At 61.0% G+C, this 113,710-nt stretch carries 104 protein-coding genes; 56 read left to right on the forward strand and 48 right to left on the reverse strand.

Features of this window, described 5'->3' with window-relative positions; translation table 11 throughout:
• Positions 1 to 164: 164 nt before the first annotated feature.
• From BFW87_RS16640 to BFW87_RS16650, 3 genes are all read right to left on the reverse strand, one after another.
• Entirely contained in the window at positions 165 to 1,295 is a 1,131-nt protein-coding gene (locus BFW87_RS16640) for an NAD(P)/FAD-dependent oxidoreductase (protein ID WP_078740847.1), read from the reverse strand.
• Positions 1,296 to 1,451: 156 nt separating this feature from the next.
• Complete coding sequence (rhlB, locus tag BFW87_RS16645) at positions 1,452 to 2,933, reverse strand: ATP-dependent RNA helicase RhlB (protein WP_176159766.1); 1,482 nt, start codon at positions 2,931 to 2,933, stop codon at positions 1,452 to 1,454.
• Positions 2,934 to 3,029: 96 nt separating this feature from the next.
• Positions 3,030 to 3,686: an alpha/beta hydrolase gene (locus tag BFW87_RS16650; RefSeq protein ID WP_078740849.1), complete on the reverse strand. Its 657-nt coding sequence runs from the start codon at positions 3,684 to 3,686 to the stop codon at positions 3,030 to 3,032.
• A gap of 346 nt (positions 3,687 to 4,032) precedes the next feature.
• Here BFW87_RS16650 and BFW87_RS16655 point away from each other — a divergent pair, with 346 nt between their 5' ends.
• From BFW87_RS16655 to BFW87_RS16670, 4 genes are all read left to right on the forward strand, one after another.
• Positions 4,033 to 5,064 (forward strand): amino acid ABC transporter substrate-binding protein, encoded by a 1,032-nt coding sequence (locus tag BFW87_RS16655; RefSeq protein WP_078740850.1) that lies wholly within the window; start codon positions 4,033 to 4,035, stop codon positions 5,062 to 5,064.
• A 72-nt stretch (positions 5,065 to 5,136) separates the two neighbouring features.
• Positions 5,137 to 6,318 (forward strand): amino acid ABC transporter permease, encoded by a 1,182-nt coding sequence (locus tag BFW87_RS16660; protein ID WP_078740851.1) that lies wholly within the window; start codon positions 5,137 to 5,139, stop codon positions 6,316 to 6,318.
• A gap of 10 nt (positions 6,319 to 6,328) precedes the next feature.
• A complete protein-coding gene (locus tag BFW87_RS16665) occupies positions 6,329 to 7,426 on the forward strand; it encodes an amino acid ABC transporter permease (protein ID WP_078740852.1) in 1,098 nt (365 codons plus the stop codon).
• An 11-nt stretch (positions 7,427 to 7,437) separates the two neighbouring features.
• Positions 7,438 to 8,202 carry an amino acid ABC transporter ATP-binding protein gene (locus BFW87_RS16670; RefSeq protein ID WP_003171943.1) on the forward strand — a complete coding sequence of 255 codons (765 nt, stop codon included), beginning with the start codon at positions 7,438 to 7,440 and terminating at the stop codon, positions 8,200 to 8,202.
• A 60-nt stretch (positions 8,203 to 8,262) separates the two neighbouring features.
• Here BFW87_RS16670 and BFW87_RS16675 read toward each other — a convergent pair whose 3' ends face one another.
• Both BFW87_RS16675 and BFW87_RS16680 read right to left on the reverse strand, forming a co-directional pair.
• Positions 8,263 to 8,751, reverse strand: a complete 489-nt coding sequence (locus BFW87_RS16675; RefSeq protein WP_078740853.1) for a type II toxin-antitoxin system MqsA family antitoxin — start codon at positions 8,749 to 8,751, stop codon at positions 8,263 to 8,265.
• A complete protein-coding gene (locus BFW87_RS16680; protein WP_078740854.1) occupies positions 8,748 to 9,059 on the reverse strand; it encodes a type II toxin-antitoxin system MqsR family toxin in 312 nt (103 codons plus the stop codon). The genes BFW87_RS16675 and BFW87_RS16680 overlap by 4 nt, the downstream gene beginning before the upstream one ends.
• A 159-nt stretch (positions 9,060 to 9,218) precedes the next feature.
• Here BFW87_RS16680 and BFW87_RS16685 point away from each other — a divergent pair, with 159 nt between their 5' ends.
• Both BFW87_RS16685 and BFW87_RS16690 read left to right on the forward strand, forming a co-directional pair.
• Positions 9,219 to 9,878 (forward strand): FadR/GntR family transcriptional regulator, encoded by a 660-nt coding sequence (locus BFW87_RS16685; RefSeq protein WP_078740855.1) that lies wholly within the window; start codon positions 9,219 to 9,221, stop codon positions 9,876 to 9,878.
• A complete protein-coding gene (locus BFW87_RS16690) occupies positions 9,868 to 11,121 on the forward strand; it encodes a CynX/NimT family MFS transporter (protein ID WP_078740856.1) in 1,254 nt (417 codons plus the stop codon). Before BFW87_RS16685 ends, BFW87_RS16690 begins: the two co-directional genes overlap by 11 nt.
• 25 nt (positions 11,122 to 11,146) lie before the next feature.
• On the opposite strand, the gene BFW87_RS16695 is transcribed toward BFW87_RS16690, so the two are convergent.
• The 11 genes from BFW87_RS16695 to BFW87_RS16745 form a co-directional block, all read right to left on the reverse strand.
• Complete coding sequence (locus BFW87_RS16695) at positions 11,147 to 11,767, reverse strand: DUF1120 domain-containing protein (protein WP_078740857.1); 621 nt, start codon at positions 11,765 to 11,767, stop codon at positions 11,147 to 11,149.
• Between the two features lie 36 nt (positions 11,768 to 11,803).
• Positions 11,804 to 12,424: a DUF1120 domain-containing protein gene (locus tag BFW87_RS16700; protein WP_078740858.1), complete on the reverse strand. Its 621-nt coding sequence runs from the start codon at positions 12,422 to 12,424 to the stop codon at positions 11,804 to 11,806.
• 37 nt (positions 12,425 to 12,461) lie between these two features.
• Positions 12,462 to 13,091, reverse strand: a complete 630-nt coding sequence (locus BFW87_RS16705) for a DUF1120 domain-containing protein (RefSeq protein WP_078740859.1) — start codon at positions 13,089 to 13,091, stop codon at positions 12,462 to 12,464.
• A 40-nt stretch (positions 13,092 to 13,131) separates the two neighbouring features.
• A complete protein-coding gene (locus BFW87_RS16710; RefSeq protein ID WP_078740860.1) occupies positions 13,132 to 13,782 on the reverse strand; it encodes a DUF1120 domain-containing protein in 651 nt (216 codons plus the stop codon).
• A gap of 10 nt (positions 13,783 to 13,792) precedes the next feature.
• A complete protein-coding gene (locus tag BFW87_RS16715; RefSeq protein ID WP_078740861.1) occupies positions 13,793 to 14,917 on the reverse strand; it encodes a DUF1120 domain-containing protein in 1,125 nt (374 codons plus the stop codon).
• Between the two features lie 11 nt (positions 14,918 to 14,928).
• Positions 14,929 to 17,367 (reverse strand): fimbria/pilus outer membrane usher protein, encoded by a 2,439-nt coding sequence (locus BFW87_RS16720; RefSeq protein WP_078740862.1) that lies wholly within the window; start codon positions 17,365 to 17,367, stop codon positions 14,929 to 14,931.
• A gap of 138 nt (positions 17,368 to 17,505) precedes the next feature.
• Entirely contained in the window at positions 17,506 to 18,183 is a 678-nt protein-coding gene (locus tag BFW87_RS16725) for a fimbria/pilus chaperone family protein (protein ID WP_254865902.1), read from the reverse strand.
• A 67-nt stretch (positions 18,184 to 18,250) separates the two neighbouring features.
• The gene (locus tag BFW87_RS16730; RefSeq protein ID WP_439848389.1) at positions 18,251 to 18,853 is read right to left on the reverse strand and encodes a DUF1120 domain-containing protein; all 603 of its coding nucleotides are present in this window, start codon (positions 18,851 to 18,853) and stop codon (positions 18,251 to 18,253) included.
• Between the two features lie 100 nt (positions 18,854 to 18,953).
• Entirely contained in the window at positions 18,954 to 19,577 is a 624-nt protein-coding gene (locus BFW87_RS16735; protein WP_078740865.1) for a DUF1120 domain-containing protein, read from the reverse strand.
• 41 nt (positions 19,578 to 19,618) lie between these two features.
• A complete protein-coding gene (locus BFW87_RS16740; protein ID WP_078740866.1) occupies positions 19,619 to 20,233 on the reverse strand; it encodes a DUF1120 domain-containing protein in 615 nt (204 codons plus the stop codon).
• A 25-nt stretch (positions 20,234 to 20,258) separates the two neighbouring features.
• Entirely contained in the window at positions 20,259 to 20,882 is a 624-nt protein-coding gene (locus BFW87_RS16745; protein ID WP_176159765.1) for a DUF1120 domain-containing protein, read from the reverse strand.
• Between the two features lie 388 nt (positions 20,883 to 21,270).
• Here BFW87_RS16745 and BFW87_RS16750 point away from each other — a divergent pair, with 388 nt between their 5' ends.
• The 7 genes from BFW87_RS16750 (at position 21,271) to dacB (ending at position 29,243) form a co-directional block, all read left to right on the forward strand.
• A complete protein-coding gene (locus tag BFW87_RS16750; protein ID WP_078740868.1) occupies positions 21,271 to 22,095 on the forward strand; it encodes a response regulator in 825 nt (274 codons plus the stop codon).
• A gap of 189 nt (positions 22,096 to 22,284) precedes the next feature.
• Complete coding sequence (locus BFW87_RS16755) at positions 22,285 to 22,920, forward strand: response regulator transcription factor (RefSeq protein ID WP_078740869.1); 636 nt, start codon at positions 22,285 to 22,287, stop codon at positions 22,918 to 22,920.
• Between the two features lie 334 nt (positions 22,921 to 23,254).
• Positions 23,255 to 23,725, forward strand: a complete 471-nt coding sequence (locus BFW87_RS16760; protein WP_078740870.1) for a nuclear transport factor 2 family protein — start codon at positions 23,255 to 23,257, stop codon at positions 23,723 to 23,725.
• 36 nt (positions 23,726 to 23,761) lie between these two features.
• Positions 23,762 to 24,034 carry a GIY-YIG nuclease family protein gene (locus BFW87_RS16765; RefSeq protein WP_078740871.1) on the forward strand — a complete coding sequence of 91 codons (273 nt, stop codon included), beginning with the start codon at positions 23,762 to 23,764 and terminating at the stop codon, positions 24,032 to 24,034.
• Positions 24,035 to 24,109: 75 nt separating this feature from the next.
• Positions 24,110 to 25,045, forward strand: a complete 936-nt coding sequence (locus BFW87_RS16770) for a glutathione S-transferase family protein (RefSeq protein WP_078740872.1) — start codon at positions 24,110 to 24,112, stop codon at positions 25,043 to 25,045.
• A 109-nt stretch (positions 25,046 to 25,154) separates the two neighbouring features.
• Entirely contained in the window at positions 25,155 to 27,569 is a 2,415-nt protein-coding gene (locus BFW87_RS16775) for a TonB-dependent siderophore receptor (RefSeq protein ID WP_078740873.1), read from the forward strand.
• A gap of 222 nt (positions 27,570 to 27,791) precedes the next feature.
• On the forward strand, positions 27,792 to 29,243 hold the full coding sequence (gene dacB / locus BFW87_RS16780; RefSeq protein WP_078740874.1) for a D-alanyl-D-alanine carboxypeptidase/D-alanyl-D-alanine endopeptidase: 1,452 nt from the start codon (positions 27,792 to 27,794) through the stop codon (positions 29,241 to 29,243).
• Between the two features lies 1 nt (position 29,244).
• On the opposite strand, the gene BFW87_RS16785 is transcribed toward dacB, so the two are convergent.
• Positions 29,245 to 30,024, reverse strand: a complete 780-nt coding sequence (locus tag BFW87_RS16785) for an IclR family transcriptional regulator (protein ID WP_078740875.1) — start codon at positions 30,022 to 30,024, stop codon at positions 29,245 to 29,247.
• Between the two features lie 120 nt (positions 30,025 to 30,144).
• Between BFW87_RS16785 and hmgA the strand changes: the two genes are divergently transcribed.
• The 4 genes from hmgA to BFW87_RS16805 all read left to right on the forward strand — a co-directional run bounded on the left by hmgA (position 30,145) and on the right by BFW87_RS16805 (position 34,884).
• Positions 30,145 to 31,428 (forward strand): homogentisate 1,2-dioxygenase, encoded by a 1,284-nt coding sequence (hmgA, locus tag BFW87_RS16790; RefSeq protein ID WP_078740876.1) that lies wholly within the window; start codon positions 30,145 to 30,147, stop codon positions 31,426 to 31,428.
• A gap of 3 nt (positions 31,429 to 31,431) precedes the next feature.
• Entirely contained in the window at positions 31,432 to 32,718 is a 1,287-nt protein-coding gene (gene fahA, locus BFW87_RS16795) for a fumarylacetoacetase (RefSeq protein ID WP_078740877.1), read from the forward strand.
• A 12-nt stretch (positions 32,719 to 32,730) separates the two neighbouring features.
• A complete protein-coding gene (gene maiA / locus BFW87_RS16800; protein WP_078740878.1) occupies positions 32,731 to 33,375 on the forward strand; it encodes a maleylacetoacetate isomerase in 645 nt (214 codons plus the stop codon).
• 138 nt (positions 33,376 to 33,513) lie between these two features.
• On the forward strand, positions 33,514 to 34,884 hold the full coding sequence (locus BFW87_RS16805; RefSeq protein WP_078740879.1) for an MFS transporter: 1,371 nt from the start codon (positions 33,514 to 33,516) through the stop codon (positions 34,882 to 34,884).
• Between the two features lie 208 nt (positions 34,885 to 35,092).
• Here BFW87_RS16805 and BFW87_RS16810 read toward each other — a convergent pair whose 3' ends face one another.
• Entirely contained in the window at positions 35,093 to 35,896 is an 804-nt protein-coding gene (locus BFW87_RS16810) for a SirB1 family protein (protein WP_078740880.1), read from the reverse strand.
• Between the two features lie 187 nt (positions 35,897 to 36,083).
• Between BFW87_RS16810 and BFW87_RS16815 the strand changes: the two genes are divergently transcribed.
• A complete protein-coding gene (locus BFW87_RS16815; protein ID WP_078740881.1) occupies positions 36,084 to 37,103 on the forward strand; it encodes a Leu/Phe/Val dehydrogenase in 1,020 nt (339 codons plus the stop codon).
• 55 nt (positions 37,104 to 37,158) lie between these two features.
• Here BFW87_RS16815 and BFW87_RS16820 read toward each other — a convergent pair whose 3' ends face one another.
• The gene (locus BFW87_RS16820) at positions 37,159 to 37,419 is read right to left on the reverse strand and encodes a YebG family protein (protein WP_003171979.1); all 261 of its coding nucleotides are present in this window, start codon (positions 37,417 to 37,419) and stop codon (positions 37,159 to 37,161) included.
• A 248-nt stretch (positions 37,420 to 37,667) separates the two neighbouring features.
• Between BFW87_RS16820 and BFW87_RS16825 the strand changes: the two genes are divergently transcribed.
• A complete protein-coding gene (locus BFW87_RS16825; RefSeq protein WP_078740882.1) occupies positions 37,668 to 38,156 on the forward strand; it encodes a phosphate-starvation-inducible protein PsiE in 489 nt (162 codons plus the stop codon).
• On the opposite strand, the gene BFW87_RS16830 is transcribed toward BFW87_RS16825, so the two are convergent.
• From BFW87_RS16830 to BFW87_RS16840, 3 genes are all read right to left on the reverse strand, one after another.
• Positions 38,153 to 38,470, reverse strand: a complete 318-nt coding sequence (locus tag BFW87_RS16830) for a DUF3509 domain-containing protein (RefSeq protein WP_078740883.1) — start codon at positions 38,468 to 38,470, stop codon at positions 38,153 to 38,155. The two genes, BFW87_RS16825 and BFW87_RS16830, sit on opposite strands and share 4 nt — an antisense overlap.
• Positions 38,471 to 38,746: 276 nt before the next feature.
• Complete coding sequence (locus BFW87_RS16835; protein WP_078740884.1) at positions 38,747 to 40,036, reverse strand: serine/threonine transporter; 1,290 nt, start codon at positions 40,034 to 40,036, stop codon at positions 38,747 to 38,749.
• Positions 40,037 to 40,096: 60 nt separating this feature from the next.
• Positions 40,097 to 41,473, reverse strand: a complete 1,377-nt coding sequence (locus tag BFW87_RS16840; RefSeq protein ID WP_078740885.1) for an L-serine ammonia-lyase — start codon at positions 41,471 to 41,473, stop codon at positions 40,097 to 40,099.
• Between the two features lie 137 nt (positions 41,474 to 41,610).
• On the opposite strand from BFW87_RS16840, the gene BFW87_RS16845 reads away from it, so the two are divergent.
• Both BFW87_RS16845 and BFW87_RS16850 read left to right on the forward strand, forming a co-directional pair.
• Entirely contained in the window at positions 41,611 to 42,558 is a 948-nt protein-coding gene (locus BFW87_RS16845) for a LysR substrate-binding domain-containing protein (protein WP_078740886.1), read from the forward strand.
• A gap of 212 nt (positions 42,559 to 42,770) precedes the next feature.
• Positions 42,771 to 43,181 (forward strand): HPF/RaiA family ribosome-associated protein, encoded by a 411-nt coding sequence (locus tag BFW87_RS16850; protein WP_078740887.1) that lies wholly within the window; start codon positions 42,771 to 42,773, stop codon positions 43,179 to 43,181.
• 59 nt (positions 43,182 to 43,240) lie between these two features.
• On the opposite strand, the gene BFW87_RS16855 is transcribed toward BFW87_RS16850, so the two are convergent.
• Positions 43,241 to 44,752, reverse strand: a complete 1,512-nt coding sequence (locus BFW87_RS16855) for an MFS transporter (RefSeq protein ID WP_078740888.1) — start codon at positions 44,750 to 44,752, stop codon at positions 43,241 to 43,243.
• A gap of 106 nt (positions 44,753 to 44,858) precedes the next feature.
• On the opposite strand from BFW87_RS16855, the gene BFW87_RS16860 reads away from it, so the two are divergent.
• Positions 44,859 to 45,731, forward strand: a complete 873-nt coding sequence (locus tag BFW87_RS16860; RefSeq protein WP_078740889.1) for a LysR family transcriptional regulator — start codon at positions 44,859 to 44,861, stop codon at positions 45,729 to 45,731.
• 71 nt (positions 45,732 to 45,802) lie between these two features.
• Here BFW87_RS16860 and fecA read toward each other — a convergent pair whose 3' ends face one another.
• The 3 genes from fecA to BFW87_RS16875 form a co-directional block, all read right to left on the reverse strand.
• On the reverse strand, positions 45,803 to 48,139 hold the full coding sequence (gene fecA / locus BFW87_RS16865) for a TonB-dependent Fe(3+) dicitrate receptor FecA (RefSeq protein ID WP_078740890.1): 2,337 nt from the start codon (positions 48,137 to 48,139) through the stop codon (positions 45,803 to 45,805).
• 91 nt (positions 48,140 to 48,230) lie between these two features.
• Entirely contained in the window at positions 48,231 to 49,172 is a 942-nt protein-coding gene (locus BFW87_RS16870) for a FecR domain-containing protein (RefSeq protein WP_078740891.1), read from the reverse strand.
• Positions 49,169 to 49,657: a sigma-70 family RNA polymerase sigma factor gene (locus tag BFW87_RS16875; RefSeq protein WP_078740945.1), complete on the reverse strand. Its 489-nt coding sequence runs from the start codon at positions 49,655 to 49,657 to the stop codon at positions 49,169 to 49,171. Before BFW87_RS16875 ends, BFW87_RS16870 begins: the two co-directional genes overlap by 4 nt.
• A 170-nt stretch (positions 49,658 to 49,827) precedes the next feature.
• Here BFW87_RS16875 and BFW87_RS16880 point away from each other — a divergent pair, with 170 nt between their 5' ends.
• The 5 genes from BFW87_RS16880 to BFW87_RS16900 are packed head-to-tail and all read left to right on the forward strand — an operon-like array spanning position 49,828 to position 53,587.
• Entirely contained in the window at positions 49,828 to 50,130 is a 303-nt protein-coding gene (locus BFW87_RS16880) for a DUF3649 domain-containing protein (protein WP_078740892.1), read from the forward strand.
• On the forward strand, positions 50,127 to 51,701 hold the full coding sequence (locus BFW87_RS16885) for a PepSY-associated TM helix domain-containing protein (protein ID WP_078740893.1): 1,575 nt from the start codon (positions 50,127 to 50,129) through the stop codon (positions 51,699 to 51,701). Before BFW87_RS16880 ends, BFW87_RS16885 begins: the two co-directional genes overlap by 4 nt.
• Entirely contained in the window at positions 51,701 to 52,027 is a 327-nt protein-coding gene (locus tag BFW87_RS16890) for a DUF3325 domain-containing protein (protein ID WP_078740894.1), read from the forward strand. Before BFW87_RS16885 ends, BFW87_RS16890 begins: the two co-directional genes overlap by 1 nt.
• 7 nt (positions 52,028 to 52,034) lie before the next feature.
• Positions 52,035 to 52,613: an RNA polymerase sigma factor gene (locus BFW87_RS16895; protein ID WP_078740895.1), complete on the forward strand. Its 579-nt coding sequence runs from the start codon at positions 52,035 to 52,037 to the stop codon at positions 52,611 to 52,613.
• Positions 52,610 to 53,587: a FecR family protein gene (locus BFW87_RS16900; RefSeq protein WP_078740896.1), complete on the forward strand. Its 978-nt coding sequence runs from the start codon at positions 52,610 to 52,612 to the stop codon at positions 53,585 to 53,587. Before BFW87_RS16895 ends, BFW87_RS16900 begins: the two co-directional genes overlap by 4 nt.
• Positions 53,588 to 53,709: 122 nt before the next feature.
• Here the strand turns inward: BFW87_RS16900 and BFW87_RS16905 are convergent, their stop codons facing one another.
• Positions 53,710 to 54,060, reverse strand: a complete 351-nt coding sequence (locus BFW87_RS16905; protein ID WP_078740897.1) for a glutaredoxin family protein — start codon at positions 54,058 to 54,060, stop codon at positions 53,710 to 53,712.
• A complete protein-coding gene (gene yejK / locus BFW87_RS16910; RefSeq protein WP_071486125.1) occupies positions 54,060 to 55,064 on the reverse strand; it encodes a nucleoid-associated protein YejK in 1,005 nt (334 codons plus the stop codon). Before yejK ends, BFW87_RS16905 begins: the two co-directional genes overlap by 1 nt.
• Positions 55,065 to 55,460: 396 nt before the next feature.
• Here yejK and BFW87_RS16915 point away from each other — a divergent pair, with 396 nt between their 5' ends.
• Complete coding sequence (locus BFW87_RS16915; protein WP_003212743.1) at positions 55,461 to 55,742, forward strand: HU family DNA-binding protein; 282 nt, start codon at positions 55,461 to 55,463, stop codon at positions 55,740 to 55,742.
• A 194-nt stretch (positions 55,743 to 55,936) separates the two neighbouring features.
• On the opposite strand, the gene rlmF is transcribed toward BFW87_RS16915, so the two are convergent.
• The 5 genes from rlmF to BFW87_RS16945 form a co-directional block, all read right to left on the reverse strand.
• A complete protein-coding gene (rlmF, locus tag BFW87_RS16920) occupies positions 55,937 to 56,956 on the reverse strand; it encodes a 23S rRNA (adenine(1618)-N(6))-methyltransferase RlmF (protein ID WP_078740898.1) in 1,020 nt (339 codons plus the stop codon).
• A 255-nt stretch (positions 56,957 to 57,211) separates the two neighbouring features.
• Positions 57,212 to 60,058, reverse strand: a complete 2,847-nt coding sequence (locus tag BFW87_RS16930; RefSeq protein WP_078740900.1) for a valine--tRNA ligase — start codon at positions 60,056 to 60,058, stop codon at positions 57,212 to 57,214.
• 211 nt (positions 60,059 to 60,269) lie between these two features.
• Positions 60,270 to 60,653, reverse strand: coding sequence for a DNA polymerase III subunit chi (locus BFW87_RS16935; protein ID WP_078740901.1), 384 nt, complete (start codon positions 60,651 to 60,653; stop codon positions 60,270 to 60,272).
• Positions 60,654 to 60,660: 7 nt separating this feature from the next.
• The gene (locus BFW87_RS16940; RefSeq protein ID WP_078740902.1) at positions 60,661 to 61,089 is read right to left on the reverse strand and encodes a DNA polymerase III subunit chi; all 429 of its coding nucleotides are present in this window, start codon (positions 61,087 to 61,089) and stop codon (positions 60,661 to 60,663) included.
• Positions 61,090 to 61,140: 51 nt separating this feature from the next.
• A complete protein-coding gene (locus BFW87_RS16945; protein ID WP_078740903.1) occupies positions 61,141 to 62,631 on the reverse strand; it encodes a leucyl aminopeptidase in 1,491 nt (496 codons plus the stop codon).
• 284 nt (positions 62,632 to 62,915) lie between these two features.
• Here BFW87_RS16945 and lptF point away from each other — a divergent pair, with 284 nt between their 5' ends.
• The 10 genes from lptF to tadA all read left to right on the forward strand — a co-directional run bounded on the left by lptF (position 62,916) and on the right by tadA (position 73,461).
• Positions 62,916 to 64,034, forward strand: a complete 1,119-nt coding sequence (gene lptF, locus BFW87_RS16950) for an LPS export ABC transporter permease LptF (protein WP_078740904.1) — start codon at positions 62,916 to 62,918, stop codon at positions 64,032 to 64,034.
• Positions 64,027 to 65,106 carry an LPS export ABC transporter permease LptG gene (lptG, locus tag BFW87_RS16955; RefSeq protein ID WP_078740905.1) on the forward strand — a complete coding sequence of 360 codons (1,080 nt, stop codon included), beginning with the start codon at positions 64,027 to 64,029 and terminating at the stop codon, positions 65,104 to 65,106. Before lptF ends, lptG begins: the two co-directional genes overlap by 8 nt.
• Positions 65,107 to 65,257: 151 nt before the next feature.
• Complete coding sequence (lepA, locus tag BFW87_RS16960; protein WP_049709830.1) at positions 65,258 to 67,057, forward strand: translation elongation factor 4; 1,800 nt, start codon at positions 65,258 to 65,260, stop codon at positions 67,055 to 67,057.
• Positions 67,058 to 67,062: 5 nt separating this feature from the next.
• The gene (gene lepB, locus BFW87_RS16965; protein ID WP_078740906.1) at positions 67,063 to 67,917 is read left to right on the forward strand and encodes a signal peptidase I; all 855 of its coding nucleotides are present in this window, start codon (positions 67,063 to 67,065) and stop codon (positions 67,915 to 67,917) included.
• 152 nt (positions 67,918 to 68,069) lie between these two features.
• Positions 68,070 to 68,759 (forward strand): ribonuclease III, encoded by a 690-nt coding sequence (rnc, locus tag BFW87_RS16970; protein WP_017136295.1) that lies wholly within the window; start codon positions 68,070 to 68,072, stop codon positions 68,757 to 68,759.
• Positions 68,752 to 69,654 carry a GTPase Era gene (gene era, locus BFW87_RS16975; protein WP_038851274.1) on the forward strand — a complete coding sequence of 301 codons (903 nt, stop codon included), beginning with the start codon at positions 68,752 to 68,754 and terminating at the stop codon, positions 69,652 to 69,654. Before rnc ends, era begins: the two co-directional genes overlap by 8 nt.
• Before the next feature lie 216 nt (positions 69,655 to 69,870).
• The gene (recO, locus tag BFW87_RS16980; protein ID WP_078740907.1) at positions 69,871 to 70,560 is read left to right on the forward strand and encodes a DNA repair protein RecO; all 690 of its coding nucleotides are present in this window, start codon (positions 69,871 to 69,873) and stop codon (positions 70,558 to 70,560) included.
• A 51-nt stretch (positions 70,561 to 70,611) separates the two neighbouring features.
• Positions 70,612 to 71,355, forward strand: coding sequence for a pyridoxine 5'-phosphate synthase (gene pdxJ, locus BFW87_RS16985; protein WP_078740908.1), 744 nt, complete (start codon positions 70,612 to 70,614; stop codon positions 71,353 to 71,355).
• Positions 71,356 to 71,596: 241 nt separating this feature from the next.
• Positions 71,597 to 72,973 carry a multicopper oxidase family protein gene (locus tag BFW87_RS16990; protein ID WP_139372450.1) on the forward strand — a complete coding sequence of 459 codons (1,377 nt, stop codon included), beginning with the start codon at positions 71,597 to 71,599 and terminating at the stop codon, positions 72,971 to 72,973.
• The gene (tadA, locus tag BFW87_RS16995) at positions 72,973 to 73,461 is read left to right on the forward strand and encodes a tRNA adenosine(34) deaminase TadA (RefSeq protein ID WP_078740910.1); all 489 of its coding nucleotides are present in this window, start codon (positions 72,973 to 72,975) and stop codon (positions 73,459 to 73,461) included. The genes BFW87_RS16990 and tadA overlap by 1 nt, the downstream gene beginning before the upstream one ends.
• 110 nt (positions 73,462 to 73,571) lie before the next feature.
• Here tadA and cmoB read toward each other — a convergent pair whose 3' ends face one another.
• The 6 genes from cmoB to BFW87_RS17025 form a co-directional block, all read right to left on the reverse strand.
• Positions 73,572 to 74,528 (reverse strand): tRNA 5-methoxyuridine(34)/uridine 5-oxyacetic acid(34) synthase CmoB, encoded by a 957-nt coding sequence (cmoB, locus tag BFW87_RS17000; protein WP_078740911.1) that lies wholly within the window; start codon positions 74,526 to 74,528, stop codon positions 73,572 to 73,574.
• The gene (cmoA, locus tag BFW87_RS17005; RefSeq protein ID WP_078740912.1) at positions 74,525 to 75,268 is read right to left on the reverse strand and encodes a carboxy-S-adenosyl-L-methionine synthase CmoA; all 744 of its coding nucleotides are present in this window, start codon (positions 75,266 to 75,268) and stop codon (positions 74,525 to 74,527) included. Before cmoA ends, cmoB begins: the two co-directional genes overlap by 4 nt.
• Positions 75,269 to 75,303: 35 nt before the next feature.
• Positions 75,304 to 75,960, reverse strand: coding sequence for a lysoplasmalogenase (locus BFW87_RS17010; RefSeq protein WP_078740913.1), 657 nt, complete (start codon positions 75,958 to 75,960; stop codon positions 75,304 to 75,306).
• Position 75,961: 1 nt separating this feature from the next.
• Positions 75,962 to 76,351: a protease inhibitor I42 family protein gene (locus BFW87_RS17015; RefSeq protein WP_078740914.1), complete on the reverse strand. Its 390-nt coding sequence runs from the start codon at positions 76,349 to 76,351 to the stop codon at positions 75,962 to 75,964.
• A gap of 201 nt (positions 76,352 to 76,552) precedes the next feature.
• Positions 76,553 to 78,973 (reverse strand): endopeptidase La, encoded by a 2,421-nt coding sequence (lon, locus tag BFW87_RS17020; RefSeq protein ID WP_078740915.1) that lies wholly within the window; start codon positions 78,971 to 78,973, stop codon positions 76,553 to 76,555.
• Positions 78,974 to 79,102: 129 nt separating this feature from the next.
• Entirely contained in the window at positions 79,103 to 80,092 is a 990-nt protein-coding gene (locus BFW87_RS17025; protein ID WP_078740916.1) for a GntR family transcriptional regulator, read from the reverse strand.
• Positions 80,093 to 80,428: 336 nt separating this feature from the next.
• Between BFW87_RS17025 and BFW87_RS17030 the strand changes: the two genes are divergently transcribed.
• The 9 genes from BFW87_RS17030 (at position 80,429) to BFW87_RS17070 (ending at position 90,910) form a co-directional block, all read left to right on the forward strand.
• Complete coding sequence (locus BFW87_RS17030; protein ID WP_078740946.1) at positions 80,429 to 81,760, forward strand: amidase; 1,332 nt, start codon at positions 80,429 to 80,431, stop codon at positions 81,758 to 81,760.
• Positions 81,761 to 81,771: 11 nt separating this feature from the next.
• Positions 81,772 to 82,650, forward strand: coding sequence for a polysaccharide deacetylase family protein (locus tag BFW87_RS17035; RefSeq protein ID WP_078740917.1), 879 nt, complete (start codon positions 81,772 to 81,774; stop codon positions 82,648 to 82,650).
• Positions 82,651 to 82,680: 30 nt separating this feature from the next.
• A complete protein-coding gene (locus tag BFW87_RS17040) occupies positions 82,681 to 84,021 on the forward strand; it encodes an MFS transporter (RefSeq protein WP_078740918.1) in 1,341 nt (446 codons plus the stop codon).
• A 10-nt stretch (positions 84,022 to 84,031) separates the two neighbouring features.
• Positions 84,032 to 84,793, forward strand: coding sequence for an SDR family NAD(P)-dependent oxidoreductase (locus tag BFW87_RS17045; RefSeq protein WP_078740919.1), 762 nt, complete (start codon positions 84,032 to 84,034; stop codon positions 84,791 to 84,793).
• Between the two features lie 138 nt (positions 84,794 to 84,931).
• Positions 84,932 to 85,681, forward strand: coding sequence for an SDR family NAD(P)-dependent oxidoreductase (locus BFW87_RS17050; RefSeq protein WP_078740920.1), 750 nt, complete (start codon positions 84,932 to 84,934; stop codon positions 85,679 to 85,681).
• Positions 85,682 to 85,694: 13 nt separating this feature from the next.
• Positions 85,695 to 85,991, forward strand: coding sequence for a hypothetical protein (locus BFW87_RS17055; RefSeq protein ID WP_078740921.1), 297 nt, complete (start codon positions 85,695 to 85,697; stop codon positions 85,989 to 85,991).
• The gene (locus tag BFW87_RS17060) at positions 85,988 to 86,962 is read left to right on the forward strand and encodes a CobW family GTP-binding protein (RefSeq protein WP_078740922.1); all 975 of its coding nucleotides are present in this window, start codon (positions 85,988 to 85,990) and stop codon (positions 86,960 to 86,962) included. The genes BFW87_RS17055 and BFW87_RS17060 overlap by 4 nt, the downstream gene beginning before the upstream one ends.
• Positions 86,959 to 88,134: an ABC transporter substrate-binding protein gene (locus BFW87_RS17065; RefSeq protein ID WP_078740923.1), complete on the forward strand. Its 1,176-nt coding sequence runs from the start codon at positions 86,959 to 86,961 to the stop codon at positions 88,132 to 88,134. Before BFW87_RS17060 ends, BFW87_RS17065 begins: the two co-directional genes overlap by 4 nt.
• Before the next feature lie 439 nt (positions 88,135 to 88,573).
• Complete coding sequence (locus tag BFW87_RS17070) at positions 88,574 to 90,910, forward strand: putative bifunctional diguanylate cyclase/phosphodiesterase (RefSeq protein ID WP_078740924.1); 2,337 nt, start codon at positions 88,574 to 88,576, stop codon at positions 90,908 to 90,910.
• A gap of 181 nt (positions 90,911 to 91,091) precedes the next feature.
• Here BFW87_RS17070 and BFW87_RS17075 read toward each other — a convergent pair whose 3' ends face one another.
• Together BFW87_RS17075 and BFW87_RS17080 are read right to left on the reverse strand one after the other, a co-directional pair.
• On the reverse strand, positions 91,092 to 93,509 hold the full coding sequence (locus BFW87_RS17075) for a glucose/quinate/shikimate family membrane-bound PQQ-dependent dehydrogenase (RefSeq protein WP_078740925.1): 2,418 nt from the start codon (positions 93,507 to 93,509) through the stop codon (positions 91,092 to 91,094).
• 442 nt (positions 93,510 to 93,951) lie between these two features.
• Positions 93,952 to 95,970 carry a TonB-dependent receptor gene (locus tag BFW87_RS17080; RefSeq protein WP_078740926.1) on the reverse strand — a complete coding sequence of 673 codons (2,019 nt, stop codon included), beginning with the start codon at positions 95,968 to 95,970 and terminating at the stop codon, positions 93,952 to 93,954.
• Positions 95,971 to 96,182: 212 nt separating this feature from the next.
• On the opposite strand from BFW87_RS17080, the gene BFW87_RS17085 reads away from it, so the two are divergent.
• Together BFW87_RS17085 and BFW87_RS17090 are read left to right on the forward strand one after the other, a co-directional pair.
• Positions 96,183 to 96,416 carry a VF530 family DNA-binding protein gene (locus BFW87_RS17085; RefSeq protein ID WP_078740927.1) on the forward strand — a complete coding sequence of 78 codons (234 nt, stop codon included), beginning with the start codon at positions 96,183 to 96,185 and terminating at the stop codon, positions 96,414 to 96,416.
• A gap of 4 nt (positions 96,417 to 96,420) precedes the next feature.
• A complete protein-coding gene (locus BFW87_RS17090; RefSeq protein ID WP_078740928.1) occupies positions 96,421 to 97,047 on the forward strand; it encodes a Pr6Pr family membrane protein in 627 nt (208 codons plus the stop codon).
• Positions 97,048 to 97,083: 36 nt separating this feature from the next.
• Here the strand turns inward: BFW87_RS17090 and BFW87_RS17095 are convergent, their stop codons facing one another.
• The 3 genes from BFW87_RS17095 to BFW87_RS17105 form a co-directional block, all read right to left on the reverse strand.
• Complete coding sequence (locus BFW87_RS17095) at positions 97,084 to 97,851, reverse strand: siderophore-interacting protein (RefSeq protein WP_078740929.1); 768 nt, start codon at positions 97,849 to 97,851, stop codon at positions 97,084 to 97,086.
• The gene (locus tag BFW87_RS17100) at positions 97,848 to 98,369 is read right to left on the reverse strand and encodes a PadR family transcriptional regulator (RefSeq protein WP_078740930.1); all 522 of its coding nucleotides are present in this window, start codon (positions 98,367 to 98,369) and stop codon (positions 97,848 to 97,850) included. Before BFW87_RS17100 ends, BFW87_RS17095 begins: the two co-directional genes overlap by 4 nt.
• Before the next feature lie 110 nt (positions 98,370 to 98,479).
• The gene (locus tag BFW87_RS17105) at positions 98,480 to 101,566 is read right to left on the reverse strand and encodes a transglycosylase domain-containing protein (protein WP_078740931.1); all 3,087 of its coding nucleotides are present in this window, start codon (positions 101,564 to 101,566) and stop codon (positions 98,480 to 98,482) included.
• A gap of 368 nt (positions 101,567 to 101,934) precedes the next feature.
• On the opposite strand from BFW87_RS17105, the gene BFW87_RS17110 reads away from it, so the two are divergent.
• On the forward strand, positions 101,935 to 103,353 hold the full coding sequence (locus tag BFW87_RS17110; protein ID WP_078740932.1) for an amino acid permease: 1,419 nt from the start codon (positions 101,935 to 101,937) through the stop codon (positions 103,351 to 103,353).
• Here the strand turns inward: BFW87_RS17110 and BFW87_RS17115 are convergent.
• The 3 genes from BFW87_RS17115 to BFW87_RS17125 form a co-directional block, all read right to left on the reverse strand.
• Entirely contained in the window at positions 103,345 to 104,511 is a 1,167-nt protein-coding gene (locus BFW87_RS17115) for an OpgC family protein (RefSeq protein ID WP_078740933.1), read from the reverse strand. The genes BFW87_RS17110 and BFW87_RS17115 overlap by 9 nt on opposite strands.
• Before the next feature lie 171 nt (positions 104,512 to 104,682).
• On the reverse strand, positions 104,683 to 106,302 hold the full coding sequence (locus BFW87_RS17120) for an FMN-binding glutamate synthase family protein (protein ID WP_078740934.1): 1,620 nt from the start codon (positions 106,300 to 106,302) through the stop codon (positions 104,683 to 104,685).
• Between the two features lie 29 nt (positions 106,303 to 106,331).
• On the reverse strand, positions 106,332 to 107,096 hold the full coding sequence (locus tag BFW87_RS17125) for a helix-turn-helix transcriptional regulator (RefSeq protein ID WP_078740935.1): 765 nt from the start codon (positions 107,094 to 107,096) through the stop codon (positions 106,332 to 106,334).
• A gap of 93 nt (positions 107,097 to 107,189) precedes the next feature.
• Between BFW87_RS17125 and BFW87_RS17130 the strand changes: the two genes are divergently transcribed.
• The 6 genes from BFW87_RS17130 (at position 107,190) to BFW87_RS17155 (ending at position 112,573) form a co-directional block, all read left to right on the forward strand.
• Complete coding sequence (locus BFW87_RS17130; RefSeq protein WP_078740936.1) at positions 107,190 to 108,011, forward strand: carbon-nitrogen hydrolase family protein; 822 nt, start codon at positions 107,190 to 107,192, stop codon at positions 108,009 to 108,011.
• A gap of 249 nt (positions 108,012 to 108,260) precedes the next feature.
• Positions 108,261 to 109,586, forward strand: a complete 1,326-nt coding sequence (locus BFW87_RS17135; protein WP_078740937.1) for an APC family permease — start codon at positions 108,261 to 108,263, stop codon at positions 109,584 to 109,586.
• Between the two features lie 100 nt (positions 109,587 to 109,686).
• Positions 109,687 to 109,959, forward strand: a complete 273-nt coding sequence (locus BFW87_RS17140; RefSeq protein ID WP_078740938.1) for a type B 50S ribosomal protein L31 — start codon at positions 109,687 to 109,689, stop codon at positions 109,957 to 109,959.
• Positions 109,960 to 110,126: 167 nt separating this feature from the next.
• Complete coding sequence (locus tag BFW87_RS17145) at positions 110,127 to 111,467, forward strand: HD domain-containing phosphohydrolase (RefSeq protein ID WP_078740939.1); 1,341 nt, start codon at positions 110,127 to 110,129, stop codon at positions 111,465 to 111,467.
• A gap of 195 nt (positions 111,468 to 111,662) precedes the next feature.
• Positions 111,663 to 112,070, forward strand: coding sequence for an NUDIX hydrolase (locus BFW87_RS17150; protein ID WP_078740940.1), 408 nt, complete (start codon positions 111,663 to 111,665; stop codon positions 112,068 to 112,070).
• Entirely contained in the window at positions 112,067 to 112,573 is a 507-nt protein-coding gene (locus tag BFW87_RS17155) for a GNAT family N-acetyltransferase (RefSeq protein ID WP_078740941.1), read from the forward strand. The genes BFW87_RS17150 and BFW87_RS17155 overlap by 4 nt, the downstream gene beginning before the upstream one ends.
• A 151-nt stretch (positions 112,574 to 112,724) precedes the next feature.
• Here BFW87_RS17155 and metR read toward each other — a convergent pair whose 3' ends face one another.
• Positions 112,725 to 113,642, reverse strand: a complete 918-nt coding sequence (gene metR / locus BFW87_RS17160) for a transcriptional regulator MetR (protein WP_078740942.1) — start codon at positions 113,640 to 113,642, stop codon at positions 112,725 to 112,727.
• Positions 113,643 to 113,710 lie beyond the last annotated feature (68 nt).

A 113,710-nucleotide genomic window follows, 5' to 3' on the forward strand; every position in this document is an offset into this window, starting at 1 on the left:
GCCCTTTGGTTACTTTGGGCTGGGCCGGCATTCCGGCTCTTTTCCAAAGTGACCCGCCGTAAGGGCGGAACCCTAAGCCGCCGTTACCCAAATACCGGATATACACCCCCGTCCAAGCGTCAAACATTACAGCGCCATAGCAGGCAAACCAGCTCCCACAGTGTTCAGCGATTCAGTCGCCCAGGCGACAACATCGCCTCGGTCAAACCATACCCGACAAGCGCCTCAGGCAACGGCTCACCCCGCACCAACGCCGCACTCGCCTGGCCCATCGCCGGGGATGTCTGAATCCCGTACCCACCCTGCGCCGCAATCCAGAAAAACCCCTCCACCCGCGGATCAAACCCGCACACCAAATCCCCATCGCTGACAAAACTGCGCAACCCCGCCCAGGTACGTGTGGGGCGGCGGATGGTCAGGGTGGTGGCTTCTTCGATGTGGTAGATACCCATGGCGATATCCAGCTCTTCAGGCTGTACGTCGTGGGGCTCGACCGGGTCGGCGTTGGCCGGTGAGCCGAGGAACATGCCCGCGTCCGGTTTCATGTAGAACGAACCGTCCAGGGCTGCCAGCTCGGGCCAGGCGTGAATATCCACGCCCGCTGGCGGCGCGAAGGTGAAGGCACTGCGGCGCTTGGGTTGCAGGCCGATCCTGGGCACGCCTGCCAGCTCGGCAAGGGTGTCGGCCCAGGCCCCGGCAGCGTTGATCACCACGGGCGTGCTGAAGTCCTGGTGCGCCGTGCGCACTTGCCACACGCCTTGAGCGTCGCGGTTCAGATGCTGCACTTCGCTGTCGGTGTGGATCTCGCCACCATTGCGCCGAATCCCGCGCAGGAAGCCCTGATACAGCGCGTCGGTGTCGATGTCGCATACCGTCGGGTCGCAGAAGGCGCCGTGGACTTTCTCTGGGCGCAGGATCGGCATCATGTTCATCGCGTCCTCCACTTCCAGCAGCCGGGTTTGCGGCACCAGCGCCTTGGCTTTCAGGAATTGGCGTTGCAGCTCCACCGGATCGCCGATCAGGTCCACCACGATTTCACCACGGGGTGTCAGCAAGGGATGCTCGGTAAAACCGGCAGGCGGGTGGTCGAAGAAGGCACGGCTGCCCAGGGTCAGGGCGCGTACTTGCGGGGTGCCGTAAGCGGCGATGTACAGCGCGGCGGAGCGCCCGGTGGAGTGGTAGCCCGGCATCGACTCGCGCTCCAGCACGATGACGCGCGCATGCTGCGACAGCCAGTAGCCGGCGGATGCCCCGGCAATGCCGCCGCCGATGATGAGGTAGTCGGCGTGGTTCATGATTCCTCCGCAAGTTTGAAAGCGCTGAAACCAATGTGGGAGCTGGCTTGCCTGCGATGCAAGCACTTCGGTGTGTCAGTCACACCGCAGTGATGCCATCGCAGGCAAGCCAGCTCCCACACAAGCCGCTCCCACCGTTTTACTGCATTTCAACCTTTACGGGCGTTTGCGCTCCACAGCCCGCAACAGGTGCGTCGGCGGCGTCTCGCAACTGATCTTGCGACCCAGCAGCGTCTCGATCGACGGCAACTGATACGAGTCGTCTTCACCGGCAAAGCTGATCGACACACCCGCAGCGCCCGCGCGGCCGGTACGGCCGATGCGGTGTACGTAGTCGTCCGGTACTTCCGGCAGGGTGAAGTTGATCACGTGGCTGATGCCGTCGATGTGAATCCCGCGCCCGGCCACGTCGGTGGCCACCAGCACGCGGATCTTGCCTTCGCGGAAACCTTCCAGGGTCTTGATGCGCTTGTGCTGCGGCACGTCGCCCGACAGCTGCGCGGCGTTGACGCCATCGCGCACCAGGCGTTCTTCGATGCGGCGCACTTCGTCCTTGCGGTTGGCAAACACCATCACGCGTTCCCAGCCGTTGTCGTTGACCAGGTTGTAGAGCAGCTTGTACTTGTCGGCACCGGCCACGGCGTAGATGTGTTGCTCGACGTTTTCGCTGGCGACGTTCAGCGCTTCGATTTCGACGATGGACGGGTCGGTTGTCCACTGCTTGGCGAGGTTCATCACGTCTTCGGTGAAGGTCGCAGAGAACAGCAGGGTCTGGCGCTCGTTTTTCGGCGGGGTCTGGCGAATGATCTGACGCACTTGCGGGATGAAACCCATGTCGAGCATGCGGTCGGCTTCGTCCAGCACCATCACTTCGACCATGTCCAGGTGCACGTCGCCACGCTGGTTGAAGTCGAGCAGGCGGCCAGGCGTGGCCACCAGAATGTCGCAATGGCGCGCTTCGAGGTGCTTGAGCTGCTTGTCGAAGTCCATGCCGCCCACGAACGTCATGACGTTGAGGCCGGTGTACTTGGTCAGGTCGGCGGCGTCCTTGGCGATCTGCACCACCAGCTCCCGGGTCGGGGCGATGATCAGTGCGCGCGGCTCACCCATGTAGCGTTCTTTCGGCGGCGGGGTCTGCAACAGCTGGGTGATGATCGAGATCAGGAACGCGGCAGTCTTGCCGGTGCCGGTCTGGGCGCGGCCGATGGCGTCTTTGCCCGCCAGGGTGAAACCCAGCACCTGCGCCTGGATCGGCGTGCAATACGGGAAGCCCAGGTCCTGGATGGCGTGCATCAGTTCCGGAGCCAGTTTGAAATCGTGGAAGCGGGTTTTGCCTTCCTGAGGCTCGACGGCGAAGTCTTCGAGTTTCCACGGGATAACCGGCGGTTTCGGCGCACGTTCACGGCGAGCTGCTTTCGGCGCAGGAGCAGGAGCAGGCGCTGGTGCGGCCTCGGCAGGAGTGGCCTGTTCAGGTGGTGTCACCGGCGGCTTTTTCTCAGAAGCGACAGGTGCGGTCCGGTCAGGCTGTTTGCCGTCATTGCGGCTGCTGGCAGTAGGGACAGGAGCACTGGGAACAGGCGCGAGCGGCTCAGCCTCGCTTTTGCCGAACATCTTCTTAAGTGCTTTGAGCACGGTGATCTCATTAATTGGTTAAGGAATGTACGCCGGCCAGTGTAATGCAAGAATCGGGCGCGGCGTAGTGCGTCTGTCATGTGGCTACATAATGGGTGGTTTTCAGCCCAGGCGAGCGGTCAACCACGCACCGATATCGCGGATCTCCTCGGGTAACACTTCGTGACCCATTGGGTATTCCTGCCATGTCACGGTGACACCACGGGTCTTCAAATGCTCATAGGCGCTACGGCCCATCGCGTTCTGTACCACGTCATCGTACTGGCCGTGCAGGCATAACGTCGGAATGCGCTGTTGGCTGGCGGACAATTCCAGCTCATCACCAAAGGTCGGCGCGTAGGTGGAGAGGGCGATCACGCCGCCCAAGGGGCCCTGCCATTTAAGGAAGGCGGTGTGGAACACCACGGCGCCACCTTGGGAAAAACCGGCGAGGAAAACCCGCGAGGCGTCTATTCCGGTTCTCTTCTGGTCTTCGATCAGGTCCGTCACGGTTTTGGACGAGGTTTCCAGTTCTTCCAGGCTGATGGAGCGGGCCGGGCTCATGGCCTTGATGTCGTACCAGCTGGGCATCTCATAACCACCGTTGATCGTCACCGGACGGGTCGGCGCCTGGGGCAAAACGAAGCGGGTGGTGAGTAAAGTTTCCTGCAGCGCCTCGGCCACCGGCAAAAAGTCGTAGCGATCGGCACCCAGGCCATGCAACCAGATAACGCAGGCATCTGCGGGCTTGGCGGGCTGAAGAATCAAGGGTTCGGTCATGTCTGCTCCATATATGTGCGCGCGCTCCGATTGGGTGCATCGGAACGGTGCGCAATGCATTGATCTGTTAAGAGAATGTCGCAACGCTGAATCTTTTTCTATTGACCAAGGGTTGGAACGACTCAGCCAGCACTCTGGTACGGGCCTTGCTATGTGTTGGTCGATGTCAGGACTATCTCAGGACGGTAACACTATCAGTGACTGCCGCTTGTGGGATAGCAACTGGAATTACTGCGACGACTTCATGCCGCTTGACCTAAAAAAAGCCAACACAGGTCGATATCGCCTCATAAGGGTGCGCTGAAGTTCGAGCTTCGACACAACAAGAGCAAAACTGGAGGTTTGAATGAAGGTATTGAAATCCACCCTGGCCATCGTGTGTGCGGCGGCTGTACTGGGTGTGAGTGGTTTCGCCCAAGCGGGTGCCACTCTGGATGCCGTGCAGAAGAAAGGCTTCGTGCAATGTGGCGTGAGTGACGGCCTGCCGGGTTTCTCGGTACCCGATGCCAGCGGCAAGATCCTCGGGATCGACGCTGACGTGTGCCGCGCTGTAGCCGCTGCCGTTTTCGGCGACGCGACCAAGGTCAAATTCAGCCAGTTGAATGCCAAGGAGCGTTTCACCGCGCTTCAGTCCGGCGAAGTCGACATTCTGTCGCGTAACACCACCATGACCAGCTCTCGCGATGCCGGCATGGGCCTGAAATTCCCGGGCTTCATCACCTACTACGACGGTGTTGGCTTCCTGGTAAACAACAAGCTGGGCGTGAAAAGTGCCAAGGAACTGGACGGTGCAACCATCTGCATCCAGGCCGGTACTACCACCGAGCTGAACGTTTCCGATTACTTCCGCGCCAACAACCTCAAGTACACGCCGATCACCTTCGACACCTCGGACGAAAGCGCCAAGTCGCTGGAATCCGGTCGTTGCGACGTGCTGACCTCCGACAAGTCCCAACTGTTTGCACAGCGCAGCAAGCTGGCCTCGCCGAAGGACTACTCGGTTCTGCCGGAAACCATTTCCAAAGAACCGCTGGGTCCAGTCGTGCGTAATGGCGATGACGAGTGGCTGGCTATCGTGCGCTGGGTTGGCTACGCCATGCTCAACGCTGAAGAAGCCGGTATCACCTCGAAAAACGTCGAAGCTGAAGCCAAGTCCACCAAGAACCCGGACGTTGCGCGTCTGCTCGGTGCTGACGGCGAATACGGCAAAGACCTGAAAGTGAAGAAAGATTGGGTTGTTCAGATCGTCAAGCAGGTCGGTAACTACGGCGAAGTGTTCGAGAAAAACCTCGGCAAAGGCACTCCGCTGGAAATCGACCGTGGCCTGAACGCACTGTGGACCAACGGCGGCATTCAATACGCTCCCCCAGTACGCTGATCGTTGATGGTTCTGTCACCCGGTGGGCCAACCGCCGGGTGATGTTCTGTTCCATTTTTTCCGGGGCACTTCATGCAAACTCAAATCGGCGCACCAAAGCAGAAGCTCAGCTTCAGCGATCCCAAAGTGCGTGCGTGGCTCTTCCAGATCATCACGATAGTGGCGGTGGTCTCGCTGGGCTGGTACCTCTTCAACAATACCCAGACCAACCTGCAACACCGGGGCATTACCTCGGGTTTCGACTTTCTTGAGCGCAGTGCCGGCTTCGGCATCGCGCAACACCTGATCGATTACACCGAATCGGACAGCTATGCCCGGGTCTTTGTGATCGGCCTGCTCAACACCTTGCTGGTGACGGTGATCGGCGTGGTCCTGGCGACCCTGCTCGGTTTCATCATCGGCGTGGCACGCTTGTCGCCGAACTGGATGATCAACAAGCTGGCGACCGTGTATGTGGAAGTGTTCCGCAACATTCCACCGCTGCTGCAGATCCTGTTCTGGTACTTCGCGGTGTTCCTGACCATGCCGGGACCGCGCGCCAGCCACAATTTTGGCGACACCTTCTTTGTCAGCAGCCGTGGCCTGAACATGCCGGCAGCGCTTGCCGCCGACGGCTTCTGGCCATTTGTGGTCAGCGTCGTTGTGGCAATCGTGGCAATCGTGCTGATGGCGCGTTGGGCCAACAAACGTTTCGAAGCCACTGGCGTACCGTTTCACAAGTTCTGGGCGGGCCTGGCGCTGCTCATCGTGATCCCGGCACTCTGCGCGCTGATCTTCGGTGCACCGCTGCACTGGGAAATGCCAAAGCTGCAAGGTTTCAACTTCGTCGGCGGCTGGGTACTCATTCCTGAACTGCTGGCACTGACCCTGGCGCTTACCGTGTACACGGCAGCTTTCATTGCCGAGATCGTGCGTTCGGGCATCAAGTCCGTCAGCCACGGCCAGACCGAAGCCGCGCGCTCCCTGGGCCTGCGCCCAGGTCCCACGTTGCGCAAGGTCATCATCCCGCAAGCCCTGCGGGTGATCATTCCGCCGCTGACCAGCCAATACCTGAACCTGGCGAAGAACTCGTCGCTGGCCGCCGGTATCGGCTACCCGGAAATGGTTTCGCTGTTTGCCGGCACGGTGCTCAACCAGACCGGCCAGGCCATCGAAGTCATTGCCATCACCATGAGCGTGTACCTGGCGATCAGCATCAGCATTTCCCTGCTGATGAACTGGTACAACAAGCGCATTGCGCTGATCGAGCGGTGAGGAAACACGCATGAGTACGCATACTTTCAAACCTGATATGCCGCCGCCGGGCAAAGTGTTCGGGCCGATGGCCTGGATGCGCGCCAACCTGTTCTCCAGTTGGCTCAACACCCTGCTGACCTTGCTGGCGTTTTACCTGATCTACCTGATCGTGCCGCCGATTCTGCATTGGGCGATTCTGGACGCCAACTGGGTTGGCACCACGCGCGCCGATTGCACCAAGGAGGGCGCCTGCTGGGTGTTTATCCAACAGCGCTTCGGGCAGTTCATGTACGGCTACTACCCCGGCGACCTGCGCTGGCGCGTAGACCTGACCGTGTGGCTGGCCATCGTTGGCGTGGCGCCGTTGTTCGTCTCGCGGTTTCCACGCAAGGCGGTCTACGGCCTGAGCTTCCTGGTGCTGTACCCGATCATTGCCTACTGCCTGCTGCATGGCGGCGTCTTCGGCCTGACCAACGTGGCGACCAGCCAATGGGGCGGCCTGATGCTGACCCTGGTGATCGCCACCGTCGGTATCGCCGGCGCCTTGCCGTTGGGTATTGTGCTGGCATTGGGCCGACGTTCGAACATGCCGGCGATTCGTGTGGTCTGCGTGACCTTCATCGAATTCTGGCGCGGCGTGCCGTTGATCACTGTGCTGTTCATGTCTTCGGTGATGCTGCCGTTGTTCCTGCCGGAAGGCATGGGCATCGACAAACTGCTGCGGGCCTTGATCGGCGTGATCCTGTTCCAGTCGGCCTACGTGGCTGAAGTGGTGCGCGGCGGCTTGCAGGCGATTCCCAAAGGTCAGTACGAAGCGGCTGCCGCGATGGGTCTGGGTTACTGGCGCAGCATGGGCCTGGTGATTCTGCCGCAAGCCCTGAAGCTGGTCATTCCCGGCATCGTGAACACCTTTATTGCGCTGTTCAAAGACACGAGTCTGGTGATCATCATCGGCCTGTTCGATCTGCTCAACAGCGTCAAGCAAGCTGCCGCCGACCCGAAATGGCTGGGCATGGCCACTGAAGGCTACGTGTTCGCCGCCCTGGTGTTCTGGATTTTCTGTTTTGGTATGTCGCGCTATTCCATTCATTTGGAACACAAGCTCGACACAGGCCACAAGCGTTAGGAGTTGTTGTTATGAGCGAAGCGATCAAACAGCCTGTGAGCCCTGAAGGCATTATCCAGATGCAGGGCGTCAACAAGTGGTACGGCCAGTTCCACGTGTTGAAAGACATCAACCTCAACGTCAAGCAGGGCGAGCGCATCGTGCTGTGCGGCCCGTCGGGTTCGGGCAAGTCCACCACCATCCGCTGCCTCAACCGTCTGGAAGAGCACCAGCAAGGCCGCATCGTGGTCGATGGTGTTGAACTGACCAATGACCTCAAGCAGATCGAAGCGATCCGCCGTGAAGTCGGCATGGTGTTCCAGCACTTCAACCTGTTCCCGCACCTGACCATCCTGCAGAACTGCACGCTGGCGCCGATGTGGGTGCGCAAGATGCCCAAGCGCAAGGCTGAAGAAATCGCCATGCATTACCTTGAGCGCGTGCGCATTCCGGAGCAGGCTCACAAGTTTCCGGGGCAACTGTCCGGCGGCCAGCAACAGCGTGTGGCCATCGCGCGTGCGCTGTGCATGAAGCCGAAAATCATGCTGTTCGATGAGCCGACGTCGGCACTCGATCCGGAAATGGTGAAGGAAGTACTCGACACCATGATCGGCCTCGCCGAAGACGGCATGACCATGTTGTGCGTGACCCACGAAATGGGCTTTGCCCGCACCGTGGCCAACCGCGTGATCTTCATGGACAAGGGTGAAATCGTTGAGCAGGCAGCACCGAATGACTTCTTCGACAACCCGCAGAATGACCGGACCAAGTTGTTCTTGAGCCAGATTTTGCATTGATCGATGGATGAATGAATAAACCCGGCCCGGTGCCGGGTTTATTTTTGCCTGCTGGTTTTTTCAGGAGGCTTGTGCTGCGAGCGGTTGCGCGTCTTTCGCGATGAGCAGACGGTTCAGGTCATCACCGACAGCAAGGGCTTCTACCTCAGCCAGCAGGTGCGGATGTTTATCCAGCAGGCGCATCAATGTAAGCAACGGCTCCGGTGGAAAAATCTCGGCCCGTTCGTAGCGCGAGAATGCATTGTGCCCGCGGACGGTGAAGAGCCTCACTGCGTCTTTTTGTGTGAGGTGCAGTTTGCGGCGGATTCGCTTCATTTCGGCGGCGATGATTTTACGCGCGTCGATCAACAGCAGATCGGAAGCTTCTCCATAACGATCAGCGCTGTCGTCGTCGTGATCGAATTCAACTTCATGACAGACCTCGCATTCCCAACCTGCAATGTCCGGAATATCCCGAATCATTCCCCGGGTGTTGATCGTGAAAGTGCGACCTTCGAAATGTTGCATAGCGTCATGGCTACCGCAGCTCATGCATTGCTGGGTTCTCATAGGGTGTTCTCCTTGAAGGAGATTACGGGAGGACCACCGCCAGGGCGGTAAGTGACCTTGATGTAAATCTCCGTGCCGTAAATTTTGATCAGGTAAACGTCCTGCCATACCCGATGGTCTGCATAGGTCGTCATTGATTTGTGCAACATTGGTTTTTCAAGGGCGCAGACCACTTGTTGCATTTGGCTAGTGCACAACTTGAGTCGTCGAGCGCCTTCCCAGGCGCTGGCTGTGAACGCCCTTCTACCTGATCTCATGACTTCAGCTTTAACCAGCGCCAAGTCGTAGTGAGGTGTGTACTTTTCCATAAGACACCTGAGTCCAATAATTACCCTATAAGGGTAATTTTACCAATCGAAAATTCGGTTCATTTCCTTGCTTCAAAACCCTAGTGCGTTGCCTTTGTAGGCAACTCCGAATAGGCTGTAGGAAAATTCATCCTATGATTGGACGAAAGCGCAAAACCCATGACAGACATCGCCCCCTTGATCAAACGCTCCCTAGTCGATCAGGCCCTGGAGCAACTGCGCCTGCGTATCAGCCAGGGTGTGTGGGCCATTGGCGAACGCCTGCCCACCGAGCCCGAGCTGTCTGCCGAATTGGGCATCAGCCGCAACACCGTGCGCGAAGCCATGCGCGTGTTGGCGTTTTCCGGGCTGATCGAAATCCGCCAGGGTGATGGCAGCTACCTGCGTTCGATGACTGACCCGCTGGGCACGATGCGCGCCTTGTCCCATTGCACCCTCGAGCAGGCGCAGGAAACGCGGCAGATTCTGGAAGTGGAGGCGATCAGCCTCGCGGCGTTGCGCCGCACCGAGGAAGACCTCAAAGGCTTGCGCGAAGCGCTTGAAGCCAGCGGCGCGCTGTATCACGGAGACCTCGAGGCCTATATCAGCGCCGATCTGGTCTTCCACAAACGCCTGGTGGACGCGGCGCACAACCCGGCCCTTAGCGAGCTGTACCAGTACTTTTCCGCCATCGTCGGAGCCCAGTTGCGTCAGACCTTGAACATCACTCCGCGCCGCCAGGCAGTGTTCGACCTGCATATCGCCTTGCTCGAAGCCGTCGAAAAACAAGACCCGGAACGCGCCAAATCCCTCTGCCGGCAGTTGATCAATGAACCCTGAAACCAAACTCGAAGAGCTGTTGATCGACGCCGAAGCCGACGACGACACCGTGCAACACAGTCACCCTGTGGTCAGCCGCCCGTGGCTGTTGCTGCTGGGCCTGATCCTGGTCGCGCTGAACTTGCGCCCGGCGCTATCGAGCATGTCGCCGTTGCTCAGTGAGGTATCCAACAGCTTGGGATTATCGGCCGCCAAGGCCGGCTTGCTGACCACCTTGCCGGTGCTGTGCCTGGGCCTGTTCGCGCCGCTTGCCCCCATCCTGGCTCGGCGTTTCGGCGCCGAACGCGTGGTACTGGGGATTTTGCTGACATTGGCTGGCGGCATCATTTTGCGCAGTTCATTTGGCGAGGCCGGGCTATTTGCCGGCAGCCTGATCGCGGGTGCCAGCATCGGCGTTATCGGCGTGCTGTTGCCCGGTATCGTCAAGCGCGACTTCGCCAAACAGGCCGGCACCATGACCGGCGTGTACACCATGGCGCTGTGCCTGGGTGCGGCGCTGGCAGCGGGCGCCACGGTGCCGTTGAGTCACTATTTCGACGACAGCTGGAACATGGGCCTGGGTTTCTGGATTCTGCCCGCGCTGGTCGCAGCGTTGTTCTGGTTACCCCAAGTCGGACCGAAACACGGCGCCCATCAAGTCGCCTATCGAGTGAAGGGCCTGCTGAGCGACCCGCTGGCGTGGCAAGTCACCTTGTACATGGGGCTGCAGTCGTCCCTGGCCTACATCGTGTTCGGCTGGGTGCCGTCGATCCTGATCAGCCGTGGCTTGAGTGCCACCGAAGCGGGGTTGGCACTGTCCGGTTCGATCATCGTGCAATTGCTCAGCGCACTCACGGCGCCCTGGTTGGCCACGCGTGGCAAGGATCAACGCCTGGGCATTGTGGTGGTCATGGTGCTGACCCTCGGTGGGCTGTTCGGTTGCCTGTATGCGCCGATTGAAGGGTTGTGGGGCTGGGCGATTTTGCTCGGCCTGGGCCAAGGCGGTACGTTCAGCCTGGCGCTGACGTTGATCGTGCTGCGCTCGCGTGATTCCCATGTGGCCGCCAACCTGTCCGGCATGGCTCAGGGCATTGGCTATACGCTGGCATCCCTGGGGCCGTTGGCCGTGGGCGTGCTGCATGACTGGACCGGTGGCTGGGGCGCCACCGGTTGGGTATTTGGCGTGATCGGCGTGGGCGCGATCCTTGCCGGCCTGGGGGCCGGGCGCGCGTTGTACGTGGGTGTCAGCAGCGAGAGGCTTTGAACCTGCGCTGCTGCACGCCGTGGGTTTACAGGTAGTGGAGGGTGAACGTCACGGAGCCGTCGATAGGCTGCTCCTCGATTAACGTCAGGTTTTTGGACGGTGCGATGTTTACCTGGATGCTCAGCTCCGTCGTAAGGCGTTGTATCGGTATGGGGAGATAGTTGCCTGATCCGGCGAAAGCGGTGAGACCATCGTCCATGTAGGACAACTCGAAATCCCAGGTCTCACCGCCATCTCTTGAGCCAATGGTTGTAGCTCTCACCCCGTCTGCCTGGTTATACATCGACGCTACCTCGAGGTAGCCTAACTTTTCGCTGCCGTTGATAAGGCCGAGGCCGAAGTTGTAATAGTCGAGACTGGACTCTGTTCCTTCACGGTTGTCTTTGGCCGCCAGGGCAAACAGCGTCGCGGCCTCGCAATCCACTGTCATCTGCAGCTTTTGCGAGGGCAGGCGGGTGTGCGAATCGACCTTCAAGTCTTTAGCGGAAACCTTGCCATAATCGGCCACGCCGCCGTTGGCCAGGGAGGGTGTACAGGCACTTGGCGTAATCGTACCTTTGACAGCCAGGTCGATACTGGACGCAGCCACGGCGTTGCCGGCGCCCGCCAGTAACAGGGCGAACGAGAGGTTGCGAGGGATACTCATGGTGGTGCTCCTGACTAGGGAAAGTGGGACGCAGGGTTAGAGGTAATTGACGGTTAATGTCACGGAACCATCGATGCTTTCCTCTTTGTTCAACGTCAGGTTTTGCGACGCTGCGATGACGGCCTGAATCTGCAGGTCAGTCGTGAGTTGTTGTATCGCGATGGGAACGCGCTTGCCGTTTTCGGCGAATGCAGTGAGGCCGTCATCCATGAGATGCGGCTCACTCGCCCAGGTTTGCCCGCCATCGCGTGAGCCAATAACGAAGACGGGTACACCGTCCGCCATGCGGTTAGACAATGCTGCAGTGAGGTAGCCGAGTTTTTCACTGCCATTAATCATGCCGATACCGAAGTTGTAGTAGTCGAGCTCGGACTCCGACCCTTCACGGTTATCGGTGGGCGCGATGGCGAACAGCGTCGCGGCATCGCAGGTCACGGTCATCTGCATACTCTGGTGGGGCAGGTAAGTGGGCCAGTCAGGGCGCAGATCCTTGGCGGAGACTTTGCCGAAATCGGCCACGCCGCCGTCTGCCAGACTGGGTGTGCAGGCGCTGGGGGTGATGGTGCCGGTGACGGCCAGGTCGACGCTGGAAGCGGCCATAGCGTTGCCGCTGCTCGCCAGCAATGCGGCGACCAGAAGGTTGCGGGTGATGCTCATCGGTGTGGCTCCTGATCAGGTTGCAGGCTTATTGTTTTTAGAGATAGAGGACCGTGACCGTGACAGAACCGTCGATGGATACCTCTTCAGTCAAGGTCAGGGTTCTGGTGGGAGCGATCAACGTAAAGACCGCCATCTCGGTGGTCATCACCTTCACCGGAATCGGCGCGATACCCGTGTTGTTGGTTACGGCTACGGTACCTCCGTCCCACAGGCCGCCTCCTGGCCATGGGTTCCAGGTTACCCCGCCGTCATAAGAATTGATGAATCTGGCAGGCACATCGTCGGCCACCGCTGTATCAAATCCTGCGTAGAAGGAACCGAGTTTTTCATCGCCATTGATGATGCCCAGACCGAAGTTGCCCTCGTGCCCAGTGGGTACCGAGCCTGCTCGGTTATCGCTGCCTTGCAGTGCAAAAAGCGTGGCCGCATCACACGTGACTCTGAGTTCCAGGTACTCAGTGTCCAGTCGTGTGACTCTGTCGACATTAAGCGCCTTGGCGGAAAGTTTGCCGTAGTCAATCACGCCGCCGTTGGGGATGCTCGGTGTACAGGCGCTTGGTGTAATCGTGCCCTTTACGCTCAAGTCGACACTGGACGCAGCGAAGGCATGACCCGTACCCGCCAGTAACAAACCGGCGATCAGGGGGTGGAGGGACTTCTTCATGGTGTTGCTCCTAACTAGGGAAAGTGAGGTGTTTCAGGGTTTACAGGTACACAACTTCCAACGTCGCAGAGCCATCCATCGGCGTTTCCACGCTGAGGTCGAGGTTCTGCCGCGCGTTGATCGTGGCTTCCAGCTTCAGGGTGCTGGTGAGGGTCTGGATCGCCGACGGGCCGGAGGTGCTGCCCACCACATCGGTAAAGCCAAGCAGGCTGCGTGAGCCGACATCGATGGGGTTGAGGTTGGCGGTGCGCCAGGCCAGGCCGCCGGTGGTGGACTCGGTGCCGTACACCACGGCGAGGTCGTCGACCACGGTTTGCTTGGGGTCGAACGTCAGCGAGTACACGCCGATCTTGTTGCCGCTGCTGTCGAGTCCGAGCCCGTAGAAAATCTCGCTGTTGACGTGCGCCGTGCCGTCGCGGTTATCGCGCATGCGCAGGGCAAAGCGCCCGGCGGCGTTGCAGTTGACGGTCAGCGTCAGGTACTTGTGCGGCAGTCGGGTGCCGTTGGTGAGGTTGAGGTCGTTGCGCGAGATTTTGCCGAAATCGACCATTCCGCCACCAGACAACAGCGGCGTGCAGGCCATCGGCGTGATCAGACCTTTGACGGTCAGTTCGACGGTGGAAGCGGCCTGGGCGAATGAGCCGGCTGCAAGAAGCGAAAAAACGGCAAGAGGAATTAGAAGGTTTTTCATGAACATGCTCCTAGAGGTAGTTGATTTCGAGCGTGGCTGCGCCGTCGAGACGCACTTCGCTGCCCAGGTCCAGTGAACCCAACGGTGCAAGCACCGCCTCCAGGCTCGCCGTGGCGCTGAGTTGCTGGATGGGGTCGGGGCCGCTGGTACTGCCGGCGTTGGCGTTAAACCCCAAGTGGCGGTTGGCGCCGATGGCCAACGGGCTGGCACTGGAACTGCTCCACGGCGCTTTGCCGGTAGGGGAGTCGGTGCGGTAGAGCTGGGCAAAGCTGTCGGCGGTGGCGCGCAGCGGGTCAAATATCAGCGCGTAGCGGCCGATTTTTTGCCCCTTGGCGTCGAGCCCCAGGCCGTAGGTGGTTTCGTCACCAGGCCCGGTGGCCGAGCCCAGGCGGTTGTCCTGCAGGCGCAGGGCGAAGGCCGTGGGCGCATCGCACGCCACACTGAGCACTAACGGTCGTACGGGCAGGACGGTATCTTCGTCCATGTGCAAATCCATCACCGACAACTTGCCGAAATCCACCGTGCCGCCGTTGGACAGGCTCGGCGTGCAGGCCGCCGGGGCAAAGCGCGCTTGCAGGCGCAGCTCCCGCGAGCGCCCGGTGCTGATCGCGTCAAAAACACCGCTGGTTTCCCAGGTGACGGCATCGTTGACCCGCGAAGCGGCTTCACTGGCCCAGGCACTCGCCTCAAGCTGCAGCGACAAGCTGCGCCCACTGACCGGCACCCCGGCGCGCATCGGCACGATCCCGTGCTCCGGGCGCCAGCGCAGGGTGGCACCGGTGCTGACGGCAGGCTGGCCGCTGCCCGCAAGCAGCCCCAGTTCTACTGCCTGACCGTCGAGCAGCGCATCGCTCACCCGCAAGCTGTAACTGCCGCGCGGGGTAAACTGAAAACGCTCGGCACCGGCTGCAATACCGCGATAGAACAGGCTCATGTCAGTGGGGTTCGGGCAGTTCAGGGTCAGGCTCAAGCGGCGGTCGCCCAGTAGGCGTTCGGCTGATGGAACCAACGCAACTGCGCGGTTCATCAGGCCGAAATCCAGCACGGTTTCGCTCAGACTCAGCTGGCACTCATCGCCCCAGGCGTTGGCGCCCAACAGCAGGCCCAGCGACAGCAAGACGGGTTTGTGGCCCATGGTAGAAGTCCTCATGGTTGGCACCGCGCCGGTGCGGTTTCGTAATACACCTCGGAGTCGCCTTTCTCAGGCAGGTCGAAGCTCAGGCGGCAGCGGGGTTGGCCAGGGGCGCTGATCCACAGCGGGCGACGTTCGAGTACATCGGGCAGGAACACTTGACTGCCTTCCTGCACCAGCGTCACGAACTCGCCGTCGGCGGTACTCACGGTGGCGCCACGGGGCAGTGGTTGGCCATCCGCCGTGGTGACGTTGAGCAGTGCACGACGCGTCAGGGCCACGCCAAATTCGACTTTGTCTACCGCCCCGCGCCCGACGGAAAGCACGGCCAGGCCGTTGCTGATATCGGCGTTGCGCGGCAACGAACGGGTTTGCACTTCCACCGGGCTGCGGCCATAGGCGCTGAGTTGCGGCACCACGGCCTGGCCTTGCCAGTCGGTCCACACCGGACCGCTGGGGGTACTGACTTTGATCCCCGCCATGTCGCCCACCGACATCACCGCAAAGGTTTCGCGCACCGGGTAGGGCGAGAAGGTCAGGCCATCGCCGTGCAGCACTACGCCACCGCGCGCGCCGCCTTGATAGCTGGAACGCTCTGCGTCGCTGCGGGTGTAGTTGAAGTCCAGCTGGCTGTAATACGGCAGGGCCGAGACGCCCACGGACGACTCCACTTCGCGGTCACGGCTGTCGCGTTCCACGCCGACGCGGTAGCTCAACTGGTCATTGAGTTGCTCGCTGATGCCTGCGCCGATGCGGTGTTCGCCGCCGGCATTACGTGCCCATGCGCGGCCACGGCGGTTTTCACCGAGAGGTACGCTGATGTTCAGGTAGACACTGTCATCGCTTTGCTGGCGGCCGCCGACTTGCCACTCGGCACTGGCCGACACCGACACTCGGCCAAAGCTGGTGCCCCACGACGCCAGTGCGCGGCTGCTGCTGTCGCCGGTAAACGTCGATGAGCGCGAGATGCCCGCGCTGAACGCCCCCAGCATCGGATGCGACCACGACGCTGTGGCGCTCTGTTGGTCGCGGTAGCGCGAGCGTTGTTGTTCGCGGGTGTCAGTGGTGTAAGTGGAATCCTCCAGGTCGCGATAACCCAGGCTGCGCCAGGAGCCAGCGGTGGTGATCGCCCAGTGCTCAGTCAGGCGTTGGGACCACGACAGGTCGGTCTGCACGCCGCGCTCATTGCCTTGGCGACTGGCCTGGGCGAGCTGCGTAGAAATTTGAAATTGGCTGTCCTGCCACGGCAACCACCCAAGATTCAGCCCGGCAGCGCGGTAATCTTCTGCCGCCAATACACCGGTGCCCACGCTGACCTGAGGATGCAACGCACCGCTCCAGCCGCCACTGACCACCCAAGGCTCGGCGCCTTCGCCGTCACCGATTTTACGGATGCGGCCGGCGGCCACCGAGTAACCCGGCGACGGCAGGCCCAGGCCAAGCATGGCGGCGGGCACGGTGAAACGTCGCTCCTCACCGCTGGTTTCCTTGACCGTGACTTCCACGTCGGAGCGGCTGTTGAGGCGCCGCACATCGGTCAGCGAAAACGGCCCGGCAGGCACAACGGTGGAATGAATCAGCGTGCCGTTCTGGCGGATTTCCACCTGCGCCGGGCTGTTGGCGATGCCGGTGATGGTCGCGCCCTGGTTCTGGTCCTGCAGTGCGGTTTCGGTCAGCACCTGGGCACCGGTGATCTGTGCACCCGCCAGCACCGGGTTATACAGGTTGATCTGCCCCGCCTGGAACACCGTCTGTTGTTCGGCAAAAGTGCGCTGGGCGTAGGCGTCCAGGTGGGTGGTACGGGAGACTTTGTCTTGCCAGGTGCGCACCTGACGGCTGCGCACGATCCAGTCGCCGGCGTTGAAGCCGACTTCGGTGTTGGCCGAGGCAAAGCGGCTGTTGTCGTCGCCGTATTCGTTATGCAGCCCGGTGACGTCGTAGTTCAGCAAGCCGGCAAAACCGCCGGTCTGGTAGCCGGAAACGTCTCTCACGGCTGGGCGCAAGGCTTCGGTCGGCACGATCAGGGACAGGCTGAGGCTGGCTGGGTCTTGCTCGATCACGGTTTGCGGGTATGTGCCGAGGAAGTCATGACATTCGGCATTGTCAGCGGGTATATGCAAGATGCCCGCGTCCAGCAGCGCCTGGTTGAAACACAACGCGCCCTGGTGGTTGAACACTACGTCGACCCGGCCGCGCCGCTGGCCGTTGACGTTCAGGTTGAGGGCATGGCGCCCGGCGGCGAAGCGCGGTGCCTCCAACAGCAGATTGGCCAACTGAGGATCGATACCGCGCTGGGACAAGGTTTGCGGGTCAAACGATCCGGTGGACTCGTCGGCTTGGGTTTTGCCCGCCGGCAGGGTGGCCCCGAGGGTCAGCGCGAGGCTCGCCAGCAGGCTGCGGCGCACCCGGCGAGGCGAAACGCCAGGCATGGCTTCGCCGTCGCGGTCAGTCATTACTGTGCTCACAAGTCGTACTCAAATAATGGAAGCGTTCCCGTTCCATTCCCTGGCGCGGGCAGGCTTCTGGTGGCCTTCACTGTGAGGCCACTTCGTTATCAGGGCGCCGGGGAACCAGTCCCCCCGGCGCTGCGATCAGAGGGTGATCGGTGCTTGGTACGGTTCCACGGCAAAGCCATAAACGGTGGCCGGTTGTAGCTGCACGGTGCGGGCCGCGGCTTGGCTGGCCGTAACACTCAAGGTTTCACCCGGCAGTACGTAAGTGCGTGGTAACAATGCTGAACCGTCGCCCGGCAGCAGCTTCAATTCCTGCGCCATGCGCACCACGTAGGGCGTCGGGTTATGCACGCTCAATTGACTGTTTTGCAGGCTCCAGGTAAGCCCGGTCCACGGTGTGCGGTTGGGGGCCAGGCCCTTGGGATGCAAGATCACCGGCAGGTTCTGGCGCACGGTCACGCCGACCCGTGCGTGACCCGCTTGGCCGGCGGCTTTGCCCTGAGGCATGCCTTCGAAAATCACCCGCATCAAGTGCTGGGTCTGCAAGGGTTCAGGGGTTTGCAGGATGAAGCGGATCAGTTGGCTCTTGGAGGGTTCAACGCGCGACAGGGGCGGCGTAACGAACAGTCGAGAGGCTGTGTCTTCGGGGATGTTTTCCAGGGTCACGTGCAGCAAGGCGAGCTTGGCGTCAGTGTTGGTCACCGACACCGAGGCCTCACCGTCCGCCTCGTTGACGATCACCACCGAAGTGTCTGGCACCATGCCGTCGGCGAGTACCAGGGGCGGGCCCCACAGCGTCAGGGCCAGTGCGCCAATGTAGAGGCAGGCATAGCGCACGAAGTGGATGGCCCGTGTAAAGAGCGCAAAACAAGGGGAAACATGGCTACAAGTACCTCAGGTCTAGCACGATGGAGCCGTCCAGCGGCACCTCTTGGTCGAGGGTCAGGTAGGCGGCAGCGTTGATGGATGTTTTGATTTCCAGGCTGGCGGTCAGTAGGCGATGACGTTCCGGCACCAGCGTGCCGGGGTGTGCGAAACCCATGTAGTTGTCCGGGTAGGCATTGGATTCCGGGAACCAGGTTTCGCCCTGGTTGCTGGACGCCAGTACCAGCGCGCGCTGGTCGTCAGCCATCACCTCGCGAATCGCCAGGGACACCGAGCCCAGGCGCTCATCCGGCGCATGGATGTTGTTGCCCAGGCCGTAATAGAAACCCGGGCCCACCGAGGAGGCGGCACGGTTGTCCACGCCGACCAGCACAAACAGCACCGGCTCGTTGCAGCTCACATGCAGGTCCAGTGTCTTGCCGGGCAGTTGCGTGAACTCGTATTGATTGAGGGAACGGGCCGGCACCCGCCCATGATCGACGATGCCACTGGGTGACAACGTCGGCGTGCAGGCACTGGGAATGATGCTGCCACTCAGTGTCACCTCCACCGACGAGGCGCACAGCGCAGGTGTGGCGGTCAGGCACAGAAAAAGCGGCATCATGCGGCGTGAGAGCGTGTTCATGGTCGGGAGTTGAAACCGTGGTTAAGGGGACATCCGGTTGAGCGGGCGCTACGCACTGCGCTGCGCCCGCATGCCATTACAGGTATTTGACGGTCAGGGTCGCGGAGCCATCGATGGGCACTTCTTCGGTCAGGGTCAAGCCGCTGGTCGGGGCGATGCTGGGTGCGATGATCAGGTTGGCGACGAGTGACTGCACCGGTACCGGTGCAATGGTGGTGCTGTTGGCGACGGAGGTGATGCCGTTGTTGATCAGGAACATCAGGCGGGTCCAGGTCAGGCCGCCGTCGCGCGAGTCAATCGGGCCGAGTTCGGTGCCATCGGCCACTGGGGCATCGAGGATCATCGCGAAGTAACCGAGCTTCTCGTTGCCGTTGACCAGGCCCAGGCCGAAGGATGCGTCGTCGATGGTTGAAGCCGAACCTGCGCGGTTATCCTTGGGCTCGATTGCCATCAGCGTTGCGCCATCGCAGGTGACGGTTAGCTCCAGTAATTGATCATCCAAAGTCGTGTGCTCGTCAGCTTTCAGGTCCTTGGCTGATATTTTGCCGATCTCGACATTTCCGCCCTTGGACAGGGTAGGTTCACACGCACTCGGCGTAATCAACCCTTTGACGGTCAAGTCAACGCTGGACGCCGCCATGGCATTACCGGCACCGGTGATCAGCAGCGTGGCAAACAGGGAGTTCAGGGTCTTGTTCATGGTGTTGCTCCTAATAGGGTTAAGTAGAAAAAAACGGCTGCTTACAGGTACTTCAGTTGCAGCGTGGCCTGGCCGTCGATCGGCACTTCATCGAGCAAGGTCAGGTCGGTGGATTTGACGATGATGGTGAACGCGCGCAACCGCGCGCTCAGCGCTTTCAGCGCGATGGGTGTATTGGGCCCGCCGACGGCGGCAAACGACGTCAGCGCCTCGTGCCCCAGGTAAGGCGAGAGGTTCCAGTTGGCGCCGCCATTGCGCGAGATGATCACGTTGACCGGGTTTTCATCCGCCACCGGGTCAAACAGCGAGAACGCCACGCTGCCCAGTTTCTGGTCTTCAACGGTGGTGCCCAGGCCGTGATGCGCCGGGTTGATGGCAGAGGTGCCGGCGCGGTTGTCCACCGTGGTCAGGGTGAAATACGTCTCGCCCTCGCACACGACCTCAAGGCGCATTTCAGCGGCGTCGAGCAACGTGGGTTTGGTGGGTTGCAGGTCCCTGGCAGTCATCTTGCCGTGGTCAATCACGCCGCCATTGGAAAGGGTCGGCGTGCAGGAACTGGGGGTAATGCTCCCGGAGACACTGAGGTCGGCGCTGCTGGCGGCGAAAGCGCCCGGCGCACACGCAGCCAGCAAGAGAGCAACAGCGGTTCTGTTCATAGGCACAAGTCCTTGTGAGGAAGGGTTATAGGTAACGCAATTCGATGGTTGCTGAGCCGTCCAGGGGGACTTCGCTGGTCAGGTCAAGATTTTTTGAGGCGGCAATGAGGGCGATGATGCGCAGGTCGACCGCCAGGTTCTGCAGTGCCTTTGGCGTAGGCGAGTCGCCGAACGCGTTCAACGCATTTGTCGCCATATAGCTACCGGAGGAATTGACCAGCCACGTGTCCCCGTTGTCGTAGGAGAGCAAGGGCGACACGGGCGTATCCGCGACCGGATCGAACACACCGATCCCGTAGCTGCCCAACTTTTGATCGCCATTGATCAGGCCCAGGCCGTAATTGTGGGGCAGGGTGAAGTGGGCTGATCCCAAGCGGTTGTCTCGGCCGTACAGCGCAAACAAGGTCGGCGCTTCGCAGGTGATGTTCAACTTGAGCGTGACCGGCGGCAGCTGGGTAGAGATGTCGACCTTCAGGTCCTTGGCCGGGAGCTTGCCGAAATCGACACTTCCGTCGTCAGACAAACTGTGTACGCAGGCGCTCGGGGTAATGCTGCTCTTGACGTTCAAATCGACGCTGCTGGCAGCCAGCGCCCACGGGGAACAGATGACCAGCAAAGCGCCAGTAAGGGGGGAGATGAAAACGTTCATATCAACCGGCATTCCTATGTAAGGGCTTAAGGGACAGATTGCGCGGTGAAGTTGCCCAGGGTTTTTGGGGTTTTTGCGGGCACACGCAGCTTCAGGGAAAAGCGGGAGAGAATTTATCGCCGGGATGAAGTGCGGGAAATGCAACTATTACGAATGACAGGGTGGCAATGACATCGAGGGCTTGTTTAGTTGGAAAACCTGTTTAAACGCGGGTTGTCGTAGTTGTTGTATCGCTGTGCATCATTCGTTCGGGTATTTTTTCGCGCTCTTTGATTTTTTGAGGCCTTCATCGGGCCTCAACTAATCGCCTTGGGGCGAACGGTTCGAATGGGGTTGACGGCGTGCTGCTGGCCAGCCGGTCGGCCGGGTCGCTCTTGATGAGGGCACTATGCCGGGCAGTCATGCAGACCGCGATTTGCGCCAGGCATTACCTGGCTCTACCGCGACGAGTCATTGGTCGCGCGCACGGGTACTGGTGGTCGACGACCACCGCACCTATCGCTTGCTCTTGGACTCACTGCTGGAAAAGCTGGGCGTGGCCCACCAAAGTTGCAGCAATGGTGAACAGGCCCTGCATGCGTTGGCCGCCCAACGTTTCGATTTGGTGATCAGTGACTGCCGAATGCCGGTGATGGACGGTTATGCAATGACGCGCGAGTTACGGCGTCGCGAACACGCCGAAGGGCGGCCGCCCATTACGGTCCTGGCATTGACGGTGAGTCAGGGGCCGGAGGAAATCAATCGCTGCATGGCGTGCGGTATGGACGGTTGGTTGACTAAGCCCATCGGGCTGGCGCAGCTGCGTGAGGCGCTGTGCTACTGGCTGGCGCCGCTATCGTCTGCAGGTGCTATGGAAAAACATACGCGCCCATTGACGGTGCGCAGTCACACCTTTCCCAGCCGTACCAGCCTGATTGATGCATTTGGTGCCTGGGACGTGGTGGAACCGATGCTGTCCAGCCTGATCCAGGAAGCGCATGCAGACCTGGCGGTGTTGACCGATGCGCAAGTGTCCCAGGATGCCATCCTGGCCGCACAGTGTTTGCATCGCTTGGTGGGGAGCATCGCGTTTCTGGGTGAAACCGGCCTGGAAGGCGGCGCAATTGCGCTGATCAATGCCGTGCATGTATCCGGAGTGGCGCTGAATCAGTCGGCCCTGGATGAATTGCGACTACACGTCGAACGGTATCTTGATTACTTGGCTCATCTCTAAAGTCGGCGACGGAATTTATACTTTTCTATGTAGTACTTTTCCGTATGTATTTTCTCTTTGTTGTGTGGGCACTTGTGAAGGGCTCTTTAAACACGGGGCGGAACGCTTAATGAGTGATTTATTTCCTATTGTTGCAAAAAGACTATCGCGCTATTTTGCCAGTCTCAAATTGCCATCATGGAAAAGCCGATGATCCGCATCATTATTGCTGACGATCACCCTATTGTTCGTGTGGGCCAGAGAGTGGTGATCGAGGCCAGTGGTAAGTGCAAAGTAGTGGGCGAGGCCGATGGCCCGGATCAACTGCTTGATCTGGTGGACCGGGTGCCTTGCGATGTGATCGTTACGGACTTCGCCATGCCCGGGAATCAACAGGCCGACGGCTATGGTTTACTGGGTTTGTTGAACCGAAAGTACCCTGACTTGCCGGTAATTCTGGTGACCATGTTCGCCAATGTCGCGACCCTCAGAGCCGCCTTTGGCCACGGCGCCAAAGGCGTCATCGCCAAGAGCGCCTCCGCCAGGGAGTTGCCCAAGGCGTTGATGACGGTGACGCAGGGGCGCACTTTTGTCAGTGAGTGTTTGCGCGTGCAACTGGACCAGGCCTGCGTGGCGCAACCCACCCAGGCACCCAAGTTGTCGGGCAAGGAGCAGGAAGTGGTGCGCATGTTGGCCAGCGGTATGACCGTCAGCCAGATTGCGGCGCGCGTTAATCGCAGTATTTCAACTATCAGCAAGCAAAAGAGTACGGCAATGCACCGGTTGTGTATCTCGACCGATGTGGACTTGTTTACCTATGCGCGAGATGTCGGCATGGTGCCTTAGTTGATTTTTTTTAATGATCGGGTGTTCGTAATACGTGTATTGGGTATGTCGTAGTTGCCGGATAAATTCTTCGAGTCTCAAGTGATACTGCGCCGTGACTTAAATCTCCCATGTCATTTAAAGGTCGTAATGTTACGCCTTTTGGCCTGTGTCGCTTTGGAGGCAAACGCATGCTTGCGTACACGTGATGAATGAAAAAGTTGCGCAATTAACACATCAAGCTACAGGCCATTGGAGGTACAGGCGATCCAGGGTACGGCAAATGGGCATAGCCTTCCGCCCACGCGCAGACTATCGTGCAAGCCGGATAACAACAAAGCCCGGAGACCTGCCCATGAGTGATGCCCACGACGCCCTGATCACCCGCTTCTACCAAGCGTTCCAGCGCCTGGACGCCGAAGCCATGGCCGCCTGCTACACCGATGATGTGGTGTTCAGCGACCCGGCTTTCGGCGAACTGCGCGGGCGCGATGCCGGTGACATGTGGCGCATGCTCACCACCCGCGCCAAAGACTTTTCCCTGACCTTCGACCATGTGCGCAGTGACGAAACCACTGGCAGCGCGCACTGGGTGGCGACGTACCTGTTCAGCGCCACCGGCAATACGGTGGTCAACGATATCGGCGCGCGGTTTGTGTTTCGCGACGGCAAGATCAGTGAACACCATGACCACTTCGACCTGTGGCGCTGGTCGCGGCAGGCGCTGGGCGTCAAGGGCCTGTTGCTGGGTTGGTCGCCTGCGCTGAAAAACGCCGTGCGCGCCCAGGCGCTCAAAGGCTTGAAGGCATTTCAGGCCAGTCGTTGATAAGATTGGCGCCCCTTTGCTGTGCCGAATTCACCCGTGACCACGCCTGACCCCAAACCCTGGTTCGTCTACCTGGTGCGCGCCGCCAATGGCTCGCTGTATTGCGGCATCAGCAATGACCCGGTGCGCCGTTTTGCTTCCCATCAAAGCGGCAAGGGCGCGCGGTTTTTTCTGTCGAGCCCGGCGGTGGCGCTGGTGTACACCGAGCAATGCGCGAGCAAGGGCGATGCGCTGCGCCAGGAACGGCTGATCAAAAAATTGAAAAAGAGCGCCAAGGAGTGCCTGGCGGCCAGTGGATCATCAGGCTGACTGATGGGTTTCCATCACCCCGCTATACGGTTTTGCGCGCTAAGCTGGCGGCTCATTTATTGAGCGGAGCCTGGCATGTCCGAGTTGATCCTCCACCATTACCCGCAATCCCCCTTTGCTGAAAAAGCCCGCTTGCTGCTGGGCTTCAAGGGCTTGTCCTGGCACTCGGTGCTGGTGCCGCCGATGCTGCCAAAGCCCGATCTGACCGCACTGACCGGCGGCTATCGCAAAACCCCGGTGTTGCAGATCGGCGCGGATATTTATTGCGACACGGCCCTGATCGCCCGTCGCCTGGAGCAGGAAAAAGCCGCGCCAGCGCTGTTTCCACGTGGTCAGGAAATGAACACCCAAGCCTTCGCCGCCTGGGCCGACAGCGTGGTGTTTCACCATGCCGTGAGCCTGGTGTTCCAGCCGGAATCGGTGGCGGTGCGGTTTGCCAAGTTGCCGCCGGAAGTCTTGAAGGCGTTTATCGCGGACCGTGTGGGCTTGTTCACCGGCGGTACCGCCAACAAAATTCCGCCCGAGCTGGCACGGCATCAATGGCCGGCGATCATGCTGCGTGTGGAGCAACAATTGCAGCACGAGTCGGGCGACTTCCTGTTCGGCGAAGCGTCAATTGCCGACTTTGCCCTGGCCCACGCGCTGTGGTTTCTCAAGGCCACGCTGGTGACGGCACCGTTGGTGGATGAGTATCCGGCGGTTGTGGCGTGGCTGGGTCGGGTGTTGGGTTTTGGCCACGGCACCGCCAGCGAAATGAGTGCCGAGCAGGCCTTGGAAATTGCACGCAATGCCACTCCGGCGGTTTTGCCGGACGAAGTCTTCGTTGACCCCAACGGCTTCAAGGCAGGCCAGCAAGTCACCATCAGCGCGACGGACTACGGCGTAGATCCGATCGCCGGTGAATTGCTGTTTGCCGGCCGCGAAGAGCTGATCCTGCGGCGTACCGACGAACGCGGCGGCATCGTGCATGTGCATTTCCCGCGCTTTGGCTTCCGCCTGCAGGCGCAATAATTAAAATTATTTTCAAAAGAAGGTGAGGTAAATCCACCGCCCAACCGTGTAGTGCTTGAAACTGCGATCTATTCGCATTAACAGCGTTTTCTACACGGGTTCTCACAGCATGAAGTCGACGGCGGGCGGTTGGGTTAAACAGTGGCTGGGAGCCTCGGTATTGGCGGTATCCGGGTTGGCGTTGCTGCCTTTGAGCATCGCGCAGGCGCAGGAGCAGCAAAGCGCCCAGTTCACTTTCGCCCTGGCAGCCAAACCGCTGCCCCAGGCCCTGGCCGATTTCAGCCGGGTCACCGGGATCAGCGTGATCTATACCGATGAAGCGCCGTACGGTTTGAACGCCCCTGCGGTCAGCGGGCAGATGAGCGCAACCCAGGCCCTGCAACGCCTGCTCGGCAACTCGGGCTTTACCTTCCGCCAGATCGACGCCCGCACTCTGGCGCTGGAGCCGGTGCCCACCGACGGTGCGGTCAACCTCGGCGCCACCACCATCAGCGGCGCCAACCCGACGCAAGAGACCACCAGCTACCAGCCGCCGCCCACCAGTTCAGTGATGCGCTCCCACGGCCTGCTGCTGGAAACCCCGCAAACCGTCAACGTAGTGCCCGCCCAAGTGTTGCGCGACCAACAACCGCGCAACCTGGACGACGCCCTGGCCAATATCAGCGGCATCACCCAGGCCAACACCCTCGGCAGCACCCAGGACGCGGTGATGCTGCGTGGCTTTGGCGACAACCGTAACGGCTCGATCATGCAGGACGGCATGCCAGTGGTGCAGGGCCGCGCGCTGAACTCCACCGCCGAACGCGTCGAGGTACTCAAGGGCCCATCGTCGTTGCTGTACGGCATTCAGGACCCGGGCGGCGTGGTCAATATCGTCAGCAAAAAGCCTGAGCTGGTGCAGTCCACGTCCCTGACCGCACGCGGTTCGACCTTCGGCGACGGCAAGAATGGCAGCGGCGGCAACCTCGACACCACCGGGCCCATTGGTGACAGCGGTCTGGCCTATCGCCTGATCGTTGACCATGAAGACGAAGATTACTGGCGCAACTTCGGCACCCACCGCGAGACGCTGGTGGCGCCGTCCCTGGCCTGGTACGGCGACACCACCAAGGTAGTGTTCGCCTATGAACATCGCGAATTTCTCTCGCCGTTCGACCGTGGCACCGCCATCGATCCCAAGACCAATCATCCGCTGAACATCCCCGCGACGCGTCGGCTGGATGAGCCGTTCAACAACATGGAAGGCCGCTCCGACCTGTACCGTCTGGAAGTCGATCACGACTTGAACGACGACTGGAAAGCCCACTTCGGCTACAGCTGGAACCGCGAAACCTACGACGCCAGCCAAGTGCGCGCGGTCAAGGTCAACACCAACGGCACGCTGACCCGCAGCATGGACGGCACCCAGGGCGCGCTGACCACCGACCGCTTCGCCACCACCAGCCTGGAAGGCAAAGTCAACGTGGCCGGCATGCAACACGATCTGGTGTTCGGCCTGGACGACGAATACCGCAAAATCTACCGTGCCGACCTGATTCGTCAGGCCCCGCGCGGCACCTTCAACTACAACAACCCGGTGTACGGCAACGAAGTGGCGGGCACCACCGTCAGCGCGCCGGACAGCAACCAGACCGACCTGCTGCGCAGTGACTCGCTGTTCTTCCAGGACGCCATTCACCTGAACGACCAGTGGATTCTGGTGGGCGGCGCGCGCTACCAGATGTACGACCAATACGCCGGCAAAGGCGTGCCCTTCACGGCCAACACCGATGGCAACGGCCAGAAATGGGTGCCGCGTGCGGGCCTGGTGTACCGCTACACCGATGAATTGTCGTTCTATGGCAGTTACACCGAATCGTTCAAACCCAACTCGACCATCGCGCCACTGGCCAACAAAAGCGTGCTGGACGGCAGCCTCGAGCCCGAGCAATCCAAGGCTTGGGAGTTGGGCACCAAGTTCGACATGCCGGGGCGCATCACCGCGAGCGCGGCGTTGTTCAACATCGAAAAACGCAATGTGCTGGTGCAGGTTGGGGACGGTCTGGCGGCCGTCTACAGCGTGGCAGGCAAGGTGCGCTCGCGCGGCCTGGAGCTGGATGCCAGCGGCCAGTTGACCGACAACTGGAGCCTGATCGGCAGCTATGCCTACACCGACGCGGAGGTCACCGAAGACCCGACGCTGAAGGGCAACCGCCTGCAGAACGTGGCGAAAAACACCGGTTCGTTGTCGGCCGTGTATGACTTCGGCAGCATTCTGGGTGGCGATCAACTGCGCGTCGGCGCCGGTGCGCGTTACGTGGGCGAGCGGGCAGGGGACGCGGCCAACAGCTTCGAACTACCGAGCTACACCGTGGCTGATGCGTTCGCCAGCTATGACACCAAAGTCGACGGGCAGAAGGTCAAGTTTCAGCTCAACGTGAAGAACCTGTTTGATCGCACGTACTACACCTCTTCAGTGAACACGCAGTTTGTATCCATTGGCGATGCGCGGCAGGTGTCGGTGTCCAGTACCCTGACGTTCTAAGGCAATCGACATCCTGTGGCGAGCGGGCTTCCTGTGGCGAGCGGGCTTGCCCGCGTTGGGCTGCGTAGCAGCCCCAAAACCCGACACTGCGGTGTACCTGGAAAAATGCGGTGGCATTGAGAGGGGCCGCTTCGCGCCCCAACGCGGGCAAGCCCGCTCGCCACGACAAGCCAGAGCTGTTAGCGTTGCCGCCACTGAACACTTCGCGGGAAAACGCTACTGATGCAGTTGGGCAAATGGATACATACCGGCGCGATGCTGGTGGGCTTGAGTTTTTTACTGGGAGGCTGCGCGAGTGTTTCACCGACCTCAACCTCTCTGGACCAATTGCTCGCCGACCCGGCGCTGCACGGCGCCACGGTTTCGCTGATGGTGCGCGATGCGCAAAGCGGCAAAACGCTGTACCAACACAACCCGCGTACGCGACTGGTTCCGGCCTCCAACCTGAAATTGCTGACCACCGCAGCCGCGATGGATGTGCTGGGCCCGCAATACCGCTTTGCCACGCAATTGCTGAGCAACGGCCTGCGTCAGGGCGACCGCCTCACCGGCAATCTCTACCTGCGTGGCCTGGGCGACCCGACCATCCAGTTCGCCGATTACCAGGCACTCGCCGCACAACTGGCCAGCCAGGGTATTCGCCAGGTGCAGGGTGATCTTGTATTCGACGACACCTGGTTCGACGCCGAGCGGTTGGGCGTGGACTGGTCCCACGACGATGAAAGCACCTACTACGGCGCACAGATTTCGGCGCTGACTGTGTCACCCAATACCGACTTTGACGCCGGTACCGTGCTGGTCACGGCCAAGGCGCCGGTGCGCGGTGGCCAGCCAGTGAGTGTGGATATTTTCCCGCCCACCGATTACCTGCAACTGAGCAACCACGCCCTCAGCGGGCCAGGGAACACTTACGGCATCAACCGTCGTCACGGCACCAACCTGTTGCAACTGAGCGGCGCCGTGGCGCCGGGCAAGCAAAGCAAGCAATTGGTCAGTGTGTGGGAGCCGACGCAACTGGTCGCCAACCTGTTCGAACAGGCTTTGACGCAACAGGGGATCAGCGTGTCCGGGCGGCGGATAATCGGGGGTGCCACCCCGGTGGCAGTCACCGTGCTGGCCGAACATCAGTCCGCGCCGTTGCAGGAGCTGATCACACCCTTGCTCAAACTGTCGAACAACAACATGTCCGAAGCCTTGCTCAAAGCCATGGGGCGCAAGGCGTCCAACAGCGGCACGGCGGCGGCGGGTGCGGTGGCGGTGGCCGGGTTTCTCAAGCGTCAGGGGCTGGACACGGCGGCGCTGAATCAGGTCGATGGGTCCGGTCTGTCGCGGCTTAACCTGGTGTCGTCGCAAACCCTCACCGACCTGTTGCTGGCGGCCAGCAAACAACCGTGGTTTAACGCCTGGTATAACGCGCTGCCGATTGCCGGCAACACCGACCGCATGACCGGCGGTAGCCTGCGCTATCGCTTGCGCGGCACACCGCTGGAAAACAACCTGCATGCCAAGACCGGCTCCATGGGCGGCGTGTCGTCCTTGAGCGGCTACCTCACCGATGCCCACGGGCGCCGGTTGGTGTTTTCGATGATCACCAACAACTACGTCGTGGCAGGCGCGCACGTCAAAGGCGTGGAAAACCGCGTGGCACTCGCCCTGTCTCGCGGGGACGATTGATTCAGGGCTGATAGCCCATACGCCAGCTCACGGCCCGGGTCGCTGCCAGCAACTGCTGCGCCGCCGGGCCATCTTCATCAGCGTGAAACAGTGAGGTGGGGCCGACCACGGTCATTACCGCCGCCACCTGCCCGACCGCGTTGAACACCGGCGCCGACAACGCATCGACGCCCGGCATCAGCAAACCATGCACAAAGTGCAAGCCACGGCTGCGGATCTGTTCGCAGACGGTGGCGTAGGCCTGATCGTCGGCCAAGGCATGGGCGAGACCGGCCTGAACCTCGCGCTCACGCAACTCCACGGTTTCGCGCGACGGCAGGTAGGCGCTGAACACCAGCCCGGTGGACGAACTCAACAGCGGCAACACCGAACCCAGTTGGGTCACGACCGTGATGGCGCGCACCGCAGGCTCGATGTGCACCACGGTTGCGCCCTGATTGCCCCATACCGCCAGGAAGCAGGTTTCATTCAGTTCATCGCGCAGCTCCGCCAAGGGCAGGGCGCCGACTTTCAACACGTCCATGCTGCCCAACGCGGCCAGCCCCACACGCAACGCCTCGCGGCCCAAACCGTAATGGTTGGTGGCGGTGTTCTGTTCGGCAAACCCCGAGGCGATCAGCGCCTGCAAATAGCGATGCACCTTGCTTGCCGGCATCTGTACATGCTCGGCCAGGCGTGACAGCGAGGTCGCCGGTGCCAGTTCGGCCAGGGCCTTGAGGATATCGGTGCCCACTTCAGCCGAGCGGACTTTCTGTTTACCGGTGTCGCGGGGCTTTTCCATGGAGGGGCGAGAATCCGAGAGATGAATGGGCGTCTTTATAGCTTGACGGTCGACAGTGATCAAATTACGTTGTGCGTAACTGGATTACGATAAAAACAACTTCCGTACAGAGGATGATCCATGAACCTCGAATACCTGTCGGGCTTCGGCAATGAATTCGCCAGCGAAGCCTTGCCCGGCGCGCTGCCCGTCGGCCAGAACGCCCCGCAAAAAGCCCCCTACGGCCTTTACACTGAGCTGTTTTCCGGCACTGCCTTCACCATGGCGCGCAGCGAGGCCCGCCGCACCTGGCTGTACCGCATTCAGCCGTCAGCCAATCACCCGGCCTTTGTAAAGCTTGAGCGACAGCTGGCGGGTGGGCCGTTGGGCGCCGTGACGCCAAACCGCCTGCGCTGGAACCCGCTGGATATTCCAGGCGAGCCGACGGACTTTATCGACGGCCTCGCAGGAATGGTTGCCAATTCCGGGTCGGAAAAACCTTCAGGCATCAGTATCTATCACTACTGCGCGAATCGCTCGATGGAGCGCGTGTTCTTCAATGCCGATGGCGAATGGTTGATCGTTCCCGAGCAGGGCCGACTGCGCATCGCCACTGAATTGGGTGTGCTGGACGTCGAGCCGCTGGAAATCGTGGTGTTGCCCCGTGGCCTTAAATTTCGCGTGGAACTGCTGGATGCCCAGGCACGCGGTTACGTCGCCGAGAACCACGGCGCGCCACTGCGCCTGCCGGACCTGGGCCCTATCGGCAGCAACGGCCTGGCCAACCCGCGGGATTTCCTCACACCGGTTGCCCACTACGAAGACCTGAAACAACCCACAACACTGGTGCAGAAATTCCTCGGCGAACTGTGGGCGTGCGAGCTCGACCATTCACCGCTGAACGTGGTCGCGTGGCACGGCAATAACGTGCCGTACAAATACGACCTGCGCCGCTTCAACACCATTGGCACCGTGAGTTTTGATCACCCGGACCCGTCGATCTTCACTGTATTGACCTCGCCGACCAGCACCCATGGTTTGGCCAACCTCGACTTCGTGATCTTCCCGCCGCGCTGGATGGTGGCCGAAAACACCTTCCGGCCACCGTGGTTCCACCGCAACCTGATGAACGAATACATGGGCCTGATTCAGGGCGCCTACGACGCCAAGGCCGAGGGCTTTCTGCCCGGCGGTGCGTCGTTGCACAGTTGCATGAGCGCCCACGGCCCGGACGGCGAGACCTGCACCAAGGCCATCAACGCGGACCTGGCGCCGCACAAGATTGATAACACCATGGCCTTCATGTTCGAGACCAGCCAAGTGCTGCGCCCCACGCAGTACGCCCTCGAATGCGCGCAACTGCAACCCTCATACGACGCGTGCTGGGCCTCGCTGCCCGCCACCTTCAACCCGAACCGGAGATAACCCATGACTCAGCCAACTTCAACCCGCAGCTGGGTGACCTCCGCCAACGGTCACGCCGATTTCCCCCTGCAAAACCTGCCGCTGGGCGTGTTCAGCATCAACGGTTCTGCACCGCGCAGTGGCGTGGCGATTGGTGATGCGATCCTCGACCTGCACGCCGCGCTGGATGAGTTCGACGGTGAAGCCCGTCGCGCCGTTGAAGCCACTGCTGGCGGCCAGTTGAACGCGTTTTTCGAACTCGGCCGTGGCCCGCGTGTGGCCCTGCGCGAGCGCTTGCTGGAATTGCTCGCCGAAGGCAGCCAGCTGCACACCCGTGAAGCGCAAGTGCTGCACCGCGCCGCCGATTGCCAGATGCACGTGCCGGCGAAAATCAACGACTACACCGATTTCTATGTGGGTATCGAACACGCGCAAAACGTCGGCAAACTGTTCCGCCCGGATAACCCGTTGCTGCCGAATTACAAGTACGTGCCGATTGGTTATCACGGTCGCGCCTCGACCATCCGCCCTTCGGGCACCGAAGTGCGTCGCCCTAAAGGCCAGACGCTGCCCGCCGGCCAGACCGAACCGAGCTTCGGCCCGTGCGCGCGTCTGGATTACGAATTGGAACTGGGCATCTGGATCGGCCAGGGCAATGCCATGGGCGACTCGATTGCCATTGGCGACGCGGCCGAGCATATCGCTGGCTTCTGCCTGCTCAACGACTGGTCGGCGCGGGATATCCAGGCCTGGGAATATCAGCCGCTGGGCCCGTTTTTGTCGAAAAGTTTTATCACCAGCATTTCGCCCTGGGTGGTGACGGCCGAAGCGCTGGAGCCGTTCCGCAAAGCGCAACCGGCACGCCCCGAAGGCGACCCGCAGCCGCTGCCTTACCTGCTCGATAGCCGCGATCAGAAAGCGGGCGCCTTGGATATCGAGCTGGAGGTGTTGCTGACCACCGCCTCGATGCGTGAGCAGAACCTGCCGGCCCATCGCCTCGCCCTGAGCAACAGCTTGCATATGTACTGGACAGTTGCGCAGCTCGTTGCGCACCACAGCGTCAACGGTTGCCAGTTGCAGGCGGGCGATCTGTTTGGTTCGGGCACCCTTTCCGGGCCTGAAGCGGGCCAGTTCGGCAGCCTTCTGGAAATGACCGAAGGCGGTAAAAAAGCGCTCGAGTTGCCTTCTGGCGAAGTCCGCAAGTTCCTCGAAGACGGCGATGAAATCATCCTGCGTGCCCGTTGCAACCGAGAAGGGTTTGCTTCCATCGGCTTCGGCGAATGCCGTGGCACCGTGGTCGCGGCGCGCTGAGAGGGCAGGGCGATGGAACTCTATACCTATTACCGCTCTACCTCGTCGTACCGGGTGCGTATCGCCCTGGCGCTCAAAGGGCTGGATTTCACCGCGCTGCCGGTCAACTTGCTGGTGCCGCCGGGCGGCGCCAATCGGCAGCCGGAGTACCTGGCGATCAACCCGCAAGGTCGCGTGCCAGCGTTGCGTACGGATGAAGGCGAACTGTTGATTCAGTCGCCCGCGATCATTGAGTACCTGGACGAACGTTATCCACAGGCGCCGCTGCTTTCCACGGACTTGGCGACTCGTGCCCATGAGCGTGCGGTGGCGTCGATCATCGGCTGCGATATTCATCCGTTGCATAACTCCAGCACCCAGAACCTGCTGCGCCAGTGGGGGCACGATGAGGCGCAGTTGCTGGCGTGGATCGGGCACTGGATCAGCCAGGGGTTGGGCGCGGTGGAGCAGTTGATTGGGGACACAGGGTTTTGCTTTGGCGAGCAGCCGGGGTTGGCGGACACGTTTCTGATTCCGCAGCTGTATGCGGCGGAACGCTTCAAGGTGCCGTTGGCGGCGTACCCGCGTATCGGCCGCGTGGCGGCGTTGGCGGCGCAGCATCCGGCGTTCATTCAGGCCCATCCCGCCAACCAACCAGACACCCCTGAAACACCCTAAATCAATGTGGGAGCTGGCTTGCCTGCGATAGCGGTCCGTCAGTTAAGCATTTACTGACTGACATTGCGCCATCGCAGGCAAGCCAGCTCCCACAGTTGATCGGATTCACCCGAATAAAAATAATAAAGGTACCTTGCGATGCACAATCAGATTGCCAGCTTTCGAGCGGCACTCGACGCCCGTCCGGTGTCGCGCTACCAGTGGTTGATTCTCCTGTTGCTGGCGTTGCTGCTGGTCACCGACGGCTACGACGCCCAGGTACTCGGCTACGTAGTGCCCGCATTGGCCAAGGATTGGGGCCTGGAAAAAGCCGCATTCGGCCCGGTATTCAGTGCCAACCTGCTGGGGCTGACGTTGGGCTCGCTGCTGGTCACACCGCTGGCTGACCGGTTTGGCGTGCGGCGTATCCTGCTCGGTTGCGTGCTGATCTACGCAAGCCTCACGGTGCTGATGGTGTTTGCCAATTCATTGTCCACGCTGATGGCCGCGCGGTTTATCTGCGGTATCGGCATGGGCGGCGCGATGCCGAGCGCCATGGCGTTGATGTCTGAATATTCGCCGCCACGCATGCGTACCTTGATGGTGACGTTGGCCGCGTGCGGCTTTTCGTTCGGCGGCGCGGCTGGCGGGTTTGTGGCGGCAGGGTTTATCGAAGGCTACGGCTGGCAGGCGGTATTTCTGGCGGGCGGTGTGACGCCTTTGCTGTTGTTTCCGTTTTTGGTCTGGCTACTGCCTGAATCCCTGCCACGGTTGTTACGTGATGCGCCGCCGTATGTGCGATTGCGCAAAGTCACGGCGCGCATGCTGCCCGACTGGCAGCCGCCGCTGGCGAGCGAAGCTGAAAACAGACAAGAGCAGGGCAGCAAACTGACGGTGGTGGAGCTGTTCCGTCACGGCTATGCACGCCCGACGTTGCTTATCTGGGCGACCTTTTTCGTCAGCCTGATCCTGCTGTATTTCATGATCAGCTGGCTGCCGTCGCTGTTGCTGGAAAGTGGCTTGGCGCTGAAAGAAGCCAACCTTGTGACCTCGATGTTCCTGTTCGCCGGCACGCTGGGCGCCATCGGCATGGCCTGGTTCGCCGACCGCCTGAAAAGCAAGGTTCGGCTGCTGTCCGGCGTGTTGGCGGCGGCTGCGGTGTGCACCATTCTGCTCGGTCTGAACCACGACAACCCGCGTTATCTGGTGGCCAGCGTGTTTGCGGCCGGGTTCTGCATCATCGGTGGCCAATTGACCCTCAACGCCTTTGCCAGCAACTTCTACCCGGCGCACGTGCGCGCCACCGGCACCGGCTGGGCATTGGGCGTGGGGCGGTTTGGCTCAATCCTGGGCCCGCTGTTTGGCAGCATGCTGCTGGCGATGCATATTCCGGTGGAGCAGATTTTCTTTTTCTGCGCGATTCCGGCGGTGATTGCGGCGTTGTTGATTATTCAGGTGCGTTCGCCTGGGGCGGCGGCGCCGAAGAGCCCGCTGCAGGGCGATATTCTCAAGACTTCATCACATCTCTGACGCCTCAATTTAATGGCAAACAGGCTTATCTGTGGAGATGGGCTTTCTGTGGCGAGCGGGCTTGCCCGCGTTGGGCTGCGAAGCAGCCCCAAAACCTGGCGCCGAGTAAAGCCTGACACACCGCATTTATCTGTATCAGGGCCGCTGCGCAGCCCAACGCGGGCAAGCCCGCTCGCCACAAGGAGCCATGCGCCAGCAATGAATGTGTTTAGTGCATCACTGAGTTGGGCGGCAGGTGCCCCAGTCGCTCGGTCAGGCGCAGGCGCTGGATCGGATCGTCGCTGAGCAGCAAAGCGTGTTCCAGGTCAAAACGCTCGGCACTCGGGCAATCCAGGCGTTGGTACAGGCTGGCGCGTGCCAGGTAGTCGGCGGCGCTGGCGTTGCCCAGTTCCAGCACGCGCTCGGCATCGATCAGGGCGTCGAGCGGGGCGTCGTTAGACAGGTGCAGTTGGCGCAGGTTGCGTGACAGCCGCTGCAGAATCGCGCGCGGTTCGGCGGTGAGCAGGTGGTCCGATTGCAACTTCAGGTTGGGCCCGTATTGCCGGTGCAGCAGTTCGCGGCAGTCATTGGGGTACAGGCGTCGGCCGCCGCACGGGTCGAGCAAGTGATCGGCGCCGGGCACTCGCAGCAGGAAATGGCCGGGGAAATTCACACCGACCATGGGGATATTCAGGCGCCGCGCCATCTCCAGCGCAATCAGACCCATGACCAGCGGTTGCCCGCGTTTGCGCTGCAACACCTTGTCGAGCAGGGCGGCCGCCGGGCGCAGCGGGGTGAAGTCGTCCTGAGCGAACCCCAGGTCGTTCAGGAGTCGCAACAACGGTTGGCCGAGTTCATCGGCCGGGAGCATGGGCATGCCCACACTGACCTGTTGTTGCAGCACGACCAGGTCTTGCAGGATCTGCAGCGGCTGCACGCTCGGGTCGTGTTCAGCCGCAATCCACAGCGCGGCTTCAAACAGCGCAGGCGGGGAACGTTCGAGGCAGGCGAAAAAGGCTTTGCGGGCATTCATTGCGTTCTCCGGCGGATGCCCCCGTTTTAGCCTTGCTGAGAATGTTCGTCCAGCACCTTAAGCGATATCCCACGTGCTTATGTCGCTGCGCCCACGAAACAGGGCGGCTTATTCCAGCGTGCTTCAGCAGTTTTTTGCCGCGAGCCTATACTTGGGCCTCTACCAGAAGTGATTCGGGAGCTTGACGATGTTTGCTCTCATGCACAGCACCCGCCTTGAATCGCTGCACCTGAGCGTCGACCCGATCACCGGGCTGAAGGCGGTCATCGCTATCCATAACAGCCGCCTGGGCCCTGCGTTAGGCGGTTGCCGCTACCTTTCTTACCCCGACGATGAAAGTGCCGTGGCCGATGCCGCGCGCCTGGCCCAAGGCATGAGCTACAAAGCGGCCCTGGCCGGCTTGCCGGTGGGTGGCGGCACGGCGGTGATCATTCGCCCGGTGCACGTGGAAAGCCGCGCGGCGTTGTTTGAGGCGTTTGGCCGCTGCATCGAGAAGCTCGACGGCCGTTTCATTACCGCCATCGACAGCGGCACCTCGGTGGCCGACATGGATTGCATCGCCCAACACACCCGTTTCGTCACCAGCACCACCGCCGCTGGCGATCCTTCTTCCCACACCGCCATGGGCGTATTCACTGGCATCCGCACCACCGCCATGGCGCGCCTGGGCAGCGACAACCTAGAAGGCTTACGCGTGGCGGTGCAGGGCCTGGGCAATGTCGGCTATGCCTTGGCCGAACAGCTGCACGCGGCGGGCGCCGAACTGCTGGTCAGCGACATCGACCACGGCAAGGTGCAACTGGCCATGGAACAGCTCGGTGCGCACCCCATCGCCAATGATGCCTTGCTCAGCACGCCTTGCGACATCCTTGCGCCTTGCGGCCTGGGCGCGGTGTTCAACCGTCACAGTGTCGGCCAACTGCGTTGCGCGGCGGTGGCCGGCTCTGCGAGTGCACAACTGACGACTCTGGACATAGCCGATCAACTGGAAGGGCGCGGCATCCTCTACGCCCCGGACTACGTGATCAACTCCGGCGGCCTGATCTACGTTGCGCTCAAGCATGGCGGCGCCGAACTGCCCGGCATTACCGCCCACCTGTCGAACATCGGCACGCGCCTTACGGAAATTTTCGCCCACGCCCAGGCCGAAAAGCGTTCGCCCGCACGGGTCGCCGATGAGCTGGCCGAGCGCCTGCTTTACAAATAATCCAGGCATTAAAAAGGCCCTGAGCCAATGACTCAGGGCCTGTTCAATTCGGGCTTTATTCCGCCGCTGCGTTCAGCAACTCGGACAACGCGTCCGGCTGGCTCTTGAACGCCTTGGCAAATACATCGCGATTCTTCGCCATGTAGATCCCGGCTTCTTCCACCTGCTGCTCGCTCAGCGACGGCACGGCTTTTTGCAACACTTCTGCCAGCAACTCAGCGAGTTCAAGCATTTTGTCATGACGGTCAGCTTCGGCTTTATCCATGAACAAACGCTCCAGATCTCGGCTGCTGCGGTATACCACTTCGACGGCCATTCACCACCTCACATGCCTTCACGATAGTTGTCTTTTGCGACTACTGTATTTATATACAGCTAAAAGGATAAGCCAAACCACAGGGTTTGGGTAGCAGCTTTTTAATGTAGCCCGTAAATACAGGTTTGCAGTGCCTCATATCACGCCGCCATCATCTTATACCGGCTACTGGCCTTTTTTCTGCATGCAGAAGAACCGTCACGTCCAAACCGCATTATCCGGTCGAGTCGACCTAAGGAAGCATCATCGTGAAAATCAACTGGGCCGAAAAGCTGCGTCAGAACGTCCATGGGCTGGCCGAGTCGCTGGGCAATCTGTTCGTGGAGACGTTCCACTACCTGGCGCTGTTCGCCATTGGTGCGGTGACCGCGTGGGCGGCGGTGATGGAATTTTTGGGGATGCTGGAGAACGGACACATCAAGATCGATGACATCTTGCTGCTGTTCATCTACCTGGAACTGGGTGCGATGGTCGGGATTTATTTCAAGACCAACCACATGCCGGTGCGTTTCCTGATCTACGTGGCGATCACCGCGCTGACGCGTTTGCTGATCTCCAACGTGTCGCACCACAACCCGCCGGACATCGGCATCATCTACCTGTGTGGCGGCATTCTGTTGCTGGCGTTCTCGATTCTGGTGGTGCGTTACGCCTCGTCGGCGTTCCCCTCGGTGAAGGTTGAAGGCCCGCGCCGCAAGGGCGAGGCGAGCCCGGAGACCGAGAAAGGCGAGCTTTAAAGCCCGACGCTGAAGGGCAGTGCGCGAGTCGGTGGTGGCTGCAAGAGTTTGTGGCTGTCACCGTCGGTCATCACCGCCAGGATCTCCATGGCGCTGTGGCCCTGCTCGATGGCAATGCCGAATTGAATACTTTGCACCAAGCGTTTGAGCCGTTGCGGATCGTTGCGTTGTTCGGCGCTGATCATGCGTTTGGCCACCACGCCATCCTCTTTCGAGAGGGTGAGCATGATGCTGCCATCCAGCCGCTGGATGCTTAAGTTGACACGGTAGGTGGGCGTGAATGTGTCGGTGATGATCTGAAAAGGATTGTCCATGTGCGTTACCGCCTGATGAGAACATGCAGTCATTGACGACCGGTATCGGGATTAGTTCGCGTCTCCTGACCACCGGCCAAATTCCGTTTCCCTCAGAAGCTGTACAGCAAGGGCCGTGCCGTACAGCAACTCTCCAGGCGCTGAAATTCTAATGTGGGAGGGGGCTTGCTCCCGATAGCGGTGGATCAGCCAATGAATACTCGGCTGGAAGACTGCTATCGGGAGCAAGCCCCCTCCCACATTTATTTTGTGGTGTTCTTGATCGAGTGGTCTATTTCAGGGCAACACAGAGAAAACGATCGCAGACAGCGCAATCAACCCGATCACCACCACAAACACATTCGACACCTGCCCCGAATACTGGCGCAGCGCTGGCACGCGGCGGATCGCGTACATCGGCATCAAAAACAGCAGGCACGCGATGATCGGCCCGCCCATGGTTTCGATCATGCCCAGGATGCTTGGGTTGAACGTCGCCACAGCCCAGCAGGTGAGCACCATGAACAGCGCGGTGCTGCGTTCCAGCCATTTGGCCGACATTGAGCGGTTACGCCCGCGCAGGGACTTGACGATCAAGCCCTGAAAACCTTCGCTGGCGCCGATGTAGTGGCCGAGGAAGGATTTGGTGATCGCCACCAGTGCAATCAACGGGGCGGCGTAGGCGATCACCGGCGTTTCGAAGTGGTTGGCCAGGTACGACAGGATCGAGATGTTCTGCGCCTTGGCCGCGGCCAGGTCAGCGGGCGACAGCGCCAATACGCAACTGAAGCAAAAGAACATCACCGTCAGCACCATCATGCCGTGGGCGGTGGCGAGGATGCCGCCGCTTTTGCGCTCGGCTTGCGGGCCGTACACGCGCTTCTGGTCGACGGCGAAGGCGGAGATGATCGGCGAGTGGTTGAAGGAAAACACCATCACCGGGATCGCCAGCCACAGGGTCTTGAAGAACAGCGGCAGCGGCATGCCGTCGCCGGCCGAGGCGAAGAACGCGCCGTTCCAGTTGGGAATCAGGCTGAAGGCCAGCAACAGCAGGGCCGCGACAAACGGGTACACCAGCACGCTCATGGCCTTGACGATCACGCCCTGGCCGCAACGCACAATGGCCATCAGGCCAAGGATCAGCACCAGCGACAGGATCGCGCGAGGCAGCGGCGCCATGTGCAGTTGGTGTTCCATGAAACTGCTGAGGGTGTTGGTCAGCGCCACGCTGTACACCAGCAGAATCGGGAAAATGGCGAAGAAATACAGCAGGGTGATCAGCTTGCCTGCGCCGACGCCAAAGTGCTCTTCGACCACGTCGGTGATGTCACCGGATTTGCCTGACAGCACAAAGCGCGTCAGCCCACGGTGAGCGAAGAAGGTCATCGGGAAGGCCAGCAGCGCCAGCACGATCAGCGGCCAGAAGCCGCCGACCCCGGCGTTGATCGGCAGGAACAGTGTGCCCGCGCCGATGGCAGTGCCATAGAGGCCGAGCATCCAGGTGGTGTCGTGTTTGGTCCAGCCAGTGGTAACAACGGTGTTCTCTACAGACGGATTTTCGGCAGCAGGTGTACGTACATCGGTCATCGGTATTGCCTCGTTATTATTTTTGCGCGGGCTCACGTGTGGGGCGGGTAGCAGTGCTCGTCAGCACTCCACCCAGCTGACCGCCAGGCCGCCCCGTGAAGTTTCTTTGTATTTGTCGTGCATATCGGCGCCGGTGTCGCGCATGGTGCGGATCACCCGGTCGAGGGAAATAAAGTGTTTGCCGTCACCGCGCAGGGCCATCTGCGTGGCGTTGATCGCCTTGACGGCGGCGATGGCATTGCGCTCGATGCACGGCACTTGCACCAGGCCGCCGACCGGGTCGCAGGTCAGGCCCAGGTTGTGTTCCAGGCCGATTTCGGCGGCGTTTTCCAATTGTTCCGGGGTGGCGCCAAGGATGTCCGCCAGCCCGGCGGCGGCCATGGCGCAGGCCGAGCCGACTTCACCCTGGCAGCCGACTTCGGCACCGGAGATCGAGGCGTTTTTCTTGCACAGGATGCCGACGGCAGCCGCGGCGAGGAAGAAATTGACCACGTCGTCGTCAGACGCGTCGGCGTTGAATTTCATGTAGTAGTGCAGCACCGCCGGGATGATTCCCGCTGCGCCATTGGTCGGCGCGGTGACCATGCGCCCGCCGGCGGCGTTTTCTTCGTTGACGGCGAGGGCGAACAGGTTGACCCACTCCATGGCCGACAAGGTCGAGGTGATGACATTCGGCTTGCCGATTTCCAACAGGCTGCGGTGCAATTTCGCCGCGCGACGCGGTACATCCAGACCGCCTGGCAGGATGCCTTCATCGCGCAGGCCTTGCTCCACGCATTCGCGCATCACCGACCAGATATGCAGCAGGCCGCTGCGGATGTCGGCGTCGCTGCGCCAGGCGCGCTCGTTGGCCATCATCAGCTCGGAAACCCGCAGGCCGTGCTTGTTGCACAAGGCCAGCAGTTCGACAGCACTGGAAAAGTCGTAGGGCAATTGCACGTCGCTGGTCGGCGCCACGCCCGACTCGGCCTCGGCCGCTTCGATGATGAAACCGCCGCCCACCGAATAGTACGTTTGCTCGCTGAGCAGACCGTTTTCGCCATAGGCGTGCAGGGACATGGCATTGGGGTGGTAGGGCAGGCTTTCGTCCAGCAGCAGGAGGTCGGTGTGCCAGTTGAAGGCAATTTCCTGGCGGCCTGCGAGCAGCAGTTTGCCGGATTCGCGCAGTTGCTGAATGCGTGTGTTGATTGAGGTGGGGTCGACCTGATCTGGCCATTCGCCCATCAGGCCCATCACGCAGGCGCGGTCAGTGGCATGGCCGACGCCGGTGGCGGACAGCGAGCCGTATAAACGCACTTCGACGCGGCGCGTATCGGCCAGCAAGCCCTGGTCTGTCAGTGCCTGAGCAAAGGTCGCCGCCGCCCGCATCGGACCGACGGTGTGGGAGCTGGACGGCCCGATGCCGACTTTGAATAGATCGAAAACACTGATAGTCATGCTAAAGCCTTACAAGCAATGGAGGAGAAATCGCTGCCATGTTTTGTAGAGCGAGCGGAATTGGCGCGATACTGAGCCTCTGGATCGGCACTGACCAACGAATTATCCTAAGACACCCTTTAGCAGGACTAAACCCTATGAGCCGGCATTTACATGGCCAGACCTACGTCTGGTTGCACGTTTTTTCCTGTGCGGCGCGGCATTTGTCGTTTACCCGCTGCGCTGAAGAACTGCACATCACGCCCGGGGCGGTGAGCCAGCAAATTCGTCAGCTGGAGGAGCGTTTGGGCTTTCGGTTGTTCCATCGGCGCGCACGCGGTGTTGAACTCAGCGCCGAGGGGCAGCGGTTGGCGGCGACGGTCGGGGAGGCTTACGGCAGCATCGATGCTGAATTGCAGCGGCTGGACGCGGGCATGATCAGCGGCACGTTGCGCCTGCGCTCGATTCCGTCATTTCTGGGCAAATGGCTGACCCCGCGTCTGCCGCGTTTGCAGCAGCGTTTTCCGGATATCCAGCTGCGCATGGTCGCCGAAGACAGCAGCATCGCCCTGCACGAAGGCGACTTCGACCTGGCGATCGACTTGAACGACGGCAGCTACCCCGGCCTGTTATCCACAGCCTTGCTGGATGAGCAGATATTTCCGGTGTGCGCGCCGAGCCTGCTGCGCGGCCGCCCACCGCTGCACGGCCCGGCCGACCTGGTGCATTTCCCGTTGCTGCACGACATCACTGCCTGGCGTGGGAGTTATGAATACGCCGAGTGGGAGTTTTACCTGAATGCCATCGGCTATCACGACGCGGACGTGCGACGTGGCCACACGTTCAACCGCAACCACCTGACCATCGAAGCCGCCATCGCCGGCATGGGCGTGGCCATCGCGCGGCGCACCTTGCTCAATGATGAGCTGGAGCGTGGCACTTTGATCGTGCCGTTCGGCCTGGCCGTGCCCAACCACAAACGTTACGTGTTGTTGTACGCGCCAGGTGCGCTGAACCATCCGGGCGTGCGGGCGGTCCATGATTGGCTGGTGGAAGAAGCGGAGATTTTTCGCGGATTGCACCCCTTGGGAGAGGGGCAATTATGAGGTCGGTGGGGCGTAAGAAGATGTAACTAACTCCCCACCCTAACAGCGTTTTTGCTCGTAGTCAGACTTAATTTGTAATGTGTGATTTATCTTTGCAAAGGGGTTGAATTGTTCTTCTGACTGCTCAATTGTGTAATCAAGAGGTCATGGTTTCACCGCATCGGTGTTGCAGTTGTGATCTCTCGCGAGCTAGCTGAAATAAGGGAAAAACTATGCAAATCCAAGTCAATAGCGATAACCATATTGAAAGCAGCATCCGACTGGAGGAGTGGGTACGTACTACCATTGAAAGCACGCTCGAACGTTACGAAGAGGACCTGACCCGCGTTGAGGTCTACCTCAAAGATGAGAATGGCGACAAGCCCGGTCCCCATGATTTAAGTTGCCGCCTGGAAGCACGGCCAAAAGGTCATCAGCCGGTCTCGGTGTTGCATAAAGCCGATACCCTGGAACAGGCGATCGACGGTGCTGCTACAAAGCTTGAGCATGCACTGGAACATTTGTTTGGCCGACTGCAAGGCAAGCCTCGCGCTGCCGGGAAAAGCCAGCCGACCACCAAAGTGAATGAAGACGAGCTTGAACAGGAGTTTCTGGAAAAAGAACGCGCTGTGTTCAACGGCTGATAACTGACGGTTCTTTCATCCCCATCAAGACGGGCCTGCACATGCAGGCCCGTTTTCGTTTAGCGGCGGCGTCGGAAAAAATACCCGCTCAACAGTGCCAAACCACCCGCACCCAAACCCGCAAAGAGCATGGCCCAACCGGCGCCATGACGCAGCGCCGCCTGGGCATCAACACGCGCCAGCCCCAACGCATCCAGTTTGCCTGCCGCAATGCTCTGGCCTATGGCCGGCCAATCCAATGCCGTGGTTGCGGGCAGCAGGCTTGCAAGGTGATGGCTGATCCCCAGCAGCAGCACCAAACCCATCAGCGCGATGTTGAGTGCCAACGTAATCAAGCGCGCGCTGAGGTCGATACCCGACGCCATGCCCGCGCGATCAGCTGAAACCGAGCCGGTAGTGGTGTTGGTGGTCGGCGAGTTGGTCAGTGCCAAGCCCACGCCCGCCAACGCGCAACTGAACAGCACCAGCACAATGCTCGGATCTGCAGCTTGATTGGCTGCGGCCATCGCCATAAACCCCACGCCCATCAAACCCAGGCCCACCGGGATGATGCGCTCGGCGCCATAGCGCAAGGCCAGGCGTTCGGCCAGGGGCGGCACCAGCAAGGTCGGCAAGGTATAGGCGAGCAGTGCACCGCCGGTGGTCAGGGTGTCGTAGCCCAGCCCCGCCTGGAAGTAGAGCGGCAGGTAAATCATGAACGGCCAGAAGCTGAAGTTCATGCCGATAGAGCCCATCAACGCGCCGTTGAAGCGCTGAATGCGGAACACCGAAAAATCGAACATCGGATGATTGCTGCGTCGCTCAACCAGAATGAACAGCAGTAAACCGCCCACCGACAAGCCTGCCCAACCCAGCATGGCCGGTGTGCCAAAACCGCTCTCGCTGCCCTGGGTGATGAAGTAAACCAATGCAAACACCGACACCGTCAACGTGAGCATGCCCGCGATATCGAGGCGATGCTCGGCCGGGTCGCGCGATTCCTGCACGCTGATGCGCAGTAGTACCAGGGTGAACAGGGTCAAGGGCACGTGCACCAGAAACACCCAGCGCCAATCCGCCACAGCCAGAATCAACGCCCCCACCATCGGCCCGAAGCCCAGGCCTACACCCGCGATCACACCCCACACCGCAAAGGCCCGTGCCCGCGCCGCCGGTTCGCGGAACCTGTGGGAAAGAATCGCGAACTGGCAGATCATCATCGCCCCGGCGCCCACGCCCTGCACGAAACGCGCGGCGATCAGCGTGGACGCATCGTCTGCCAAGCCACAGGCCAGCGATGCCAGCCCGAACACCCACAGACACACCACCAGCATGCGCCGCCGACCGAAGCGATCGGCCAGGGTGCCTGCCGCCATCAGCACGCTGGTGCAGGCCAGTGTGTAGGCGTTCATGATCCATTGCGCGTCCTGAAAGCCGGTGCCCAGTTGCTGTTCCAGCGTTGGCAGAATGACCGGCACGCTGGAGATTTCCAGGCCGAACATCAGTGCAACAAGGCAGACGGCAGTGAGCGCCAGACCATCTCTGGCGGTACGCGGTGGGTGTGCGGCCGATAACGTGGCGGCGGGTGGCATGGGGTTCTCCTGAGGACGGGTGTATCGGGTTATTTTCAGGGGAATCCATTTCTTTATTCGTGATAAGTTTTCCGCTGATAAGGGAACAAAAGGCGACAATTTACCCATGGCCACTCCACGTTTTGACGGCGTCGAACTTTTTTTGCAAATCGTCGAAAGCGGCAACCTGACCGAGGCCGCCGAGCGTTTGAACCTCACGCGTTCGGCCGTGGGCAAAGGCCTGGCGCGCCTTGAAGCACGGCTGGGCACCTGCCTGTTACAGCGTTCCACCCGGCGCCAACGCCTGACCGAAGACGGTCAGGCGTATTACGAGCATTGCCTGCGCGCCTTGGCGGAACTTGAGGCCGCCGAATCGGTGCTTGAGAGTGGCCGCCAGATACCGCGCGGACGCTTGAGGGCGAGCCTGCCACTGGCATTCGGGCACCATTACGCCGCGCCGGCCTTATGGGGCTTGATGGACCGTTACCCGGAACTGGAGATCGAGATTTCGTTTTCTGACCGGCTGATAGACTTGGCGCAGGAAGGCTTCGACGTTGCGGTGCGTATCGGCCCGTTACCGGATACAGACCGCCTCAGCGCACGTCGTCTGGGCGAGCAGTCCGTGGGGTTGGCGGCGTCAGCGGAGTATTTGCAGCGTGCCGGGCGGATTGAAAGTATCGATGAACTCGTGGGTCACCGCGGCATTGCCTACCGCAGCAATACTGCGGTTCGCTCGGGCATGACATCGCCTCTGGTGCTCGACGACCTCCAGGCCGTGGCCGACGCCGCGATTGCGGGCGTCGGTCTGGCCTGGTTGCCGAGTTGGTTGATTGCGCATTACGTGTTGCGCGGGAAACTGGAAGCGGTACTGCCAGGCTACCGTGACCAACCCTCGCCGATCCATGTGATCTGGCCGACGGCGCCGCACATGCCGGCCAAAGTGCGCTGCGCCATTGATGCCTTGGTGGCCGGCACGCCGAGTTGCCTGGCGGGCAGTTAACCCCCAACCGACAAACTTATCCTCTGTGGGAGCTCCCACAGGGTGTCGCAGCGTTTGTAAGGTCCCGGCAATCAGAACGCGATGGACGTCTGCACATACACCGTGCGCGGCTCGCCCACGTATTTGCCCTTGTTGTTATCGTCAAACGAGCGCGTGTAGTACTGCTTGTTGAGGATGTTTTTCACGCCAACCGCCACGTTCAAATCCGACAGCTGCGGGCCAAAGTCATACGCTGCGCGGCTGCTGAACAACATATAGCCCGGGATACGACCCGTGCTGCCGTCGGCGCTTTCCGCCTGGGTGTTGGCATTGTCAGCAAACTGGCTGCTCTGGTAGCTGCTGTCCAGGTTGAGTTTCCAGCGGCCTTCGGTATAGCCGACGCCCAAGGTGCCTTTATGCTTGGACGAGAAAGGCACGCGGTTGCCTTTGTTCGGGCCGTCTTCGCGGATGGTTGCATCGACGTAAGCGTAGGTGGCGTACACATCAAAACCGGCGAGCGCCGGGCTCAAGCCGTCGAGGGCGTAGTTGATACTGGACTCGATGCCCTGGTGACGCGTTTCGCCACGGGCGATCACCGTATCGTTGGTCTGGTTGCTGTCGTACTGGTTGTCGAAGTTGATCAGGAACGCGCCGATTTCCGCACGCAAGGTGCCGTTGTCATAGCGCGTGCCGAGTTCCCAGGTGCGCGCTTTTTCCGGTTTCACTTCGCCGCTGGTGACGCGGTTTGGCATCTGGCTGTACTGCACGCTGCCGAACGAACCTTCGGTGTTGGCGTAGAGGTTCCAGTCGTCGGTGAGGTGGTAGAGCACGTTCAGCGCGGGCAGCGCGGTGTTGTAGTCGCCCTTGTACTTCACGTTCGTCAGGTTGTTGGTCTGCTGGGACTCGATCATCTCGTAGCGCACGCCCGGGGTGATGGTCCACTTGCCGATATCAATGCGGTCATCGACGAAAAACGCATTGGCTTCAGTGGCGCCACGCGTGTCGCGGTCGTTACGGCTATTGGTGTCTGGCAGTTGCTGATTGGCGGTGATCGGTGTGCGGTAGCGCAACTCGTGGCCGGCTTCGTTGATATAGCGGTAGCCAATGCCCACTTCATGGCTGGTCGGGCCGAGGTCGAAACCCTGAGCGAAACGGGTTTCGAGGCCGCGCACCCAGTACTCGCGCGGCGACAACGAAAGGAAGCTGCCCTGGTCGAGATAGCCATTACGCAAGGTGGTGGTGAAGAAGGTGTTGGCGGTGAATTCGCGGCGGTCTTCCTGGTAGCGGTAACCGGCGTTGAACATCGTACGACGACCCCAGAATTTGTCGTAGGGGCGGGTGGACTGATACGGGTCGGCCTTGTAGTCCTTGACGTTCAAACCACCGGGCATATCGGCCTGGCCTTCGTAGTACTGCGCCATGGCGTTGAAGCTGTTGGCGTCATCGAGCTGGTATTTGCCCTTGAGGATCAGGTCGTCGATGCGTGTGTTGCTGTTCTCGCGCCAGTCGCCGCCACGGGTGCCGGAATACAAAATCGCACCGCCCAGGCCATTCTCGGCGGTGCCGCCGGCCAGCAAATTGCCGGTGGTTTTGAAGCCGTCGTGGCTGGAGGACGGGCTGGTTTCAGTCTGCAAACCGCCTTTGACCGTCGGCGCATCCGGGATCGCGCGGGTGACGAAGTTGACGATGCCGCCAACGTTCTGCGGGCCATACCGCACGGCGCCGCCGCCGCGAACCACGTCCACCGCGTCCATGTTGCCCATGCTGATCGGCGCAAACGACAGCTGTGGCTGGCCGTAAGGCGCGAAGGGCACCGGGATGCCGTCCATCAAGACGGTGGAGCGTGAGGCGAGGCGTGGGTTGAGGCCACGAATACCGAAGTTCAGCGCCATGTCGTGGCTGCCGGTGCCGTTGTTGTCCGGGGCGTTGACGCCGGGAATGCGGTTGAGCACGTCACGGGCCTGGGTTGCGCCCTGGCGCTCGAACTCTTCGCGGCGGATCACATCACGCGCGCCGGGGTGTTCGAATACGTTGGTTTGCGCCGCATCGCCGAGCCAGTCGCCGACCACGTTGGAGGTTTGCAGTTCGAGGGTGGCCGGGGCGCTGGCAGGTTGCAGGCTGTAGGCGTTTTCGCCTTCGGCGCGGGCTTGCAGGCCGGTGCCTTCCAGCAGTTTTTGCAGACCTTCTGCGATGCCGTAATCACCCGACAAGCCACGGCTCTGCATGCCCGCCGTCACTTCTGAGCCGAAGGAGATCAGTACACCGGCTTCGCGGCCAAACTGGTTCAGGGCTGTTTCCAGCGAAGTCGGAGCAATGTGGTACGGCTTGGCATCCGCCGCCATCACGGACGGAAGTACGGTCAGGCTGAGGCTGGCGCCGAGCAGGAGTTGGCGCAGGGTGCGGGCGAGAAGCGTCGGTGGCTGAGGCATGAAGGGCTGTCCTGAGAAGGAAGGATCAAGGTGGCTTTCCTTCTCTGTCACGCGAGGGGTGGAAAACGGCTCACTGTTTTTGAAAATAATCTCAGGCGCGTGCCTGAACGGTCACCCAGTAGCGCGTGAAACGTCGCACCTTGACCGGCAAACTCACCTCCAGCAGGTCGAGAATGCGCTCGCTGTCGTCCAGCGGGTAGCTGCCGGACAGCAGCAAATCTGCCACCTGCGGGTCGCAATTGAGCTGACCACGGCGATAACGGCCCAGCTCATTGAGGAAGTCTTCCAGGCGCATATGCGCAGCCACCAGCATGCCGTCGGCCCAGGCGCCACTGTTGGCGTCGGTGGGGCGCGGGGTGTCCCAGCCTTTGCGGGTGAAGTTGACCTGGCGCGAGGCGTCGACGGTCAGCGGCAGGCCGCTGTAGCTGTTGGGCATCACGTCCACATGGCCATCGAACACCGCCAACTGGGTATGGTCGTTGAACTGGCGCACGTTCAGTCGCGCGGCCTGGCTGCTGAGCAGGCCCTGGGCGGTGAGTACGTTTAACGGTGCGTTGCCCGCACGGGCGGTCAGCAGGATTTCGCCTTCGAGCAGGCGGATCAAGCGCTGTTGACCATCGAAATGCACATCCACCGCGCTGCCGGTGTTGAGCTGCAATTGGCTGCCATCCGCCAGTTGCACCTTGCGGCGCTGGCCGACGGGGCTGCGGTAGTCGGCGGTCAGCGGCGGCAAAATGTGCTGCTGGCGCAAACCCCAGGCGGCGGCGGACCCGGCGCCGAGGATCAATAGCAGTTTCAAGGCCTGGCGGCGGCTGCTGGAGGTCGGCGCGTTCAACGCCGCATGGGCCACTGGTGAAGGCATGCCGCGCAGCCGCTGGTTCACGCGCTGGATATGGTCCCACGCGCGCTGATGTTCGCTGTGGGCCGCCAGCCATTGCTGCCAGGCCGCTTGCTGGCGCGGGTTGAGTGCGCCTTGCTGCATTTCCATCAGCCAGTGCACGGCTTGCTCGGCGACTTGCGTGGAGAAGTTCATAAGGCGAAGTAGCAGCGCATGGCGGCTTTATTCAGGTGACGTTTGACGGTGGCGATGGAGATGTCCAGTTCCGCGCCGATTTGTGCATAGGTCAGGCCGTCGAGCTGGGCCAGCAGGAACGCGCGTTTGACCTGCACGGGCAGGCCGTCGAGCAACTGGTCCAGTTCCATCAGGGTTTGCAGGATGATCGCGCGTTCTTCCTCCGACGGCGCCAGGTGTTCGGGCATCTGCGCGAGTGCGTCGAGGTAGGCGCGTTCCAGGTCCTGGCGACGATAGAAGTTGAATAACACGCGCTTGGCGACGGTGGTGAGGAAGGCCCGCGGTTCGACCAGTGTCGGCGCTTCCCGCGCGGTCAGCACGCGGACGAACGTGTCCTGGGCCAGGTCGGCCGCGCTTTCCGGGCAGCCGAGCTTGCGTCGCAACCAGCCGGTGAGCCAGTGGTGATGGTCCTGATACAAGACTTCAACGGTGTTAAGCGGCTGCAAGGCGAACACTCCATAAGCATCGGCATGCTTTAGAGAACAAGAATTGTTCGCATTGTAGGGCGCCCGATACAGTTCGGCAATCGGCCAGGGCAGGTGATTCATCCGTTCTCTTTTGCTTATGAGAATATTTATCATTAATATTGCGCGCTGATGAACCTGGCGCCTCCCGCATGAAACGCACACCCTCACTTCCGGCCTCTTACCGCCTCGCCGTCACGTCCCGCGTGCTGGCGGCCGTGGTCGGCGGTTATCTAATGGCCTCCCTGGCCGCCGTCTGCCTGGCGCTGTGGATGCCCACCTCGCGCGCCGACGCCGTTATTACCGGGATGATGAGTTCGTTTGTGTTCTACCTGCTCGCCGTTATCTGGTGCTTCGCCTGCCGCACGGCATGGCGCGCCTGGTGTGGCGTCATGCTGCCCTGCGCAGTGTTTGCGACCCTGGCGGGCGTGGGTTTCTGGATGGTGCGCACATGAAAGAGGGCTTTCGCCAGGCGATGGCCTGGCTGCACACCTGGGCTGGGTTGATCTTTGGCTGGCTGCTGTTTGCGATTTTTCTGACGGGCACCCTGGCTTATTTCAAGGATGAAATTACCCATTGGATGCAGCCCGAAGTGCAGGCCCACCCTTTGGACGACGCGCGCAGCCTCAGCGTCGCCCAACTGTATTTGCAACAACAGGCGCCTGGCGCCGCACGTTGGTTTATCACCTTGCCGGACAGTCGCGACCCCGGCCTGTCGGTGATGTGGCAAGACAAAGTGGACCCCGGCAAACGCGGCAATTTCATTCGCAAAGTACTCGACCCGGTGACAGGGCAAGCGGTGCAGGCTCGCGAGAGCATGGGCGGCGATTTTTTCTACCGTTTCCACTTCCAGCTGCAAATGCCCTACCCGTGGGGGCGCTGGCTGTCGACGATCGCCGCGATGGTGATGTTCGTCGCACTGATCACCGGCATCATTACCCACAAGAAAATCTTCAAGGACTTCTTCACCTTTCGCCCGCGCAAGGGGCAGCGCTCCTGGCTCGACGGGCATAACGCAGTGGGTGTGCTGGTGCTGCCGTTTCACTTGATGATCACCTACAGCAGCCTGGTGATCTTCATGAACATGGTGATGCCCGCACCTATTGTTGCCGCGTATGGCGACGACAGCCGAGCGTTCTTCAATGAAGTGTTTCCCTCTACGGACAATGCCCCTGCGCTCGGTCAGCCCGGGCACTTGTTGCCACTGCTGCCGATGTACAACCAGGCGCGTGAACAATGGGCGGGCGGGCATGTCGGGCGGTTGGTGGTGAATAACCCGAGTGATGTGAACGCCTCGGTCAATGTGATTCGTGCCGGCGCCGATCGCGTGGTGCATGATTTTGGCAGCGCGGTGTCGTTCAGTGGCACCACCGGTGAGCTGCTGCGGGTCAGTGGCGAGCAGTCGCTGCCGGCAGCAATCGGCGGCAGTTTTTACGGCCTGCACATGGGCCATTTCGCCGGGCCGGTGCTGCGCTGGCTGTATTTTATCTGCGGCCTGGCGGGCACGGCGATGATCGGTACCGGTCTGGTGATCTGGCTCGGCAAGCGTCAACTCAAGCACGCAAAAACCGGCGTGATGCCGTTTGAGCTTCGGCTGGTGGAAGTGCTGAACATCGCCAGCATGTCCGGGCTGATGATCGCCGTCGCCGCGTTTTTCTGGGCCAATCGCCTGTTGCCGGTGAGCGTTGCCGAGCGTTCAGGTTGGGAGGTGCAGGTCTTCTTTATCGTGTGGGCCCTGAGTTTGCTGCATGCCGCGTTGCGTCGAGGGCGCCAGGCCTGGGTCGAGCAATTGAGTGTCGGCGCATTGTTGTTTATCGCGATCCCGTTGCTGAACGCGCTGACCACCTCGCAGCATCTGGGCGTGTCACTCGCCAAGGGCGACTGGGCCATGGCCGGTTTCGACCTGACGTGCTGCGTCAGCGGCGTGTTCCTGAGCTGGGCAGCCTGGAAGATGCAGCACCGCACTGCGCCGCAAACCAGGGCCGCCCGCGCGCAGGGCTTGACCCTCAAGCAGGAGGCTCGCTGATGCTCCTCGCGCTGCTGATGTGCTACGCCGGGTTTTGCGCACTGTGCCTGTCTACCGACCGTCATCATGGCGAGTTGCTGCACAGCAAACCCTCGCCGCGTCGGCGTTTGAGTTTACGGGTGGTGGGCTGGTTGTTGCTGACGCTGGCCATCTGGCCTGCCGTCGCCGCCGCGGGCTGGAGCCAGGGATTGGTGGAGTGGTGCGCTGTGCTGATGCTCAGCGCGCTGCTGTTGGTGTTGCTGTTGCCGTATCGGCCAAGGTTGGCCTTGATTTTGGCGGGCGTCGGCCTGGTCGCCAGCCCTGTTGCGGCCTTCGCCTTATCCTGAGCTTTTTATGATGATCAGCACCCCACCGGAATCCCAGGACCGCCCGCACGCTGATGCGGCCGGCGGGCGTGCGCATTTCCTGCAGGTGTTTTTGTCCCAGCGTTCGCAGATGGAGGCGCTGGTCAGCCGTCGCGTGGGTTGCCGTGCCACGGCGGCTGACCTGGTACAGGACCTGTTCCTGCGCTTTTGGCGGCGGCCGCTGGTGCAGGTCGAAGAGCTGAGCACCTACTTGCTGCGTTGCGCCGGCAACATCGCCATCGACCATTTGCGCAGCGAAGGCGCGCGGGTGCGCAGCAGCGAAGGCTGGTTGCCGGAGCAGCAAGACAACCAAAGCTCGGAACCACAGGCGGCGCTCGAAGCAGGCAATGATTTGAGGCATGTCGAGGCGGCCTTGCGCAGCTTGCCGGCGCGCACTCGGCAGATTTTCCTGCTCAACCGCATTCACGGGCGCAAGTACGCCGAAATCGCCAAGGCCATGGGCCTGTCCCAAAGCGCCGTGGAAAAACATATGATGCGTGCCCTCGAAGCCTGCAAAGCCAGCCTTCGCGAGCCATCGCCCCCACGCACGCCAGGGAAAGCATCGTGAACGTCACCCCAACCCCCGCCCAGGAACAGGCCGCACTCGGCTGGTTGAGCCTGCTGCACGACAGTCCCAGCAGTGGTGATCAGGCCAGGTTCAGCCATTGGCTACGGGCAGACCCTGCGCACGTCGAGGCTTATTCCCAGGCGCAGGTGTTGTGGGAATTGAGCGAAGTACCGGCGCGCACATTGGCGGATGAAGAGGCGTTGGCCTTGCAGGGTTACCTCAACGCGATGAACACCTCGAAGCGCTCGCGGAGGGGGCGTTGGTCCAGCGCTTTGGCCGTGGCGGCGTGCTTGCTGGTGATGGTGTCGATGGGCGCGGGTTGGCAACCGTCGCGATGGGTTGATGATTTTGGCGCCGATTACGTGACCGCGCCGGGCGAGATAAAAACTGTCACCCTGGCTGATCAATCCCACGTCACTCTGGATGCCGACAGCGCCATCGACGTGGATTTCAGCCGTGGCGAACGGCACATCCGCTTGCGTCGCGGCGCAGGCTTTTTCAGCGTGACCCACACCGGTCAGCCCTTCGTGGTGGAGGCGGGCAGCGGTGAAGCGCGCGTGCTGGGCACTCAGTTCGAGGTGCGCCTGCAACCGGCGGGTGCTCAAGTGACTGTGTTGTCTGGTCGGGTCGGCGTGACGCCGTCCGACATAGGCCAACAGCAAATTCTGACGGCAGGCCAGCAAGTGGCCTATGCCGAAGGCGTGGCCGACACCCTGCACCCGGTCGACAGCGAATCACGTTTGGCTTGGCGCGACGGCTGGCTCAATTACTACAAGGCGCCGCTGGCGGATGTGGTCAAGGATCTGGGTCGTTACTACCCTGGCCGAATCTTCGTGCTGAACGACGAGATGGGCGCCAAGCGCGTCAGTGGCAGCTTTCCGAGCAAAGACCCGCAGGCGGTGTTGAATGCCTTGCAAGCCGTGCTCGGTTTTGAACAGCACAGCGTGCTTGGCCGGGTGATTGTGTTGCGTTAGGAGTGCTGAATGTGGGAGCTGGCTTGCCTGCGATAGCATCACTGCGGTATGTCTGACACACAGAGGTGTCAGCATCGCAGGCAAGCCAGCTCCCACACAAGCCCGATTCCACAAGGTTTGGGTTACTTCAGGGCGGCCATGATCGCATCGGGGTTGTAGTCGCGGATCAACGTGCCGTTCACGTCCACAAACGGAATCCCGCCGCCGCCCAGCGCCTCATACGCCTTGCGCGCCTGGGCGTCCTTCTCGATATCCAGCGCCTGGTACGGAATACCTTTCTGGTCCAAAAAACGGCGGATCTGCTTGCAGTAGCCGCACCACTCGGTGGAGTAAAGCGTCACGCGCGCCGAAGCGCGCACCTGCTCTGAAACCACCTGCGAAGGGTTGAACAGCCGCTCGATCTTGCCCCAGTTCTGGAAAACCACCACGACCAGTAACACCAGCAGAACTTTCTTGAGGACGCCGCCGAGCATCAGTTACGGCGCTTGAGCTGGTCGGTCAGTTGAGTCGGCAGGCCCTTGATGATCAAGGTGCCGGCAGCTTCGTCGTACTCGATCTTGTCGCCCAGCAGGTGCGCTTCAAAGCTGATCGACAGGCCTTCGGCGCGGCCGGTGAAGCGGCGGAACTGGTTGAGGGTGCGTTTATCCGCCGGGATTTCAGGCGACAGGCCGTAGTCCTTGTTGCGGATATGGTCGTAGAACGCTTTTGGTCGATCTTCATCGATTAACCCCGAGAGTTCTTCCAGGCCCATCGGCTCGCCGAGCTTGGCCTGGCTGCTGGCGTAGTCCACCAGGGTTTTGGTTTTTTCGCGGGCGGATTCGTCCGGCAGGTCTTCGCTTTCCACGAAGTCGCTGAACGCCTTGAGCAGGGTGCGAGTTTCGCCCGGGCCGTCGACGCCTTCCTGGCAGCCGATAAAGTCGCGGAAGTATTCCGAGACCTTCTTGCCATTCTTGCCTTTGATAAACGAAATGTACTGCTTGGACTGCTTGTTGTTCTGCCACTCGGAGATATTGACCCGCGCGGCCAGGTGCAATTGGCCCAGGTCCAGGTGGCGCGATGGGGTCACGTCCAGCTCGTCGGTCACCGCCACGCCTTCGCTGTGGTGCAGCAGGGCGATGGCCAGGTAATCGGTCATGCCTTGCTGGTAGTGGGCAAACAGCACGTGGCCGCCGGTGGAGAGGTTGGATTCTTCCATCAGCTTCTGCAGATGTTCCACCGCAGTGCGGCTGAAGGTGGTGAAGTCCTGGCCGCCGTCGAAATACTCCTTCAACCAGCCGCTGAACGGGTGCGCGCCGGACTCGGCATGGAAGAAACCCCAGGCCTTGCCCTGTTTAGCGTTATAGCTCTCGTTGAGGTCGGCAAGCATGTTCTCGATGGCGGCGGATTCGGACAGCTCCGAGTCGCGGGCGTGGAGAACTGCAGGGGTGCCGTCGGGTTTTTTGTCGATCAGGTGGACGATGCAATGACGGATCGGCATAGGCTTCTCGGCTGGTTGAAGGGGAGCGGTTGGCCTCCCCGAAAAGTCGCCCAGTGTACCGCACCCGTTGGCCAAGACACGCCTGGAAGGGTGTTTTGGGCGACCTCCGACGGCCTATATGCCTTTTTTTCACGGTTTAGAGCGATAAAGCTGACCAAATGGCTAGGTAGAAGCGGATATTTCCCCGTCTCTGTGCTAGTTTTGCCCCGTCTTACGCCAAGTCTCGGCGTTAAGCGTGCATTCAGCATCTGTCAGGTCGAACCAATCCCCGATTCAAGTATCTATAACCCCGATCTCCGTGGTTATAGCCGGGGGTGCCAGGCCATGATGGTCGGGCTCGACGGCTGACACTGCACTCTGCAATCCATATGAATTTGATAGGGAAGGAACACCACAATGGCTATTACTAAAGACCAACTGATCGCTGACCTGGCTGAAGCAGTAGACGCACCGAAGACCACCGTGCGCGCTCTGCTGGACCAACTGAGCCAGATCGTTGCTGATCAGCTGGAAAACGGCGGCGAAATCACTCTGCCAGGCGTTGGCAAACTGAAAGTGACCGAGCGTCCTGCCCGTACTGGCCGTAACCCTTCGACTGGCGCTGCCATCGAAATCGCTGCCAAGAAAGTTATCAAGCTGGTTGTGGCCAAAGGCCTGACCGACGCTGTTAACAAGTAAGACGCAGCAAAAAAAACCGTGCCTCGGAGCGATCCGGGCACGGTTTTTTGTTGCCTGCGATTTGAACTGTGGCGAGGGAGCTTGCTGTGGCGAGGGAGCTTGCTCCCGTTCGACAGCGAAGCTGGAGCCGGCTTTTGGGGCCGCTACGCAGCCCAGCGGGAGCAAGCTCCCTCGCCACAAAAGCTCGCTCCAGATTAGTCGCGAACCCAGCGCTGGCGCCAGATCTGCTGTTCGTTCTTGGTCTGGAACGTCCAGGCGACAAAACGGCTTTGCTTCTGCCCCTGGGACATCTCCACCACCTGGCTTTCCAGCACGCCGGCTTTTTTCAGGGCTGTCTCAATCGCGGGCAGGTTCGACGCTTTTGACACCAGGGTGCTGAACCACAACACCTTGTGGGCAAAATGCGCGCTCTCGGCGATCAACTGCGTTACAAACCGCGCTTCGCCGCCTTCGCACCACAATTCGGCCGATTGGCCACCGAAGTTCAGCACCGGCAACTTGCGTTTCGGGTCTGCCCGGCCCAAGGCCCGCCACTTGCGCTCGCTGCCCTTGGTGGCTTCGTCCATGGACGCGTGGAACGGCGGGTTGCACATGGTCAGGTCAAAACGCTCACCCGGCTCCAGCAAGCTCAGCAAGATCTGCTTGGGGTTGGTTTGCTGGCGCAGTTGAATGACCTTGCTCAGGTCGTTGGACTGCACGATGGCCTTGGCGGCGGCCACGGCGATCGGGTCGACCTCCGAGCCGAGGAAGTTCCAGCGGTACTCCATATAGCCAATCAGCGGGTAGACGCAGTTGGCGCCCATGCCGATGTCCAGCACCTTGACGATCGAGCCACGCGGGATCTTGCCGTCGTTGGTACTGGCCAGCAGGTCGGCGAGGAAGTGTACGTAGTCCGCGCGCCCCGGCACTGGCGGGCACAGGTAGTCCGCCGGAATGTCCCAATGCTGGATGCCATAGAACGACTTGAGCAACGCCCGGTTGAATACCCGCACCGCATCGGGGCTGGCGAAGTCGATGCTTTCCTTGCCATAAGGGTTGATGATCACGAATTTCGCCAGTTCCGGCGTGGTCTTGATCAGCGCCGGGAAGTCGTAACGGCCCGTGTGACGGTTGCGCGGGTGCAGGGTAGCTTCCTTGCGCGGCACCACGGGCTTGGCCGGGGTGGCGGTTTTAGGCTTCTTGCGCGGAGGTTTTGGCGTGCTGGGGGCGGTCATGATGATTCTGGTGTTGGCTCAAAGTGGTGGGCATTGTCACACATCCTGAGCACAACTCGCTTAAATGTGGGAGCTGGCTGGTTGTGGCGAGGGAGCTTGCTCCCGCTGGAGTGCGCAGCGCTCCTGTTTTTTGGGGCCGCTGCGCAGCCCAGCGGGAGCAAGCTCCCTCGCCACAAAAGCCCAGCTCCCACATTGATCGGGTTTTCACGGCCAAAAAAAGAGACCCGAAGGTCTCTTTTCTACACAGATTGCAGCTTAGAGGCTGGAAATCCGCGCATGTTGCTCCGCCAGCTTGCCCAGGGCCTGTTCGGCCTCGGCCAGTTTGGCGCGTTCCTTGTCGATCACTTCAGCCGGCGCCTTGTCGACGAAGGCGGCGTTGGACAACTTGCCGCCCACGCGCTGCACTTCGCCTTGCAGGCGGGCAATTTCCTTGTCGAGGCGGGCCAGTTCAGCGCCCTTGTCGATCAGGCCAGCCATCGGCACCAGCACTTCCATTTCGCCCACCAGCGCGGTCGCCGACAGCGGCGCATCTGCGCCAGCGGCCAGCACGGTGATGGACTCCAGCTTCGCCAGCTTCTTGAGCAGCGCATCGTTCTCGGTGAGACGACGCTGATCTTCGGCGCTGGCGTTCTTCACGAACACCGCCAACGGCTTGCCTGGCCCGATGTTCATCTCGGCACGGATGTTACGTGTGCCCATCATCAGGGTTTTGAGCCATTCGATATCGCTTTCGGCGGCCTCATCAATGCGCGTTTCGTTGGCCACTGGCCAAGGTTGCAGCATGATGGTCTTGCCTTCGATACCGGCCAGCGGCGCCAGGCGCTGCCAGATTTCTTCCGTGATGAACGGCATGAACGGATGCGCCAGGCGCAACGCCACTTCCAATACGCGCACCAGCGTGCGACGGGTGCCGCGCTGGCGTTCGATCGGCGAGTTTTCGTCCCACAGCACAGGCTTGGACAGTTCCAGGTACCAGTCGCAGTACTGGTTCCAGATGAACTCGTACAAGGCTTGTGCGGCCAGGTCGAAACGGAACTGGTCGAGTTGGCGGGTCACTTCAGCTTCAGTGCGCTGCAGCTGCGAGATGATCCAGCGGTCAGCCAGGCTCAGCTCGTAGGCTTCGCCGTTCTGGCCGCAGTCTTCGCCTTTGTCGAGCACGTAGCGCGCGGCGTTCCAGATTTTGTTGCAGAAGTTGCGATAGCCTTCGACGCGGCCCATGTCGAACTTGATGTCGCGACCGGTAGATGCCAGCGAACAGAAGGTGAAACGCAGGGCGTCGGTGCCGTAGCTGGCGATGCCGTCGGCGAACTCGTCGCGGGTCTGCTTCTCGATCTTCTTGGCCAGTTTCGGCTGCATCAGGCCCGAGGTGCGTTTCTGCACCAGGGTTTCCAGGTCGATGCCGTCGATAATGTCCAGCGGGTCCAGGACGTTGCCTTTGGACTTGGACATCTTCTGGCCCTGGCCATCGCGCACCAGGCCGTGCACGTACACGGTCTTGAACGGCACTTGCGGCGTGCCGTCTTCGTTCTTCACCAAGTGCATGGTGAGCATGATCATCCGGGCAACCCAGAAGAAAATGATGTCGAAGCCGGTCACCAGCACGTCGGTGGAGTGGAATTTCTTCAGGAATTCGGTCTGTTGCGGCCAGCCGAGTGTGGAGAATGTCCACAGGCCCGAGCTGAACCAGGTGTCCAGTACGTCGTTGTCCTGTTGCAGCGCCACGTCCGGGCCGAGGTTGTGCTTGGCACGCACTTCGGCTTCGTCGCGGCCTACGTAGACCTTGCCCGACTCGTCGTACCAGGCCGGAATGCGGTGGCCCCACCACAGTTGACGGCTGATGCACCAGTCCTGGATGTCACGCATCCACGAGAAGTACATGTTTTCGTACTGTTTTGGCACGAACGCGATGCGGCCATCTTCCACGGCGGCAATCGCAGGCTCGGCCAGCGGCTTGGTGGACACGTACCATTGGTCGGTCAGCCAAGGCTCGATGATGGTGCCGGAACGGTCGCCCTTCGGCACTTTCAGGCCGTGATCGTCAACGCTCACCAACAAACCGGCAGCGTCGAAGGCGGCAACGATCTGCTTGCGCGCTTCAAAACGGTCGAGGCCGGCGAACTCAGCCGGGATCTTGCCGTCGATGCTCTCGTTCAGCGTGCCATCCAGGTTAAACACCTGGCAGGCTGGCAGCACGGCGGCGTTTTTGTCGAAGATGTTCAGCAGCGGCAGGTTGTGACGTTTGCCGACTTCATAGTCGTTGAAATCGTGAGCCGGGGTGATTTTCACGCAGCCGGTGCCGAATTCAGGGTCGCAGTAGTCGTCCGCGATAATCGGGATGCGACGGCCGACCAAAGGCAGTTCGACGAATTTGCCGATCAATGCCTTGTAGCGCTCGTCTTCCGGGTTTACGGCCACGGCGGCGTCGCCGAGCATGGTTTCCGGACGGGTGGTGGCGACGATCAGGTAGTCGTTGCCTTCAGCGGTCTTGGCGCCGTCGGCCAGCGGGTACTTGAGGTTCCACAGGAAGCCTTTCTCGTCGTGGTTTTCCACTTCAAGGTCGGAAATCGCCGTGTGCAGTTTGGTGTCCCAATTGACCAGGCGCTTGCCGCGGTAGATCAAGCCGTCTTCGTGCAGGCGCACAAACGCTTCTTTTACGGCTTCGGACAGGCCGTCGTCCATGGTGAAGCGCTCGCGGCTCCAGTCGACGGACGAACCCAGGCGACGGATCTGACGGCTGATATTGCCGCCGGACTGGTCTTTCCATTCCCAGATCTTTTCCAGGAATTTTTCGCGACCGAGGTCGTGCCGGTTCTGGCCGGTGGCTTCCAGCTGGCGTTCCACCAGCATCTGGGTGGCGATACCGGCGTGGTCGGTGCCCGGTTGCCACAGGGTGTTGCGGCCCTGCATGCGGCGGAAACGGATCAACGCATCCATGATTGCATTGTTGAAGCCATGGCCCATGTGCAGGCTGCCAGTGACGTTCGGTGGCGGAATCATGATGGTGTAGGCATCGCCCGCGCCTTGCGGGGCGAAATAATTCTCGGATTCCCAGGTCTGGTACCAGGAAGTTTCGATAGCGTGCGGCTGGTAGGTCTTATCCATGCGCGGCGGGACCCTAGTTGGCATTTATTCAGGAAAGCCGACAAGTATAACGGGGGATAAGGCGCAGGGCGAGTTGAAGACGGGCTAAGGCTGACGCAAAACGATGTGGGAGCTGGCTTGCCTGCGATGGCGGTTTTCAAGTCAGCATCTTCTGCAACTGGTACACCGCTATCGCAGGCAAGCCAGCTCCCACAGGGGATTTTGGCAAGGCTCAGGATTGGTACTGGCTAAGCAACCGCTCCATCCGCGCATCCATTCGCCGTTTGATCTCGGCCTCGATATGCGGGGCAAAATCGTCGATCACGTCTTGCATGATCAATTGAGCAGCGGCGCGCAGTTCGTTGTCCAGGTGCAGCAGCAAAGCGTCAGGCGCTTTTTCAGCCGCGACGGGCGCGGGTTCTACAGCGGGTGCGGCAGGCACCGGCGCAGCAGGCTTGCCACCGACCATGTCGAACAACAGCGGAATCTGGACCTCGCCGTCGACGGCGTCGGTCAGCAGCGGCGCTTGTACATCATCATCACCGAGCAACTGGCGGATCGACTCCAGGTCGTCCAGCAGGTGGTCGTCTTTTTTTAGAGGGTTGGGCGTGTCCATCGTGTACTCAAAGTCGTTGAAGCCGGTGATCTTGCAGAGGATAGCCCTGTTCGCGGTAGAAACGGAAACTCTCCCGCGCGGCCTGACGAATAGCCGGGTCTTCCACCACCACTTCCGCCACGCGGGCAAAGGCCTTGGCAAAAACCGGTACTTTCAGGTCGAGGTTGACCAGCAGGTCAGTGTGATCGCCGCAACTGTCGCCCAAACCCAGTACTACCAGGCCTTCGGGTTCCACTTCCGCCGGGCCGTGCGGCACGAAACTTTCGCCCTTGAAGCGCCAGAGGCGGGCGTCCAGCTCATCGCGTTGGGCGGCATCGCTGCAATGCAGGTAGATGCGGTGGCCCATGCGCCAGGCTTTTTCGGTGAGTTTGCAGGCAAAGTCCAGGCGCGCGAGCGGGTCGGCGCTGGGCAAGATATAGAAGTCGACTTGGGTCATTGCGGTTCCTGAGACCGGGGCGGCGAGAGGGCCACCCCGGCGTCATCAGTTTCAGGCTTTGGCGCGGTCCAGCAGGTACTGGGTCAGCAGGGGAACCGGGCGGCCGGTTGCGCCCTTGTCCTTGCCGCCGCTGGTCCAGGCCGTGCCGGCGATGTCCAGGTGCGCCCAGTTGAAGTTTTTGGCGAAACGCGACAGGAAGCAGGCCGCGGTAATGGTGCCGGCTTTCGGGCCACCGATGTTGGCGATGTCGGCGAACGGGCTGTCCAGTTGTTCTTGGTACTCGTCGAACAGCGGCAGTTGCCAGGCGCGGTCGTCAGCGGCCTTGCCGGCGCTGAGCAGTTGCTCGATCAGCTCATCGTTGTTACCCAGCAGACCCGACGTGTGGGCGCCCAGGGCAACCACGCAGGCACCGGTCAGGGTGGCGATGTCGATCACGGCTTGCGGCTTGAAGCGCTCGGCGTAGGTCAGGGCATCGCACAGCACCAGACGGCCTTCGGCGTCAGTGTTGAGGATTTCAACGGTCTGGCCGCTGAGGGTGGTGACGATGTCGCCCGGACGGGTCGCGCCGCCACTTGGCATGTTCTCGGCGCAAGCCAGGATGCACACCAGGTTGATCGGCAGCTTGAGTTCCAGCACGGCACGCAGGGTACCGAACACGCTGGCGGCGCCGCCCATGTCGTACTTCATCTCGTCCATGCCCAGGCCCGGCTTGAGGCTGATGCCGCCGGTGTCGAAAGTGATGCCTTTGCCGACCAGGGCGTAAGGCTTCTCGGACTTCTTGCCGCCGTTGTATTGCATCACGATCAGGCGGGGTGGCTGGTCGCTGCCCTGGCCCACGGCATAGAACGAGCCCATGCCCAGTTCCTTGATCTTTTTCTCGTCCAGCACTTCGACTTTCAGACCCTTGAACTCTTTGCCCAATGCCTTGGCTTGTTCGCCCAGGTACGTCGGGTGGCAGATGTTCGGCGGCAGGTTGCCCAGGTCACGGGTGAACGACATGCCGTTGGCGATGGCCGTTGCGTGCGTCACGGCGCGTTCGACTTCAGCCTGTGCTGCCTTGATGGTCAGCAGGGTGATTTTCTTCAGGGCGCGGGGTTCGGCCTTGGTGCTCTTGAACTGGTCGAAGATGTAGCCGCCGTCTACCAGGCTTTCAGCCAGCAGGCGGGTCTTGCCGTAGCTGTCACGGCCTTTTACAACGACTTCATCCAACGCCAGTGCCGCATCGGCGCCGCCCAGGCCTTTCAGGGTGTTGAGGATGCCGCTGATGATCTTGCGGAACGGGCGGTCGCCGAGTTCGGCGTCCTTGCCCACGCCCACCAGCAATACGCGGTCGGCTTTGAGGTTCGGCAGGCTTTGCAGGAGCAGGCTCTGGCCGACTTTACCGGACAGGTCGCCGCGTTTGAGGATCGCGCTGATGGCGCCACCGCTCAGTTCATCCAGTTGCCTGGCGGCGACGCCGAGCTTGCGGCCTTCGCCGACAGCGACCACGAGGGTGGCGGTTTTCAACGTTTCCGGGCTAACGCTTTTTACAACCAATTCCATTTTCGGGTCCCTTATAAAGGTCTGTGAGCCAGGAGTCTGTACTCCGGCTTTGAAGCCAGGGCAGCTCTGTAAACCGCCCGCGACAAAGGCCGCAGTTTGAACCTCGCAAGCAAAGCCTGACAACCCTTGCCGCATGCTTTGTGCATGCGCATGAGCAAGCACCGTGACAGGCGCGGTCAATCACAGGATAATGCGCCATCTTTTTAGCCGACCCGTGTAAACGGGTCGACTCGGTATGCTTGCTTGTTTGGCCGCCCTAGCCTGACAACCCTGGAGTGTCTGGTTTGATTGTCTTCCGTTATCTGTCCCGCGAAGTCCTGTTGACCCTGAGTGCCGTGAGTGCGGTATTGCTGGTCATCACCATGAGTGGTCGTTTCGTCAAATTCCTTGCCCAGGCCGCCTCGGGCGCCCTGGATCCGGGCTCGCTGTTCCTGATCATGGGCTTTCGTCTGCCGGGTTTCCTGCAGTTGATCCTGCCACTTGGCCTGTTTCTCGGCATTTTGCTGGCTTATGGCCGGTTGTACCTTGAAAGTGAAATGACCGTGCTCTCCGCCACCGGCATGAGCCAACAGCGTCTGCTGGCCATGACCATGGTGCCGGCCGCTGGCGTTGCCCTGTTGGTCGCCTGGTTGAGCATGAGCCTGGCGCCCCAGGGCGCGATGCAATTCCAGTTGCTGCTGAACAAGCAGGACGCGATGACGGAGTTCGACACCCTGGAGCCGGGGCGCTTTCAGGCGCTCAACGACGGCACCCGGGTGACCTACACCGAAACCATGACCGATGATCGCTCCGACCTGGGCGGTGTGTTCATTTCCCAGAAGAATCTGGGCCAGAACCAGAAAGATCGCGGCATTTCGATTCTGGTGGCCAACAGCGGGCGCCAGGAAGTTCGCCCTGACGGCAGCCGTTATCTGGTCCTGGAAAATGGCTACCGTTACGACGGCAGCCCCGGGCTCGCGGACTACCGGGCGATCAAGTACGACACTTATGGCGTAATGCTCGCCAAACCCGAGATCAGCGAAGAAGTCACTGACCGCGATGCGCTCCCGACCGCATCGCTGTTCGGCAGCCAGGAACTGCGCTCCATCGCCGAGCTGCAATGGCGTATTTCCCTGCCGCTGCTGGTGTTCATCGTGACCTTGATGGCGGTGCCGCTGTCGCGTGTGAACCCGCGTCAGGGCCGTTTCCTCAAGCTGTTGCCCGCGATCCTGCTGTACATGGCCTACCTGACCATTCTGATTTCCGCTCGCGGCTCCCTCGAGAAAGGCAAGATATCGCCGGTTCTGGGCCTGTGGTGGGTGCATGGCATCTTCCTGACGATCGGCCTGGGGCTGCTCTACTGGGAACCCATACGTTTGAAAATGAAGAGCCGTCGTGGCCAGAAGGAGTTGGCTCGTGGCTAAGCTCGATCGCTACATTGGTAGCAGCGTACTGATCGCCATTTTGGCGGTATTGGGCATCATCCTTGGCCTGGCCTCGTTGTTCGCCTTCATCGATGAAGTGGGCAACGTCACCGACACCTACACCGTCACTGACGTACTGAGTTTTGTCGCGCTGACCGCGCCGCGTCGCCTCTACGACATGATGCCAATGGCCGCGCTGATCGGTTGCCTGATCGGTTTGGGCAGCCTGGCAAGCAGCAGCGAACTGACCATTATGCGGGCGGCGGGGGTTTCCATCGGCCGTATTGTCTGGGCGGTCATGAAGCCCATGTTGTTGCTGATGGCCTGCAGCGTGCTGATCGGCGAATACGTAGCGCCACCGTCCGAAGCCACTGCCCAGGCCAATCGTGCCCTGGCGCAGGGCTCAGGCGATGCTCAAAGCGCCAAACACGGCCTGTGGCACCGCCAGGGGGATGAATTCATCCACATCAACGCCGTGCAGCCAGGCGGCCTGTTGATCGGCGTGACGCGCTACACGTTCGACAAAGAGCGCCACATGTTGACCTCCAGCTTCGCCAAGCGCGCGCAGTACAGCGCCGAGAAATGGGCGCTGAGCGATGTCACCACGACCTATTTCCGCAATGTCGGGCAGGGCACCAAGGCCTATACCGAAGTGATCAACGTGCCGACCGAGGCATGGGACATCGCGCTGAAGCCGGAACTGCTCAATACCGTGGTCATGATCCCGGAAAGCCTGCCGATCTCCGGGTTGTGGAGCTATATCCACTACCTCAAGGATCAGGGCCTGAACAACGGCCGTTACTGGCTGGCATTTTGGGTCAAGGTGTTGCAGCCGGTGGTCACCGCTGCGCTGGTGTTGATGGCGATTTCGTTCATCTTCGGCCCGCTGCGCTCCGTGACCCTGGGGCAGCGTGTGTTTACCGGCGTGCTGGTGGGCTTTACCTTCCGTATCGCCCAGGACCTGCTCGGGCCATCGAGCCTGGTGTTTGGGTTCTCGCCGCTGTTTGCGGTGCTGGTACCGACCGCGATCTGCGCCGTAGCCGGGTTCTGGCTGTTGCGCCGAGCCGGTTGAGCCCGCGCTTATGATCAAAAAATGCCCCGTTCGAGAGATCGGGGCATTTTTGTTCTGGTCAGCAAAGATGACGTCCGGCCTGAGCATCAGGTACAATTCCCGGCTATTTTTCAGCGGGCAATCTGCCTGCAGCCTTTTTGAGTGTTGATCCGTGAGTGATTTGAGTCATATCCGCAATTTCTCCATCATCGCCCACATTGACCATGGTAAGTCGACGCTGGCCGATCGATTCATCCAGATGTGCGGCGGCCTTGCCGAGCGTGAAATGGAAGCCCAGGTCCTGGATTCCATGGACCTCGAACGCGAGCGCGGGATCACCATCAAGGCCCACAGCGTTACCCTGTACTACACCGCGAAAGACGGTATCAAGTACCAACTGAACTTCATTGACACCCCCGGCCACGTTGACTTCACCTACGAAGTCAGCCGCTCGCTGGCCGCCTGTGAAGGCGCGCTGCTGGTAGTGGATGCCGGCCAGGGCGTTGAAGCCCAGTCCGTCGCCAACTGCTACACCGCGATCGAGCAGGGCCTTGAGGTCATGCCGGTATTGAACAAGATCGACCTGCCACAGGCTGATCCTGACCGCGTCAAAGAAGAAATCGAAAAAATCATCGGCATTGACGCCACCGACGCCGTCGAGTGCAGCGCCAAGACCGGCCTGGGCGTCGACGAAGTGCTCGAGCGCCTGGTCAAGACCATCCCTGCACCCACCGGCAACTACGAAGATCCGCTGCAAGCGTTGATCATCGACTCCTGGTTCGACAACTACCTGGGCGTTGTTTCCCTGGTCCGCGTGCGCCATGGCCGTGTGAAGAAGGGCGACAAGATCCTGGTCAAATCCACCGGCAAGATCCACCTGGTGGACAGCGTCGGTGTATTCAACCCGAAACACACGGCAACCGTTGATCTGAAAGCCGGTGAAGTAGGCTTCATCATTGCCGGTATCAAGGACATTCACGGTGCACCGGTCGGTGACACCCTGACCTTGAGCTCCACCCCTGACGTTGACGTGCTGCCGGGCTTCAAACGCATCCAGCCGCAGGTCTACGCCGGCCTGTTTCCGGTCAGCTCCGACGACTTCGAAGATTTCCGCGAAGCCCTGCAAAAGCTGACCCTGAACGACTCGTCGTTGCAGTACACCCCGGAAAGCTCCGACGCCCTGGGCTTCGGCTTCCGTTGCGGCTTCCTCGGCATGCTGCACATGGAGATCATCCAGGAGCGCCTCGAGCGCGAATACGACCTGGACCTGATCACCACCGCGCCAACGGTTATTTTTGAACTGTTGCTGAAAACCGGTGAAACGATTTACGTCGACAACCCGTCCAAGCTTCCGGATCTGTCCTCCATCGAAGACATGCGCGAGCCGATCGTGCGGGCCAATATCCTGGTTCCGCAAGAGCACTTGGGCAACGTGATTACCCTGTGTATCGAAAAACGTGGCGTGCAGCACGACATGTTGTTCCTCGGTACCCAGGTGCAAGTGACCTACGATTTGCCGATGAACGAAGTGGTCCTGGACTTCTTCGACCGTCTCAAGTCCACCAGTCGCGGCTATGCTTCGCTGGATTACCATTTCGATCGTTACCAATCGGCTAATCTGGTGAAACTGGATGTGCTGATCAACGGCGACAAGGTAGATGCACTCGCACTGATCGTGCACAAGGACAACGCGCACTACAAAGGTCGGCAGTTGACCGAAAAGATGAAAGAACTGATTCCGCGCCAGATGTTCGACGTCGCGATCCAGGCCGCCATTGGCGGGCAGATCATTGCACGGACCTCCGTCAAGGCACTCAGAAAGAACGTACTGGCCAAATGCTACGGCGGTGACGTAAGCCGTAAGCGCAAGCTGCTTGAGAAGCAAAAGGCCGGTAAAAAACGCATGAAGCAAGTGGGCAACGTGGAAATTCCACAAGAAGCCTTCCTTGCGGTGCTCAGGTTGGATAGTTAGGTCCTATGTCACTAAATTTCCCGCTGTTGCTGGTCATCGCTGTCGCCGTTTGCGGCCTCCTGGCGTTGCTTGATCTGGTGTTCTTCGCCCCGCGTCGGCGGGCGGCTATCGCCTCCTATCAGGGCAGCGTCAGCCAGCCCGATGCGGTGGTCGTCGAGAAGCTGAACAAAGAGCCTCTGCTGGTTGAATACGGCAAGTCGTTCTTCCCGGTGTTGTTCATCGTGCTGGTGCTGCGTTCGTTCCTGGTGGAACCGTTTCAGATCCCTTCGGGCTCGATGAAACCTACCCTGGACGTGGGCGACTTCATCCTGGTGAACAAGTTTTCCTACGGGATTCGCCTGCCGGTGCTCGACAAGAAAGTCATCCCGGTCGGTGACCCGCAGCGCGGCGACGTCATGGTGTTTCGCTACCCGAGCGACCCGAACGTCAACTACATCAAGCGTGTAGTGGGCCTGCCGGGTGACGTGATTCGCTACACCAGCGACAAGCGTCTGTTCGTCAACGGTGAGTCGGTGGCCGAGAAACTGCTCGGCACCGAGCCGAACACCCTGGGCAGCGCCGAGCTGTACCAGGAGAAACTCGGCACGGTAGAGCACGAAATCCGCAAGGAAATGAGTCGCTACCGTGCAATGCCGGATGGCGAATGGAAAGTGCCTGCCGGGCACTACTTCATGATGGGCGACAACCGGGACAACTCCAACGACAGCCGTTACTGGGATGACCCCAATATTCCCAAGGACCTGCTGGGCATGGTTCCCGACGAGAATATCGTCGGCAAGGCCTTCGCGGTCTGGATGAGCTGGCCGGAACCCAAACTCAGCCACCTGCCGAACTTCTCGCGGGTCGGGCTGATCAAGTAATACAGGCGGCGCTGTGAACACAGCGCCGAATGCTTTTCTGGGGTGGGGACAATCATTGGCCCGGCCCCTTGCTGCATCAATCAGGATTTGAATTTGAACACTGCGTCAATCGTCGATGGCCGCCGGTGCCACCACACAGATATGGGTAAACCGTGAGCGTTTCTCTAAGCCGTCTCGAGCGCCAGCTCGGCTACACCTTCAAGGACCAGGAATTGATGGTCCTTGCCCTCACACACCGCAGCTTTGCAGGGCGTAACAACGAACGCCTGGAATTCCTCGGTGATGCCATCCTTAACTTCGCGGCCGGTGAGGCGCTGTTCGAGCGTTTCCCGCAAGCGCGCGAAGGCCAGCTGTCACGCTTGCGTGCGCGCCTGGTAAAAGGCGAGACCCTGGCCGTGCTGGCCCGTGGTTTCGGCCTGGGCGAGTACCTGCGGTTGGGTTCCGGTGAGCTGAAAAGCGGCGGTTTCCGTCGCGAGTCGATCCTGGCCGATGCCCTGGAAGCCTTGATCGGTGCGATCTACCTCGATGCAGGTATGGAGACGGCCAAGGAGCGCGTGGTCGCCTGGTTGGCGTCGGAGATTGAAAGCCTGACGCTGGTCGACACCAACAAAGATCCCAAGACCCGCCTGCAGGAATACCTGCAGTCCCGCGGTTGCGAACTGCCACGCTACGAAGTGGTGGATATCCAGGGTGAGCCTCATTGCCGCGTGTTCTTCGTGGAATGTGAAATCACCTTATTGAATGAAAAAAGCCGAGGTCAGGGTGTGAGCCGTCGTATTGCCGAACAGGTAGCGGCCGCTGCAGCACTGATTGCCCTGGGCGTGGAGAATGGCCATGACTGATTCAACCGCAACACGCTGTGGCTATGTTGCCATCGTCGGCCGCCCGAACGTGGGCAAGTCCACGCTGCTGAACCACATCCTCGGCCAGAAACTCGCGATCACCTCGCGCAAGCCGCAGACCACTCGCCACAACATGCTGGGCATCAAGACCGAAGGCACCGTGCAAGCGGTCTACGTCGACACCCCGGGCATGCACAAAGGCGGCGAGAAAGCGCTTAACCGTTACATGAACAAAACCGCTTCGGCGGCGTTGAAAGACGTCGACGTGGTGATCTTCGTGGTCGACCGCACCAAGTGGACCGACGAAGACCAGATGGTTCTCGAGCGTGTGCAGTACGTCACCGGCCCTTTGATCGTCGCGCTGAACAAGACCGACCGCATCGAAGACAAAGCCGAGCTGATGCCGCACCTGAGCTGGCTGCAGGAACAACTGCCGAACGCCCAGATCATCCCGATCTCGGCCCAGCACGGTCACAACCTTGAAGCCCTGGAACGCGTGATTGCCGAGCATCTGCCGGAGAACGAGCACTTCTTCCCGGAAGACCAGATCACTGACCGCAGCAGCCGCTTCCTTGCTGCCGAACTGGTGCGCGAGAAAATCATGCGCCAGATGGGTGCTGAGCTGCCGTACCAGATCACCGTCGAAATCGAAGAGTTCAAGCAGCAGGGCAAAACCCTGCATATTCATGCATTGATCCTTGTCGAACGTGACGGCCAGAAGAAAATCATCATTGGCGACAAGGGCGAGCGTATCAAGCGCATCGGCACCGAAGCGCGCAAGGACATGGAGTTGTTGTTCGATTCCAAGATCATGCTTAACCTGTGGGTGAAGGTGAAGGGTGGTTGGTCCGACGACGAACGCGCATTGCGTTCCCTGGGCTACGGCGACTTGTAATAACACCGCTGGACTAAAATGTGGGCGGGCTTGCTGTGGCGAGCAGGCTTGCCCTGCGTTGGGCTGCGAAGCGGCCCCAAAACTTGCCACTGAGGTCTGTCCGTAGAACCGGGTTGATCTTATGGGGCTGCTCTGCAGCCCAACGCAGGGCAAGCCTGCTCGCCACAGTGAGTGTTCACTCAGCACATTGATTGCTCTTCAGAGATTCCCCGTCTCATGTCCCAATCCCAACCCACCAGCCAACTCGCGTACGTCCTGCACAGCCGCGCCTACCGCGAGACCAGCGCCCTGGTGGACTTCATCACGCCCCAAGGCCGCCTGCGCGCAGTCTTGCGCAGTGCGCGAGGCAAGGCGGGTACTCAGGCCCGGCCTTTCGTGGCGCTGGACGTGGAGTTTCGGGGCAAGGGTGAGTTGAAAAACGTCGGCCGTCTGGAAAGCGTCGGCATCTCCCCTTGGCTGAACGGTGAGGCCTTGTTCAGCGGCCTCTACCTCAATGAATTGCTGATTCGCTTGCTTCCTGCCGAAGACCCACACCCGGGCGTCTTTGATCATTACGCCGCCACCTTGTTGGCCCTGGCCGAAGGCCGACCGCTGGAGCCGCTGTTGCGCGCGTTCGAATGGCGCCTGCTCGACGACCTGGGCTACGGCTTCGAACTGGCCAACGACCTGCACGGTGACCCCATTGCCGCCGACGGCATGTACCGCCTGCAAGTCGACGCCGGCCTTGAGCGCGTGTACCTGCTGCAACCGGGCCTGTTTCAGGGCACCGAGCTGTTGGCCATGAGCGAAGCCGACTGGAGCGCGCCGGGCGCATTGTCCGCCGCCAAACGTCTGATGCGTCAGGCGCTGGCTGTGCACTTGGGCGGACGGCCACTGGTCAGTCGCGAGTTGTTTCGAAAGCCCTGACAACCCCGTGTATGCTGTGCGGCGTTTCTTTCCCTTTTCAGGAGCGCTTCCGTGACCACCAGCAATCGCATTCTTCTTGGCGTCAACATCGACCACGTCGCTACCCTGCGCCAGGCCCGGGGCACCCGTTACCCTGACCCGGTCAAGGCCGCGCTGGACGCCGAAGAAGCGGGCGCCGACGGCATCACCGTGCACCTGCGCGAAGACCGCCGTCACATCCAGGAGCGCGACGTACTTGTGCTCAAGGATGTGCTGCAAACCCGCATGAATTTCGAAATGGGCGTGACCGAAGAAATGATGCAGTTCGCTGAACGCATCCGCCCGGCGCACATCTGCCTGGTGCCAGAGACTCGCCAGGAACTCACTACCGAAGGCGGCCTCGATGTGGCTGGCCAGGAAGCGCGGATCAAGGCTGCGGTGGAGCGCCTGTCCGCAATCGGCAGCGAAGTCTCACTGTTCATCGACGCCGATGAGCGCCAGATCGAAGCCTCGCGTCGCGTCGGCGCACCCGCCATCGAACTGCACACGGGCCGTTACGCCGATGCCACCACCCCAACCGAAGTCGCCGATGAGCTGCAACGCATCATTGACGGTGTGAGCTGCGGTCTCAAAGAGGGCCTGATCGTCAACGCCGGTCATGGCCTGCACTACCACAACGTCGAAGCCGTGGCCGCGATCAAGGGCATCAACGAACTGAACATCGGCCATGCGCTGGTGGCGCACGCGCTGTTCGTCGGTTTCAAAGGCGCGGTTGCCGAGATGAAAGCCCTGATTCTGGCCGCCGCCAAACCCTAAGCGAGCACTGTTTCAAACACACTGAAGATCAAAAATGTGGGAGCTGGCTTGCCTGCGATGACGGTGAATCAGTCAGCACATGTATTGGCTGACCCACCGCCATCGCAGGCAAGCCAGCTCCCACATGAGTATGCAGTGAATTCGGCATGCGGCAATGCGAAGCCTTACTGTTTAGCCGGTGCAGGTGTATCGTATCTGCCCTTTGCAGGCCCCGGGTCTGCGGCAGATACGTGAGGTTGTTGTGTCCCGATCCTTTTCCCGTCGACAAATCCTGGGTGGTCTTGCAGGCCTGGCCGTCGTAGGCGTCGGTGCCGGTGGCGCCTACCGCTACTGGCTGGGGAAAGTCGCCGAATCCGAGGCCGGGCACGATTACCAGCTGATTGCCGCGCCGCTGGACGTCGAACTGGTGCCGGGCCACAAGACCGAAGCCTGGGCGTTTGGCCCTTCGGCGCCGGGCACCGAGTTGCGCGTGCGGCAGGGCGAGTGGCTGCGGGTGCGCTTTATCAACCACCTGCCGGTCGCCACCACCATCCACTGGCACGGCATCCGCTTGCCGCTGGAAATGGACGGTGTGCCTTACGTCTCGCAACTGCCGGTATTGCCCGGCGAATACTTCGACTACAAATTCCGCGTGCCCGACGCCGGCAGCTACTGGTATCACCCCCACGTGAACAGCAGCGAAGAACTCGGCCGTGGCCTGGTCGGCCCGCTGATCATCGAAGAGCGCGAGCCTACCGGTTTCAAGCATGAACGTACCCTGAGCCTGAAAAGCTGGCACGTGGATGAAGAGGGCGCGTTCGTCGCATTCAGCATCCCCCGTGAAGCGGCACGTGGCGGCACGGCCGGGCGGCTGTCGACGATCAATGGCGTGCCCCAGGCGGTGGTCGATCTGCCGGCCGGGCAAATCACCCGCGTGCGTCTGCTTAACCTCGACAATACCCTGACCTATCGCATCAACATTCCCGACGTCGAAGCGCAGATCTATGCGCTGGACGGCAACCCCATCGAGCCGCGCCCGCTGGGAGAGGAATACTGGCTGGGCCCGGGCATGCGCATCTGCCTGGCGATCAAGGCGCCGCCCGCCGGTGAAGAACTCTCCATCCGGAATGGCCCGGTGCGCCTCGGCACCTTCCGCTCAGTGGCCAACACCGACGCCCCGACCGAATGGCCGCCCGCGCTGCCCGCCAACCCGATCGCCGAGCCGGACCTGGCCAATGCGGAGAAACTCAACTTCAATTTCGAATGGGTCGGCTCCGTGTCTGTTGACGACGGCAAGCCGCCAAGCCTGTGGCAGATCAACGGCAAGGCTTGGGACATCACCGACAAAACCTGCGCCGACCGCCCGATTGCCAAGCTGGAAAAGGGCAAGAGCTACATTTTCGAATTGAAGAACATGACCCAGTACCAACACCCGATCCACCTGCATGGCATGAGCTTCAAGGTGATCGCCTCGAACCGTCACAAGGTGATTCCGTATTTCACCGACACTTACTTGCTCGGCAAAAACGAACGCGCTCGCGTCGCGTTGGTGGCGGATAACCCGGGGGTGTGGATGTTCCATTGCCACGTGATCGACCATATGGAAACCGGCCTGATGGCCGCCATCGAGGTGGCGTGATGCGTCAGATTCGACCTGCCGCGATTATCGACCGCAGCCGCGACCAGGACTTCATGCGTGAGGCCCTGGCCCTGGCCGCTCAAGGTGCGGCACTGGGCGAAGTGCCCGTCGGCGCGGTGCTGGTGCAGGACGGTGAGATCATCGGCCGTGGTTTCAATTGCCCGATCAGCGGCAACGACCCCAGTGCCCATGCGGAAATGGTTGCCATACGCGCGGCGGCGCAGGCGATCAGCAACTATCGGCTGGTGGGCAGCACGCTGTACGTGACGCTGGAACCGTGCAGCATGTGCGCGGGCTTGATCGTGCATTCGCGAGTCTCGCGGGTGGTGTATGGGGCGCTGGAGCCGAAGGCGGGGATTGTGCAGAGCCAGGGGCAGTTTTTTACCCAGGGCTTTTTGAATCATCGGGTGTTGTATGAGGGTGGGGTGTTGGCTGAAGAGTGTGGGGCTGTGTTGAGCGAGTTCTTCAAGGCCAGAAGAGCGCGCTGATGATCGTTCCCACGCTCTGCGTGGGAATGCCTCTTGTGACGCTCCGCGTCACGCTTTGGGACGCAGAGCGTCCCGGGCTGCATTCCCACGCGGAGCGTGGGAACGATCTGTTACTTCCGGGCGATGATGACTGCCCGCATTGGCGCCGGCAGCCCTTCAACCGTCTTGCTGTGATCATCCGGGTCAAGGAAGTCACTCAGCGACTGATACTTCATCCAGTCAGTCCCACGCTGCTCTTCTACGGTGGTCACGCTCACGTCTACACACCGCACATCGCTGAAACCCGCGCGCCGCAGCCACAGCATCAACGCCGGCACCGACGGCAGGAACCACACGTTGCGCATCTGCGCGTAGCGGTCTTCCGGCACCAGCACTTGCTGCTGATCGCCTTCCACCACCAGCGTTTCCAGGACCAACTCGCCGCCTTTGACCAGGCAATCTTTCAATGCCAGCAAATGCTCGATCGGCGAGCGGCGGTGATAGAACACGCCCATCGAAAACACGGTGTTGAAACCTTCCATGTTCGGCGGCAAGTCTTCAAACGGGAAGGGCAGGTGCCAGGCTTTGGGCGCTGACAAATAGCGCTGCACGGCCTGGAACTGGCAGAAAAACAACCAGTTCGGGTCCACGCCAATCACACTGTCTGCACCGGCGCCGAGCATGCGCCACATGTAGTAACCGTTGCCGCAGCCCACGTCGAGGATGCGTTTACCCTTTAAATCCAGGTGCGGCGCAACGCGCGACCACTTCCAGTCCGAGCGCCATTCGGTGTCCACATGCACGCCGAACAGGTTGAACGGCCCTTTGCGCCACGGGCTCAAGCCCATCAACGCGCTGTGCATTTGCTCGCGGGTGGCGTCGTCGCAGTCGGTGTCGAGTGTCAGGCCATTGAGCAAATCGACTTCACTGGGCTGAATCTTCGGCAGCGCATCCAATGCACTCTGCCAACGCTCCAGGTCGCCATGACCCTTTTCCATTTTGCTGTCGAGCTGCGCTTGCAGGCCTTGGGCCCACACGGCCAGAGGAGTGCCGACCAGATGGCGGGCGAGGGGGGATAGATCAATCATGGCAAGGCAATCAACGAGGCAAAGTTAAGACACTGGAACCACGGCACGACTTTCGAGAACCCGGCCGCCAGCAGGCGTTCGCGGTGTTCTTCGAGGCTGTCGGGCTTCATGACGTTTTCGATGGCGCTGCGCTTCTGGGCGATTTCCAGTTCGCTGTAGCCGTTGGCGCGCTTGAACGCGATGTGCAGATCGGTGAGCAGCGCGTGTTCTTCACTGTCGTTGAAGCGCAGCTTTTCCGAGAGAATCAACGCGCCGCCGGGCAGCAGTGACTGGCGGATACGCGCGAGCAACGCCAGGCGCTCGTCCGGGGCAATGAATTGCAGGGTGAAGTTCAGCGCCACCACCGAGGCGGGTTGGAACTGCAGCGCGAGGATATCGCCCTCAATCACCTCAACCGGCAGCAACTCCTGGAACATTGAATCCTGGCCATTGAGGTATTCGCGGCAACGCTCGACCATCGCTGCGGAGTTATCCACAGCGATAACCCGGCAACCGTCGGTGCGCACATGGCGGCGCAACGCTTGTGTCACGGCGCCGAGAGATGAACCCAAGTCGTAGAGCACGCTATTGGGCTGGGCAAATTGAGCCGCGAGTACGCCGAGGTTCTCGACGATGGTGGGGTAACCCGGCACCGAGCGCTTGATCATGTCCGGGAACACCCGCACCACGTCCTCGTTAAAGGCGAAGTCCGGCACCTGGGGCAGGGGCTGGGCGAATAGGCGATCGGGTTCTTTGCTCACGGCTGTTCCGGCGACGATGGGGAGAGGTCGGCATTTTAGCCAACTTGTCCCTCATGTGCGCGGGTTGTCTGATGGAACGCCGAGGCGGTGATGCCCCACTGGCCGAGCCAGTAGGTGGTGATCAACAGATACGGCGCTGCTTCAAACGCCACCACAAACCGATTAATCCCAATCAGCGTATCTGAAAACACAAACGACACCGCACCCGCCGCCGCCAATAACGCCGACTGTTTCGGCACATCACTGCCCAGCCGCGCGAGCGCACGCCAGAGCATGGCGCTGATCACCAATGCGTAAACCACCACCGGAATCAGCAAGTCGCCCAGTCCGTGGGAAATCAGGATGCTTAGCAAGATGGCACCCACGCCCAGCGCCAATACCAACGGCAACAACGCCAAACGGCGACAATCGCTGAAATAGGCTTTCAAGTACGCCAGGTGCGCAAACAGAAAGGCGCCAAGGCCAAAGATAAACAGGTCACCCGGCCAGGCGAGCAATACATCGCCGACCAGGGAAAAAATCAGCCCCAGGCTGATCCAGCGTCGATAGTCGGTGGGCGGCGCGTCATGCAACCAACCCAGCAGCGCCAGCACCGGCAACGGTTTGACCAGCAGGCACAACAGCGCCGCATGGGTGGTCAGGCCGTAGATAAAGGTACCGGCGCCCATCAACGCAAGAATCAGCCAAGGCATATCAGTTCACCGTGATGGCACAGTCGAAGGTTTCGGCCGGTTCGGCTTCAGGCTCCCACGGCTGTTGAGAGGTCAGGCGCAAACGTCCCTGGCCGGCCGCAAAGGCCTGGAAGCGCCAGGTGGATTGGCCACCACCGCCGACCACGCCGGATTCGGTGCTGCTGTAGACCTCCGGGCTCAAGGCACGCAGCACGCCGCCGGCGGAATCCTGGATGGCCCAGCGGTAGCCGGTGGTGGGGTTGCTTGGAAGGGTGAGGATCAGGTTTTGCCCGGATTTGAGCTGGAGCGGGCAGGCGCTCTGGTTGTCCACGGTGACGTTTTGCTTCGGCGTACTGGCGCACGCAGCCAGCAGGGCAAGGCTCAAGGGGAGAAGCAGGCGGGCAGCGGTCATGGGGGCTCCGTTGATTCACGACGAAGGGCGAGCATAACCGAAGATGAGTCAGGGTGTGACAGGCAGGGTAATTGTGTTGTCAGGGCTGACCCCATCGCGGGCAAGCCCGCTCCCACAGTTGACCGTGTTGGCATTAACAACACCGATACCTGTGGGAGCGGGCTTGCCCGCGATGAGGCCAGATCAGCCCCTGAAAATCTGTCAAAACAACACTTTGGCCACATCCGCAAACCGCTTGGCAAAGTGCACGGTCATGCCTTCCTTCAAATACTCCGGCAACTCCTCAAAGCTGCCACGGTTCGGCTCCGGCAGGATCAGCTCATGAATCTTCTGGCGCCGCGCCGCAATTACCTTCTCGCGCACGCCGCCAATCGGCAGCACATGCCCGGTCAGCGTTAGCTCACCGGTCATGGCCACGCCTTTTTTCGGCGGCTGATTACGCGCCAGTGACAGCAACGCACTGGCCATGGTAACCCCGGCGCTTGGGCCGTCTTTGGGTGTGGCACCTTCCGGCACGTGCAAGTGCACGAAGGCTTCGTCGAAGAACTTCGGATCACCGCCAAATGACTTCAGGTTCGAGCTGATGTAGCTGTAGGCAATTTCGGCGGACTCTTTCATCACTTCACCCAATTGCCCGGTGAGCTTGAAGCCGCGGTTGAGCGTGTGGATGCGTGTTGCCTCGATCGGCAAGGTCGCGCCGCCCATGCTGGTCCAGGCCAGGCCGGTAATGACCCCGGTGCCGGACAGCACTTGCTCATTGCGGAACACCGGCATGCCCAGAGAGCTTTCCAGGTCCTTGTTGCCGATCTTGATCACCGAGTCCGGCTCATCCAGCAGCTTGACCACGGCCTTGCGCACCAGTTTGCCCAGCTGTTTTTCCAGCTGACGCACCCCGGCTTCACGGGCGTAACCGTCGATCAATGCGCGCAGGGCACCGTCGCTGATGGTCAGGCTGTTTTTCGACACGCCGGCTTTATCCAGCTGTTTGGGCCACAAGTGGCGCTTGGCGATGGCGACTTTTTCTTCAGTGATATAGCCCGACAGGCGAATCACTTCCATACGGTCCAGCAACGGCCCGGGAATTGAATCCAGGGTGTTGGCGGTGCACACGAACAGCACTTTGGACAGGTCCAGGCGCAGGTCAAGGTAGTGGTCGAGGAATTCGACGTTTTGCTCAGGGTCGAGGGTTTCCAGGAGTGCCGATGCCGGGTCGCCCTGGTAGCTCTGGCCCATCTTGTCGATCTCGTCGAGCATGATGACCGGGTTCATCACTTCCACATCCTTGAGCGCCTGCACCAGCTTGCCCGGCAGGGCGCCGATGTAGGTGCGCCGATGACCCTTGATCTCGGCCTCGTCGCGCATGCCGCCGACGCTGAAGCGGTAAAACGGCCGGCCCAGGGACTCGGCAATGGATTTACCCACGCTGGTCTTGCCCACGCCCGGCGGGCCCACCAGCAGCACGATGGAACCGGCGACCTCACCTTTATAAGCGCCCACTGCGAGGAATTCGAGGATGCGACTTTTGATGTCGTCCAGGCCAGCGTGGTGTTTATCCAGCACCTTGCGCGCGTGTTTCAGGTCGAGTTTGTCCTCGCCATACACACCCCACGGCACCGAGGTCGCCCAGTCGAGGTAGTTGCGGGTCACGGCGTATTCCGGCGAGCCCGTCTCCAGGATCGACAGTTTGTTCAGCTCTTCATCAATCCGTTTTTGCGCCTGAGGCGGCAGCACTTTGCCCACCAGGCGTTGTTCGAACTGTTCGACGTCCGCACTGCGGTCATCCTTGGTCAGCCCCAGCTCCTGCTGGATGACCTTGAGTTGTTCCTTGAGGAAGAACTCGCGCTGATGCTCACCGATCTTGCGGTTCACCTCGGCGGAAATCTCTTTTTGCAGGCGTGCGACTTCGACTTCCTTGCGCAGCATCGGCAGCACTTTTTCCATGCGCTTGAGCATGGGCACGCAGTCCAGCACTTCCTGCAACTCGTTACCGGTGGCCGAGGTCAGCGCGGCGGCGAAGTCGGTGAGCGGCGATGGGTCGTTGGGGCTGAAGCGGTTGAGGTAGTTCTTCAGCTCTTCGCTGTACAGCGGGTTGAGCGGCAGCAGTTCCTTGATCGCATTGATCAGCGCCATGCCGTAAGCCTTGACCTCGTCGGTCGGCTGGGTCGGCTGGTGCGGGTATTCGACCTCCACCAGGTACGGTGGGCGGTGGTGCTTGAGCCAGGTCTTGATGCGTACGCGGGTCAGGCCCTGGGCGACGAACTGCAGCTTGCCGTTCTCGCGGCTGGCGTGGTGCACCTTCACCAGCGTGCCGTACAGCGGCAGCGCGGAGGTGTCGAAGTGGCGCGGGTCTTCCGGCGGCGTTTCCATGAAAAACAGCGCGAGGGAGTGGTGGTCGGACTTGCTCACCAGCTCCAGAGTCTCGGCCCATGGCTCTTCATTGACGATCACCGGCAGCACTTGCGCCGGGAAGAAGGGGCGGTTGTGGATCGGGATGATATAGACCTTGTCCGGCAGGTTTTGCCCAGGCAGCGCCAGGCCCGTGTTGGACGAAGGGGTTTCAGCGTTTTCGGGGTCAGCGTAATCGTTGAGGTCTAGATCAGGGAATTCTTGCTGGTCGCTCATGGGGCACCTGCATAAGGAAGTATGCAGGTTAGATGGGGCGGGGCAGCGGTGGTTTCAATGGGGGGAGTGAGATAGCAACATATTGCATGGATTTGCCAAGCCAGCTCCCACAGTTGGAATTGTGTTGGGTCAGCTGATTTTGTGCAGGTACGCCGGCAGAGGCTGTTCCGGCAGCACCGACAACACCTTCAACCGCTGCAACATCCGCTGCCGCGCCCGCTGCAAATGCTCGCGCAAATTCAGCGCTGCCGCATCAAATGCCCCATGCAGCAACAACTCCAGAATCAACCGATGTTCGGCGAGCATGGCCGGATCAGCACCGATCCCCAGCAAACGGTAGAAAATCCGGCTGATGATCATCGGGCTTTGCCCCTGGCGAATCAACGCTGCAATCTTGCGGTTTTGCAGGCCCGCCAGGCAGCGCTGGTGCAAATCCTCTTCGATTTGCTCGATGGCTTCCAGGCTGCACTGGGGGCTGTGCTGGGCATCGAGCACGCGTTGCAGCATACCTTCGAGCAGTTCGCGGTCCAGGTTCGGTGCGCTTTGGCGCAGCGCTTCGGGTTCCAGGCAGGCGCGCAGTTCGTAGTCTTCGGTGACTTCCCGCGCGGTCAGAGGCCCCGCCAGCCATTGGGAGTAGGGCTCTTTTTCGACCAGGCCACGGTCACGCAGACGCATCAGTGCTTCACGCACCACCGCGCGGCTGACGCCGTAGTGGTCGGCGGCGGCCTGTTCATCAAGGCGGTAATGGCCGAAGGCAATGCAGGTGGACAACGCCGCGCCGATTTCTTCGACAATCCGCTCGCCCAGTGGCCGGGTGTCGACCAACTCATCCTCGCCGTTCAGGCCCAGGTGCGCATGGCTCAGAGGCAGGCGCAACGGCTCCATCGCCAGGCCTTCGGGGTTGATCAGATAACCCCGGCCATTGAAGCGGCAAATCAGCCCTTCGTCATGCAACAGGTCCAGCGCCCGGCGCACCGGCACGCGGCTGGTACCGAACAGCTCGGCTAACGGCGCTTCCAGCAACACCAGCCCGTGACGGGCGGTACCGTTGACGATCGCGTCACGCATAACCTTGTGAATCATCGCGTAACGGGAGGCCGAGGCGGACACTGCTTTCATCGCTTTCTCAGGGGCTTGTAGGACGGTGGCCGGGGATTCTCTCATAAGTTGTGCCTGTCACCCTGCGCCACGTCGGTGGCACTTTTTTGGGGCCTTGTACGTTGGGTTGTTACTTTTTGCACCAAAATGTACTTATTAATAAAAGATACATTATTTCATCGCAACTCGGTCCGCGTGGTTCTGCGCGATTTTTTTGTTTGCCGAAAACGCATCTGGCACGCAGCTTCAAGCCCTGAAGACTGCTTCCGGTGAAAACCGTCTCTACAGACTGGCACGAAAGCTGCCTTTGTAAAATGTACATTTTATTAATATGTACGTTTTGTGAGAGTGATCATGATGTCAGACGCCACTTCACTGGCCGAAGCCTTCGCCAGCGGTCGCAGTGACCCGGTGCAAGCCCTCGAACAAGCGCTCGACGCTGCGCGCCGATCCACCGGCTTGTTTATTTCCCTGAGCGCCGAGCGGGCCCGTCGCGAAGCTGAAGCGGCCGCCGCCCGTTGGCGTGCAGGCCAGCCATTGAGTGTGTTTGACGGCGTGCCGCTGGCCTGGAAAGACTTGTTCGACGTGGCCGGCAGCATCACCACGGCTGGCGCGGCTTATCGGCGCAACGCACCTGCCGCCTCTCTGGATGCGCCCTGTGTAGGCCTGCTGTGCCGCGCCGGGATGGTCAGCGTGGGCAAGACCAACCTCAGCGAGCTGGCCTATTCCGGCCTGGGTTTGAACCCGCATTTCGGTACGCCGCATAACCCCCACGGCACCGATCAGCCACGCATTCCCGGTGGATCGTCCTCAGGTTCTGCCGTGGCCGTCGCCGCCGCAATAGTGCCCATCGCCATGGGTACCGACACCGCAGGCTCCATTCGGATTCCCGCCGCCCTTAACGGCCTGGTCGGTTACCGCGCCAGCAGCCGACGCTACAGCCGCGACGGCGTGTTCCCGCTCGCGCATACCCTCGACAGTCTGGGCCCGCTGACCCGCAGCGTGCGCGATGCGCTGGCCATCGATGACTTGCTGCATGGTCGCGCGCAAACCCACAGCGCCCGCAGTCTCAAGGGCCAACGCTTGGTGCTGGAGCAAGGCGCACTGGAAGACATCGAACCGGCCGTACGCAATAACCTGCTGCGCGCGATGGACCGGTTGAAGGCGGCAGGCGCGCTGGTCGAAGTACGCCCATCCGCAACCTTCCAGGCGACCCTGGACTTGATCAAACACCAAGGCTGGCTTGGCGCCTTTGAGGCCTTCGCCCTGCATGAAGCCTTGCTCGACAGCCCTGATGCCGAGCAACTCGACCCCCGTGTACGTCGCCGGCTCGAAGCTGCGCGTGCGCTGCCGGCCAGCCAACTCGTCCACCTGACTGACGCGCGTCGGCGCCTGCAGCACCGCCTGATCGACGACCTCGACGGCGCCATCCTCATCACCCCGACCGTCGCGCATGTCGCGCCACCTCTGGCCCCGCTGGAAGCTGACGACGAGCTGTTCGTTACCACCAACCTCGCCACTTTGCGCCTGACCATGCCCGGCAGTTTGCTCGACATGCCCGGCGTGACCCTGCCCAGTGGCCGCGATGCCCAGGGCCTGCCCACCGGGTTGCTGCTCAGCGCCCCGTCGGGGGAAGACGCTCGCCTGTTGCGTGCGGCGTTGTCCGTCGAATCCGTACTGACTATTTAAGGAGACACACCATGGCAAAAGACATCCTTTGTGCATTTGGCGTAGACGTTGACGCCGTCGCCGGCTGGCTCGGCTCCTATGGCGGCGAAGACTCGCCCGATGACATCTCGCGTGGCCTGTTCGCCGGGGAAATCGGTGCGCCGCGTTTGCTCAGGCTGTTCGAACGTTACGGCCTGCGCACCACCTGGTTTATCCCCGGCCACTCGATGGAAACCTTCCCCGAGCAGATGAAGGCGGTGGCGGATGCCGGGCACGAAATTGGCGTGCACGGTTACAGCCACGAAAACCCCATCGCGATGACCGCCGAGCAGGAAGAAATCGTCCTCGATAAATCCATTGAACTGATCACTCAAGTGACCGGCAAACGCCCCACCGGCTACGTCGCGCCATGGTGGGAATTCAGCAAGGTCACCAACGAACTGCTGCTGAAAAAAGGCATCAAGTACGACCACAGCCTGATGCACAACGACTTCCACCCCTACTACGTGCGCAAGGGCGACAGCTGGACCAAGATCGACTACAGCCAGCACCCCGACACCTGGATGAAACCCTTGGTGCGCGGCGAAGAAACCGATTTGGTGGAGATCTCGGCCAACTGGTACCTCGACGACCTGCCGCCGATGATGTTCATCAAAAAAGCCCCCAACAGCCACGGCTTCGTCAACCCGCGTCACCTCGAAGAAATGTGGCGCGACCAGTTCGACTGGGTCTACCGCGAACACGAACACGCGGTGTTCACCATGACCATCCACCCCGACGTCTCCGGCCGTCCGCAAGTGCTGCTGATGCTTGAGCGTTTGATTGAACACATCCAGAGCCATGCCGGTGTGCGCTTCGTCACCTTCGACGAAATCGCCGACGACTTTATCCGCCGCCAACCGCGTACCTGACCCCTTTGCCCACTCCCCGAGGCGCGATTCATGTCTATCTACAACAAGCTTGACCTGACTGGCTGGAAACCCCGGCAACTGACGTCCCAGGAAGTGCGCTTTGCGACCTGGATCGCGTTTTTCGCCTGGGTGTTTGCGGTGTATGACTTCATCCTCTTCGGCACCTTGCTGCCGGAGATCGGCCGGCACTTTGGCTGGGGTGAAGTGGAGCAAGCTGAAATCGCGACCTGGGTGGCGGTGGGCACGGCGGTGGTGGCCTTTGCCATCGGCCCCGTCGTCGATAAGTTGGGCCGTCGCAAAGGGATTATTTTCACCGTGGCCGGTTCGGCGCTGTGTTCGGCACTCACCGCGATTGGCGGGGCGTGGGGCAAGTCGCCGCTGATTTTGATTCGTTCGCTGGGTGGCCTGGGCTATGCCGAGGAAACCGTCAACGCCACGTATTTGAGCGAGCTGTATGGCGCTTCCGAAGACCCGCGGCTGACCAAGCGTCGCGGCTTTATCTACAGCCTGGTGCAGGGCGGCTGGCCGGTAGGCGCATTGATCGCTGCGGGTTTGACTGCGCTGTTGCTGCCGATCATCGGCTGGCAAGGCTGCTTTATTTTCGCTGCGATCCCGGCGCTAGTGATTGCGATCATGGCGCGCAAACTCAAAGAGAGCCCGCAATTCCAGATTCACCAGCGCATCAGCCAACTGCGCAAAAGCGGCGCGGTGACCGAAGCGCAAAACGTCGCCGTGACCTACGGCGTGGACTACGACGAGCACAGCAAGGCAGGCCTTAAAGCTGCGTTCCGTGGCCCGGCCCGCCGCGCCACGCTGGTGATCGGCGCCGCGCTGCTGCTCAACTGGGCGGCGATCCAGGTGTTCAGCGTGCTCGGCACGTCGGTGATCGTCAGCGTGCACCACATCTCGTTCGAGAACTCGCTGATCATCCTCGTGCTGTCGAACCTGGTGGGTTATTGCGGCTACCTGACCCACGGCTGGATGGGCGACAAGATCGGCCGCCGCAACGTCATCGGCCTGGGCTGGATGCTTGGCGGGCTGTCGTTCGCCGGGATGCTGTTTGGCCCGAGCAATATGCCGACGGTGGTCGGGCTCTACAGCCTGGGCCTGTTCTTCCTGATCGGGCCGTATTCGGCGGCGCTGTTTTTTATCAGCGAAAGCTTCCCCACCAGCATCCGCGCCACCGGCGGCGCGATTATCCACGCCATGGGCCCGATTGGCGCGGTGGTCGCAGGTTTTGGCGCGACGCAAGTGTTGTCCGCCGGCAGTGACTGGCAAACCGCGGCGCTGTGGTTCGGCGCGCTGCCGTGCTTTCTGTCGGGCGTGTTGATGTTTGCCGCGCGCCATGTGCATCCGGAAACCGTCCAGTAAGGAGTGTTAGATGAGCCGTAAAGTTGCCTTGATTACCGGTGCTGCCAGCGGCATCGGCCAGGCCCTCGCCGTGGCCTATGCCCGCATCGGCGTGGCGGTGGTGGGCGGGTATTACCCGGCCGACCCGCATGACCCGCACACCACTGTTGCCCTGGTGGAAGAAGCGGGCGGCGAGTGCCTCATGCTGCCGCTGGATGTGGGCGATACCGCCTCCGTGGACGCGCTGGCCGAAGCTGCCGTGCAGCATTTCGGTCGCCTCGATTACGCCGTGGCCAACGCCGGTTTGCTGCGCCGCGCGCCGTTGCTGGAGATGACGGACGAACTGTGGAACGAGATGCTCAATGTTGACCTGACGGGGGTGATGCGCACTTTCCGCGCAGCGACCCGACAGATGAAAGAGGGTGGGGCGCTGGTAGCGATTTCGTCGATCGCCGGCGGCGTGTATGGCTGGCAGGAGCACAGCCATTACGCGGCGGCGAAAGCCGGTGTGCCGGGGTTGTGCCGGTCGCTGGCGGTGGAGCTGGCGGCGCTGGGGATTCGTTGTAATGCGGTGATCCCGGGGTTGATCGAGACGCCGCAATCGCTGGGCGCGAAGAATTCGCTGGGGCCGGAAGGGCTGGCGAAAGCGGCGCGGGCGATTCCTTTGGGGCGGGTGGGCCGGGCGGATGAAGTGGCGTCGCTGGTGCAGTTTTTGACGAGCGAGGCATCAAGCTATTTGACCGGTCAGAGCATCGTCATCGACGGCGGCCTGACCGTGCGCTGGCCCGACTGACCACCCTCAATTTTAAAATGTGGGAGCTGGCTTGCCTGCGATGGCGGCAGGTCAGTTACTGCTGTATTCACTGGGCCACCGCTATCGCAGGCAAGCCAGCTCCCACAGGGGAACAAGGTTTGTCTCAGGAGATCTTTCATGCCTCAACTGACTAACCGCCGCGCCGTCATCACCGGCGCCGGCAGTGGCATCGGTGCTGCCATCGCCCGCGCCTACGCCGCCGAAGGCGCGCGCCTGCTGCTGGCCGACCGCAACGCCGCGAGTCTTGCCGAAACCGCAATCACCTGCCGCAACCTCGGCGCCGAGGTGTTCGAATGCCTGGCTGACGTGGGCACCGTCGAAGGCGCCCAAGCCAGCGTCGACCGCTGCGTCGAACATTTCGGCGGCATCGATATTCTGGTCAACAACGCCGGCATGCTCACCCAGGGGCGCTGCGTGGATCTCACCCTCGACATGTGGAACGACATGCTGCGCGTCGACCTCACCAGCGTGTTCGTCGCCAGCCAGCGTGCCCTGCCGCATATGCTCGCGCAGCGCTGGGGGCGGATCATCAACGTGGCCTCGCAACTGGGCATCAAGGGCGGTGCCGAGCTGACGCATTACGCCGCGGCCAAGGCCGGGGTGATTGGCTTCACCAAGTCGCTGGCGCTGGAAGTCGCCCAAGACAATGTGCTGGTCAACGCCATCGCGCCCGGCCCGATCGAGACGCCGTTGGTGGAAGGCATCAGCGACGAATGGAAACGCGCCAAGGCCAAAGAGCTGCCCCTTGGGCGTTTCGGTCTGGCCGACGAGGTGGCGCCCACCGCGGTGCTGCTGGCCAGCGAGCCCGGCGGCAACCTGTTCGTCGGCCAGACCCTGGGCCCGAACTCCGGCGACGTCATGCCATGAGTGAGGTGTAGCCATGTGCGGACTCTGCGGGCTGCTCGGTGAAGACCTGCACTGGAGCGACCCCTTGGGCGATGAGCTGCCCAGGCGCCGCGAGCGCTTGCGTCGGATCGCGGCGATCAATCAGGTGCTGGCGGTGTTCCGGCTCAAGGTAGAGGACTTTCAGGGCGCGTCGTATCTCCTGATGGGCGCCACCGGCAAACAGGAACTCGCCAGCGGTCTGGATCAGCTGTGGCAAGCCGCCGAAAGCATGCTCGGCCGCCCGCTGGACCCCCTCGACCCACGCCTGCTGGAATATCTGGAGTCATCATGAGCATCGCCCTTAACGTCATCACCGGCTTCCTCGGCAGTGGCAAAACCACCTTGCTCAAGCGCCTGCTGCAGGGCGAAAGCCTCGGCGACACGGCGTTGTTGATCAACGAATTCGGCGACGTCGGCATCGACCATCTGCTGGTAGAAGAAGTCGCGCCGGACACGGTGCTGCTGCCCGGTGGCTGTGTCTGCTGCTCGATTCGCGGCGAGCTGAAAGACGCGCTGCTCGGCCTGTTGCAACGCCGCGAGCGCGGCGAAATTCCGGCCTTCAAACGGGTGATCCTGGAGACCACCGGCCTCGCCGACCCGGCGCCGATCCTCGCCACCCTGAACAACGATGTGCAGCTGCGCGGGCGCTTTCATATCGGTCTGGTGATTACCTTGGTCGACGCCAGCCATGCCGCGCTGCAAGAGCGCCTGCACCCGGAGTGGCTGGCCCAGGTAGCAGCGGCGGATCGCCTGCTGCTGAGCAAGACCGACCTGGAAGGCGAGTGCGATGCCCTGCGTACGCACTTGCAGGCACTCAACGCCGGTACACCCATCCTCGATACCCACGACATTCACAGCGGCGATCAACTGCTGCTCGGCGAAGGTTTGCGCAGCGCCGAGCCGGCTGTGGAAGTCAGCCGCTGGCAACTGCATCAGACCACCACGGCAACCCATGGCGCGGCGCAGGTCTGCTGCCTGAACTTCGAGCAGCCGTTGGATTGGGTGGGGTTCGGGGTGTGGTTGTCGATGCTGCTAAGATGCCACGGCGAACGAATCCTTCGCGTCAAAGGACTGCTCAACGTGAACGCAAGCTCGGCCCCTATCGTCATTCATGGCGTGCAGCACTGCCTGCATGCCCCGGTTCATTTGCCCGCATGGCCGGGCAGCGACCGCCAGTCGCGCCTGGTGTTTATCCTGCGCGGCCTTGACCCGGCGTTGTTGCGCCGCTCCTTTGAGGTGTTCTCACGGCGGTTTGCAGCATGATCACCCTGCGCGTCCTTGGTACTTCCGTCACCTTGCTGGAAACGTTGCGCGTGCGCGCCGAGCAGGAGCTGGGCATTCGCCTGGTGTATCAGGTGCACGATGTTGAACAGGCCCAACGCATCGCGGTGATGCAGCCCGACAGCTACGACCTCTATGACCAATGGTTTCACAACGTCGATTTCGTGTGGCCGGCACGGGCGATCCAGCCGATCGACACGCGGCGCATTGCGCTGTGGCACGAGATCAACGACTTGCCCAAGCGTGGGCGCTTATCTCCAGGCGACCGCCTTGGCAGCGGCAGCGTGCCGAGCGAGCGCCTGTTTGTGCAGCACGATGGCAGCCTCGGCAGTACTGTCACTGAACGCATCAGTATGTTGCCCTTGACCCACAATGCGGACAGTTTTGCGTATCGCCCTGAGCGTTTGCCTGAAGGGTTCAGCCATGGCAATGAAAGCTGGGGCTGGTTGCTCGATCCCAGGTTGCGCGGGCGTACCGCACTGCAAAGCGACGCGGCTATTGGCGCGCTGGATGCCGCGTTGGCGGTGCAGGGTGCGGGGCTGGCTGGCTTCAAGGACATTGGCAATATGAGCATCGAGGAGATCGATGTGCTGGCCGATATTTTGGTGCGCAAGCAGAAGGAGGGGCATTTTGCGGCGTTCTGGTCGGACGATGAGGAGGCGGCGCAGTTGATGGTGAGTCCGAGTATCGATATCCAGAGCCTCTGGTCACCGACCTTGATGCGCTTGCACCGCGCGGGCGTGAAGTACCGGTTGGCGGTACCGCGTGAGGGGTATCGCGCGTGGTTTGGTGGGTTGTCGTTGTCGCGTCATGCTCAGGGGCCGGTGCTGGATGCGGCTTATGCTTATTTGAATTGGTGGTTGTCGGGGTGGCCTGGGGCGGTGATGGCGCGCCAGGGTTATTACATCGGTAACCCGGCGCGTACGCGGGATCATTTGAGCCGTGCCGAGTGGGATTACTGGTATGCCGGCAAGCCTGCCCGGGAGGAGTTGCCTGGCAGTGATGGACTGCCGCTGATTGAGGTGGGTGAAGTGCGTGATGGCGGGGCTTACGAGCAGCGGATGGGGCACATTGCGGTGTGGAATTCGGTGATGGATGAGCACAACTATCTGGTGCGCAGGTGGGGTGATTTCATGCGGGCTCGGGGTGTTTGATTTGTGTGCATATCCGTTGTTTGGGTAACGACTCTTCCCTTATATCGGGTTGCCCACGGATTCAAGACTGCGTGCGGCCAGCGATTGCGGTCTCCCAGACAAATGGAGATCCAAATGTGGGAGCGGGCTTGCTCGCGAATGCGGTGTATCAGTCACCATATTCATTGGCTGACACACCGCCTTCGCGAGCAAGCCCGCTCCCACACTTGACTGCGTTTTGATCCCCGCCATCTATAGGTGAGATGTTCTCGCCAATAAAATGACATTCAATTCCCCGCTCTTACTGGGTGTACATATCCCATCCTCCAGCTAATCTCCTAAAACCAGACACTCACTAAAAATAGCTATTTTTTTGACGCCAAGTCAGCAGTCGCCAGGGAGGCGTATGACAAAGGGACTCAACGGCAGAGAGAGGCAAACGCTGCCAGAGGGCTCGGCGATGAAGTGGCGCCACACATTCCAAACCCGCATTGCCGGGGTGCTGGCGCTGTTGCTGCTGGTCGTCGTGGGCGCCACCTACTTCGCCGTCAAGGCTGCCACCACCCGCGCCGTGGAAAATCAGGCCCAGGTTCAACTCAACACCGGCAGCCAGGTGTTTGAACGTCTGCTGGATTTGCGCGGGCGGCGGCTGCAATACGGGCTGGACTGGCTGACCGTCGATGGCCCCTTCAAACATGCCGTGATCGAAGGCCAGGAGGCGCCGATTCTGGCGGCGCTGCGTCGCCATGGTACGGGCCTGCGTGCCAGCGAAGTGTTCGTGCTGGACCTGCAGGGCAACGTGATGGTCAGCACCTTGCCCGTGCTGAAGCAGGGCCAGGCATTTCCCTATGGAGAAGCGTTGCGCCAGGCACGGCGCAGTGGCTTGCAGATGTTGATCGTCGCCATGGACGGGCAACCCTATCTGCTCGTGCAGGATGACGTACTCGATCCGCAACCCATTGCCCGTGTGGTCATGGGCTTTCCCATGGACGCGTTGTTTGCAAGCGAACTGCGCTCCATGAGCAACCTGGACGTGTCATTCCTCAGCGTACAAGACGGCAACGCCGGCCAATTGTTCACCACTCAGCCCGACAGCTACAGAGCCGGCATCATCAGTATCCTGCGCGACGCGCACCTGAACCCTGAAGCACAGATCACCCGGTTTTACGGGCAACGGGTGCTCAGTCAGGTGCTGCCGCTGGCCAACACCGGTGACGGCAATGAAGTACGCGTATTGCTGCAAAGCCCGCTGGATCACGCGCTGGAATCCTTCGCGCCACTGGATCGGCAATTCCTCGGGATTGCCTTGGCAGTGCTGGTGGTGTCGCTGGCAGGCGCATTGTTTCTGGCGCGGCGGGTATCACGTCCGCTCAACGCCTTGGTCGATGCGGCGCAGCGGATTGGCGACGGCGACTACCGCACGCCCGTGCGGGTGCGCAGCCACGATGAGTTCGGCCTGCTGGCGCGCGCGTTTAATGCGATGCAAAGCGGCATTGCCGTGCGTGAACGGCAACTGGCGCATAACGCCTTGCATGACCCGCTCACCGGGCTGCCCAATCGCGCCCTGGCCTTGGAGCGCCTGGGCAGTGCGATCAGTGCGCGGCGGCCGGTGGTGTTGCTCTATGTGGGTATCGAAAACTACCGGGTAATCAACGAAGGGTTCGGCCCGCAAGGTGTGGAAGAAATGCTGCGCGAAGCCAGCCGCTGCCTGACCATGAGCCTGACGGCCAGCGACACCGCCGCGCGTATCGCGGGCAGTGAGTTTTTGCTGTTGCTGGAAAACACTGAAATCGACCGTGCCGTGGCCCGCGCTGACCGGCTGTACGGGCTGCTCACCGAGCCGCAGCGCATCGGCAACGATGAAGTGCGTCATGAGGTCAGCATCGGCATCGCCGCCTACCCCATCGACGGCCAGCAGGTGGAAGAGCTGATCAGCCGCGCCGCCATTGCCCGGCATGATGCCGCAACGTTGCCCGGGCATTTGCAGATCTATCAGCAAGACCGCGACCTCGTGCATCAGCGCCAGATCACCCTGATTCGTGACTTGCGCCGCGCGGTGGTCGAGGGCGAGTTGTTCCTGTGTTACCAGCCCAAGCTCGATCTGCGTGATGGGTGCGTGCGCCAGGCGGAAGCCTTGCTGCGCTGGCAGCATCCAACCCTCGGCCAGGTGTCCCCCAGCGAATTTATTCCGCTGGCCGAACGTACCGGCAGTATTGGCGGGCTGACCCTATGGGTGATCGATGAGGCTATCCGCCAGATCGGCGACTGGTCGCAGCGGGGTTTGCACATTCAGCTGTCGGTGAATATTTCCGTGGACGACCTGGCCGATGATGACCTCGCCATTCGCGTCACCGCGTTGTTGATGCAGTACAAAGTCCCGGCCGAACAGCTGATTTTCGAGATCACTGAAAGCGCGATCATGCACAACCCGCAACAGGCCCTCAACGTGCTGGAACAACTGCGCGGCTGTGGCATCAGCCTGTCGGTCGATGACTTTGGCACCGGCTATTCGTCCCTCGCGCAACTGCAGCGCCTGCCGGTGCAGGAAGTGAAGATCGACCAGTCCTTTATCCGCAACCTCGACAGCACCAGCGGCGACGGCGTGATCGTGCGCTCGACCATTGAGATGAGCCATAACCTGGGCCTCAAGGTGGTGGCCGAAGGCGTGGAGTTCGAGCCAAGCCTGAAGCTGCTCAAACAGTGGAAGTGCGACACCGCCCAGGGGAACCTGATCAGCCGGCCGTTGAACGCCATGGCGTTTGAGATGTGGATGCGGCGCGAGCACGTGTTGATTTGAACGTATCGCAGGGCTCATGTGGGAGCGGGCTTGCTCGCGAATGCGGTGGATCAGCCGACGAATCTGTTGACTGACACGCCGCATTCGCGAGCAAGCCCGCTCCCACATTTTGATCTTCATTTCTCATGAAAAAGGCGGCTACCCGTGAAGGTAGCCGCCTTTATTTTGCCGCCGAGAATGCTTAGTCCGGCAGTTTGAACGCCATCACGTAGTCACCCTGCTTGGTGCCCAGCGAGCCGTGACCGCCGGCCATGACCAGCACGTACTGCTTGCCGTCCTTGCCGGTGTAGGTCATCGGGGTGGTTTGCGCGCCTGCTGGCAGGCGGCCTTCCCACAGTTGCTTGCCGTTTTTCACGTCATAGGCACGCAGGTACTGGTCCAGGGTACCGCTGAGGAACGCTACGCCACCGGCGGTGGTGAACGTACCGCCCAGGCTAGGCACGCCCATGGTCAGCGGAACCGGAACCGGCGAGCTGTCGCGCACGGTGCCGTTTTTGTGCATCCAGATGGTTTTATGCGTGGTCAGGTCGACCGCTGCCACATAACCCCACGCTGGAGCCTGGCACGGCAGGCCCATTGGCGACAGCAGCGCTTCAAGGATCACGCCGTACGGCGCGCCTTTGTTCGGCTGTACACCTTCGGTCTCGCTGACGCGCGGGCCTTGTTTGGCGATGTCGGCGGCCGGGATCAGTTTCGATTTGAACGCCATGTAGCTCGGGTTCACGAACGCGATCTGGCGTACCGGGTCGACGGAAATGCCGCCCCAGTCGAACACACCGAAGTTACCCGGGTAAACGATCGAGCCTTGCAGCGACGGCGGGGTGAACGGGCCGTCGTAGCGCATCGACTTGAAGTCGATCCGGCAGATCAGTTGGTCGAACGGGGTCACGCCCCACATGTCGCGTTCTTTCAACGGTGGCGGCATGAAGTTCAGGTCGGATTTCGGTTGGGTCGGGGCGGTGTGATCGCCGGCGACTGCGCCTTGTGGAACCGGAATTTCATTGATTGGCACAACGGGCTGACCATTGCTGCGGTCCAGCACGTAGATGCTGCCTTGCTTGGTCGAAGCCATCACCGCTTGCTTCACGCCGTCAGCAGTTTTGATGTCGATCAGCGAAGGCTGGCCGCCCACGTCCATGTCCCACAGGTCGTGGTGAGTGAACTGGAAGGTCCACTTCACGTGGCCGCTGTCGATGTCCAGCGCGGTCAGGCCGGCGCTGTATTTTTCAGAGTCCGGGGTACGGTCGCCGCCGTACTGGTCGGGCATCTGGTTGCCCATCGGCAGGTAGAGCATGCCGAGTTTTTCATCGACGCTGAACATGGACCACATATTCGGCGAGTTGCGGGTGTAGGTCTTGCCCTCGGCCAACGGGGTGGTGTCGTCCGGGTTGCCGCTGTCCCAGTTCCACACCAGCTTGCCGGTGTGCACGTCGAACGCGCGGATCACGCCGCTTGGCTCGTCGGTGGAGACGTTGTCGGTCACGTGGCCGCCGATCACGACCAGGTTTTTGGTCACGGCCGGCGGCGAGGTGGAGTAGTAACCGCCCGGGGCGAAGCTGCCGATATTGGCACGCAGGTCGACCTGGCCTTTGTCACCGAAGTCTTCGCACATTTTGCCGGTGTCGGCGTTCAGGGCGATCAGACGGGTGTCGGCGGTGGGCACGAAGATGCGTTTCGGGCAGACGGCACTGACCGGCGCCGGGCTGGCGGAACCGGTTGGGCTCTGCTCGGACGCATACACCGCGTCATCGTGATACGACACGCCACGGCAGGTCATGTGCGCCCAACCCTTGAAGTTCTGTGCACCTTCGGTGCTGATCTTCGGGTCGAAACGCCAGATTTCCTTGCCGGTGTCCGGGTCCAGGGCAATTACCTGGCTGTGCGGGGTACACACGTAAAGCATGCCGTTGACTTTCAGCGGGGTGTTTTCCGCGGTGGTCTCACCGGGGTCACCTGCGCCAGGAATGTCACCCGTGCGGAAGGTCCACGCCGGCACCAGCTTGTGAGCGTTTTCCGGGGTGATCTGCGCCAGTGGCGAGTAACGGTCACCGAAGGCCGAACGGCCATAGGAGTTCCAGTCGCCATCGGCCTGGGTCGGGGCTGCGCTGGTCATGCCAGGGACAGCGTCGCGGTCCAGTTGGCCGGTCTTGACCATTTCACCCGGGTTGGTGAATTGGCTGGCAAGCGCGGTCGCGCCGGCCAATACCACGGCCACGCTCAGCGCCGCAGTGCCCATCGGCGCGGCTTGGCCACGCAACAGCGGACGGCGGAACCATGGCAGCAACATGACGATGCCCAAGGCGAACAGCAGGGCCAGACGCGGCACCAGTTGCCACCAGTCCAGGCCGACTTCCCACAGTGCCCACACGGTACTGGCGAACAGCACCAATGCGTACAGGCCCAGTGCGGCGCGGCGTGTCGCCAGCAGCAAAAGGCCGGTGAGGGCGATGCCGATACCGGCCAGCAGGTAATACAGCGACCCGCCGAGCATGCTCAGCTTGACGCCGCCGGCCAGCAAGGCCAGCCCCATGATCAGCAGCAAGACGCCTAGCAGCCTGGGCAGCAGGCGGCTCGGGCTCGAAGCACCATCAGTGCTCATAGTGTGTTTCTCCGTGACGTTGGAATTATGTAACCCCGTGCTTCACTGTAGATGACGATTCGGCGCGGGCTTGGTTCAGCGTTAATTCGGTTTTTCTGGGGATAGCAGCGTTATCCACAGGCGGGCGAGGATTTCCCACGCGCAGGTCGGTGTAAGACAGCGCTGTCTTTGCGAGTAGGAGTAATCGGCAAGATGGGATCGACCGGGGCGTGAAACGTTTCAGTTTGTTGCCGACAAGGATAAAGCGACTGCGCGCCGAGAGAAAGCGCCAATCGCAAGATGCATCATTTCAGATTTGGTAACAGTGACAGAACGTCGCGCGATAGATCGTTCCCACGCTCTGCGTGGGAACGCCGCTTGTGACGCTCCGCGTCACGGTTTTCAGAGCGGACGCGGAGCGTCCCAGGCTGCATTCCCACGCAGAGCGTGGGAACGATCAAAGTCAGAAGGTGGTGCGTACACCGAACTGCACGCTTCTGCCCGGGGCCGGCGCAATATCGCGCAGGATCGAACTGGCATACCGCACGGTCTGGTTCGTCAGGTTTTCACCGTTCACAAACGCCAGCCATTGGCTGCCGCCCATGTTGAAGTGGTAACCCATGCTCGCGCCCAGGGTGGTGTAGCCATCGGTGCCGCTTTCGTTGTCCGGCGCACGGCCCTGGCCAGCGGCGTGTTCCACATCGATACGCGCCTGCCAGCGGTCCAGTTCCCACAGCAAACCACTGTTCAGGCGCAGTGGCGCAATACGCGGCAAGGCTTCGCCAGTGTCGAGGTTGGTGGCGCGGGTGTAATCGCCCGACAGCTCCAGAGCAAATTTGCCGTAGGCACTTTCGCCGAGCTTCCAGTGATCCTGGGCTTCAAAGCCTGCGAAACGTGCACGCACGCCGGAGTATTTGTATTCGGGGATGCCGCCTGCGTCGTCTTCACCTTCATCGTTCAGCGTGCGGCCCGTGCCGAGCAAGCCGATGTAGTTGGAGAAGCGGCTGTAGAACACGCCAAAGCTGCCTTTGTGGGTGCCATTGTCAAAGCGCAGGGCCAGGTCGCTGGACACGGCTTTTTCTTTCTTCAAGTTGGCGTCGCCCAACTCGTAAGTGCCGGTGGCCACGTGGGCGCCGTTGGCGTACAGCTCGTAGAAGGTCGGTGCGCGTTCGGTGTAACCCAGGGTCGCGGCCAGCGACCAGACCGGCGTCAGGGTATAAACCGCGCCCGACGACAGGCTGCCCGCCGTAAAGTCATTGCTCTTGTCGGCAGCGGCAAAGCGCGCGTTGCCTTTGGCGTCCGGGTCGACGCTGGTGTGTTCCAGGCGCCCGCCGAGACTGAGTTTCAGGCGCTCGGTGGCCTGCATTTCTTCGAGGATAAACAGTGCGCCAGCGTTGGTGTCGGTCTGCGGCACGAAGGCTTCTTCGCCCAGGGCCGAGAACTCGTTGCGGGTCACTTGGGCGCCCACCACGCCGTTGAACGGGCCGAGCGGCTGGTGACGGGCTTCCACGCGTGCTTCATAACCCTTGTTCTTGAAGATCGTGCCGGTTTCGCCGCCTTCGATTTCACGGTGTTCGTAGTCGGTGTAGCCCGCGTCAAGTTTGACCGAGGTAAACGGGCCTTGCAGGTTGCGGAACTCGGAGGCGAACGCGTAGTGATCCTGCTTCATGCGGATGCGCACGTCCTGCTCGGCGGGCGAGCCGTAGTTGCTGTCGTAGTTGCTGTAAGACAGCCCCGCATAACCGTCGTCCCAGGTGTAGGAACCGCCCACCGCGCCGCCGTCCTGACGCCCGTCGCTGTTGCCCAGGCGGCCATTTTTGCCGGGGGCTTCATCGGTTTCCGGCGCGTGGCGGCTGCGGGCCTGGCCCGGGATTTTCAGGTCGTTGAATTCCCGCGCATTGGCGTCCAGGTGCAAGGCGAAAGTGCCGTTGCCGGCTTCCAGTTTGCCGGCGCTGCTGCGCGTGGTGTCGGCGCCGCCGTAGCGCAATTCACCGGCCCCGTGGATGCCTTCGATGGCTTCGGTGGGGATGCGGTTGTCGAAGGTGTTGACCACGCCGCCGATGGCGCTGCCCCCGTACAGCAACGCAGCCGGGCCGCGCACGATTTCAATGCGGTCGACGTTGATCGGGTCCAGCGGCACGGCGTGGTCGTAGGACAGCGACGACGCATCCAGCGCGCCCACGCCGTTGCGCAGGATGCGGATACGGTCGCCATCCTGGCCACGGATGATCGGCCGGCTGGCGCCAGGGCCGAAGTAAGACGACGACACGCCGGGCTGCTTGTTCAGGGTTTCGCCGAGGCTGCCTTTTTGTTGCAGGGTCAGGTCATCGCCTTCCAGCACGGTGGTGGGCGACGCCAACTGCTCGCTGCCCAGCGGGTTGCCGGTGATGACTTGGGGTTGCAGTTCAAGGGCATGGGCTTCGGAGCAGATCAACAGGGCGGCGGCAAGCGGGGTCAAGCGCCACAAAGAGGAGAGGGACATCGAACATTCCTTGGCAAAACGGCAGAAAAGAGGAGGCTGCAAACGGTATCGAATCAGTTACTTTTGATAAGTATCGTTACAATATAACATCTCTTTTTTCGCTGAAAAGGGGAACTTTCTCTCAGGGTCTATATTCAATGCGGTGCTTCCACCGTCAGGCCCCGTCCGCTAAGGTGCGCGGCTGTGTTTCCTCTTTTTGCAAAAGGCCCGGCATGACCGCGACAACAGACGACCCGCTCCACGGCGTGACCCTGCAACACGTCCTCACCACTTTGGTTGAGCATTACGAATGGGCCGGCCTGGCCGAGCGCATTGATGTGCGCTGCTTCAAGAGCGACCCGAGCATCAAGTCGAGCCTCACGTTCCTGCGCAAAACCCCGTGGGCGCGGGAGAAGGTCGAAGGCTTGTACGTCAAGCTGATGCGCACCAAACGCCCGCTGGATTGAACCCGTGAAGCGCTTTGTCGCGACGGCGGCACTGGCCGGTTGGGTGGGGTTGGCGATTCAGCAATACCTGATTTTCGACTCGCGCCTGTCCACCGGCGCCAGCCTGTTGGGCGGGCTGATCAACTTTTTCAGTTTCTTCACCGTGCTGACCAACACCCTGGTGGTGGTGGTGCTGAGTTATGCGCTGGTGAAGCGGGATTCACCAGCGAAGCGCTTCTTTCTCGCGCCCGCCACCAGCAGTGGGATCGCCGCCAGCATCATTGTGGTGGGCCTCGCCTACAACCTGCTGCTGCGGCATTTGTGGACCCCGCAAGGCTTTCAATTTATCGCTGACGAACTGCTGCACGACGTGATGCCGCTGCTGTTCTGCGTGTACTGGTGGCGCTGTGTGCCCAAGGGCAGCTTGCGTCTCAAGCACGTGGGCGGCTGGGTGATTTACCCGCTGGTGTACTTCGCCTATGTGCTGCTGCGCGGGCATTTGCTCGGGCAGTATCAGTACCCGTTCATCGATGTGGACACCCTCGGTTATCCACAGGTGTTTGTGAATGCCGGGGGGATTTTGGCGGGGTTTGTGGTGATTGCTTTGGCGGTGTTGGGGCTGGACAAGTTCTTGAAGACACCGTCGAACTAATGTGGGAGCAGGCAAGCCTGCTCCCACATTGAAATATCACTCTTCTTCGCTGCCTTCCGCGCGCCAGTAACCCACAGCCTTGAGGAATTCCTCATTGACCTTGTGCGTGTCCAGCAGCACACGCCGCACCTGGCGTGACAGCTTCGTTTCGGTAGCCACAAAGCTGTACAGCGAACCGCCCGGCAGCGTCAGTTTCTGCACGGTTTCAAGCAGGTCATCCTGGCCACGAATCACCCAAATCACTTCAACTTCAGCAGCGCTGTTCAGCGTCTGCTTTTCGCCGGCGTTGGCAATCTCAATCACCGCCAGCACCTTGCGCCCGGCGGGCAATTCATCCAGTCGGCGAGCGATGGCCGGCAGGGCGGTTTCGTCGCCGATCAACAGGTAGCTGTCGAAGATATCCGGCACGATCATCGAGCCCCGTGGCCCGCCGATGTACAGGTGCTGGCCGACCTTCACCTGGTCGGCCCAAGTGGACGCCGGGCCATCGCCGTGCAGCACGAAATCGATGTCCAGCTCGCCAATGCTCAGGTCATAACGCCGTGGCGTGTAGTCGCGCATGGCCGGCTGTGGGCCGTCGCCCTTGATGTTGAAGGTGGGGCTTTCCAGCGCGGCCTGTTCGGCGGCGTTCTGCGGAAACAGCAGCTTGATATGGTCATCGGCGCCCAGGCTGATAAACCCCGCCAGCTCCGGGCCGCCCAGGGTAATGCGGCGCATGCGCGGGGTGATGTCGACCACCCGCAGCACTTCGAGGCGGCGTCGTTTGATTTCGTGGGTCACGCGGTGAATGGCTTGCGTAGTCATTGGTCTTTCCCGTCGGCGATGGATTGAGCGGTGCGATTGAGCAGCGCCGCGACACGAACGATTTCTTCCGGGCTCCAGCGCCCGTGGTGCGAATGCAAGGCATGGCGCAGGTTGTGCACTGCCTCGTGGATTTGTGGCGGGCGGTCCTGGCCGCGCAGCGAGCGTTTGCTGACGTCGATGCGCATGCGCACACCGTCCAGCGCAACAGCCTGCTCGTTTAAGAAGAGACGACCGGCGTCGGTGATTGTGTAGCGTTTTTTTCCGCCATCCGCGTCGCCCTGGATCAAATCGCTTTCTTCCAGAAAGGTCAGGGTCGGGTAGATCACGCCGGGGCTTGGGGTGTAGGCGCCGTCGAACAGGCTTTCGATCTGGCGGATCAGGTCATAGCCGTGGCATGGCTGTTCGGCAATCAACGCCGGCAGCAGCAATTTCAAATCGCCGGGTGCAAATACCCGTGGGCCGCGACCGCGGCCGCCGCGCGGGTCAAAACCGTCGCGTTGGTGAGGATGGTCTCGCATGGTGGGAGCCTCTGTGTGTGTCTAGATATAACGTAAGATATATCTTATTGCCCGCGCAAGCGCTCCCGACAGACGGTTCGCTCGGCACTGCCCACACGTGGCTTACATCATCAGGGGGTCGCTGGCAGGCACTGCGTAAGGCTGCCCGGTTGCAGGTAGGGCATCAAAATCGGCGCCATGCCCTTGAGCACCTGCACCGGCAATGCCGAGGTAAAGGTGAAATGCTCGGCGGATTGGCCGGGTACAAAGGCGGTGAGCGTGCCGAAGTGATGCTCGCCCAGATAGAACACAAACGTCGCGGTACGGTTGATGGATTTGGAGCTCAGAATTCGCCCGCCCGCGCCGATCGCTTCAATGCGGTTATCGCCGGTGCCGGTCTTGCCGCCCATGGCCAGCGGCGTGCCGTCGGCCAGTTTGAAACTGCCGGCCACGCGTTTTGCGGTACCCGCGTCCACGACCTGGGAAAGCGCGCCGCGCAGTGCGCGAGCCACCTCCATGGGAATCACTTGTTTGCCCGGCGCCGGGTCATTGATCACGCGGGTTTCGTACGGTGTATCAGTGGCAAAGTGCAGGGTGTCGATGCGCAACACTTTGGGCCGCACGCCGTCATTGAGGATGATCCCCATCAATTCCGACAGGGCCGCGGGACGGTCCCCCGAACTGCCAATCGCCGTGGCGAGCGACGGCACCAGGTGGTCAAAGGGATAGCCCACAGCTTGCCAGCGCTGATGAATATCCAGGAACGCTTCGATCTCCAGCATGGTGCGGATGCGGCTGTCCCGCGCGCTTTGATGACGGCTTTTGAACAGCCAGCTGTAGACCTCCTGACGCTCGAACCGGCTGGCTGTCACTGCGTCGCTCAAGGTGGCGTCAGGGTGGTTGAGCAGGTAGCCGAGCAGCCATAAATCCAGCGGGTGGACTTTGGCGATATAGCCTTGGTCGGGCAGGTCATAGGTGCCGGGGCCGTAATCCTTGTAGAGTTTTTCCAGGCGTTCATCGGTCAGTTTTACCGTGGATTTGACGCCGGTCATGTGGGCGCGCACAAACAGGTTGAAGCTTTCCTGGCTGGCATTCGGCAGCAAATAGCGATGCACGGCGGCGAGGCGAATCGGCGTGGGGCGCAGGCTGTCGAGGAAGGTATCAAGGCGCGCCTGGGTGTCTTTCTTCTGGTACTTCCTCCAGAACTTGCGCAGGAAAGTGGTGCCTTCGCGGTCGGCAAAACCGGCGAGGTATTCCTGGCGGCGCGGGTCGTTGTCGTCCTTGAGCAATTGGGCGCTGTTGTTCTCGCCCGAATAGGTGACGTAGCGCACCACATCACGCATCAGGCGAATGAACGGCAGGTTGATCGACTCGCGCAAGGCGTCACGCAGGGTAGGGCTGCGGCCGTTGTCCTGGCTGCGAAAGTTGTGGAAATGGTGCAGGCCGCCGCCGGTGAAAAAGCTTTCGCCGGGGCTGGCGGAATAGGTGCGGTCGAGGGCGGCATCAAGCATCTTCGAAAGAGATTTGTCGGGCGTCTGGATCAGGTAATCAAGCGCCCAGCGGCTTAGGCGATCCTGATCATCCACCGAAACTTTTTTCAACGCGGCGGGTGCCTCGGCGGCATATTTTTCGTGCAACTCGCTGATGATTTGCAGGTAGGTGGTGAGCACCCGCAGCTTGGCGGTGGAGCCCAGTTCCAGCTTGCTGCCTTCGTTGATATCGAAGGGCTGGTCAGTGTTGTCGGTCTGTACGCGCACCCGTGAGCCGTCCGGGGTCAGCTCAAACAGCGTGAAGCTGTAGCGCACTTGTGCGGTGCTGGCGGGGGTGAGCAGACGCTCGCCGAGCAGGCCGACCTGGCGTGCGTACTCGGGGTCGGCCAGGTGCTTGAGGTAGTCGCTGACCTGGCTCTGTAATTGGCCTTGCAAGGTGCTGGTTGCAGAGAGATCGAGGCGGTCGAGGTCGTACAGTGGGCGGTTGAGCAAGGTGGCCAAGCGACTGCGGGCCACGCTGATGCCTTTGTTGGTTTCAATCGGCTGTATCGTCGGTTGCTGCGCCCAATCGCGGTAAGTGACCTTGCTTGCCAGTGCGGCCTGTAACAGCGCCGGTTCGATCACGCCACTTTGCGCCAGCAGGCGCAGGTGGCTGTCAGTCAGGTCTGCCAGCTCATCGCGCCCTTTGGCCAGATAATGGGAAGGCCGACGCTGGGCGATGATCAGCGACAACACCTCGCGCAACGCCAAGCCTTGCTGGGCATTCACCGGGCCGGTCAGTGCCTTGTTGACCTGATTGAAATCGGCGCCGTACCACACGCGTAAACCCTCAGCCATGCCGTGCACTTCGCCGTGCCCGGGCACCGCCGACAGAGGCACGCTGTTGAGGTAATCACGCAGGATATTTTTGCGCGCCGGCAGGGTGTCCGGGCCATCGTGGTAAGCGCGCACGGCGGCGGAAAACATCTGGCGCAGTTTTTCGCTGCCCGACACGGTCAGGCCATCGGGTGAGTGGCGGTATTTTTCCAGTTGGGTCGCCAGGGTGCTGCCGCCGGCGCTCTGGCCCGGCAAGTGCAACAGCTTGGCGATTTGCGACCACGCCGCCTTGGCAAAACGCGGCCAGTCCACCGCAGGGTTGGCCTGGGGTTGGGCGGGGTCGAGCAGGTCACGGTTTTCGATGAACAACAGGCTGCCCACCACCAGCGGCGGAATCGCGGCAAAGCTTGAGTACAGCTGTTGCGGATAGTTGTACTGATACAGCGGCACGGCGCGGCAATCGGTGATCGACAGCCCCGCCTGGATTTTTTCGGAGTAGGGCACGAACAGGCCCTTGTTGGCGTAATCCATCAATGCGGGCGAGAACCGCACTTGCGCATCGATCACGTAACCTCGCTTGAGCAAACGCGGCAGGAAGGTGCCGAGGTCACTATAACCCAGGCGGCGGTCAAAGGGGCCTGCGCCGGGGTAGACCATGGCGTCACTGGCGCCGGGTTTGACCTGATAGGTGAGGTCGTGGGCCAGACGACTCAGTTCCTGGGCTTGCAGGCGCGAAGTACGCATCTCTTTGCTGGCCGCGAAACCGAGCGCGATCAAGGCCATCAGCACGATCAGCCAGAACACTCTGAGCCAATAACGGGGCCTGGGTTTATTTTGGGGTAAAGGCGCTGGGTCCGAACTGCCTTGTAGTTTCGCAGCCTCTGTTGATTCGGTTTGCCACAGTGCGCCCATAGTCGATTGATCCCTTCACGCAGATTGATCGGACTTGGTTCAAGCGTAGTCGCTGGGGGCGGGCCGCGAGGGAAATTGTGATCGACCCGTCAACTATGCCCGGCGGGCGCGCTGCGGCGTTTTGTCGCCCGGGGCAGGTAAAATGCTCCTGTAAAATGCCAGTTGTGCGGGGTCTTTCACTGAATTGCCTCGTTTTTATAGTGAAAGACTCTGACCTGAGCTTTTTATACTGCATGCCCCGCTGATCTTGCCCGGCAAGAAGGGCCCGTCCATGAGGCGGCCCCGGTCTCGGCAAGGGCACAGGCTTACCGGCCTGCGCCCTGGAGACTCGGACGGACACTCCAATAACAAAATGAGGTTGTACCTTTATGCCAGTCGGCAACCCACTGCCCCATGGCGAGACCGCTCAAGGCGGCCCGCTCAAACGCGAACTCGGTGAACGTCATATTCGCCTGATGGCGCTCGGCGCCTGTATCGGGGTCGGCCTGTTCCTGGGTTCGGCCAAGGCTATCGAAATGGCCGGCCCGGCGATCATGCTGTCGTACATCATCGGCGGCCTGGCCATTCTGGTGATCATGCGCGCCCTCGGCGAGATGGCGGTGCACAACCCCGTCGCCGGTTCGTTCAGCCGCTACGCCCAGGATTACCTCGGCCCGCTGGCGGGCTTTCTCACCGGCTGGAACTACTGGTTCCTGTGGCTAGTGACCTGCGTGGCGGAGATCACCGCCGTGGCCGTGTACATGGGCGTGTGGTTCCCCGACACGCCGCGCTGGATCTGGGCTCTGGCGGCGCTGATCAGCATGGGCACCATCAACCTCATCGCGGTAAAAGCCTTCGGTGAATTCGAATTCTGGTTTGCGCTGATCAAGATCGTCACGATCATTGCGATGGTCATCGGCGGTGTCGGCATCATCGCGTTTGGCTTTGGCAACGACGGCGTTGCATTGGGCATTTCAAACCTGTGGGCGCATGGCGGCTTTATGCCAAACGGCGTGCAGGGCGTGCTGATGTCCCTGCAAATGGTGATGTTCGCCTACCTCGGCGTGGAGATGATCGGCCTGACCGCCGGTGAGGCCCGTAATCCACAGAAGACTATTCCGAGTGCGATTGGCTCGGTGTTCTGGCGCATCCTGCTGTTCTACGTCGGTGCGCTGTTTGTGATTCTGTCGATCTACCCGTGGAATGAAATCGGCACTCAGGGCAGCCCGTTCGTGATGACCTTTGAGCGACTGGGCATCAAGACCGCTGCCGGCATCATCAACTTCGTGGTGATCACCGCCGCGCTGTCGTCCTGCAACGGCGGCATCTTCAGCACCGGGCGGATGTTGTACAGCCTGGCGCAGAACGGTCAGGCGCCCGCCACCTTTGGCACCACCTCGAAAAATGGCGTGCCGCGCAAGGCGCTGCTGCTATCGATCTTTGCTTTGTTGCTGGGCGTGTTGCTCAACTACCTGGTGCCGGATCAGGTGTTCGTCTGGGTGACCTCCATCGCCACCTTCGGTGCAATCTGGACCTGGCTGATGATCCTGCTGGCCCAGCTGAAATTCCGCAAAGGCCTGAGCCCTGCCGAGCAAGCCGGGCTCAAGTACCGCATGTGGCTGTACCCGGTCAGTTCGTATCTGGCGCTGGCGTTCCTGGTGCTGGTGGTTGGCTTGATGGCCTACTTCCCCGACACCCGCGTGGCGCTGTATGTCGGCCCTGCGTTCCTGGTACTGCTGACCGTATTGTTCTACGTGTTCAAGCTGCAGCCGAACAACGCAACCCCGGTGCCAGCGCGCTCAGCCTGATGCCCGGGAAGGCTCGCTGCGCACAGCGGGCCTTTCTCCCGGCGGCAATTTGAGCGACTGATCCAGGCGCTTGTTGAACTCCAGCCATACCGCGAACGCCACCATCAACGCAGCGCCGGTCATCGCGGTCAGCAGTTGTATGGCCAGGCTATCCCCGGCCAGTGCGTTGATCATGTCGGCCAGCGGCGCGAGCACCACCCCCAGGCAAAACACTTCCAGCGAATAACGCCCCATGCGGCAGGTGTGTTGCGCCAGCCAGTTTTGCGTCCAGCCACGCCCGGGCAGCAGCTTGGCGGTGACATAAGCCAGGGCGAGGAAGTGCAGCAGGCGCGCGGGTGAAAGGTCCGTCTTGCTAATGGGGTAGAGCAGGTCGCTGAGAGCCGACGGCATCAGCGCGTCATGAATCTCTGGCCAGCGCCAGGACAGGGTCAGCACACCAGCCATCACGGTATAAGCCGCCGCCGCCACGAACATCGGCTGACGGCTCAAGGGCCGGTTGTCCACCGGCTTTTCTTGACGGCCATACAGCGCGGCCGCGCCTCCCAGCACGAACAGCAATTGCCAGGTCACCGGGTTGAAGTACCACACGCCATCGGCAATCGCGCGCAGGTTCCAGCCCATCCACGGCGCCAGCAAGTAGATCGTCGTACTGAGGGCGACCACCGCCCAGGTCTTGCGCAGCATCAGCGGCAATACCAGCGGCAAGCCCGCCAGCAAGACGATGTACAGCGGCAACGGGTCCATCAGGTTGGGTTTGAAGCGCAGCAGTAACTCGTCGGTGAGTGCTTGTTGGGGATGAGTGACGAAATGCGTCAGGCCCATTTCTTCGACGAGGTCGCGGGTTTCCACATGGCTGTTAGCGAAGAACACAATGCCCATCAGCATCGCCAGCAAGAAGATGTGCACCACATACAGCACCCAGGCGCGGCGCAGGATTTTCAGCGAAGCAATCCAGTAGCCGTCGCGCTGCAGGATTTTGCCGTAAGCCAGCACGGCGGCGTAACCGGCGAGGAATACAAACACCTCCGCCGCATCGCTGAAACCGAAGTTGCGCAGGGTGATCTGGCCGAGAGGGTTGTGGGGGACGTGATCCCAGAAAATGAAGATCAACGCCAGGCCCCGAAAAAAATCGATGCGCGGGTCGCGTCCGTTCAGCATGGCAGCGGGCTCTTGAACAAAAGGTTTAGTAATGACAGGCGAATGCGCGTGATGTCGTACGCCGCACGTCGGGCGGGCGCAGGTTGGCGGTATTTGTAAGCAATTGCAAAGCATGGGTATTACTGGATGTCTCAACCGCCTGCCCGGGGTGGGCAGGCCGAGGGAAGGGTGTCAGGCAGCCACTTCTTCGTGGGGTTCGAAGCTATCGGCCCGCGCCATCTGCCACATGCGCGAATAGAACTCGCCATTCACTTCGCCGGTGAGCAACTCGCCGGGTTTGAGGAACACATGCAGCTGCGAGAACAGCTTGATTTCGGTCGCCGACATGCGGCGCACCAGGTGCTTGGCCGACAGTTGCGAGGGGTGATCGAGCCCGGCGGCGGCGAGCATTTCCGCCAGGGCCTTGAGCGTGTTGCGGTGGAAGTTGAACACGCGCTGCGCTTTGTCAGGCACCACCAGCGCGCGCTGGCGCAACGGGTCTTGGGTCGCCACGCCGGTCGGGCATTTGTTGGTGTGGCAACTTTGTGACTGAATGCAACCGATGGCGAACATAAAGCCGCGTGCCGAGTTGGCCCAGTCGGCGCCGATGGCCAACACACTGGCGATATCAAATGCGCTGACGATCTTGCCGCTGGCCCCGAGTTTGATCTTGTCGCGCAGGTTCAGGCCCACCAGGGTGTTGTGCACAAACAGCAGGCCTTCACGCAGCGGCACGCCGATATGATCGGTGAACTCCACGGGCGCAGCGCCGGTGCCGCCTTCCTTGCCGTCGACCACGATAAAGTCCGGGAGGATGCCGGTTTCGAGCATGGCCTTGGCGATGCCCATGAACTCCCACGGGTGGCCCAGGCAGAACTTGAAACCCACTGGTTTGCCGCCGGACAGCTCACGCAGTTGGGCGATGAACTGCATCATTTCGAGGGGGGTGGAAAACGCGCTGTGGCGCGACGGCGACACGCAATCTTCGCCCATCATGATGCCGCGTGTTTCGGCGATCTCTTTGGTGACCTTGTGCTTGGGCAGAATTCCGCCGTGGCCGGGTTTGGCGCCCTGGCTCATCTTGATTTCGATCATGCGCACTTGTGGGTTTTTCGCCTGCACGGCGAAGCGTTCCGGGTCGAAGCGGCCGTCGCTGGTGCGGCAACCGAAATAGCCACTGCCCAGTTCCCAGGTCAGGTCGCCGCCGTTTTCACGGTGGTAGGGGCTGATGCTGCCTTCGCCCGTATCGTGGGCGAAATTGCCGAGCTTGGCGCCCTGGTTGAGCGCGCGAATCGCGTTGGCGCTCAGCGAGCCAAAGCTCATCGCCGAGATATTGAACACCGATGCCGAGTAAGGCTGTGTGCACTGCGGGCCGCCGACCATCACGCGAAAGGCGCTGGGGTCACTCAGCGGCGCGGGGCGCATGGAGTGGCCGATAAACTCGAAGCCCGACTGGTACACGTCGATCAACGTGCCGAAGGGTTTGTCGGCACTTTCATTTTTAGCGCGCGAATACACCAGTGAACGCTGGGCCCGAGAGAAGGGCAGCGCATCGCTGTCGGATTCGAGCAGGTACTGGCGGATTTCCGGGCGGATGGCTTCCACCAGGTAACGGATATTGCCCAGGATCGGGTAGTTGCGGCGTACCGCGTGGGGGCTTTGCAGCAGGTCGAACAGGCCGATCAGGCTGAGAATGCCGGTGACCACGGTGATCGGCCACAGCCATTCATGTTCAATAAACGGCAGGCTGGCGAGGGTAAAAATGACGCACACGGCAAAGAAGGCGTAACGGCTTAGTAACGACAGGCTCATACGGTTTTCCTTGGGTTCGGACTCATCGGCTAGGCGTTTTGCGCCTGTAGAAAGATCGAGAACAGCTCCGACTGGGATTTGATCCCTAGCTTGCTGTACATGTGTTTCTTATGGACTTTCACGGTTTCAACAGAGATTTCCAGCTTACGAGCGATTTCCTTGCTGGAGCAACCGCTGAGCATCAAGCGGCCCACATCCAGCTCGCGGGCGGTGAGTTGCGCGCCCCACTCATCTGTTTGTTTGGGGGGCTCTGGCGTACTGACCTGGTTGAGTTCAAAGGGCAGGCGTTGGCGCAGCAGGCTCAGCACCCAGGGCTGAATCAGCGACAGCAGGGCAATTTGCGCCGGGTCAAAACGCTGTTTCGAGCCGAGGGACAGGCACAGGGTACGCCCATCCGGCAGTTGGCAATTGAACTGGATTTCATCGGCGACCACGTTCAGGCGGAAGTAGCGCTGGTAGTACTCGGTGAGTTCGAAGTGTTCCGGCGCCACTTCGGCCAGGCGAAACAGCCCGGTGCGCGACTGCTCACGGCTGGCGATGTAGAAGGGGTCGAGCAGATAAAGGCCGTTGAGGTAGTCCTGGAACAGGTGGTCTGGCGTGCCGTCCGCGCCCGGGCATTCGGCGAACACCAGCGGGCGGTGTTCACTGCTGAACAGCAAGGCCACCCAGCTGTCGGACGGCACGTATTGGTCGAGCAACCGTACGAGTTGGGTCCAGAAGTTGGCCTGGTCCAGGGCGTCTATCATTTGCCCCACCGAACGGTGCCAGGCGATGTCTTCCAGCGACATGGTCATTGAACTACCCCTATCGGGTTACCCCCGCCGCGTAATTCCCTGGCAGGGTATGGCTGCGCATACTGCGGCACAGATAAAGAACAAGGAATACCCATGAAGGTCGAATTTGCCCAGTTGGCAGGCCGTGATAACGACACAGCTTACAACCTTGAGCGCGCTTTGGCGGCAATCGCTGCCTGCGGCGCCGATACGCAGCTGATCGTATTTCCGGAGACCCACCTGACAGGCTTCCCGTCGGCCGAAACCGTTGCCGATGTCGCCGAGCCGCTGGACGGTCCTACTGTACAGGCGGTTATCCGGGCTGCCCGTGAGCGCACTATCGCCGTGGTCATCGGCCTGATCGAGAACGATAGCGGCCAATTCTATAACACCACCGTGCTGATCACGCCCGAAGGCATCGCCCTGCGTTATCGCAAGACCCATCTGTGGCCTTTGGAGCGCGGCGTGGTCAACCCCGGTGATCGCTACGCCACGTGCATGTGGAACGGCGTGCGCGTCGGCCTGTTGATCTGCTACGACATTGAATTCCCGGAAACCGCCCGTGCCTTGGGGCAATTGGGTGCGCAGTTGCTGTTGGTCACCAACGGCAACATGGACCCGTATGGCCCCACCCACCGCACTGCGATCATGGCCCGAGCCCAGGAAAACCAGGCGTTCGCGCTGATGGTCAACCGCGTCGAAGAGGGCGACGGTGACCTGTTGTTTGCCGGCGGCAGTGCTCTGGTTGACCCGTTTGGCACCTTGCTGTTCGAAGCCGGGCGCGAGGAAGGGCAATTTACGGTTGAGCTGGATCTCGACGAGCTTGTGGCAGCGCGTAAGGACTACCGCTACCTGGATGACCAGCGTTTGAAATTGCCGGGTGAGGTGATTGAGCGCAGCGACGGTACGCGCGAGCTTTTGATTCCACGGACCTAAGGCTGACCCTCTGTGGCGAGCGGGCTTGTCGAATCGTCGCACCGCCCGCGTTGGGCTGCGCAGCAGCCCCAATTAGATTCAATGCATTTCTCCAACTGAATCGCCGTTGGAGCGTTTTTGGGGCCGCTTCGCAGCCCAACGCGGGGCAAGCCCGCTCGCCACAACAGCTCTTTGAACATAAGAAAAACAGCTTCTGCTTCACCGACTTCAGTTCTGCCATAAATCTAATAAATCAGCGGAGAATCGCTCATGGCTCGTTTGCAACGCACCCTGTCGTTAGGGTCGGTGGTGCTGTTTGGCATCGCCTATATGACGCCGATCATTGTGCTCGGCACCTTCGGCATCCTGGCGCAATCCACCGCCGGCATGGTCCCCGCCGCGTATCTGGCCGCCCTGGTGGCGATGTTCTTTACCGCCATGAGTTACGGACGCATGGCCTCGGCCTTTCCAGTGGCCGGTTCCGCCTACAGCTATGTGCGCAAAGCCATCAGCCCCAAACTGGGCTTTATCGCCGGCTGGGCGGTGCTGCTCGACTACCTGTTCCTGCCCATGGCCATCTGGCTGATTGGCGCGGCGTACCTGCATTCGGCGTTTCCGGCCGTGCCACAGTGGGTCTGGGTGTTGGCGTTTATCGGCATCACTACCGTGATCAATATCATCGGCCTGAGACTGGCCAACGGCATCAACGCGTTGCTGATGCTGGTGCAAGCGTTGGTCCTGATTGCGTTCGTGGTGTTGTGCGTCCACTACATCGGCGGTGATGCAAGCAAGCCACTGTGGACCATCACCCCGTTCTTCAACGGCCAGATGCAAATGCCGCTGATCATGAGCGGCGCGGCCATCGCGTGTTATTCGTTCCTGGGTTTTGACGCCGTCAGCACCCTCACCGAAGAAACCCGTGACCCACGCCGCACCATCCCACGGGCGATCATGTTGATCACCTTGATTGGCGGGCTGATTTTTGTGGGCGTGTCGTATTTCGTGCAGATCGCGCACCCCTCGTTCGAGTTTGCCGATGTGGATTCGGCTGCGTATGAAATCGCGCGCAACATTGGCGGCGACCTGTTTGTGTCGATCTTCCTGATCGGCCTGATCGTCGGCCAATTTGCTTCAGGGCTGTCGGCCCAGGCCAGTGGTTCGCGCCTGTTGTTTGCGATGGGCCGTGACGGTGTGTTGCCCAAATCATTCTTTGGCACCTTGCACGCGCGTTTTGGCACGCCGGTGAACAGCATCCTGCTGTGTGCGGTCGTGGCGCTGCTGGCGCTGAAACTGGATGTGACCACGTCCACCTCCTTCATCAACTTCGGCGCGTTCCTGGCCTTCAGCCTGGTGAACCTGTCGGTGATCTTCCACTACTGGATCGGCGCCAAGCAGCGCGGCGTGCGTGAGCTGATCCTGTTCCTGGTGTTCCCGACCATCGGCCTGCTGGCGGACCTGTGGCTGATGATCAGCCTCGATCACCTGGCGATTTACCTGGGCGTGGTGTGGTTGGCAATCGGGCTGGTTTACCTGGGTTTCCTCACCCGCGGCTTCTCCAAACAGCCGCCGGAAATGGACTTCCAGGAAGCCGCATAGAAGCAGGCGACCTATTCTTATTGCAATCGGTTCTCGTTTGGGTGCATTATTTGTGTTACTGTATAACACATCAAATGTACCCACACGCCCCGGAGGCCTTATGAAAGCTGGAATCCATCCCGACTACCGCACCGTGTTGTTTCACGACACCGCCGCCGACGTGTTCTTCCTGATCGGCTCCACCGCCGACAGCGACCGCACCCATAAACACAGCGACGGCAACACGTATCCCTACATCCCGCTGGACGTGTCCAGCGCTTCGCACCCGATCTACACCGGCCAACAACGCAAGACCCAGGCTGAAGGCCGGATTGCCGGGTTCAACAAGCGTTTCGCTTCGTTCGGTTCGAACCCGAAAAAAGCCGACGCGTGAGGGGTGCTCGTTTCACCTCGAAGGCCGCTCCGGTTTCTGGAGCGGCTTTTTTTATGCCTTGATATCGTAAGGCCATCACTTCCTGAAAAACCGACTAGACTCTTCAGTAAACGCCAGGAGGCCAGACCCGACCGTAAGGAATGCACGCCGACGATCCGAGGTGTCCCATGGGAGAGTCCGTCACATTTACCGATAGCGACCGTCCTGTGGTGCTGTTGATTGACGCCCACCCGGATGTTTTGCACAGCCTGACGCAATTGCTGCGCCTGGAACCCTTCGAACTGCACAGCGCCACCTGCGCGGCTGACGCGCTGACCCTGCTGGCCAGCCAACCGGTCGACCTGGTGATGAGCGCCGCGCGCCTGCCGGACATCGACGGCGCCTCGCTGCTGGCGCATATCCACCAAGCCTACCCTCACACCGTGCGTATCCTGCTGACCGGCGAGACTGATTTGACGCTGATCGTCAAAGCCATCAACGAAGGCCAGATCTACCGCTACCTCAGCAAACCCTGGAATGACGAAGAGCTGCTGCTGGCGCTGCGCCAATCACTGGCTCATCAACATTCGGAGCGCGAACGCGGGCGCCTGGAACAGCTGATTCAGCAGCAGAACGATGAGCTCAAACAACTCAACGCCTCCCTTGAAAAGCGTGTGGCCGCGCGCACCAGCGAACTGCAGCAGACCGCCGACATGCTCGACCTCGCCTACGAAGAGCTCAAGCACAGCTACGCCACCGGCACCGAAGTGTTTTCGTTACTGGCCAACCTGCGCCTGCCACGGGCCAAGCAGACCAACCGGCAGATCATCGAACTGGTGCGCACCTGGTGTGTTTCCCATGGTGTGGACGAGGCGAGCAACCGCGACCTGACCATGGCGGCCGCGCTCTACAACATTGGCAAGCTGAGCTGGAGCGACAGCATGATGGCCTCGCCCTCGGACCTGTTGCACAGCTCCGACCGCGAGCGTTATCGCGCCTACGCCACGCAAAGTGAATCGCTGCTGATGACCCTGGAGCCGATGAAAGACGCCGCACGCCTGATCCGTCATCACCAGGAACGCTGGGATGGCAGCGGTTTTCCCGACCACCTCAAAGGCGAGGCGATTCCCGCCGGTTCGCGCCTGCTCAAACTGGCGGTGGATTTTATCGAGCTGCAAAAGGGCCTGATCCTGGAACGCCAGATGAACAGCGACGAAGCGCTGCTGTACATCCGCAAATACGCCGGGCGGCTGTATGACCCTGAGATGGTCGAAGATTTTGTGCTGGTGTGCGCCACTTACCTCAATGACGTGACCCTGGGCGACCCGAATGTCAAAGTCCTCGGCACCCGCGAGCTGGAGGAGGGCATGGTGCTGGCGCGCAATTTGAACGCGGATAACGGCATGTTGCTGCTCAATGCCGGCAAGGTCCTCAACCTGCCGCTGGTGGACAAGTTGATCGCCTTTGAAACCATGGAAGGCGCGCGGTACAGCGTGTTTATCAAGGACACCGCTGTAATCCCGGGCTAAATGCAGATTAAAAATGTGAAAGCTGGCTTTTGTGGGAGCTGGCTTGCCTGCGATGCAAGCAACTCGGAGCATCAGGCAAACCGTGGAGATGCTATCGCAGGCAAGCCAGCTCCCACACAAGCCCGCTCCCACATTGGATTGCGGCGTGCCAGTTGGCATGTGATCCTTGCGCCTTTGTGTTCAAGGCGACCTTTAATGACTTCTACCATCCGCATCGCCGCCGCCCTGTTGATCGGCAGCGACGGCCAAACCCTGCTGGTGCGCAAGCGCGGCACCCAGGCTTTCATGCAGCCCGGCGGCAAAATCGACGCGGGCGAGCAGCCAGCAGAAGCCCTTGCGCGTGAATTGCACGAAGAGCTGAATTTGCAGATCGAACCCAGTGACGCCATTTACCTCGGCAACTTTTCCGCTCCCGCCGCCAACGAACCGGGTTTCACCGTGGAAGCCGAGCTGTTCCAGGTGCATATCGACGTGCCGGTGACGCCCGCCGCTGAAATTGAAGAAGTGCGCTGGATCGACCCCGCCGGCGACGGTGGCCTGCAACTGGCCCCGCTGACGCGTGACTTGATCCTGCCGTTTTATCGCGCGTCCCTTACGGCATGATCATTCGCACCTTGGGCGCTGGCGATGCCGAAGCCTATCGAGCGCTGATGCTGGAGGCTTACGGCGCCTATCCCCAGGCGTTCACCTCCAGCGTTGCCGAGCGCGCCGCAATGCCGTTGAGCTGGTGGGAAAAGCGTGTGGACAACCCGCTGGATCAGTTGCTCGGCGGCTTTGAGGGCGCTGAGCTGGCCGGGATAGTCGGCCTGGCCTTTGAACCACGCGAGAAGGCCAGGCACAAGGTGACCTTGTTTGGCATGTACGTGACCGAGGCCCATCAGCACAAAGGGTTGGGCCGCCAGTTGGTCGAGGCGGCGCTCGCCGAGGCCCGCCAACACCCGCGTCTCAAGCTGATCCAGCTGACCGTCACCGCCGGCAACGACGCGGCGTTTGCGTTGTACCAGCGTTGCGGGTTTATCAGGTACGGCCTGGAGCCACTGGCGGTGCGGGTGGGTGAGGATTACTTCGACAAGATCCACATGTGGCGCGAGTTGAAGACCGACTGAGATCCAACGCTGCAAACCCTGTTCAATGTGGGAGCTGGCTTATGTGGGAGCTGGCTTGCCTGCGATGGGATCCCCACGGTTTGCCTGATGCACCGAGTTGCCTGCATCGCAGGCAAGCCAGCTCCCACACAAGCCAGTTCCTACAGTGGGTCTAGCGAACTGCACTGACCCCATCCAGCGTCGAAAACGACGTGTCCTTGGCCGTCAGCAAAAAATCGCGCATATACGGCGCGTCCAGCATGTCCGCGCGGATCCCCGCATACAGCGTCGCAAACAAACCTTTTTCGCCCAACCGCTTGGCCTTCACGTAACCGCGCGAGCTGTATTCGTGCAATGCCCAATGCGGCATGCCGCATACGCCACGGCCGCTGGCCACCAGTTGCATCATCATTACAGTCAACTCCGAGGTGCGCACCTGGGCGGGTTCTACGTCGGCGGGTTCCAGGAAGCGGGTGAAGATGTCCAGGCGGTCACGCTCCACCGGGTAGGTGATCAGGGTCTCGGTCAGCAGGTCTTCCGGCACGATGTACGATTTGTGCGCCAGCGCATGCTGGTTGGCGACGGCCAGCATGGCCTCATAAGTGAACAGCGGCACATAGGTGATGCCCGGCAGTTCCAGCGGGTCGGACGTCACCACCAGGTCGAGATCGCCACGGGCCAGGGCCGGCAGCGGGGCGAAGGCGAAACCCGAGGCCAGGTCCAGCTCCACTTCGGGCCAGGCATCACGGAACTGGTCGATGGTCGGCATCAGCCACTGGAAGCAACTGTGGCACTCGATCGCCATGTGCAAACGCCCGGCGGTGCCACCGGCCAACCGCGCGATATCGCGCTCGGCACCGCGCAGCAGCGGCAGGGTGGCGTCGGCCAGTTGCAGCAGGCGCAAACCGGCGCTGGTGAAACGCAGCGGCTTGGTCTTGCGCACGAACAGCTGCATGCCCAGGCGCTCTTCCAGCTCCTTGAACTGGTGGGACAGCGCCGATTGGGTCAGGTGCAGGCGCTCGGCGGCTTCCACCAGGCTATCGGCTTCGCGCAAGGCGTGCAGGGTCTTGAGGTGACGGATTTCGAGCACGGGCTCTCCATGAAGACAATTTGTGGCGAATGGGAATTGAGTGAGTTTGTCTCATGTTGCGGGGCGTG

It is taken from the genome of Pseudomonas fluorescens (genome assembly GCF_002022275.1).
Taxonomy (GTDB): Bacteria; Pseudomonadota; Gammaproteobacteria; order Pseudomonadales; family Pseudomonadaceae; genus Aquipseudomonas; species Aquipseudomonas fluorescens_AJ.

Excerpts from the sequence above, each read along its gene's own strand:
- BFW87_RS17055 (WP_078740921.1), top strand. The coding sequence starts at position 85,695 with ATGTGCGGACTCTGCGGGCTGCTCGGTGAAGACCTGCACTGGAGCGAC.
- BFW87_RS16860 (WP_078740889.1), top strand. The coding sequence starts at position 44,859 with ATGGCCACTCCACGTTTTGACGGCGTCGAACTTTTTTTGCAAATCGTC.
- BFW87_RS16905 (WP_078740897.1), bottom strand. The coding sequence starts at position 54,060 with ATGCTCGGCGGCGTCCTCAAGAAAGTTCTGCTGGTGTTACTGGTCGTG.
- BFW87_RS16760 (WP_078740870.1), top strand. The coding sequence starts at position 23,255 with ATGAGTGATGCCCACGACGCCCTGATCACCCGCTTCTACCAAGCGTTC.
- BFW87_RS17070 (WP_078740924.1), top strand. The coding sequence starts at position 88,574 with ATGAAGTGGCGCCACACATTCCAAACCCGCATTGCCGGGGTGCTGGCG.
- era (WP_038851274.1), top strand. The coding sequence starts at position 68,752 with ATGACTGATTCAACCGCAACACGCTGTGGCTATGTTGCCATCGTCGGC.
- BFW87_RS17050 (WP_078740920.1), top strand. The coding sequence starts at position 84,932 with ATGCCTCAACTGACTAACCGCCGCGCCGTCATCACCGGCGCCGGCAGT.
- BFW87_RS16675 (WP_078740853.1), bottom strand. The coding sequence starts at position 8,751 with ATGAGAACCCAGCAATGCATGAGCTGCGGTAGCCATGACGCTATGCAA.
- BFW87_RS16740 (WP_078740866.1), bottom strand. The coding sequence starts at position 20,233 with ATGAACAGAACCGCTGTTGCTCTCTTGCTGGCTGCGTGTGCGCCGGGC.
- BFW87_RS17095 (WP_078740929.1), bottom strand. The coding sequence starts at position 97,851 with ATGACTACGCAAGCCATTCACCGCGTGACCCACGAAATCAAACGACGC.
- BFW87_RS16665 (WP_078740852.1), top strand. The coding sequence starts at position 6,329 with ATGAGTACGCATACTTTCAAACCTGATATGCCGCCGCCGGGCAAAGTG.
- BFW87_RS16890 (WP_078740894.1), top strand. The coding sequence starts at position 51,701 with ATGCTCCTCGCGCTGCTGATGTGCTACGCCGGGTTTTGCGCACTGTGC.
- BFW87_RS17115 (WP_078740933.1), bottom strand. The coding sequence starts at position 104,511 with ATGCTGAACGGACGCGACCCGCGCATCGATTTTTTTCGGGGCCTGGCG.
- BFW87_RS16880 (WP_078740892.1), top strand. The coding sequence starts at position 49,828 with ATGAAACGCACACCCTCACTTCCGGCCTCTTACCGCCTCGCCGTCACG.
- BFW87_RS16670 (WP_003171943.1), top strand. The coding sequence starts at position 7,438 with ATGAGCGAAGCGATCAAACAGCCTGTGAGCCCTGAAGGCATTATCCAG.
- BFW87_RS17075 (WP_078740925.1), bottom strand. The coding sequence starts at position 93,509 with ATGAGCACTGATGGTGCTTCGAGCCCGAGCCGCCTGCTGCCCAGGCTG.
- BFW87_RS16745 (WP_176159765.1), bottom strand. The coding sequence starts at position 20,882 with ATGAACGTTTTCATCTCCCCCCTTACTGGCGCTTTGCTGGTCATCTGT.
- BFW87_RS16695 (WP_078740857.1), bottom strand. The coding sequence starts at position 11,767 with ATGAGTATCCCTCGCAACCTCTCGTTCGCCCTGTTACTGGCGGGCGCC.
- fahA (WP_078740877.1), top strand. The coding sequence starts at position 31,432 with ATGACTCAGCCAACTTCAACCCGCAGCTGGGTGACCTCCGCCAACGGT.
- BFW87_RS16850 (WP_078740887.1), top strand. The coding sequence starts at position 42,771 with ATGCAAATCCAAGTCAATAGCGATAACCATATTGAAAGCAGCATCCGA.
- BFW87_RS17105 (WP_078740931.1), bottom strand. The coding sequence starts at position 101,566 with ATGGGCGCACTGTGGCAAACCGAATCAACAGAGGCTGCGAAACTACAA.
- BFW87_RS16705 (WP_078740859.1), bottom strand. The coding sequence starts at position 13,091 with ATGAAGAAGTCCCTCCACCCCCTGATCGCCGGTTTGTTACTGGCGGGT.
- BFW87_RS16940 (WP_078740902.1), bottom strand. The coding sequence starts at position 61,089 with ATGACCCAAGTCGACTTCTATATCTTGCCCAGCGCCGACCCGCTCGCG.
- BFW87_RS17120 (WP_078740934.1), bottom strand. The coding sequence starts at position 106,302 with ATGAGCCTGTCGTTACTAAGCCGTTACGCCTTCTTTGCCGTGTGCGTC.
- BFW87_RS16855 (WP_078740888.1), bottom strand. The coding sequence starts at position 44,752 with ATGCCACCCGCCGCCACGTTATCGGCCGCACACCCACCGCGTACCGCC.
- BFW87_RS16735 (WP_078740865.1), bottom strand. The coding sequence starts at position 19,577 with ATGAACAAGACCCTGAACTCCCTGTTTGCCACGCTGCTGATCACCGGT.
- BFW87_RS17065 (WP_078740923.1), top strand. The coding sequence starts at position 86,959 with ATGATCACCCTGCGCGTCCTTGGTACTTCCGTCACCTTGCTGGAAACG.
- BFW87_RS16690 (WP_078740856.1), top strand. The coding sequence starts at position 9,868 with ATGAACCCTGAAACCAAACTCGAAGAGCTGTTGATCGACGCCGAAGCC.
- BFW87_RS16640 (WP_078740847.1), bottom strand. The coding sequence starts at position 1,295 with ATGAACCACGCCGACTACCTCATCATCGGCGGCGGCATTGCCGGGGCA.
- fecA (WP_078740890.1), bottom strand. The coding sequence starts at position 48,139 with ATGCCTCAGCCACCGACGCTTCTCGCCCGCACCCTGCGCCAACTCCTG.
- BFW87_RS17155 (WP_078740941.1), top strand. The coding sequence starts at position 112,067 with ATGATCATTCGCACCTTGGGCGCTGGCGATGCCGAAGCCTATCGAGCG.
- BFW87_RS16700 (WP_078740858.1), bottom strand. The coding sequence starts at position 12,424 with ATGAGCATCACCCGCAACCTTCTGGTCGCCGCATTGCTGGCGAGCAGC.
- BFW87_RS17035 (WP_078740917.1), top strand. The coding sequence starts at position 81,772 with ATGGCAAAAGACATCCTTTGTGCATTTGGCGTAGACGTTGACGCCGTC.
- BFW87_RS16835 (WP_078740884.1), bottom strand. The coding sequence starts at position 40,036 with ATGACCGATGTACGTACACCTGCTGCCGAAAATCCGTCTGTAGAGAAC.
- BFW87_RS16770 (WP_078740872.1), top strand. The coding sequence starts at position 24,110 with ATGTCCGAGTTGATCCTCCACCATTACCCGCAATCCCCCTTTGCTGAA.
- BFW87_RS16775 (WP_078740873.1), top strand. The coding sequence starts at position 25,155 with ATGAAGTCGACGGCGGGCGGTTGGGTTAAACAGTGGCTGGGAGCCTCG.
- BFW87_RS16660 (WP_078740851.1), top strand. The coding sequence starts at position 5,137 with ATGCAAACTCAAATCGGCGCACCAAAGCAGAAGCTCAGCTTCAGCGAT.
- BFW87_RS16820 (WP_003171979.1), bottom strand. The coding sequence starts at position 37,419 with ATGGCCGTCGAAGTGGTATACCGCAGCAGCCGAGATCTGGAGCGTTTG.
- lon (WP_078740915.1), bottom strand. The coding sequence starts at position 78,973 with ATGAGCGACCAGCAAGAATTCCCTGATCTAGACCTCAACGATTACGCT.
- BFW87_RS17060 (WP_078740922.1), top strand. The coding sequence starts at position 85,988 with ATGAGCATCGCCCTTAACGTCATCACCGGCTTCCTCGGCAGTGGCAAA.
- BFW87_RS17130 (WP_078740936.1), top strand. The coding sequence starts at position 107,190 with ATGAAGGTCGAATTTGCCCAGTTGGCAGGCCGTGATAACGACACAGCT.
- BFW87_RS16685 (WP_078740855.1), top strand. The coding sequence starts at position 9,219 with ATGACAGACATCGCCCCCTTGATCAAACGCTCCCTAGTCGATCAGGCC.
- lepB (WP_078740906.1), top strand. The coding sequence starts at position 67,063 with ATGTCACTAAATTTCCCGCTGTTGCTGGTCATCGCTGTCGCCGTTTGC.
- tadA (WP_078740910.1), top strand. The coding sequence starts at position 72,973 with ATGCGTCAGATTCGACCTGCCGCGATTATCGACCGCAGCCGCGACCAG.
- BFW87_RS16680 (WP_078740854.1), bottom strand. The coding sequence starts at position 9,059 with ATGGAAAAGTACACACCTCACTACGACTTGGCGCTGGTTAAAGCTGAA.
- BFW87_RS16930 (WP_078740900.1), bottom strand. The coding sequence starts at position 60,058 with ATGGATAAGACCTACCAGCCGCACGCTATCGAAACTTCCTGGTACCAG.
- BFW87_RS17135 (WP_078740937.1), top strand. The coding sequence starts at position 108,261 with ATGGCTCGTTTGCAACGCACCCTGTCGTTAGGGTCGGTGGTGCTGTTT.
- BFW87_RS16885 (WP_078740893.1), top strand. The coding sequence starts at position 50,127 with ATGAAAGAGGGCTTTCGCCAGGCGATGGCCTGGCTGCACACCTGGGCT.
- BFW87_RS17015 (WP_078740914.1), bottom strand. The coding sequence starts at position 76,351 with ATGACCGCTGCCCGCCTGCTTCTCCCCTTGAGCCTTGCCCTGCTGGCT.
- BFW87_RS16730 (WP_439848389.1), bottom strand. The coding sequence starts at position 18,853 with ATGCCGCTTTTTCTGTGCCTGACCGCCACACCTGCGCTGTGCGCCTCG.
- BFW87_RS17080 (WP_078740926.1), bottom strand. The coding sequence starts at position 95,970 with ATGTCCCTCTCCTCTTTGTGGCGCTTGACCCCGCTTGCCGCCGCCCTG.
- BFW87_RS17030 (WP_078740946.1), top strand. The coding sequence starts at position 80,429 with ATGTCAGACGCCACTTCACTGGCCGAAGCCTTCGCCAGCGGTCGCAGT.
- BFW87_RS16870 (WP_078740891.1), bottom strand. The coding sequence starts at position 49,172 with ATGAACTTCTCCACGCAAGTCGCCGAGCAAGCCGTGCACTGGCTGATG.
- BFW87_RS16720 (WP_078740862.1), bottom strand. The coding sequence starts at position 17,367 with ATGACTGACCGCGACGGCGAAGCCATGCCTGGCGTTTCGCCTCGCCGG.
- BFW87_RS16915 (WP_003212743.1), top strand. The coding sequence starts at position 55,461 with ATGGCTATTACTAAAGACCAACTGATCGCTGACCTGGCTGAAGCAGTA.
- hmgA (WP_078740876.1), top strand. The coding sequence starts at position 30,145 with ATGAACCTCGAATACCTGTCGGGCTTCGGCAATGAATTCGCCAGCGAA.
- BFW87_RS16710 (WP_078740860.1), bottom strand. The coding sequence starts at position 13,782 with ATGAAAAACCTTCTAATTCCTCTTGCCGTTTTTTCGCTTCTTGCAGCC.
- dacB (WP_078740874.1), top strand. The coding sequence starts at position 27,792 with ATGCAGTTGGGCAAATGGATACATACCGGCGCGATGCTGGTGGGCTTG.
- yejK (WP_071486125.1), bottom strand. The coding sequence starts at position 55,064 with ATGCCGATCCGTCATTGCATCGTCCACCTGATCGACAAAAAACCCGAC.
- BFW87_RS16810 (WP_078740880.1), bottom strand. The coding sequence starts at position 35,896 with ATGAATGCCCGCAAAGCCTTTTTCGCCTGCCTCGAACGTTCCCCGCCT.
- BFW87_RS17040 (WP_078740918.1), top strand. The coding sequence starts at position 82,681 with ATGTCTATCTACAACAAGCTTGACCTGACTGGCTGGAAACCCCGGCAA.
- maiA (WP_078740878.1), top strand. The coding sequence starts at position 32,731 with ATGGAACTCTATACCTATTACCGCTCTACCTCGTCGTACCGGGTGCGT.
- BFW87_RS16805 (WP_078740879.1), top strand. The coding sequence starts at position 33,514 with ATGCACAATCAGATTGCCAGCTTTCGAGCGGCACTCGACGCCCGTCCG.
- BFW87_RS16650 (WP_078740849.1), bottom strand. The coding sequence starts at position 3,686 with ATGACCGAACCCTTGATTCTTCAGCCCGCCAAGCCCGCAGATGCCTGC.
- BFW87_RS16895 (WP_078740895.1), top strand. The coding sequence starts at position 52,035 with ATGATGATCAGCACCCCACCGGAATCCCAGGACCGCCCGCACGCTGAT.
- BFW87_RS16750 (WP_078740868.1), top strand. The coding sequence starts at position 21,271 with ATGCCGGGCAGTCATGCAGACCGCGATTTGCGCCAGGCATTACCTGGC.
- BFW87_RS16840 (WP_078740885.1), bottom strand. The coding sequence starts at position 41,473 with ATGACTATCAGTGTTTTCGATCTATTCAAAGTCGGCATCGGGCCGTCC.
- rlmF (WP_078740898.1), bottom strand. The coding sequence starts at position 56,956 with ATGACCGCCCCCAGCACGCCAAAACCTCCGCGCAAGAAGCCTAAAACC.
- BFW87_RS17085 (WP_078740927.1), top strand. The coding sequence starts at position 96,183 with ATGACCGCGACAACAGACGACCCGCTCCACGGCGTGACCCTGCAACAC.
- BFW87_RS16755 (WP_078740869.1), top strand. The coding sequence starts at position 22,285 with ATGATCCGCATCATTATTGCTGACGATCACCCTATTGTTCGTGTGGGC.
- BFW87_RS17045 (WP_078740919.1), top strand. The coding sequence starts at position 84,032 with ATGAGCCGTAAAGTTGCCTTGATTACCGGTGCTGCCAGCGGCATCGGC.
- BFW87_RS17025 (WP_078740916.1), bottom strand. The coding sequence starts at position 80,092 with ATGAAAGCAGTGTCCGCCTCGGCCTCCCGTTACGCGATGATTCACAAG.
- recO (WP_078740907.1), top strand. The coding sequence starts at position 69,871 with ATGTCCCAATCCCAACCCACCAGCCAACTCGCGTACGTCCTGCACAGC.
- BFW87_RS17125 (WP_078740935.1), bottom strand. The coding sequence starts at position 107,096 with ATGACCATGTCGCTGGAAGACATCGCCTGGCACCGTTCGGTGGGGCAA.
- BFW87_RS16715 (WP_078740861.1), bottom strand. The coding sequence starts at position 14,917 with ATGGGCCACAAACCCGTCTTGCTGTCGCTGGGCCTGCTGTTGGGCGCC.
- BFW87_RS17150 (WP_078740940.1), top strand. The coding sequence starts at position 111,663 with ATGACTTCTACCATCCGCATCGCCGCCGCCCTGTTGATCGGCAGCGAC.
- BFW87_RS16655 (WP_078740850.1), top strand. The coding sequence starts at position 4,033 with ATGAAGGTATTGAAATCCACCCTGGCCATCGTGTGTGCGGCGGCTGTA.
- BFW87_RS16945 (WP_078740903.1), bottom strand. The coding sequence starts at position 62,631 with ATGGAATTGGTTGTAAAAAGCGTTAGCCCGGAAACGTTGAAAACCGCC.
- BFW87_RS17140 (WP_078740938.1), top strand. The coding sequence starts at position 109,687 with ATGAAAGCTGGAATCCATCCCGACTACCGCACCGTGTTGTTTCACGAC.
- BFW87_RS17110 (WP_078740932.1), top strand. The coding sequence starts at position 101,935 with ATGCCAGTCGGCAACCCACTGCCCCATGGCGAGACCGCTCAAGGCGGC.
- BFW87_RS16785 (WP_078740875.1), bottom strand. The coding sequence starts at position 30,024 with ATGGAAAAGCCCCGCGACACCGGTAAACAGAAAGTCCGCTCGGCTGAA.
- cmoB (WP_078740911.1), bottom strand. The coding sequence starts at position 74,528 with ATGATTGATCTATCCCCCCTCGCCCGCCATCTGGTCGGCACTCCTCTG.
- BFW87_RS16845 (WP_078740886.1), top strand. The coding sequence starts at position 41,611 with ATGAGCCGGCATTTACATGGCCAGACCTACGTCTGGTTGCACGTTTTT.
- BFW87_RS16935 (WP_078740901.1), bottom strand. The coding sequence starts at position 60,653 with ATGGACACGCCCAACCCTCTAAAAAAAGACGACCACCTGCTGGACGAC.
- BFW87_RS16815 (WP_078740881.1), top strand. The coding sequence starts at position 36,084 with ATGTTTGCTCTCATGCACAGCACCCGCCTTGAATCGCTGCACCTGAGC.
- BFW87_RS17145 (WP_078740939.1), top strand. The coding sequence starts at position 110,127 with ATGGGAGAGTCCGTCACATTTACCGATAGCGACCGTCCTGTGGTGCTG.
- BFW87_RS16830 (WP_078740883.1), bottom strand. The coding sequence starts at position 38,470 with ATGGACAATCCTTTTCAGATCATCACCGACACATTCACGCCCACCTAC.
- BFW87_RS17010 (WP_078740913.1), bottom strand. The coding sequence starts at position 75,960 with ATGCCTTGGCTGATTCTTGCGTTGATGGGCGCCGGTACCTTTATCTAC.
- BFW87_RS17100 (WP_078740930.1), bottom strand. The coding sequence starts at position 98,369 with ATGCGAGACCATCCTCACCAACGCGACGGTTTTGACCCGCGCGGCGGC.